This is a genomic window from Eupransor demetentiae, from assembly GCF_963930865.1.
GTDB classification, from domain to species: Bacteria; Bacillota; Bacilli; order Lactobacillales; family Lactobacillaceae; genus Eupransor; species Eupransor demetentiae.
On record NZ_CAWVOH010000002.1, the window covers coordinates 1 to 110,383 of the forward strand.

Genomic DNA, 110,383 nt, shown 5'->3' on the forward strand with positions numbered 1-110,383 from the left:
TGTTCCGTTATCGACTGTTCGACAACGGCGTTACAAATTCGTTTGTTCAAAGTTTTGTTCAGTTTTCAATGTGCGTTCGTCGCTCGGTGCGACTTAATTATTCTAGCAGATTGCCTGAGCTTTGACAAGCTTTATTTTCGCTCGTCGCTGCCTCGGCCCCCCTCAAGAACAATAAATAGTCTACCAGCTTACCGCCCTGTGCGCAAGGGGTTTTTGATCGTTTTTTAATAAGAAATTCTAATCGTCTTAAAAAGCTCTTATAGTTTAGGGGAATTTTGGAAATTGATCAAAATCTGGCTTGCGCTTTTCCTTAAATGCATCGCGACCTTCTTTGGCTTCATCACTCGTATAATAGAGGAGAGTTGCATCCCCAGCGAATTGTTGAAGTCCTGCCAAGCCATCCGTGTCAGCGTTCATCGCTGCTTTAATGAAGCGAAGTGCTGTTGGAGACTTCGTCAACATTTCATCCGCCCATTCAATCGTTGCATTTTCGACTTCGGCGAGGGGCACAACCCGATTAATCCAATTCATGTCATAGGCTTCCTGTGCAGAGTAGAAATGGTTTAAGAACCAAACTTCCTTTGCACGCTTATGCCCAATTACTCGTGCTAAATAACCGGAACCGTAGCCGGCATCGAAGGAACCAACCTGTGGTCCAGTCTGTCCGAACTTGGCATTATCGGCAGCAACTGTTAAGTCAGCAACAAGCTGCAAAACGTTTCCACCGCCGACTGACCAACCCTTGACCATTGCAATCACCGGTTTTGGGATGATACGCATCAAATGTTGTAGGTCCAAGACGTTCAAGCGAGGAATGCCATCGGCACCGACATAGCCACCATTGCCACGAACCTTTTGATTTCCACCAGATGAAAAGGCTTGATCGCCAGCGCCCGTTAAAATGATAACGCCGACTTCTTGATCATCACGTGCTCGACTGAAAGCATCAATCATTTCCGCAACCATCTTGGGTGTGAAGGCGTTATGCGTTTTGGGATCATTCATGGTAATCTTGGCAATCTTACCTGGATGTTGGCCATCAACATTTACTTCATATAAAATTTCACTATAGTCTTTTTTACTTTGCCACTTTGTCATTGGATATAAACTCCATTTGTTTTTGAAAGGAAAATTTATGAACATTCTCGAATTACTCGGCATAAATGTCACAAAAGTTACGTCAACAGAGGCAATTGTTACAGTTAATGTTACTAAACAGTTACAACAGCCATATGGTCTCATGCACGGTGGCATGAATGCACTCCTTGCAGAAACCGCTGCATCTCTAGGGGCTAATGCGATTTTACCAGAAAATCAGGTCGCTGTCGGTGTCGATGTTCAAACTCATCATTTACGGCCAGTTTCTCAAGGCATTTTAACCGCTAAAGCCACTCCTATCAAGGTTGGACGGGAAATCCAAGTTTGGGAGTGCACAATCTTTTTAGAAGAAACAGGACAAAAGACGAGTTTTAGTACAATAACTTTAAAAAGTCAAAGTATTTAAATATTCCTGACTCATTTTCTTAATTTAAAACTGTGATAATAAAGGCATGATTTATCGTAATATTCAATGTCGTCAAATTAACATTGAAATCGGAGAATCATATCATGTTCAAAACTGCTGTCACGGAAGAACTTGCTTCTTCGTCTGAATTCGAGGAACTGTTCAATGAGGCCAGCCCCATTAACTGGCTTCTAATCCTTTTAGTCCTGGCACTCGTCAGTCTTATCGTTGCTTTAGTACAAAGTCGTCGGCTCTTACACAAAGAACAGCTTGAAAAAGAAGCTCTGGCGGCACACTTAAACGACCTTAATCCTGATTTAGAAAATTATCGAATTTTCCGCCATGATTATCGGAATGTGATTGCCAGTCTTGCCATGTCTTTGGAAGAGGGAAACATAGCCGAAAGTCGCCGGATTTACGAAAGTGTCCTGGACGAAAGCTTGTTCTTATTGAATACGCCACGACTCAATCTAAGCAAGATTGAAGTGCCGGCGATACGGTCCTTGATTTTAGTAAAGGCTCTCGAGGCAGAAAAAGTTGGGGTTTCTTTCAAGCTAGAAACTATCGGCTGCTTTGAAGATACTGCGATTAATCGGTCCTTGACCCTTTATCGTGTCTTCGCTTTGCTGCTTGATGAAGCCATCCTCGTACTCAAAGATTTTCCCGATAGCAAAGTTAATTTGGGCTTCATTACGAGCAATCAAATTCAAAAAATTATTGTTTCATATCCGATGGTTCCTGGTTTGGCTGCAATCGAGCGCAAAACCATCAACCGGATTACAAGGATTATGGAACGAGACCAGCGATTGGCTTTAATTCGTGAAGAGCGCGGTGGTAATTTCTACCAAACTTTAACCATTGAGGAGTAATCATGACTTATTATCTACTTGAAGATGGGAAAACCTATCAACGTAAAATTAAGAAAATCTTACCAGGAACCAAGGCCTACGGCTCGCCTAGAGAACTGATAGCCGCCCTTGATCAAGATGAATATGGCCACAAAATCATCATTTTGGACCTGGAAATTAAGGGTATTCGCCAGGCTGGCTTCCGGACTGCTCAGCACATCCGCCGCCAAGATCCCCACGCACAAATTATTATTGTGACGAGTCACACCGAGATGTCCTTCCTTTGTTTCCAATATCAAATTGGTGTAATTGATTTTATTTCCAAAAACGATGAGGAACAAGCATTTCAGAGCCGTTTGCAACGGGCCGTTCAGACAGCCAAGGATAACATCAGTCGGATCGAAGAAATCACTGAAATCCCAGTTCGTTTCCCAAATGGAAGCCAGTTCATCAAGGGTGACTTGAACCAAGTGGACTATATTTCAAGTGAAAAGGGGACACATTACTTGGAGATTCACACCCGTAGTAACACCATTAAGGTGCGGGCTAATTTGAAGGACATTTCTGCTATTCACAAAAACTTGCTCCAGATTCATGCGGCATACTGCATTAACATTAGCCAAATCGAATCCTATCGAGCCGGGACTCAAACCCTGACCTTGAAAAATGGAACGAACTTACCGGTTTCACGCCGCTTTATCAAAGCGATTCGCCAATTGGCCTAAGTTCACAAAAAAAGCACTGCTTACGCAGTGCTTTTTATTTGTTATTATTCTTGATTATCCTCATCGGGAGCTTGTGCTCGTTCGAGTAATTCTTCGACTTGATCTTGGATCTCGCCATTATCACTTGAAGCAGCAGTACTATTTTCTTCCTGCTCTTCGTCAGTCATAACCTCAGGTTCCAACTTCGTTAAGCTGGCAACCTTAGAACCATCCTCCAAACGAATCAAACGAACTCCTTGCGTAGCTCGACCAGTTTGGCTGACAGATGCCACGCTAAAGCGAATCATGACACCTTGGTCAGTGGTAACCATGATGTCTTCGTCGCCATCAACAGTAACCATGGCTGCCAAAGGACCATTCTTTTCAGTAATGGTAGCAGTCTTGATTCCCTTACCACCACGGCCCTTAACTGGGTATTCAGCAGCAGGGGTTTGCTTTCCGTAACCCTTTTCCGTGATGACCAAAACCTTGGCATCATCGGTTAGGATTCCAGCACCGATAACTTCATCGCCCTCGCGCAAACGGATTCCACGTACACCAGCAGCAGAACGTCCCATGATACGGACAGTGCCTTCGTTAAAGGTCGTTGAATAGCCTTCGCGGGTGGCAATGATCATGTTTTGATCACCAGTCGTAATCAAAACGGCCAAAACTTCATCATCGTCACGAAGGGTTAAGGCCTTCAAACCATTGGTACGAATGTTGGCAAATTCAGCAACCGCCGTCCGCTTTACGACCCCTTGACGGGTAACAAAGAAGAGGTTATCTGGGCTTTCGCTCGCTTCACCATCGACCTTGATAACGGTCTGAATCTTTTCATCGGCCTCAAAATTCATCAAGTTAATGACCGGAATTCCCTTAGCCTGACGACCATATTCAGGAACTTCGTAGCCCTTCATCCGGTAAACCTTACCCTTGTTGGTAAAGAAGAGGAGGGTATCGTGGGTCGAAGCAGCAACCATTTGGTCAACAAAGTCTTCGTCGTTGACATTCATTCCCTGAACACCACGACCACCACGATTTTGGGCCTTAAATTCGTGGGTTGGCACACGCTTGATATAGCCCTTGCGCGTCAAAGTGATGATAACGTCTTCTTGCTCAATCAAATCTTCGTCTTCGATGCTGGTAACATCCCCGACCTGGAGTTCGGTACGACGTTCGTCGCCGAAACGGTCTTGGATTTCGAGCAATTCGTTGTAAATCAAAGCATCGATGCGCTCTTTTTTAGCCAAGATGTCCTTCAAGTCAGCAATGCGAGCCACTAACTTTTGGTATTCATCTTCAACCTTGTCGCGTTCCAAACCGGTCAAACGAACCAGACGCATGTCCAAAATGGCTTGGGCCTGCTTGTCAGACAAGGAGTAACCATCAATCAAACGACCTTTGGCTTCATCGGAAGTCTTGGAAGAACGAATGATGTTGATGATGGCATCGATGTGGTCCAGCGCAATTCGCAAACCTTCCAGAATGTGAGCCCGGGCCTGAGCTTTGTCCAATTCGAAGGCAGTACGACGGCGGATAACATCACGCTGATGCTCCAAGTAAGCGACCAAGATTTCCTTCAAATTGAAAATTTTAGGTGCACCGTGGTCAATGGCCAGCATGTTGAAACTAAAGCCGGTTTGCAAAGCAGTTTGCTTGTACAAATTGTTTAAGATAACCGAGGCCGAAGCGTCACGACGAACATCAATCGAAATCCGCAAACCATCACGGTCAGTTTCATCGCGGATTCCTGTAATGCCTTCAATCTTCTTGTCGCGTGCTAATTCAGAGATTCGCTCAATCAAGCGAGCCTTGTTCACCATGTAAGGTAGCTCAGTGACGATGATTTGTTCAGCACCACTTTTAAGCTGCTCAATGTCGACCTTGGCGCGAATGGTAATCGTACCCTTACCAGTTTCGTAGGCGCGGCGAATGCCGGCCTTACCCATCACAATTCCACCAGTAGGGAAATCAGGACCAGGCAATGCTTCCATCAGTTGAGCGATGGTGGCCTCAGGATCCTTCATCAAAATATGCAGGGCTGAAATAACTTCAGTCAAATTGTGGGTTGGGATGTTAGTCGTCATTCCGACGGCGATACCCGTAGCTCCGTTGACCAAAAGGTTCGGAATTCGGGCAGGCAAAACGGAGGGTTCCCGCTCTTCGCCATCGTAGTTGGGTACGAAATCAACCGTGTTTTTATTTAGATCACGGACCATTTCCAAGGCAACCTTGGACAAACGCGCTTCGGTATAACGCATGGCGGCAGCGCCGTCACCATCGACCGAACCGAAGTTTCCGTGGCCGTCAACCAACATATAGCGGTAAGAAAATGGCTGCGCCATTCGTACCATTGATTCATAAATTGCCGAATCACCGTGAGGGTGATACTTTCCCATGACATCCCCGACAATACGGGCAGACTTCTTATGGGGCTTATCCGGCGTATTTCCCTGTTCAGTCATTGAGTACAAAATTCGACGATGAACGGGCTTCATTCCATCTCGGACATCCGGCAAGGCACGCGCGACGATAACAGACATCGCGTATGACAAGAAGGAAGTCTTCATTTGTTCAGACAGGTGGGTATTTTGAATACGACTGTCAGCTTCTGGCATAGTCATTTACTCCTCGTAAACTCTTACAAGCTTTTAAACATCAAGATCCTTAACATAAACCGCATTATCCTCGATAAACTGACGGCGTGGTGGAACATCGCCACCCATCAACATATCGATGACGCCGTCTGCTTCCTCAGCATCGGCCGGGTCAACCCGTAGTAAACGACGGTTGAGTGGATCCATGGTCGTATCAGCAAGCTGATCTTCATCCATTTCACCCAGACCCTTGTAACGCTGCACCTTAGGCTTGGCCGTTGAAGGCAACTGGGCCAAATAGTCTTCCAATTCTTCGTCGGAATCCAAGTAGGTACGTTCCTTACTGTTCCCCAGTTGAACACCATACAATGGTGGCTGGGCAATGTAGATGTAGCCGGCGTCAACCATAGGGCGCATGTAGCGGTAGAACAGCGTCAAGAGTAGCGTCCGGATGTGGGCACCATCGACATCGGCATCGGTCATGATAATAATCTTATGGTAATTGGCCTTAGTAACATCAAAATCCTTACCAAAACCAGTCCCCACCGCCGTAAAGAGGGAACGAATTTCTTCGTTAGCTAGAACACGATCCAAGCTAGCTTTTCCAACGTTCAAAATCTTACCTCGGATAGGTAGGATGGCCTGGGTCAAACGGTTACGACCCTGCTTGGCAGAACCACCGGCGGAATCACCCTCGACAATAAAGAGTTCTGAAATTTCAGGATCCTTGGAAGTATTGTCGGCCAACTTACCTGGCAAACGACCAATTTCAAGGCCGGACTGCTTACGCGTCATTTCGCGGGCGCGCTTTGCTGACAAACGGGCCTTTTGAGCCAAGGTTCCCTTGTCGACAATCTGCTTAGCAATTGATGGATTTTCCATCATGAAACGACTGAAAGTTTCAGAGAACATGCGATCTGTCGCTTGACGAGCATCTGAATTTCCCAGCTTGGTCTTGGTCTGACCTTCGAACTGAGGATCCGGGTGCTTAATCGAAACAATGGCCGTCATTCCTTCACGAACATCTTCTCCGGTAAGGCTTTCGGCACCTTCCTTCAGGTAACCCTTTTTACGGGCGTAATCGTTAATCACGCGGGTGAGGGCGGTCTTAAAGCCAGTTTCGTGCGTTCCACCTTCATAAGTGTTGATGTTGTTGGTGAAAGTACGCAGGTTTTCCTGCACGCCAGTCGTATATTGCAAGGCGACTTCGACCACAATATCCTTTTCTTCACCTTCAACATAAACCGGCTGGTCAAACAAGACGTCCTTGTCACGATCAAGATAGGAAACGTATTCCTTGATACCACCATCGAAGTGGAAGCTTTCGCTGATTGGTTCATCAGGACGCTTATCCGTAATGGAAATCCGCAAGCCCTTGTTCAAAAAGGCCAATTCACGGACACGCGTCAACAAAGTTTTGTAATTATAAATCGTCGTTTCCTGGAAAATATCAGGATCCGGCTTAAAGTGGACAATCGTACCACGTTCAATTGGTAGCTTCTCGTCCAAGACCTTCATGCCCGTGTTAACACGGCCAGTCTTAAAGTCCATGTAGTAGAGCTTATGATCACGAACAACGCGAACATCCAGCTCGGTGGAAAGGGCGTTAACAACCGAGGCACCAACCCCGTGCAAACCACCAGAAACCTTGTAACCACCACCGCCGAACTTTCCTCCAGCGTGCAAGATGGTGAAGACCGTTTCGAGGGCAGGCTTACCCGTCTTAGTTTGAATATCAACCGGGATTCCACGACCGTCATCGGTAACGGTAATCGAGTTATCCTTTTCGATTGCAACCGAAATATGGCTGGCAAAACCGGCCAAAGCTTCATCAATTCCGTTATCAACAATTTCCCAAACCAAGTGATGCAAGCCTTGGGCAGTCGTCGTTCCGATATACATACCGGGACGCTTACGAACCGCTTCCAAACCTTCCAAAACTTGAATTTGATCAGCATTATAAGCATCGGCATCACTATCCATTTTGCCGGCTTCTTGAATTAAGGCGTCATCAGTAATCAGTTCATCTTCAAACTGGTCTGAATTGATATTTGGATCTTGACTATCAGCCATTTTTACTCCTCTTATGTACCTTGTCTATTAACTTTCGACACTTACCGTGCCTGCTTTGACCTGGAAAACCTTGGGTTCCATAATTAATTGCCGCGCAACTTCACTCAGCGATGGCGCCGTCAAGAAGGTTTGGACCTTGTCTTGAATGGCTAGCAGCAAGTGCGTTTGCCGGTTAGCATCGAGTTCCGAAAGAACATCATCCAACAGCAAAACTGGATATTCACCGGTTTCTTCATGCATGAGGTCAATCTCCGCCAACTTAAGGGCCAAAGCAGCCGTTCGTTGCTGCCCCTGCGAACCGTAGACCGCAACGTCTTTGTCGTTCACCAGGAACTGTAAGTCATCACGGTGTGGGCCCACCAAGCTTGTGCCCTGCATTATTTCACGCTGTTCTTGGCGCTGCAAGGCATTGGCATAAGCCGTCAAAATTTCGGCCAAACTAGCATCCGGCGCAAAGTCCACAGTTGAACGATAGCGCAACTGCAGGCTTTCGCTCTGATCTGAAATTTCAGCATGGAGCGGCTGGGCCGCTTTTTCCAACTGCTGGACGAAATTCTGTCGGGCATACAAAACCTTGGCCCCAAACTCAACCAATTGCTCGGTTAAAACCTCAAGCAAAACCTTGTCATCCGTACGCTTAGCCTGTAATTCTTTCAGATAGGCATTGCGATCTTTAAGAATTTGCCGGTAGCGACTCGTATTATGCAAGTAGCTGATGTTCATCTGGCCAAACTCCATGTCAATGAAGCGGCGCCGGGTGCTCGGGGCACCCTTAACCAGATTCAAATCCTCTGGTGCAAACAAAATCACGTTCAGCTGGCCAATATATTCGGACAGGCGACTTTGGTCCAGATGGTTCACCCGGGCGTGCTTACCGCGCTTGCTGAACTCCAAAGAGAGGGGAATCGTTCCGAAGCGATTTTGAACTCGTCCAGCAATGCGTGCAGACGATTGCTGCCACTCGATTAGTTCTTTGTCATTAGCAGTACGGTGCGACCGGGTAAGGGCTAGGGCGTAAATGCTTTCGAGCAAGTTCGTCTTTCCCTGGGCATTTTGACCAAGAAAAACATTAACGCCAGATTGGAAGTCTAAGTTCAGCTCATCGTAATTACGAAAATGCTCTAACGAAAGACTCTTTAGTTCCACTGACCTGGTCCCTTAGGCTTATCAGCCCGCTTAGCCTTGGCTTCCTCTTCGTGACGTTCCTTGAAGAAACGGGCCAAGATGGCCTTGGCTTCATCCTCTTCGGCTTTCTTGGCGTCGGCCTCATCAGACTTCGTGATGGTATAGCGCTTGCCTTCCGCGAGCACAACATCCCCGGGATAAAGCTTCTTTCCCCGCTGGCGCTCAGGTAAATCATTCAAGAAAACTGCGTGTTCAGCCAGGTAATACTTTGCCTGTCCACCGCTTTCAATAATGTTTTCAGCCTTCAAAAACTGGGCCAGCGTGATGTAGTCACTCGTGATTGCAATTGAATCCGCCATAGTCATTCTCCTAGTCCTTTTTCAACCCCTTTATTATACCATAATGGGTCTAAAACGGCCCAGATTGACATTTAGTAGCTTTTAGACGTTTTGCCTTAATTCGTACTAAAATCCATTAGAAGCAATGTCATGGGACAAAAAATTAAATTTTTTATTTTTGGGCAAAAAAAAAGACCACTGGAATGGTCTTCGTAATATTAAAAAGTACGGACAGGCGTAATCAACTGTAGCTGGCGATTATCCGTCTCCCCTTCAGGGATAACAATGAATGGTCGCAAGTTCGTGGTGAACTTCAATTCAACGGTCTTACCATGCAAGACACGCAAGGCATCACGAACGTAATCTGGGTTGAAGGAAATGTCGAGGTCTTCGCCAACAACAGTTTTAGCGGGCAATTCTTCCTTCACTTGTCCGACTTCTTGAGAAGTTCCAGAAAGTTCTGCCTTTCCTTCGCTCAAGACCAATTGAACCACGTTGTTACGACTTTCGTGACTCAACAAGCTAGCACGGTCGATGGCTGCCAAGAGAACCCCGGCGTCAATCGTCATTTCTGTCGTGCTTTCCGTTGGAATCAAGCGATCCGTCTCAGGATAGTTTCCTTCAAGCAAGCGGGAGTAAAAGACCGTGTTACCAAGATCAAAGACGGCTTGGTTTGCTGAAAGCTTAATTTCAACACGGTCCTTACCTTCAAGCAAGGGCTGCAATTCGTTAAAGGACTTGGCTGGAATAATAACGTTGGCATTAACCTGATCATCTGTTCCAGTCAAAGTAACAATTCGCTGTGACAAACGGTGTGAATCAGTCGTCACGGCCTTCACGCTTTGGCCAGCTAGTTGCAAGTGGATACCGGTCAAGATTGGGCGACTTTCCTGCGTTGAGGCAGAAATCTTCGTTTGGGCAATCAATTCAATCAACTGCGCTGCTGAAACTTTTAGTGACTGCGCATCTTCCATTTCAGGAAGTTGAGGATAGTTGTGAATGTCTTGACCGTTAATGTTAAAGGAGGCTGAACCAGAAGTGATTAAAGCACGCATGCCATCCAATTCAATTTGCAAGTCATCGGCAGGCAAGTGCTTAACAATGTTGATGAAGAAAGTTGCGGGTAGTGTAATGCCACCTGGCGTATCAATGACCAGCTTAGCATTAGTATCGGATGCAGGGATACGGGATTCAATTGAGATATCAGCATTTGAACCTGTAAGAACAAGTTCATCTTCACCTAGCACAAGCTTGATGTTGGTCAAAATTGGAATCGTAGTTCGTGATGAGATGGCCCGTGCAACGTCGTTAAGTGCTTTAACAAAAGCTTGACGATTAATTGAAAATTTCATGTAATTCATTCCTCCTGGCCAGACGTGATATTTAAATAATTAAGTTAATTATAAACTAATAATAATAATAAGGGGTGTTAATCTTGTGGATAAGTCCCTTAAAGCCCGAACTTATCCCAAATAGCCTGCTGATAATTCCTTGATAAGTGGCTACTTTTGTCCACAATTTATCCCCGCTTTTATTTGCCGTTTTTAATCTCATTGGCGAGGTCGGTTAGCAAATCTTTGGTACGCGGTTCGCTTTCGGCCCGTTCCGTAATCTTGTTGGTTGCGTGCAAGACGGATGAGTGATCACGGCCACCAAATGCGCGGCCGATATCAGGCAAGGATTCGTCCGTCATGGTCCGTGTTAGGTACATGGCGATGTGGCGGGCGGTAACTAAGTCCTTTTTACGGCTTGAGGACTTCAAGTCATCAACGGTTAACATGAAGTAAGTGGCGACCGTTTGCTGAATGCGGTCAACCGTTACCTTATGATTCTGGTCGATATTGAGGTCATCCAAAATCTGCTGAGCTGTTTCCTTTGTAGCCGGCTTGTTCATGTAGCGAATCTTGGCTTCGAATTTATGGAAGGCACCTTCCAAACTTCGGACATTGGAGTCGATGTTTTCCGCGATTAACTCTAGGACATCGTTGGGGATGTCGAGGTCGCCCGTTACGGACAAGTTTTTCAAGATGGCGACACGGGTTGAAAGATCCGGCTTTTGGATATCCATCATAATTCCGGCTTCAAATCGAGAGGTTAGTCGTGTTTGGAGTTCAGGAATGTCGGTCGGCATCCGGTCAGAAGTCATAACGACCTGCTTGCCGTTTTTGGTCAAAGTATTAAAGGTATTGAAGAACTGTTCCTGGGTTCCGTCCTTGCCAGCCCAGAACTGGATATCATCAATTAGCAGCATATCGACGTTACGATAGGTTTGTTTAAAAGCTGAAATTGCGGTATCAGAATCGGCGGCACGGATTGAATCGGTAAAGTCGTTGGTAAATTCTTCAGATGTTACGTACTTAATACGGGCAGAAGGATCGCGTTTAGCGTAGGCATTCCCAATGGACTGCATCAAGTGGGTCTTACCCAGTCCAACGCCACCATAAATAAGATAGGGATTATAAACGGTTCCTGGATTGTCAGCGACAGCTCGGGCAACCGAATAGGCGGATTCGTTGGCAGAACCAACGACGAATTTTTCGAAGGTAAAGTCCGGATTTAGATCAGACTTTTCGGAAAAGGGGATGCTTTGTCCAGCAGTATTGGCTGGTGCTGGGCTAGGCTGAGCAGCTCGAGAACTTTCGATTTCAATTGTGGGTTTAATGAATGAAGTGGTTAGTTCCATGGCAAATTGAACGAAATCCATGGCGAGATCTTGGTTCCATTTGTCGATAATTTCAGCCCCGGTGTCTTGTGGCGCATCCAGGCGGAAGCTAGCGCCGTTTAAATCCACAGGCTTGAGCGGCTCGACGTAGGTTGAAAAGGTAAGGGGTCCTAGCTTCTCGAAGAACTTGGCTTGAATCTGGTTCCAAAGCTCATCTTTTGTAATGTCTGTCGCCATGAGGTCTCTCCATTCTCTGATTTTAAATAAAAGCGTGATTTCCCTGAACGGGGACTGCAAATAATTATAGCAAAATCAGGGCAGTTATCCACAGGCAAAAAATAAAAAAAGATACCCACACTTGTGAACAAAAAGAGCTGAGCAAAGTGTGTAAACAGGGGAACAAATGTGTGGTTATCCACATATAAACAAAGTTATCCACTGTTTTAGCCTTGAAATATTAAGGGTTTTATAAATTATAAACATTATCCACAGTTTATTTATCCATAGCTGTGGATATGTGGATAATTTTGTGATTATCCTGTGAATTGCATCCAAAAAATTTCTTTTACACACAGGGTTGTGACTTTCCTGGGATAAATCTGGGGATAAACTGTATTGACACTTTCAGTGCCCTTTTGGGATAATTAACGAAGCTTTTCGAATCTACTTTCCTTTTATAAGGGATTGAATTCTTATAGAATTACTAAGAATGGTTAAATCAGGCGGGGATGCTTGTCATAGGGCCATTTTCATGTTAAGATTAATCTCGAATTGCAGAATTTTTTGCAGATAATCTAAATGGAGGTGAATGACACATGAAGCGTACATACCAACCAAAGAAGCGTCATCGTGCACGTGTACACGGATTCCGTAAGCGCATGTCAACGAGCAACGGTCGCAAAGTTTTGGCTCGCCGTCGTGCAAAGGGCCGTAAGGTGCTATCTGCCTAACAAGGTCGCTGCAAGTCAGTGGCCTTTTTATTTTTCAGGCAATCAGGTGGGCGTTAGCCTACGTACATATTGATGTCGGTCTAGGAGCAGGTTAGATGCGTAAAACTTTTCGAATTAAAAAGCCGGAGGAATTCCAGCAGGTTTTTAACCAGCATCATTCATTTGCAAATAAATATTTCGTGGTTTACCGGATGGACCGTCCGGCCGCTAAGCATTTTCGTTTAGGACTTTCCGTTGGAAAGCGAATTGGAAAAGCCCACGATCGAGTTTGGGTTAAGCGACGTATTCGTCAAGCTTTTCTTGAATTAAAGCCACAGCTTCCTCAGGATCAAGATATCCTGGTGATTGCCCGTCCCGCTGTTGCAGGGAAATCGCAGGCCTTCATTAAAAAGCAAGTGAAGCACGTTTTAAAAATTGCCGGAATAATTGAGGATAATACAAATGCAAACAGTTAAACGTTGGGCGAAAGTCATTGGCCCATTGCCACTCATCTTAGCGCTTATCGCCCTTGTTGGGATTTTTGCTGCTGGTTTTTCTTACCATCAAAATATTACGGGGTCTGGAATTTGGGGTAGCTTCATTGCTGCCTTTACCCAGTCAATTTTGGGTGCTTCTTCATGGTTTGGCGAAAACTACGGGTTCGGTATCATTGTTTTCACCATCCTTGTCCGTTTTGTGATTTTGCCTTTGATGGTCTTTCAAATCGATTCGATGAAGAAGATGCAAGGTTTGCAGGCTGAAATTAAGGTTATTCAGAACAAGTATCCTGGTAAGGATGCTGAAAGTCGTCAGTTATTGATGAACGAACAGCAGGCCTTATATAAGGAACATAATGTTCGACCTTTTGCATCTATGTTGCCACTTTTGGTGCAGATGCCGGTCTTGATTGCCTTGTATCAAGCCATCTTTAACTCACACGAATTGCGTTCTGGTTCCTTCCTTTGGTTGGAATTGGGAAAGCACGACCCTTACTTCATTTTGCCTGTTTTGGCAGCCCTCTTTACCTTTGCGTCATCATGGCTTTCAACACAAGCCAACCCTGAGCAAAACACGATGACCAAGGTAATGCCTTACATTTTCCCTGTCATCATCTTCTTTACGGCCTTGTCCGTTCCTTCAGCTCTTTCGCTTTACTGGGTAGTGGGAAACATTTTCCAGACTGTTCAGACCTTTATTTTGCAAAATCCCTTCAAGATGCGCAAAGAACGTGAAGATGCCAAGCGTCTTGAACGTGAGATTGAACGTAAAAAGCGTAAGGCGCGTCGTGGTCGCAAGCGCCGCTAAGCACTGAACCCTTGACTCCCGTTCTTTCCTTAGGAGGCTTTCATGATTGAAATGTTAAAACAAACCCCTAATTTTAAGTGGTTTCACATAACAAACATGACTCCTGAAGATGAGTCGCAGTTGCTCCACGAGCATCATTTGACCGACCAGATGATTGGTTACGCGGTCGATAAGAATGAAAGTGTCCGTATGGAGTTTGATCCGGATGCTCAAGAAGCTTTAATCATCATGGATGTTATTTCGGCTCAGCCCGAGCCTGTCCTGACCCGGCCAATCGGAATTGTTTTGGTCAACGGGGATTTGTACACCTTTGCCCATCGTGCAACGGACTACATTAAAAAGGACATGCTCGACCCGCAGAAGAATATGAAGCGGGCGGATGATGACCATTTAACAGTTTTTGAATTTCTAATTACTGGAATTTATCCCTTGATGACCCAGTATGCTGATGAAATCACTGAAATCAATCGTCAGCGTCGAGCTATTCAAGCGCAGTTTGGTAACCGTAAGCACTTGACCAAGCAGACGAACGATTTGTTGCATTTGCAGATTCAGATGATTTATCTGCAAAATTCCTTGGCCAATAACTTGATTATGTTCGATCAGGTTCGCCGTTCTTATCAGGGACAAATTTCCGAACAAGATTTGGATTACCTTGATGCGGTTCGTGTCGAAGTTGACCAAGCCAAGGACATGGCCGGTTTGGCGATGGAAGTGATTAATGCCGTCTCTGACGCGACTGGTAATCTCGGTAGTCGCGACCTGAACTGGACGATGAAGGTCTTGACGGTTTACTCAATCGTTTTGACCATTCCTACCATGGTTTCCGGTTTCTATGGCGAAAACGTGAAGTGGCTGCCCTTTGCTGATCAGCAGAGTGGCTGGTGGATCACCATCATTATTATGATTTTGATGATGGTGGCTGCCACATATGTCTTCTACCGTTACGGTTTTTTGAAAAAATAAAAAGCACTGGCAATTGCCAGTGCTTTTTCATTAGAATTACTTCTTGTCGAATTCCTTGGCCTTATCCTTGGTGTCATCAACAAACTTCTTGGTGGCATCCTTAGCATCGCTGGCGGCAGACTTCATCTTGCCTTCAGCTTCCTTTGCCTTGCCTTCAACTTGATCCTTAGCAGCATCGAACTTATCTTCTAGTGACATGTTAAATCCTCCTTTTTCTTTGTAGAATATGATAACACTGGTTGAAGACCTTTGTAAAATATTTTTAATGTAAAATTGTCTTCGTTAGCGTGAAAACAGGCCGCGCAGGGTTTATAATAGCAGTGTACCAATTGTTATGGAGGTGTCTATGAAAGAGGAAAAAAGAAAGCATAGTTTTGTTGACCAGACCAATGCCCTTATCCATAATTCAAGTGAAACTTTGGTTTCTTTCCGTCAATTCATTTTTGCCCCCAACCTTTTGACCTTCGTTATCTCAGTTGTTGTTGGTAATTCAATCGGGTCAATGGTTAAGGACTTGGTTAATTTTGTGATTGGATTAGGGACTTTCTTGTATCAGTGGGCCTTTTACGCCGGGCATCCGCTTAATCCTAATTACTTTATTAATCAGACTGAGCCACTGTTGGGTAGTTTCTTCTCGATGCTGATTGTTGCTGCCGTCGTTTTTTATTCTATTCAGTTTATTAATGATAAATTAATTCGGACTGAAAGTGAGAAGTGGGGCTTCGATCAGTACCATACTGATATGTTGGAAATTCAGAAGATTCAAAAGCGTAACGTTGAGTTACAAGTGGAAAATGCAAAATTGCAAGGGCAGGTCCTTGAACAATTAAAAGCATTGAACAAGAATAAAGATTAATTTGGGAGAAAGTTATGAAGCAGACCACAGTTATTACAATTATTATTTCATTGGTAGCAATGTTCATTTCCTTGGTTTCATGGATTTTGAAGTCAACGGACCTTTCATTGATTGCTGCTAATCTAGCAACGGTTATCTTGTTGGTTGCCTTTATTTGGGATAACCGCAATAACAATTCAAAGAACGAATAAGTCCTGTTTAGGGCTTTTTTATTTTATGAAAAGGAGGTGTTTCACGTGAAACACTTTTTGCTTGTTTACTAGAGTGTTTCACGTGAAACAGTTATAGATGTTATTCAAAGATAGAAGCTATAATTTCGAAGCTGTAACGATTAATGGTGGTTTAGACCATGTTGTTTCAGATATTTCTTACGCTAGTGGGGAACGCCATAAACTGGATTTGTATATTCCAAAAGGTGAAGGGGAACACCCCGTGATTGTTGACTTGTATGGTGGTGGATTGGTTCGTGGTGAAAAATCGTCTTATAAATTAACCCCTTCATTACGTTTCATTAATGATGGTTATGCGGTTGCAAGTATGGACTACAGCCACAATTCAGATCAGCATTTTACCTTTCCAAATCAAATTGCTGAAGTGCGGGCAGCGGTTAACTTCCTGACTGCGAATGCTGCCGAGTATAATCTGAAGGCAGACCAAGTATCTCTAATTGGTGAATCGAGTGGGGCACAACTTGCCGTCCTTGCGGCAGCAAGTTTTTCCGCAGGTGTGAGACTCGGACACTTGCCTGGTGAATCAACAAAGTTGCCCAAGATTAAACGCGTCATCGGAATGTACGGACCCTACGAACTTGATGCTTTTCATCGGCAATTTGATGCCATTAAAGTTGTGCCCAAGTTCCCGGAAACTGGTGCACACAATTCCTTTGAAGGTTTGGAGTTGGGTAATCGCAAGCCTGCGGAAGTACCCTACGCAGTGGCACAAGGAAATCCTGCCAATTACTTTACAGTTGACATGCCACCTTTAATGCTTGTTGCTGGGACTGCTGACCAGGTTGTTCCTTATGTTCAGTCCGTTAATTTAGCGAAGCAATACCAAGCATTAACTGGAAGAGAAACTGAACTGCATATTGTAGAGGGCGCCCATCACGGCATTACGGATTTTGATACCGAGGAATTCCACCAAGCTAAACTAAAATTTTTGCAGTAAAAAAGCCGCTCAAATGAGCGGCCTTTTTATTTGAGAATTTCTTTTGCAATTTTGTTGGATTCAGCGAAGATTAGAGAATTGACGCCTGGTCGCGGAATGACTGTGTTAAACCATTTCTGACCTTCAAGCGGAATACCATAGAGGTACCAGTTATCGTAGGGCTTGCCATCGGGATTCATAACTTGGTAGGTCTCCGCATCGATGGCAGGTGTATTGTCAGTCAAATATTGACCAGAACTTGTCTGCTTGCTTTCGTTTGGAACAATTTCTTTTTCAGCCAAAAGATCTTTAAAGAGCGTTGAAGCAGTGTAACGAAAATCAGTCGTGTTTAAACGGGCTTCAATTAAGACGTTGCTGCGGACTTCATCATAAGCATTATCGGAAGCGATGAAAGCGCCATCAGCACCTGAAACTTGCATACCGGGAGCCATTGGATGAACGATGCCAGCCTTGACCAGAGCAAGAAGCTGTTCCGTGCGTAGGACGGGCGGTCCAACGGATAGGCGAGCATCAATGCTCTTAAATTCGTTCAAGACTCGTTGGTAATCGTCGGGCGTGAAATAGTCGTGTTCGATAATGAAACGAACGGTGGAACGCACGTCCCGCAAGAGATCAAAAGCGGCCGTTAGAGGGGATTCCTCATTACCGAGTTTGGCCGAAGCAATGTCATCTTCCAAATGTTTTTCAAAAATCTTCTGGAAGTTTTCGTAGTCACTCTCAAACAAGACCGGATTTGCCAAAGCCTTCAAGTCAAGATTAATGGGCCAGTCAAAACCAGCACGACGAATGATCTCGGTCCAATCATCATTATGCATTAAGGCCTGAATTAATTCTGTTTGTTGGACAGGGGATAAATCAGACGCTTCAATTTTATTGCTTAGGTATTTAAAAGATAATTCTCGTTGCAAGAGGGAGAAGAAATCATCGTAAGGGATTTTGCCGTCATGGGCAGCTCGAATTTCCTCTAAATTCTGCAGGGTAAAGAAGTAGGTCTGATCTAGTTGGCTCGTATCTTTTTGATTAATTCCACGACTGCGTGGCGGAAAACCACTCCGGGAGCCAACGTAGATTGTGGGTTCTTTACCAGAAGGAACATACTTCAATTCACCAGAGGCCAACTGTTTCAAATGACCACCTCGGCCTTCGGTAAGGGCAATCATATAATCGAAGAAAGATAAACCAAAACCACGCATTAGGACGGGTTCCTTAGCAGCCAAAGTAGAAAAATTAGCCTCAGCGGGATGGCCCATCGGCCAGTACTGCAAATGGTGGGCGTCGGCATAGAGGGCCATACCCTTTTCCTTACCAGAAAGTTCGGCATCAAGATGACCAGGAGCCATCACCAAAACATCTGAGAAATAATCCTGCGTTTCATCCGAGGTAATAAGGTGAAAATGGTCTTGGGAGAATTGGAGCTTGGTAATTTCAACAGGGTAGCAGTTCAATTCCTGGCCAGGTTTTAAGCTTGCCTTTAGGCGGTCAAAAAACCAATGGGCGTAAACACCCATTAGACCCCGTGAAGAATAGCTTTGTCGGTCCATATTCTTAATTTCTTGAGAATAGGACTTTGCATAATCGGGGTGTTGAGCAAGATAGTCAGCAGCATCTTCTTGTGACCATTTTAATAAGTTAGGACCGGTAACACCCTTAATCGAAGCATCAACTGATGCATCATTAAAGAGGGTAACTTGATCAGCAACGGTGTTCATTAAGAAAATTTGATTGTTATTTAACTTGGGATTCCACACTCGGCCACCAACACCGAAGGGATCAAATAAATTAATTGTAATAGCGGTACTTTGGTCCAGCTGTAGCAGACGGTGCGCTAAAGCAAGTCCGCGTGGACCAGCACCGATAATCGCTATGTTCATTGTTAACTCCTGAAGACAAAAAAAGCCCAGGAAGTGGACTTAGTCCTCTTGATCTGGGGTGACATCCCGAACTTCATCGGCATGACTGTCATGATTATTTTTATCGGAGGCAATATGCTGGTCGTCCGGAATAAGAATCCATGCTAAAAAGTAGACCATCACGTTGAAGTGGCAGAAAACGGTAAGAATAATAAAGGCAAGACGGACAATATTCACGTCCCAGCCAAAGTAATCAGCAATACCACCTAAAACGCCGCCAAGAACACGGTCGCTTGTTGAACGTGCAAATTTCTTTTGTGACATAATAACCTCCTTTATGCCTTAATTTTAACACCCAATAAGGTTCTTGGTAAAGTTAAAACGCCTTTATAGCAGGCTTTTTAACAATTTCCTTAAAAATAGAATTTGGTCAAATATTTTTGTTATAATGAAGACATCATTTGTTGGCAAAGGTTTTAACAATGGCGTGAATCAGAAAGTTAGCGGTCGCTGCGAGCTAACCCGTCGTTAGAACTGAGTTACACAACAGCGAGTAATGACGTTTGCCGCGTTAAGGCGCCAGAGTGGTGGAGTCTTGCTCCACAATTTAGGTGGTACCACGGTGTTCGTCGTCCTAATCAGTTAGCTGATTAGGACTTTTTTTATTAAAGGAGTAGGAAATGAATTTTATTGAAGATTTGAAGTGGCGTGGCGCCCTCAACCAAATTACGGATGAAGAAGGCCTTTTGAAGACGATGTCAGAGGGGCAAATCGGGGCTTACGTGGGAACTGATCCCACTGCCGATTCACTACACTTGGGACACTTGATTCCTTTTATGGTTTTGAAGCGCTTCCAAAATGCCGGTGGTAAGGCGGTTATCATCGTCGGTGGTGCAACTGGTGCCATTGGAGATCCACGCCCCACGACGGAACGTCAGCTTTTAAGCCAAGAAACTTTGGATCACAACATTGAAGCCATTAAGGAACAGGTTACACGTCTCTTTGGGCAGAATGGAACCAAGATTGTCAACAACAATGACTGGCTGGGTAAGATGACTTTGCCTGAGTTCTTGCGTGACTATGGAAAGCTCTTCTCCGTCAACGTCATGTTGAAAAAGGACATTGTGGCTTCCCGTTTGGCCACTGGAATTTCCTATACAGAGTTCACTTATCAAATCTTGCAGGGAATTGATTTCTTGCAACTTTGGCGTCGTGAAGACGTACGCCTTGAAATCGGTGGCTCTGACCAGTGGGGAAATATTACTTCCGGTGTTGATTTGATTCACACGGTTGAGGGAAATGACGCCCCTGCCTACGGTTTGACGATTCCTTTGATGACGGATTCAACTGGTAAGAAGTTCGGGAAGTCCGAAGGAAACGCCATCTGGTTGGATGCCAAGAAGACTTCACCCTATACTTTCTACCAATTCTGGTTTAACCAACAGGATGCTGATATTGAAAAGTACTTGAAGTACTTCACTTTCTTGGAACCGGATGAAATTGAAAAGATTGTTGCTGAATCGGCAGAAAATCCAGGTGCTCGCTATGGACAACGTCGTTTGGCTGAAGAAGTGACGCGCTTTGTTCATGGCCAAGCAGCCGTTGATGAAGCCGAAGAGTTGTCTAAGGCACTCTTCTCCGGGGATGTTAGCAATCTAAGCGCTCAGCAAATCCAGGATGTCTTTGCTGGTGTGCCAAGCTTTGATGCCAAAAACGAAAAGCAAAACGTGGTTGATTTTATTGTTGAGGCTGGAATTGATAAGTCAAAGCGCCAAGCACGTGAAGACGTGACGAACGGAGCCATCACAATCAACGGCGAAAAGGTCACGGATTTGGAGCACGAAGTGGATCCAACAGCAGCTTACGATGGTAAGTTTGTTTTGATCCGTCGTGGTAAAAAGAAGTATTTCTTGGGTAAAGTTCAATAAATTATACGAAGTAGAAGCAAATCTCTTGGAGATTTGCTTTTTTTAGTCACCCATTCAAAAATAAAAAACCAATTTCTTGAAAAATCATTTAATTTCCGTTTAATATCGCGGTATTATAGTAGTGATATTGATATTTGAGATATCGATCAAATGCAGCCTCTTAGTCGGAATTTCTATAAATACTTCTCTCTAAACCTAATTTATACCTTCTCTCCCCGTCCGGCTAAGAACTGCATTTGAAGCAAGGCAACCCTTTATACCTCGGGTTGTCTTTTTTTGTAGAATTGAACTAGACCAATTGCTTCTTCGCTTGTTTTCCTTATCGGACGATAAGGAAGAAAGCAACTAGGCCAAATATCCGTCAATTATGCTAGATATCTTCAAATATCAAGAAAAGACTGCTATCATATTGAATGATAGTAGGTAGACAATTTACCTACACTAATATAAATCCTGCGTGTCACCTGGTGGCCGTTGCGATTGGCAAGAGGAGTTTGCACATATGGCATTATTAGAATTAAAAGACGTCTCCAAGAACTTTGGTCACTTTCAGGCCATGGACAAGGTCTCTTTTAATGTAGAAGCTGGTCACATTGTTGGTCTGATTGGTCCTAACGGAGCCGGTAAGTCAACCACGATGCGTGCCATCACGGGTTTGATGACTTATTCCGAAGGTGAAATCACTTTCGATAACCAACCCGTTACTTTTTCAAATCACAAGGCTTTGGACAAGATGGGGAATTTGATTGAATATCCTTCGATCTACCCGAACTTGACGGCTTTGGATCATTTGAAGTTGTACGCTATGGATACGAAGGATCCCGTTGATATTCCTGACATCATGAAGCGTACCCAAATTGATGGCGATAACTTCGGTAAGCGTAAGGCGAAGAACTTCTCGCTTGGAATGAAGCAGCGTTTGGGAATTGCCATTGCCTTGGTTCGTAACCCTAAGTTGGTCATCTTGGATGAACCAATGAATGGTTTGGATCCTCAGTCCGTTCACGATGTGCGTGAATTGATTCGTTCTTTGGCAAACAAGGGTGTGGCCTTCTTGATTTCAAGCCACTTGTTGGATGAATTGCAACGTCTTGCTGACGACGTGGTCATCATTAACAAAGGTAAGATTGTGAAGGACACGACCATGGAAGACTTCCTTGCTGGTGGTCATGCGCAAATCGTCTTGGACACTAACAACAACGAAGGTGTCTTGCAGCTTGCCGTTGATAACAACTGGGATGCCAAGGAAGATGGTACCAAGATTGTGATTGATAACGGTGACGATGCTTTGAACGTTCAAGATGTCTTGGCAAAGTTGGCCGCATCAAATATCGAAGTTAAGAGTATTTCAACGACTCAAGAAAACCTCGAACAGCACTTGCTCGAAGTTTTGAAGGATGACGGACAAGGGGCATAAAAATGCTGACACTGGTTAAACAGGAGTATTTTAAAGCTTTTAAGCAAAACCGCTTGCATTACTACTTGTTGGTTCTCTTTGCTTTTCCCATCTTTATCTTGGGGTGCTTTCCGGATCAACGAATGGAAACCGGTATTTTAAACTTAGGGCAGGGGCTTATCCTGGTTAACTTCTTGGGAATTGTTTTAACGGCTTTGTATGCCTCCCAGGAGTTTACCTATGGAACGATTCGCCTTTTGCTTTCACGGCGATTTAATCGAGCTGCCGTCTTTACGAGTAAGATTATTGTGATCCTCTCGACTTTCATTGCCTTCTTCGCTGCTGATTTTCTGGGGACTTTGGTGGCCAAGCTGGCCTTTGCACCGACCTTTGATTTCAGCAAGCAGTATGGTGATCCGAGCGGAACTGGCTGGCAGGTCATTTATCGTACTGTTGGGGAAACGATGTTGCAGATGATTTTCATCGCCGGCCTGGTTCTCCTAGTGGTTAATATCGTGAAGTCATCGGGAGCGGCTATTGCCCTCGGGGTTGTCATGGTCTATGGAATCCCTCTTTTGACCGCGTTGTCATCTTACATTTTGCAACAAGCAGCTTTTCTAAAGTGGAACCCGTTGAACATCTTCTTGGGTATCCAAAATATCGGTCGCTTAGGCAACCAACCCGCTGTTATGTACCAAGCAATGGGAATGACGGTAAACCAGCTGATTTATGCTTACGTCGGTTATGTCGTCCTCATCTATGCCATTGCCTATTATATTTTCCAACGGCGCAGCGTCTAATTAATAACTAAAGGAGAAAGTATGTTTACATTACTTCGACAAGAATTTATGAAAGCTTGGAAACAAAACCGAGTTTATTATTGGTTTATCCTGGCTTTGATTGTGCCAATTGTATTTATTTGGCACGCTCCAGGTGCAGCTGAAGTTGCTGTACTTGGTGGCGGTGTTACGGTTGCGAATTTGGAATTGATTGTTGTGACGGCAATCATCTTTACCCAAGAATTTCGCTTTGGAACTATTCGTCCTTTGCTATCCCGTCGTTTTTCACGCGGAATGGTATTTAGTTCAAAAGTTTTGACTTTTGCTATTTTGTACTTGGTTACTATCCTTGCAGCTTTTATTGGAACGATGATTGCATGGCCAATCTTTGTTCACGACGTGCCTTCAGAAACTATCAAGTTGGTTTGGCAGACAATGGGAACTAACGTTGTAACTTCCGTTGTGGAATACGCATTCTTTACTTCGCTTATCCTCTTGGTAGCCAACATTGTTAAGTCTTCTGGTGCTGCTATCGGCTTGGGAATGGTGATGATTGTGGGTACTTCAATTCTCTCTGGCATTGCCACGACCTTGGTCCAAATGTGGGAACCATTGAAGTGGAACCCATTTACTCTAGATAATGTTGTTAATGCATATGGTAGTTATGGTGCAAATGGTACATACTACAAAACTGTTGTGCAACAGGTTATGGGTACTGACCCATGGGTCGTATTCCTAGTGTTTGGCCTTTATATTATCGTGCTTTACCTAATTGCTTTCTTGATTTTCAAGCGCCGTAGCGTTTAATCATTAAAATAAAAAACCTGGTCTAGCCAGGTTTTTTTAATACTAAGTTTTAAAATGTGAATAAAAAATTCAATTGGTCTATAATAGGACACAAGATAAATACTGATATTTCAGTATACTTGGAGGAAAGAAATGCATAACACACCACGTCGGATCAACTTCCTGGGAATGTTGACCGGAATTCTATTTTTTATTTTTGCCTTTGTAACCTTTAGCCAACCAATCGAAACTTTGATTTCGTTGTCATACCTTTTCGGTATCTTGGCTTTGATTCATGCGGGAACCACGATTTTTGGTGCATGGCGCGCTAGCCGTTATGGCATGCAGACATCGAACTGGTGGATTTTATCAGTAGTCTTGGATGTCATCATTGGTATTGTCTTTATCGCTCACTTCGTTGTTGGCGTTGGTGCAATTGGCATCCTGTTTGCCATTTGGTTTATCTTCGATTCACTCGGGGAAGTCTTCTTGGCTCGTACCATTCGCCCAATCAGCCGTGGCGCATACATGGTTTCCATTATCTTTGGAGTCCTTTCAGTGATTTTGGGCTTCATCATGCTCTTTAGTCCAATTTTGGCGGGAACCGTTTTGGTTTACATGATTGGTTTCTACATGTTGGTCTTTGGGATTGTCCTCATTGCTCGTTCACTTTAATAATAAATACAAAAAAGGAATTAGCTTAGCTAATTCCTTTTTTGCTGTGTGTAAACTGCTCCACCTGGGATCGAACCAGGGACCTTCACATTAACAGTGTGCTATTCTACCGCTGAACTATGGAGCAATGATGATTCTGATAAAATTATAATAATAAAAAGCAATCAATTAAGTCGCTTTCTATTACTGCTCCACCTGGGATCGAACCAGGGACCTCTACATTAACAGTGTATTATTCTACCGCTGAACTATGGAGCAATCATGTTCGCTTGCTTAAGCGTTGATATAATAATATCTAATTAATAAGAGTCTGTCAACAGTTTTATAACAAAAATCTCATTTATTTAATCAGATTCGAATAAATGATGCTTTAGCTCAGCTAGTCGGGTGCGAACGGTAATTGGCATTTCGCTGGTATAAGCGCGGACGGCCTTGATTTGATCAATAATGTATTGGTCGCGTTCGTCTTGATTTTCGATTTGACTACTTTCGTACTTCAGCCGTGCTTCTAAGCGTTTTAGGAAGGCTTGCTGCAGCGGTTCGTACTGAGCCTTCAATGTTTCAACTTGAGCTGCTTTTTCCTGGGACTCAGCAATTTTCAGTGCGCTCTGATAGCCGTCAAAGAAAACAGCTGCTTGGGAAGTTTGCTGCCAGTTACTTTCATCGAAGTTTGGTTTTTCAATGGCCCCATCTTTTTGGCCTAGACGCTTTAAGAATGAAAACATAACGAGCTCCTAAAATTTTGTTAGAATATGCAATGGGAGATATGACATGGCGAGTTCCAAATCCGTTTTTAACGACAAACAGCGCATGCTGCGCTTATATTCAGTGCTGATTAGTCGTGGTGCGCTATCCATTGACCAGATTGAAGACATGTTCTTCGTGGGCCGTAAGACGGTGCAGCGTGACATTAACGAGATTCGCGAATTCTTGAAGGATTTACAGGTTGGAGAAGACATCCAGTCGGAAGTTGTTTTTGATCGCCAGTGTAAAAAGTATCGTTTAACCGAACGTGACCACCTCTTTACCGTCTTTGACAAAATCAATGCCATTGACGAGGGTGAGGACTTTCGGATTTAATTAAATTGTATCATGCAATAAAAAAGCTGCCGGATAATCGGCAGCTTTTTGTATTAAGAATTAGCTTGAGTCTTTTCTGAAATGGTTTGGGCTGAAGCTTTCAATTTAGCGTATTCACTATCAGGCAAGTCCAAGTCGATGTCGGCAACGATACCTTGGCGGCCGATGACCGCAGGCGTTGAAATATAGGAATCCAAATCCTTATCGTAGTGCGATACGATTGATTCGCGGCGTGCATCTGACAAAACCAGGTTCATCAAAGAAACGGCAGCATGGGCGATGGCCACGTTTGTGTAGTGCTTACCAGCGAAGACATCGAAGCCACCTTGACGAGCGGCTTGTTCGGCATCATCAAGGGAGAAGTTGAATTCTTCAGCAAGCTGTTCTGCACTCTTTCCAAGGGCACGAACCGTTGACCAAGCAACGAACTGTGAGTCGCCGTGTTCACCAAGAACGTAACCTTCGATTGAACGCGGATCCAAGTTAACTTTTTCGGCCACAACACGCTTCATGCGGGCCGTGTCCAAATAAGTTCCGGTACCGATAACTTGGTTTGCTGGCAAACCAAGGTTGGCCTGGTAAATACCGGTGATGACATCGACCGGGTTAGTGATGGCAATCAAGACGCCCTTGAAACCAGCGGCCTTCAAATCTTTACCAAGCTGTTCGGCTGAAGGTTTGTTGGCGCGCAATTCGGTGAAGCGGTCTCCACCGGGCTCAATCAAGTCAATCCGACCGATTGCTGAGATAATGACGTCGGCATCTGCCATTTCCTTAAATGATCCTTCTGAAACTGTGACGTGACGATCCAAAAGGGAAGCAGCATCCTGCAAATCCAAAACTTCTGCCTTCAAGCGCTCCTTGCGGGCGTCAAAGAGGACAAGTTCATCAGCATCCGCATGATCAACAATCAAATGGGCAACTGTGGAACCAACGTTCCCAACCCCCATTACGGCAACTTTTCGCATGTCATGACCTCCATAGAAATGATTGATTTAATTATGAGCTTTTGATGAGAAAAAGGCAAATGTTAATCTTGCCAAATATGCTATTGACCCTAACGCTGGGTCATAGTCCATACTTAATTTTGTTGGAGGAAGTAAAATGCAATACACCGTTAATGACATCGTAAAACTAACCGGAATTACTGCGCGCACGGTTCGATATTACGATCAAATCAATCTCTTGAAACCAGATCACTTGGATTCAAACGGCTATCGCTACTATCAACAAGCTGAGCTGGATCGTTTGCAGCAAATTCTTTTCTTTCGTAAGTACGGTCTATCACTAAAGGAAATTCAATTAGTACTCTCAAAGCCAAACTATGACATTGTGTCAGTTTTGGAAAAACAAGGTGACAAGATTCAAGATTATATTCGAAAGCAAGAACTGTTACTGAGTGATCTACGAGACAGCATTCAATACTACCAAGGAAAAAGTGAGGACAAATCGATGGAGCAATTTGTAAAATTGAAGGCAGAGTTAATTGCTGACAATGAAGAAAAATATGCGGCTCAAGCTGTAGAGGAATATGGACAAGAAGCTTACAGTCAAACTAAAGCCAACTTAGAAAGTATGACAGAAAAGGAATTCGAAAAAAGTCTTTCGACGGAGGGACAGCTAATCGAAAATCTTATTCGGATTCGAAGAAAGGGACTAAGTCTAGATAGCATTGAGGCCAAGCATGCCTTTGAACTGCATGCCGCTTGGTTAAAGAACATCTATCCGAATTATACGAAGGACTACCACAAAAATTTGGCAGATTTATACCAAAGCACTCAAAGTTTTCAGGATTATTATAATGGCAAGGCTGGGCTTGATGTGGCCCCTTTGTTAATTGAAATTATCAAGAAATATGTATGAAAAAAAAGACGCCCGCCGGCGTCTTTTTTACTTATACTTTTCCAATAATTTCAGTTCTTTTCGCAAGAGATTCAAACTATTTTCATACTGAGCCAGGCCAAATTCATAAGTGAATTTTTGTTCCGGAGTGGCCGATTTGTCCCAGTTGGTACTTTTACTTTTTAAAGCATCATAATGGCTTTGCGTGTGGCGAATCTTCTCTTGGGTAAGTGCAATCAATTCCTTTTTATCCAGGAATTCGCCAAAGTAGAGGCGCAGTAGGTAATCGGACTTGAAGGAGTCGTCAGCAAGGTCTGCTTCTAAGGCTTCTTTAAAGGCTGCTTTCCCAGCAGGAGTGATGGCAAAAATATTCTTATTAGGTTTGTCGGACTGCACAACGGTCTCTTTAGTGACGAGGCCGGCTGCTTCCAGCTTCTTCAAGGTCGGATAAATCATGCCATAGCCGCCATCATAGAAATGAATAAGATGCTCCTCAATTCGCTCGCGCAGTTCGTAGCCCGTCAGCGGCTTTTTCATCAGCAAACCTAAGATTATTGCCTGTCCCTTCATGGCACACTCCTTTATACGAGAAATAACTCCATTTATTATATAAAATTATCGTCTTTTGAAAATAAAAATTGTCAAAAGTGAAAGTAAGATTACCGGAAGAGCGTAGCGATAGAGCTTTTTGAAGGCCAAACGGTAGTTCGTCTTACTTTGTGTCTGTACTTTTTGAATGCTTTGGTCGATCACGGGATTACCGGTTTTGGCAGATTTACCGGTGTTACCGGTTGAAGATTGAAGCTTCTTCGTGGCGCTTTGGATAACGATTGGCTTCAATTGAGTTGGCATATCTGACGTCTTAATAATTCTTTCCGCATCTTGGATACTTTCTTTTTTAGCGGATTGTAAGTTGGCATAAAGGCCGGAAACGAAGATGGCCACGGCAAGGACAACACCGACCTGGCGCAAGACACCGGTGACCGACTGTGAGGCAGATAGCATCGGACCGGTAAAGTCGGCTACTGCAGCTGCCGTCACAGGTCCCATAATCATACCGTAACCGGCACCAACTAAGACACCAGCCAAACAAGCCGACCAAACTTGGGTCAAAGCATCCGTGAAGCCATAACTGGCATAACCAGCAGCCATTAGGCATAATCCAACGAAAATTAACCAACGGATACCAGTTTTTTCCTGTAAGAAACCAGCGATTGGTGCCACGATAAAGATGGCAAACATCGTTGGTGTAATCATTAAGGCACCGTTCAAGGTAGAGAAGCCCTCGATGTTGACGAAGTAGGTTGGCAGGATAACCGAAATCGCGACGAGGAAGAGGGATGAAAGCACGAGGACGATACTTGCCCCAGAAAATTGGCGACTGGCGAAGAGGGAAAGCGGAATCATCGGTTCTTTAGCGGTTTTTTCGCGCCAAATGAAAAGGATGAAACTAATTAAAATCAGAGCAATAACCGACAAACTTAAAGGCGATGCCCAGCCCCAAGTGCGACCTTTAATCAATAAAGTCGTCAATGATGCCAAGGTGATGATGGAAAGTAGAGAACCCGGCCAGTCCATGTTTTGCCCTTTGCGTCCTTGTGGTAAAGTTGCGCGATTGAGCCAAGTCATCAACATGATGACAAGGACGAGGGGGATGTTGATGAAGAAAATCCAGTGCCAACTAAGCCACTGGGTGACAATTCCACCGATAATGGGGCCCATCGCGGCTGCTAGACCCTGCGTGGTACCGAGTAAAGCAATTGTATTCCGTCGTGCTGCAGGAGCAGCGGCTTCAATCCCCATAACCATCGCTAATGGCAGGAGTGTGGCTGCTCCAAGGGCCTGAATAACTCGACCGACTAGGAGAAAGGTAAAACTATCTGCCAAACCCGATAGCAGAGAGCCCAGGCCGAAGGCAAGTGCCCCTAGCAGGAAGCAGCGCGTTTTACCCCACATATCAGCAATCCGAGTTAGCGGGATGGTGAGCGAAGCGAAGATGATGGTATAGGCATTTAGCGCCCAAGATAGTGTGTCCAAGTCGGTGTCGAGCGACTCACTAATTGCTGGCAGCGAAACGTTCATGACAGTCGTATCCAGCATACAAATAAAGATGGCTAGCACGAAAATAAGATTGAGGGATTTCTTTTTCATAAAATTTTCTCCTGTTTATATTAACAATATGTATATTAATATTATTAATATAAAAGTCAAGCAAAATAAAAAGCTCCTTGTGGTGAGGGGAGCTTTACTCGACGTTTGGATTTTTGATTTCAATCAATTTTTTCTTGCTGCCATTCGTCAATAATGCCACGCCGGTTGGAAGTTTTGGGAGGCGTCGTAGGAGAATTTTAGAAGGTACTAAAGCGGCAAGGTCAGCCGGAATTTGGTAACGATGAATGAGCATCTGGCCGAACTGGCCACGCATTTCCGCTGGCATATCTAGCAGGGATTGACTGCTTAAAACCAAGTTGAGATTTGATTTGCGTCCTTCACGCAAGATATGAAAGATTCCGTGCCGTTTTAATCTTTCATCGGGACCAAGGTAACGATGGGCTTCGTCGATGAAGATGGCAATCGGAGCTTTCTTACCTGATTTCAAGCGATTATACAAAATACTGTCCATCAGAAAGGAAACCACCTGGGCCTGGATTTGGGGATGGGCTTGCAAAGTTGAAAGGTCGAGAACTAGCGAACGGTGCGAACTGGTTGCCCGGTCAAATTGCTTTAGCACAAAGGTTAAATCGTATTGCAATGGGCTGCCATTCTGCTCCTGAAAGTGGAAAATATGATTTAAGTCGGTATAGGCTAGTTTTTCTTGAAGCGCCATAATTTCCGGCCAATATTTTCTGATAGTGGGCCGATCGGCCTCTTGTCCCAAGACGCTATAATCAGCTCGATCATCAGCAAAAGGGACAACAAACTCCTGGACGATTTGCTTAGCCAGCAAGGAAAGATTGAACTGTCGGTCTGACGGATATAGTTTTTCTTGAGCAGCTTCATAATCGGCAATTGGCAGGTTAATCTTGTTCAGCACACCTTGTGCGCCCTTTTTCTGCTGAATTCGAAGAGAAGTCACCGCGGCCTCAAACTTGCTACTTAATTCAGCATCCCAGTCCAAGCCCAATAAGGGCATCATCTGCTCGGCTGACTGTTCCGCCAAGTCAATAAAGGCGTTTTCACCCAATTTATAAGTCACGTTATTGGCGACTTGCTGGCTGTATTCGCCAGTTGGATCGAAAATAATATTGGTTATGTTCTGCTCTTGTAGCTGGGCCACAATTTGCTTAGCGGTGGTGCTTTTGCCGCTACCGGTTTGGCCGACGATTAGCAGATGACGGCCGAGTAGCTCTGAATAAGTGGGACTAACTTTCTGGCCCCAGCGACCGGTGCCCAGAAGTAGATTGTGCTTGGATTGAGATTTCATGTGCATCCTCTTTTCATAGCTTACCGTGCGCAAGCTTTACAGGCAAACAAAAAAGCCCCGCAGGGCTTTTCATTAAATCGCAAAATACTTCAACAACTTGTCTTCGGACAAGTTCTTTTTTTCTTCGTCGCGGACATCGAGAATGATTTCGCCGGCGTTTAGGACAATCAAGCGATTGCCGTACTTAAGCGCATCGCTCAAGTTGTGAGTAATCATGAGGGCGGTCAGGTGGTTGCCCGTGACTTGTTCGTTGGTGGCGTGCATCAACTGTTCAGAGGTCTTGGGGTCCAAGGCCGCGGTGTGTTCATCCAACAAGAGCAATTCTGGTTTGACCCGGGTGGCCATCAAGAAACTGAGGGCCTGGCGCTGTCCACCAGATAGCGATCCAGTCGGTGTTTGCAAGCGGTCTTCCAAGTTGTTGCCCATGGTAGCCGTAATTTTACGGTATTCGGCCAGCTTGGCGTTGCTCAATCCACGGGGACGCAGGGTACGGCGTTGACCACGTTTTTCAGAGAGAAGCAAATTTTCTGCAACTGACATGCGCGGTGCAGTGCCCATCTTAGGATCCTGGAAAACGCGCCCAATCATCTTAGTGCGTTCAACCGCAGAGTGATGGGTAATGTCCTTGTCGTTGTGCAGGATTTTCCCTTCAGAAACGGCGAGGTCACCGGCGATGGCGTTGAAAAGGGTCGACTTCCCGGCCCCGTTGGTTCCTAGAACCGTGATGAAATCACCGGGGGAGATATCAAAATTGATGCCCTTTAGGATTTGCGTGCCTTGACCAACGGTCACAACCACGTTTTGTAAGGAAATAACAGGCTTAGTCATGTGGACGGACTCCCTTCTTCAAAAGGCCATCGAGCTTCAGCGCCTTGCGGAACTGCGGCAACATCATTGCCAAGGCCAAGATAATTGATGAAATCAAGTTCAAGTCGTTGGTTGAGAAGCCGAGTTGCAAGACGGCCAGCAAAACCAAGCGATAGAAAATCGACCCCATGATAACGGCGACCAAACGGGCATTCAGGCTCAATTCACCGAAGACGACTTCTCCGATGATGATGGAAGCCAGCGCGATAACGATGATACCGATTCCCATGTTAATGTCAGCGTAACCGTTGCTTTGCGCAATAACGGCACCACCAAAGGCAATCATCCCGTTGGAAAGCATGAGACCCATGATGGTCATGCGGTCGGTCTTGATACCAAAGGACTGCGCCATTGTGGGGTTATCCCCGGTCGCGATGTAGGCCTGACCCAGTTCAGTTTGCAAGAACCAGATTAAGGCCAGCACCACGATGGTAATGATAATCAAGCCGACAAAGACGGAGTCGAAATACTTTGGCAAAGACTGTAAGAATTCGCTTGAGAAAATCGTTTTTTGGTTCAGCAGGGAAATGTTGGCCGAGCCCATGATTCGTAGGTTGATGGACAGGCAGGCCGTCATGACCAGGATTCCGGCCAGTAGGATTGGGATTTTTCCCTTGGTGTAGAGGACCCCGGTCGTCAATCCTGCCAATGTTCCGACCAAAAATGCCGCAATTGTTGCCAAAAATGGATTCACGCCGTGGGCAATCATGGCGACCGCGGTGGCGGCGCCCAAGGGGAAGGAACCTTCAACCGTCATATCAGGGAAGTCCAGAATTCGGAAAGTCAGGTAAAGGGCGATTCCCAGGATAGCCCAGAGAATTCCTTGCCCGATGCTAGATACAATTAAACTCATTTGAATACCTCCCCATTTTTCTGGGCCTTTTGAACGAGTGAGTCGGGTAGCTGGATACCGAGCTTTTCAGCTTCCGCCGTGTTCACCACGTAAACACCCTTGGTAACTGAGCGAACTGGCATGTTAGCAGGCTTCTTACCCTTCAAAATTTCGCCAGCCATCAGACCGGATTGGTAACCGATGTCGTATTGGCTAGTCGAATAGGTTGCTAGGCCACCTTCCTTAACCATGGTGTCCATGGCGGGGATGACGGGCACGTTTGCGGCATTGGTAACCGCAACCAAGGTCTTCATAGCTGAGGCAACGCTGTTGTCCTGTGGGGCATAAACGACGTCAACTTGGCTAGCCATGGTTTGCGCGACCTGCTGCATGTCATTAGTAGAAGAAATGGTGTAAAGCTTAACCTTGTAGCCTGCGGCTTTGGCAAGTTTGGCCATTTTCTTGGCATGATAGGTACCACCGTGATCAGAAGTCGTGTAAATAATACCCATGGTCTTGGCCTTGGGAACGACTTCCTTGATAACTTGGAGGTGCTGTTCGAGGGGCGAATCACCGGAAGTTCCCGTGATGTTGGCGCCAGGGTGCTTGATTGATTTCACCAATTCAGCACCGACAGGGTCAGTGACGCCTGCAAGTACAACGGGTGACTGACCGTTAGCTACTTTGGCTAGGGACAAAACGGATGGGGTAGCGATGCCGACGGTGAGGGCGGCATTTTCATTTGAGAAATTTTGGGCCATCGTCTTCAAGTTTGACTGGTTAGCTTGGGCGTTTTGGTAGTCGATTTTGACCGTCTTGCCGTTGACGTAACCTTCGTGCTTGAGACCGTCGACAACACCCTGATGGATTTGATCCAAGGCGGGGTGGGTCACGAGTTGGAGGATTCCAACTGTGGGCATCTTGCCTGATTTACCGGAGTTACCCCCAGTTTGGAAAAAGGCGAAAATCAGGAAGGCTGCTACGGCAGCGATGCAGGTAATAAGGCGTTTGTTCATAAGATTTCTCCCAAAATAAAAGGCTTCGTCCACCCGCAGGTTTTCAAAGCCAAAAAGAAAAGCCTGCAGGGGATTCCCATACAGACTTCTGTGCATTGCAAATTAGCCGGTAGGGACAATACTGATTGTCTCAGCTTGTCCTATCGGAAAGCTGATTACCGGCGCCACCAAAGACGATTAACTTGTGCGGTCTTAATCAACATGAATGCTTGCTCCAAAGTCTTGAATATGTTGTAAGCTTACTGGATTGTTGGGGCGTTGTCAAGTTTTATGGGGAGGTTCTAATGTGTGATAAAATCTGTTTATTGTTTTGCAAATCAAAGGAGTCCACCATGGCCAACGACAACTTTAACGAATGCCCCGTTACTTATACCCTCGACATTATCAATTCTCGTTGGCGGATTTTCATCATCAATGCGCTCCTGCACGATAAGCAGCGTAATTCCGAACTACTAAAATTGCTACCAAATATTTCGCAGAAGGTTTTAACTGAAAATCTTCGATTTCTTGAAGAAAAGAAAATTATTCGTCGTGTCGTTTATCCAGTTATGCCACCCAAAGTGGAGTATGAATTGACGGAATTGGGTGAGAGCATTCGCCCGTTGATCAATCAAATCTATGAATGGGGTACAAAGTACAAGTCCGAGACGCAACCAGAACAATAAGACACCTTGAGGTAAGTAGGTTACTTCAAAGTGCCTTATTGTTTTTTATTTGTTGTTAAGTAAGCTATTTCTAGGACGTCCTTTTAATTAGGAAAGGAAAAATAGTTATGAAAATAGGAATCATTGGCGCTACGGGAAAGTTAGGAAGCATCCTAACTAAAAAGTTGGCGATTGACGGCGAGGATGTCACAGCAATTGTACGTCATCCCGAAAGGCTAAATTCTCGAAAAAATATTCATATTTTGAACAAAGATTTGTTTGATTTGAAGCCCGAAGATGTTCAGATTTTTGATGTGGTTATTTCGACTTATGGTCCGAGTGTTGATAAACCTCAACAGTTAGTTGATGCCATGCAACATTTAGCCGACATTTTTTCAGAGCAAAAAATAAAACTTGTTGTGACTGGCGGAGTCGGGCCGTTGTATCTAGATAATAGTAAGAATTTGCGTGTGGCTGACTCCACCGATGTGCCAAAACCCTTTGTGGCTTTAGCAAAAGCAGAAGCAAAATCCTTCGATATTTTGAAGCAAGCTTACAATGTCGACTGGCTCTATTTTGCTCCAGCATTTGAGCTGTCTACGAATCGCGCTTCAGCACTGGAGTACGTGATTTCAGGCGATGTTTTAAGGTTTGCCGATGATGGTACGAGCTCGTTATCGTACGAATTGTATGCTGATGCAATTGTCAATTTGATTCAAACAAAACCATCAATCAGCCATGAAATTATTTCCGTTTCAGAAAAATAGGGTGAGTTCTTGAAGAAAAATATTGTCATAACTGGCGGCACATCTGGTGTCGGCCTCGCCATCGCAAGAGATTTGGATGATGGCGAAAATGAAATAATGATTGTCGGAAGAAGCAGGGAGCATGGGCTTGAGTCATTAAATTCACTTTCTAATCAAGTTCATTTTTTCCAGGCGGACTTGACCTTGGATTCAGATATTGAAGAATTACGAAACATAATAGTAGAAAAATTTGCTAGAGTGGATAGCCTAATTTTAAGCGCTGGGGTTATGCCAAAGAATACGAAAGAAAATATTGCTGTTAATTTGGTTAGCCATTATCGAGTGGCAATTGAACTTGCGCCGCTGCTTAACAACGGACGAGTTCTGCTCGTGTCTGGCAATCCTCGAGCAGTGACAACGATGCCCATCTGCGAAAGCCAAAGTACTCGCATGGAAGTGGCAGGATGGATTGTCACTCATAAGACATTATTAATGATTTATTTGGCGAATGAGCTACGTAGTCGGAATATTTCCGTTAACACTTTCTTCCCAGGTGATGTCCGGTCAAACTTGATGCCTTACACGCGCGATTTGTTAAAAACAGATGTTCTAATCGGAAAATATCTGGTCCTTGATCAAAATATTGAGGGTGTTACCGGAAAGTTTTTTGATGAAAACGGAGCAGAAGTCACCATGAATCCTAAAAAGTACAACTATAAAAAAGCGCAGGAAGTGTTGGCGTCCTATTTACCAATATAAAAACCACCGAAATTAACTTCGGTGGTTTTTTAAATCGCTAATTTTTCAACTTCACTTACTGGTAACAATTTGTATTTCAAAATCATTTTGATGGCGTAAGGGTATAAACTTCCATGCATTACCACGGGATCGTTTTTCGATATTTCGCCATCAGCCACGTATTTTTCAGCAAATGGCCCTACAATTGCAGGGTCAAGATTGAAGGATGCTTGAGCATCACTTGTGAGTCCCTCAATCATATATTTCTTTCCAGTAGTCATGATAGCACCTCCTTGTGTACGTCTCTATAATCGTTATTTATAACGGTCTCGTCAACATTTGTCTATAGTTTTATCCGCTTATGCCCGAAAATCAGCCAATTATGCCAAAAACTAGACGATTTCCACTATGTGACGTAAACGCTCGTTACAATTGAAAAAGTAAAAATCAATAGATTGCGAGTTACCCACCCATGACAAAAACAAATGTCTTTGCTTTGAAAAGCGCTCTTGCTGGATTCTTGATTGCCTGCGTCGTTTTGGCAATTTTTGCCTTCTTTAAACCGCTAACAGCTATGAACTATGCCTTTCCTTTTTTGATGGCCTTGGGATCTTTCCTCTATGGAAGGTACGTTCAGAACAAGGAAGAAAGAATTGACTTGAACTTGGTGTTGATGGCGATTACGTTGGTCTTTGCTTTTGGAAGTTTGGGTCTCTGATCCAAAATTCGTTCGCTTATGATCCAAATCTGATTAGCTGTGCCAAAAATCGACTAAATGATTTCCTCCTCCGGGAACCCTCGATATGATGAATACATCATAAATTAGGAGGAGAAATATTTATGAAGAATTTTGTTAAGTTTGCGGCGGTGACATTGTCAGCCGCTGCAGCATTGTTGACTGGAGTGGCCAATAAGGTGGCACACGCAGATGGTGCAGCACCGACGGCGGCTATGACTGTTGCGGTTGCTGATGTGAATGTTCCAGCTTCGGGAGAAGCCGTGGATGTGACACGCGCGAACCCGCAGGGTATTTTTCATCAAGGTAAGACTGCTGTTAAATATGTAGGCGGTACTATTGTTCGGATTTACCTAAGTCGAGATGATGCTAAGCGTGCAATTACGTCAGGTGCTTCATTGGCCGGTACTTTTATTCCGGCTCCACAAGTTAAGGCAGCTATGGCTGTTTTGGGAGTAGGTGGACAGTATTTCCCTGGTGGAATTCAATTTGATTTCAATCCATTTGGTTTTGGTAGCAAAATCTCTAACGTTCATTTTCAATAGATGAGCAGTAATAACTAAAGGAACTTATTCGATATGATTGCAATTTTAAAAGACGCATTTAAAGAAATTTCGTTGACGGTGGGCTACTTCTTCATAGCTGTGCTTGCGATTTCATGGGTAGTTCCAGATTTTATGATGAAAGTTGCTGATCAACGAAATTATCTTACGGTCTTATTTGTACTGATGTTCGTTAGCTTTATTGTCTATCGCAGTCGTAAGAAATAATTAGTGCGCGGGTTCAGAGAAGGAAAGAGCTTCCTATTATAGGAAGCTCTTTTTTAGTGTTAGAATGGTTTAAATGACGAAGGGAGCAATTATGTCTTCTAATAACCTTTTAAAAGATACGGTCTGGGTTGCCCTTGGTGGCGCAGTTGGCGGTGGCTTACGCTTTTTGCTGGGCCAAGTTCCGCTGATTGGTTCCCTTCCTTGGATGACCATGTTGATCAACTGGTTGGGTGCTTTCTGCTTGGCCTTTCTTGGAACATATTTGTCAGAAAATGACAGCCCGTTTAAACCCTGGGAAAGCGTCATTGGAACTGGTGTTCTGGGTGGTTTCACGACCTTTTCCACGATGATTCTTAATTATTATCAAGAAAGTCTTTTTGTCGGCATCATTTACCTACTGGCAACAGTCATTGGGGGAATGATCATGGTCCGTATCGGACAGCAGTCTGCTCATAAAGTAGGAGGCCAGCATGTTTGAAAAACTCTTACTTGCCATGTTGGGTGCGGGCATCGGAACGGCTATCCGCTTCTTAATTATTGCTGCTTGGCCAAGTCAGCCTAAGTACTTTACCGCTATTCTAGGAGTTAATGTCTTGGGCGCCGCAGCAATGGGTCTGCTCTATGGTGCGCAGATTAATGACACGAACTTCCTCTTCCTAGGAACTGGCATCCTGGGTGGACTAACTACTTTTTCAACCATGATGACTCAATCAGCGCAACATGACCAATTAAGCCGTCAAATCGGTTATTTATGCCTACAAGTGCTACTCGGCATGCTGGCTTTTGCCCTCGCCGCCATGTGCGCACCTGCACTTTTCTAATATGCTATAGTACTCAATATTGTGAGGTAAAGAAAAATGAGTAAAATCGCTGTCATTATCGACTCTTCAGCCGCCATCCCAGCGGAAAAACGAAATCATTACCATCTATTTCAAGTCGACGTGCCCATCCTTTTCGGTGACGAAACCTATTTAGGCGACAAGGACATTCATTCCCTGGGCCAGCTGGTGGACATGATTAAGGAAAAGAAGGTCTTGCCAACCACGTCCCAACCAACGCCGGGACAGTGGGAACAAGCCCTTAACGATGCCAAAAATGCCGGTTATGACCAAGCGGTGATTATCACTTTGTCATCCGGAATTTCAGGCGCCTTCCAAACCGCTACGCTCGTGGCACAGGGTTACGAAGGCATGGGTCGCGTTGAAGTTTTGGATTCACGTTTGACCAACATGGGGGCTGGTGAACAAGCGATTTTGGCCTCCGTCCTGGCTGAAAAGGGTCATGACATGGACGAAATTTTGACTAAAGTCGCAGAATTGCGTGCTAGCTTAGATGTTCGCTTCGTGGTCAACGACATTTCCCATTTGCAGCGAACAGGTCGCTTGTCACGCGGTCAGGCTTTGATTGGTGGTTTGCTAAACATTAAACCTCTGCTAGCTTTCGATATTGAAGGTGACGGTAAAATCGGTGCCGTTGGCCGTGCTCGTAAAATGTCAGGTGCCCGTCTTGAAATCAAGACGGCGCTCGACGAATACTTGCGCAAAATCAACTATCCGGTGCGCGCCTATGTCGTCGACGGAAATAACCCTAAGCTGGGGGACAAATGGCTCAAGGAATTCCAAACAGAATATCCAGCCATCCAGTTCGAACGGGCTAGCATGGATCCAGTCATTGGGGTTCACACTGGTGACGGTGGGATGGCCCTCATTTGGTCGCGCGATTGGGAATCAATGGTATAAATTAAACTTAAAAAAACAGCCTCCGCTGCCGCGGAAGCTGTTTTTAGTTTACAATAGTTGTAATCGCTTACTTGCTGGTGTAATCCTTGATGCCCAAGCTAGGGTCAAGTTCACCGTTTTGACCAGACAAGCTGTAGCGCAAGTACTTTGGATCAAGGTCGACCTTCATGTGTTCGTTCATTTGGTCGAGCGAGTAAGGCTTTGCGTACACGTCGCCCAAGTTGCTTGAAATCTTTGCACCAAATTCGTGCAAATCAGCATCCTTGTTCACAAAGACAAGGTTGAATGACAAGGCCAAAGTGCAGTTGGCTTCATCTGAGAATGGTCCAACACCATCGTCGAAGTCTAAAACAATCTTGGCATCGTTCTTCAAGTACTTCTGAAGACGGTCCTTAGCAGCATCAGTAAATGTGATATCCATGAGTCTTCCTCCTAAATCAATTTTCATACATAGTATAAGAAAATTTGGGAAGAAAGTCAATTGGTATAGTTGCGATTTTTATTAAAATAGCGAATCATTTTCGTGTTATCAACCGATAATAAAGCCGAAAGCGAGTCTTTTCCATGCAAAAACGTTCAAAAACATATCAAATTGTCTATGAGGTTTTAAACGCGTCCACCCACGGCGTTGGTTTTCTCTTAGCTGCCATTGCCGGAATTGCTTTGCTCTTTCATATTTATCACGAGGGGCCGGTTTCTTCCTTAGAGTTGGCTGCTGTCGTGATTTACATTATTAGTATTGCGACCTTCTTGTTAGCTTCGACGCTTTTTCACGCTTTGATTTTTACCCGGGCCGCGAAACTTTTCCAATTCTTTGACCACGCCGGCATTTACTTGGTGATTTTGGGATCTTATACACCCTTCACCTGGCTCGTCCTAAAAGGCTGGGTCGGCTGGGCCATCTGGGGAACGATCCTGGCGATGACCATTGCGGGGATGGTTTACGATTTGTTCCTAGTTGGGCGCTGGCCATGGGTCTCCGTGACCATCTACTTGATCATGGGCTGGTTAATTATTTTGGCCATGCCAATCCTATGGGGTGCCTTGGCTCACACGGCTTTTTGGTTACTACTAGCTGGTGGGGTGGTTTATTCCCTCGGTACGATCTTTTACCTGATTCCTAAGATCCCGATGGGCCATGTTTACTGGCACGTTTTCGTTTTGGTTGGTGCGGGCTTGATGTATGCATCAGTTTACATTACTTTGTGAAGAAATTTTGGACATTCAGCAACAAAGCGGAATAATGTTGCGTTCAGGTTACACCAGTATTACAAAACAGTTTCAAAGATTACTGCCAAGTGACAAAAGGTCTTAAATTGCAAATTTATTCGCTTTTTGTATTCTATTTGTATTATTAAAGCGTTTTAATCTATTTCATGACCGGTTATAATTATATGTGAACCAATGATAATTCAGCGATTGGGAATTAGTGAAGTCAGGTGGACGGTTCGTTCAACTTTGCTAGTCCGACGCGGGATACGGGTCCTACAATTCCCGGTCTCGAGGTCAACTATCAGAGCGCGGATGGTTGTTATCAACTTTCAACATTATGACCCAAACGGCATGTGCGAAGTTCCGGGGAATAAGCGTTTGCAAGTGGGAGTTTACAAACGTTTTATTTCTTCAAAGGTTTATACCTAATAAAAGAACAGTTGATACTTCGGTATTACTGTTCTTTTATTTTGTCCTTTTTTCGGGCAGTGGGTATAATGAAAAACAATGAAACTTTGTGAAATTTGAGGGCAATGATGAAACCACTCGACTATCAGTACCAATCAGCTTGGCAGTATACGACCCCGTCTAAGCAACAATCGCCAATTGATATTAAAAAGACGGCTTTAAAAGCTGGCGAAGCCGACGAACTGGTCTTTCTGCCAGCTTCTCCCGCAATCAAATTGGACCCGCGCCTTTCCGGTTTGCAATTCATGGCAAAGGGGCACTTTCTATTAAATGGCCAAGATTGGGAAGTGGAGCGTTTCCACTTTCATGATGGTGCCGAACATACTTTTGATGGCCAGCGCTATGACATGGAAGGGCACATTGTCACACAACGCGGCAAGGAAACCATGGTCATCGCTTTCATGGGGCAGGTCGACCTTGCTGCAAAAAGCCTGGACCTGCCTGACTTATTTGAGGGTCAGGCGGAGACTTTTGATCTAGCTGAATTTTTGCCGGTGACGAAGAAATCCTACACATATACGGGTACCTTGACCACGCCGCCGCTCATGCAGGGCGTCCGCTGGTATATTTTGGCAGAACCTTTGAAAATTACCGCTGCTGATCTGGCTGCTGTTCATGCCAATTATCCTGCCAATCATCGCCAAGAACAGCCAATTATGGGACGAACGGTTGTCGAACACGCTTTAAATCTCGTAGTAAAAGAGGCCGCTGATTAATGGAAACTGAAAAGATGAATACGAACCGATTGACTAAGGCTGCTTTGGTCGTCGCCGCTGCTCTTTTTATGCAGATGTTAGATAGTACGATTGTGACGACGGCTCTGCCAGTTATTGGAAGAGACTTATCCGTTTCACAAAGTACGGCGAGTTTGTTGATTTCGGCCTACATGTTGGCCGCGGCCACTTTTATCCCCTTGTCAGGTTGGTTGGCCCGCCGTTTGCCTCGTAAAAGATTGTTTCTCTGGGCTGTGGCACTCTTTACTTTGTCATCCGTTTTGGGTGGTTTGGTTAACAATCTTCCGCTTTTGCTCGGTATGCGTGTTTTGCAAGGAGTTGCCGGGGCCTTGATGGTGCCAGTCGGCCGTTTGATTATCTTGGAAAATACTGAATCAAAAGATTTGCTGCGAATGCTTTCTTACCTGGTATGGCCGGCCTTGATTGCACCAGCGATTGCGCCCTTGTTGGGTGGTTACATTATTTCTTACCTCACTTGGCACTGGATTTTCTTCTTAAATCTACCCATTGGACTGGGCATCATCTTATTTGGTCATCGTGTCATCCAAGACTTTAGCAAGACGGAAAAAGTCGACTTTGACCTGCCTGGCTTTATCCTTGTTGGCTTGAGCGTTTTGGCGCTTTTGATTTCGTCCGACTTGCTTGGTGACGGAATCGAAATGCTGCCTTGGGGTAGTGCACTCTTACTTGTGGCGATTGCCGTTGGTTATTTCGCAGTGCGCCACTTGCGTCGGGCATCGGAGCCGCTCTTTTCTCTGGCTGCTTTGAAGGTGCCAACTTTCCGAGTGTACCAGAGTGGCGGTTCGATTTTCTGGATGACCATCGGAGCCTTGCCCTACATGATGACCTTGCTGTTGCAGGTGGTCTTTTCTTGGTCAGCAGTGACTGCCGGGACCTACGTTATCTTTATTTTCTTGGGGAATTTGGCGATTAAGCCCTTTACCACGCCGATTATCGAACGCACGGGTTATCGTTTAGCCATCGTGATTGGCTTGGTTCTAGCAACCTCATCAACGGTTGCCTTTGCCTTCATGACCCCTGAAACGATGAAGTGGTGGATTGCCACGGTAGCCTTTGTTTCCGGAGTTGGTCGCTCCCTTTGTTTGACTTCCTACAACACCTTGAGTTTTGCTGATTTAGACCGTGAAGAAAAGAATTCAGCCAATACTTTCCAATCCGTTGTTCAAATGTTGGCCCAAGGGTTGGGCGTTGGGGTTGCCGCGATGATTGTGGCCATTTTGCAGCAATACTTTTCGACGGCAGCTGCCTACAAGGGTACTTTCATCCTATTAGCTTTAATTTCAATTTATCCTCTAGCTGAAATACTAACTTTACCAAAGGATGCTGGAGCACAGACTTTACATCACAAAGGAGAATGAATGCTTTCATATAAAGAAGATTTTTACCAAGCCGTCAACGGCGAATGGATTGATCAGGCTGAAATTGCGCCCGATAAGCCTTCGACCAGCAGCTTTAACGATTTGAGTCAAAAAATTGAAAAAATCGAACGCGCTGACTTAGCCGCCTTTGAAGCCGGAGAAAAAGAAATTCCTGCCAATCTGAAGGGCTTTGTTGCTATGCATCAGCTCACCAAGGACTGGGATACCCGCCAGGCAGCCGGAACGAAGGAAGCGCAAGCATGGTTGCATCGCTTAAGTGACATTCAAGATTGGCAAACTTGGCAAAAGGCTGAAGGTGAATTGCTCAAGGACGGCTACAGTACGCCGCTCGAATTTTATGTTGCGCCTGATTCAAAAGATACAAGCATCAATGAACTTTGGTTGAGTACGCCGGATGTGATTTTGCCAGATACGACAACTTATGACGATGCGGAGCAATCGCAGCGGATGCTTGCTTTATGGCAAAAGATGGTCTTGGAATTGCTGCCACATTACGGCTATAGCGAAGCGGAAAGTAAGGACTTAGTTGAAAAAACTTTGGCTTTTGACCGCTTGTTGGCAAAGTATCTGTCCAGCAATGAAGAAATGTCCGATTATTGGAAGAACTACCATCCCACTGACTTGGCCGACTTACAAGCTAAGCTATCCGACTACGATTTGTCATTTGTTCTGCAAGAAACGATGGGGCAAAAGATTGACCGTTTGATTATTTCAGATGCTAAGTTCTGGAATGCTGCTTCGAAAATTTATACGGCCGAAAACTTTGAAGAGATTAAGGCTTGGTCGTTGGTTCAAATGGCCTTACAAATGGCGCCGATGTTATCCAATGATTTGCGAATTTTAGCTGGTCAATACGGCCGTGCGCTTTCAGGAATCCAGGCGGCAAGTGGTCCCGAAAAGTCAGCCTTCAAGCAGGCCCGGGCTTTCTTCGCCCCACTGGTCGGCCGCTGGTATGGTCAAACTTACTTTGGTCCTCAAGGTAAGGCGGATGTGACCGCCATGGTTAAAAAGCTTATCAAGATTTATCAAAGTCGTTTTGATCAAAATGATTGGTTGAGCCCAGAGACTTTGAAAGAAGCAAAGGTAAAGCTGAATGCGCTCAAGATTCAAGTTGGTTACCCCGAACGGGTGCCTGCTTACTTAGAAAAGCGCGTAGTTGATACTAATCAGTCATTATTGGCTAATGCCATGCGCTTTAGTAAGGAAAGTATCGCCTTTCATTTGGCCAAGTGGCACCAAAAGCCTGATGACGAAATCTGGTCAATGTCAGCCGATACGGTCAACGCTTACTACAATCCCGACTTCAACCAAATTGTCTTCCCAGCCGCTATTTTGCAGGCACCGTTTTACAGTTTGGAACAAAGTGATACCGAAAATCTCGGTGGGGTTGGATCAGTTATTGCCCACGAAATCACCCATGCCTTTGATACCAACGGAGCTCGCTATGATGAGCACGGTAATTTGAAAGAATGGTGGCAGCCGGTGGACTTCGAACAGTTCGAGAAACGGACTAAGTTGGTTGAAGAACAATTCGACGGCTTAGAAAGTGGGGGTGCCAAGGTTAATGGCCACCTAACAGTTTCTGAAAACGTTGCCGATCTTGGTGGCCTATCAGCCGCTTTGTCAGCAGCCCAGGAAAAGGCTGACTTTGATGCGCAGGAATTCTTCAAGAACTTCGCCCGCATCTGGAGGCAAAAGGCGAGTCAGGAATACTTGCAATTGTTGGCCGCCATCGATGTGCATGCACCAGCTCGTTTGCGTGTGGACGTACCTGTTAAAAACTTCGATGCCTTCGCAAAGGCCTTCGATGTTCATGATGGGGATGGCATGTGGCTTGCGCCTGAAAAGCGTGTTCAAATTTGGTAAGCATGCCTTTAGTTTAAGGGCGACTCAAACAACTTTTTAGGGATTTGGCATAGTTGACTGAAATTCAGTCATTTTCGGATAAAATGCGTTATTTTGCTTGTCATGGCAAGTAAAGCTTGTTATTATTAGATAGTTGTTTGAGACATCGGGAGTGTAGCGAAGTCTGGCTAAACGCGACGGACTGTAACTCCGTTCCTTCGGGTTCGTAGGTTCGAATCCTACCGCTCCCATCGCCGCGCAAGCGGCCAAATTCAACTGCCCCTTGGCCAAGTGGTAAGGCAGAGGTTTTTGGTACCTCCATGCGCTGGTTCGATCCCAGCAGGGGCAACTAATTAAGCAGTCTTCGGACTGCTTTTTTTGCGCAGTAAAAAACTCCTCGTTTGAGGAGTTTTCTTTTTATAAAATCACAACGCCAAGAAGACTGACTTCGTGACCCGCTTCGATTGGTAAATCGGGGTAGTTAGCATTCAGTGAAACCAAACGACGGCCCGCCTTGTCGTCAATGTACTTTTTGACGTAGGCCTGCTGGTCGTAGTTGGCAATCACGATTTGGCCGGAGCGAACCGCTGTTGTTTTTTTGACGAAAATCAGTTCTTGGTCACTAAAAAGGGGCAACATGGAATCGCCGGAAACCCGCACGGCAAAGTCGTAATCGGGGATAGGCCCGTCGAAGGCCTCGCTTTCTGGCTTGGGTTCGGATAAGTACTGACCGGTACCGGCGGAAACGGCTCCGTAGACTTCGACACTGCCGTTTTGACGGCGGTGAGCAGCGAATTCGTCCTTATTGTCTGCCCGTAGGTTCTTGGCAAACTGGACGACTTTTTCTTGCTGGCCGGGGTTTAACTGCTGGAATTCTTGGTAAAATTCCTGCCAATTTTGACTAGCAGGATCATCAATAATGAGGGCAGGTGGAATCTGGAAAAAATCAGCAAGAATGCGGACATAGGACATCTGGATATCGCCACCATGCTCCCAACGGGAAAGCATGCTTTTGCTGATATGAGAATCATACTTTTGATTCAATTCCTGTGCCAAACGGTCGAGGGAAAGCTGGCGTTTGTTTCGTAATTTTTTAAGTTGTTCCGCAAAGTCCATTCATCTTTCCTCCAGTGAGAATGATTATACCATAATAGTTCCTATTTAGGAACATTGCAGTTGACAGCAGACTTTTCAGCGGGTAGAATGACCTTGTTCCTGAAAAGGAACGACAAGGAGACCTCATGCCTAAACGGATTCGAGAACCGTATTACGACCTTAAAGACTGGATGAACCGGCAAGGTGTTAGCCAGATTGATTTGGCGCGCACCTTGGGAACAACCAGCAATTATATAAACAAGAAGATCAATGGCACGGGTGCCGATTTCCGCTTATCTGAAGTCCGTCTTTTAGTGGCGGAGTACCATATGCCGGCGGATATTTTTTTTAAAATTGAAGTTCCTATAAAGGAACAAGGAGAAACTGACCGTTAATTGTGCCTTGCTTTTGACTACTTTTGCTCAATTTATCGCATTTACAAGACATGTCGGTTTTTTTGCTTTATAATTGTCACTGTTAAATAAATTAATTTTGGAGGCAATAATGGCAAAATTGACTGTCACAGATTTGGAACTTGCTGGTAAGAAAGTATTGATGCGAGTTGATTTCAATGTGCCCATCAAGAATGGCGTAATTGGAAACGACAACCGTATCGTTGCTGCTTTGCCAACGATTAAGTATGTATTGGAACACAACGGCCGTGCCGTTTTGTTCTCACACTTGGGTCGTGTTAAGACTGAAGAAGACAAGAAGGAATTGTCTTTGGCTCCAGTTGCTAAGCGCTTGGGCGAATTGTTGGGTAAGGAAGTTACTTTCATCCCTGAAACTCGCGGTGCTGAATTGGAAGCTGCTATTGATGCTTTGCAAGACGGCCAAGTATTGATGGTTGAAAACACTCGTTTTGAAGATGTTAAGAACGGTGAATACGTCAAGTTGGAATCTGGTAACGACCCTGAATTGGGTAAGTACTGGGCTTCATTGGGTGACGACCTCTTCATCAACGACGCCTTCGGAACTGCCCACCGTGCCCACGCTTCTAACGTTGGAATCGCTTCAAACGTTGACCAAGCTGCAGCCGGCTTCTTGATGGAAAAGGAAATCAAGTTCTTGGGTGACACTGTTGATAACCCTAAGCGTCCCTTCGTCGCTATCATTGGTGGTGCCAAGGTTTCTGACAAGATTGACGTTGTGAAGTCACTTTTGAACAAGGCCGATAAGGTTATTGTTGGTGGTGGAATGGCCTACACTTTCGATGCCGCTAAGGGTAACAAGATTGGTAAGTCATTGTTCGAAGAAGATAAGGTTCAAACTGCTAAGGATTTGATGGAAGAAGCTGGCGACAAGCTGGTTTTGCCTGTTGATTCTGTTGCAGCTGACGCCTTCTCAAACGACGCCAAGACTGAAGTTGTTGATGCAACTGCAGGTATCCCTGATGGTTACATGGGTCTTGATATCGGACCTAAGTCAGTTAAGTTGTTCCAAGACGTTTTGGCAGATGCTAAGACTGTTGTTTGGAACGGACCTATGGGCGTTTTCGAAATGCCTAACTTCGCCAAGGGTACTTTGGCCATTGGAGAAGAATTGGTTAAGGTAACTGAAAACGGTGGTACGACTATCGTTGGTGGTGGTGATTCAACTGCTGCCGTTCAGGCCTTGGGTGTCGCTGACAAGTTGTCACACATCTCAACTGGTGGTGGAGCTTCCCTTGAATACTTGGAAGGTAAGCCATTGCCTGGTATTACTTCATTAACGAATAAGTAAAAATGAAAAACGCCTTTGGCGTTTTTTTTATCCCCTAAACAATCCACCGTTATGCTGTTTATGCCACTTAGCTTTATCTTTGGAACTGGTAAGCGTATAATTGTGACAATCGATTTACGACGAGGTGACCCTTTTGGATGATCAAATCTTAGCAAGTGAACAGAAGTACTTAGATAAAACCTTAAATGCGATTCATGAAAGCCTGGAAGATACCAAGGCAGAGATTATTCGCTCGAATAAAAACATTGATGATGCAGCTAAGGGCTGGGACGATGTCCGCCTGAAGACGAGTACCTATTCAGGGATTGTCGAAACGGCTATGTCTGTTCGCCAGCAGCAACAGTTGATTGCGGAACGCGAAAGTTCCAAGAGCCGTGCTGAACAGCGCTATCAAACTTTGCTTAAGCAAGAAGATAAGCCTTACTTTGCCCGAATTGATTTTTCCGAAATCGACGGGGAGGGAGAGGGCAGCGAAACTATCTACATTGGTTTGGCTTCTTTTAGCGACGAAGAAAATCATTTCTTGGTCTACGATTGGCGTACGCCGGTTGCCTCGATTTACTATGACGGTGGGATTGGTGAAGTGGATTACAACACGCCGGCCGGCCCACAAAAAGCTAATGTTACCTTGAAACGCCAGTTTGAAATTGAAGACGGCGTAATCGTCACGCTTTTTGATACCGAAGAAGCCATCGGGGACGCGATGTTGCTGAATGCTTTGTCCGGTGAGTCGACGACCAAGATGAAGTCGATTGTGACGACCATCCAAAAGGAACAAAACAAGATTATTCGTGATACCCATTCCGACTTGCTCTTTGTTCAGGGAGCGGCTGGCTCGGGTAAGACGGCCGCCATTTTGCAGCGCGTGGCCTACCTTCTGTATCGTTACCGCGGTAAGCTGACGTCTGGGCAAGTGGTTCTTTTTAGTCCGAACCAGTTGTTTAACGACTATGTTAATGAAGTCTTGCCAGAACTTGGTGAACAAAACCTCGTTCAGATGACTTTCTTCCAGTATGCATCGCGGCGTTTGCCACGGATGAATGTGGAAACCTTGTCCGAACGTTTTGAATCACAAAGTGAACACCGCGACATTGACCAGATGTTGGGCTCGCTAAAGGCTTTCCGAGCTGTTGGAAAATATGCACAATCCCTTAACACGGAGGGAGCCCGCTTACGCAACCTCGTTTTCCATGATCAGGTCTTGATTAGTAAGGAAAAGATTGCGGAAATTTACTATCAATATAATGAAAACTACCGTTTGTCTCAGCGTTTGGAAGCGACTCAAGAAGCTTTGATGCGTTCTTTGCGCAGTCAAATCGGTCATCAAATGCAGCAAGACTGGGTCGAACTGGAAATTGAAAACTTGTCCAAGCAAGAATATGACGACTTGATTGGTGCTGGTAAAACCCGCCTTGGCGATGACCAAGAGGGGGATGCCGCCGCTCAAACGCGTATGGCGCAAATGGGACGTGGTCCACAAGAACGTGAATTCAGCAGTGAAAAGGCAGAACGGCGCTTTTTGGCCAAGCAAATTGTCACGCGCGAATTGAAGCCTTTGGCTCGTAAGATTCGCCGCGCGGCCTTCCTCAACATCAACGCCCAGTTCGTTGACTTGCTTCGTCGTTTGCCGGAATATCTTGATATGGCCGCCTTTGGTGTGAAAGAAGCTGACTGGCAGGCTTATGTCGAGAGTACAATTGCTGCCCTCAAAGAACACAAAATGTCTTTGAGCACGACGACCATGTACCTTTACCTTTATGATTTAATGACGGGAAAACATGGTCAGCGCGATATTCGTTTCCTATTTATTGATGAAATTCAAGATTACACGCCCTTCCAATTGGCCTTCTTGAAGTTCTCATTCCCATTGGCCAAGTTCACGGTGCTTGGGGACTTAAACCAAGCAATTTTCACCCAGGACAATGCCAACAATTTGGAAGATGATTTCGCCTCACTATTTGACCCCGATAAGGTCAGCGAAGTTGAGTTGAACCAAACCTACCGTTCAACCCAGCAAATTACCGACTTTACTAAGGGGATTTTGACCAACGGCCGTGCCATTGAGGCCTTTGATCGTGCTGGGGATAAGCCTGTTCTTAAACTACGAAAGAGCCATACCGACGCTTTGCAAGCTCTGAAAGATCAGCTTAAGCAAAACGATGCAGATCACGAATCAACCGCCATCATTACTCAATCTTTGTCCGAGGCTAAGCAACTCGCTGAAGAGTTGAAGGATGAAAAGGTAACCTTGATTCAATCCGAAAACCAGCGTTTGGTTACCGGTGCCATTATTGTGCCGTCCTACCTTGCCAAGGGATTGGAATTTGATGCCGTCATTATTTGGCAAGCAGATAAGAAGCATTACAGTGATGAACGCCAGCGCCGCTTGCTCTACACCGTTGCCTCACGTGCCATGCACCGTTTGACCCTAATTGGTGAGGGGGAAGCATCACCGCTACTGAAGCAGGTTGATGCCGACCTCTATGAAGAGGGTTAATCATGGACGAAATTATTAATGCGATTCTAAAAAAATACCAGGACAACTTTATGGTGATTGGCCTCACGGGTTCCGTTGCCGTGGGCAAGTCAACCTTGGCCGAACGCCTTGCTGATGCATTGAAGCAAAAGGGACTCAAAAGTCAGGTTCTGTCGACCGATAATTTCTTACATTCAAATGCCGAGCTCAAAGCAGCCGGCATTTTTGATCAGAAGGGCTTTCCCCAGTCTTATAAACTCGATGAACTCGAACAACTCATTCAAGATTTCCGGCAGGGGAAAAGTCATGTAAGTACACCGATTTATCAACAGCGCTTAGCCGACATTGTCCCGGATGAAAAGTTAACCATCGACCGTCCCGACGTCTTGATTATTGAGGGGGTTGTCGCTTTGCAATTTAGTGCCAACGCCTTGGACCTTGGTATCTACATTGATGCGAAGTTGGATCACATCAAGGCTTGGTACCTCAGCCGCAACCTACTCGAGACAGCGCTTTCGCGTAACAATCCTAATTCTTGGCGCTACCAATATGCCAAGCTGCCCCTGGATGATTTCACAAGTTTGGCCTTGCAGGTCTGGGAAAAGACCAATCAGACTAACCTTGACCGCTACATAGCACCGAGTGCAAAACGCGCGGATTACTTGGTAAAGTTGGATTATTGGCATCAGGTTGCATCGGTTACTTTAACTTCGCGCAACACTGAGCAAAATTGACGTATCCTTGTGAAAGTGTAAAATGACCTGTTGTGTTATTTTGTCTTTAAACAAAGAAGATTATAGGAGAACGAACTATGTCTGAAACTAGTCAAGACATGCATGGCAAACCGATTAACAAAATCGCCATGATGGCCCTTTTGATGATTGGGTCTTTTGTCATTATTTTGATGCAGACGTCTTTGGGAACTGCGCTTCCTACCTTGATGACTGCCTTTAATGTCGACACCGCTACGGTTCAGTGGTTGACGACGATTTTCTTGATGGTTAACGGGATTATGGTGCCGGTTTCGGCTTACCTGAACACCCGCGTACCGACGAAGGCCCTTTACTTGGCCGCCATGGTGATTTACATTGCCGGAACGACTTTGGCCCTCGTTACACCATCGCAACACGATTACTTCTGGATGATGATGGTTGCCCGTGCCTTGCAGGCCATGGCAGCTGGAATCGTAATGCCCTTGATGCAGGTTGTTGCCCTGGCCCTTTTCGGTGAAGAATCCCGTGGAAAAGCCTTGGGAATGGTTGGTTTGGTCATTGGAATGGCCCCTGCCATTGGACCTACTCTTTCTGGTTGGATTTTGGATAAGGATCACAGTTTCTTGGGCTTGACCCTTGCCGGTGACTGGCGTTCAATTTTCTCCGTGGTATTGCCAATTGCCATCCTAGTTTTGGTGCTTTCCATCATTTACTTCAAGGATGTTTTGCCAACTTCAAAGGTCAAGTTGGATATCCGTTCTTTGATTGAATCAACGGCCGGATTTGGCCTCTTGCTCTTCGGTTCTGCCATGGTTTCCGACCACGGTTGGGGTAACTTTACTTGGGTTATCGCACCAATGTTGGTTGGTTTGCTCATCATTGCCGAATTTGCCTGGCACCAATACCACATGGAAACGCCTTTCTTGGACCTTTCCGTCCTCAAGAATCGTCAATTTGCCATCACGACGGCCTTGGTATGTTTGACCTTTATCGCCATGATTGGTGTTGAAATGGTCTTGCCGATCTACATGCAGCAAGTTCGTGGTTTGACCGCCTTGCACTCTGGTTTGAGCTTATTGCCAGGGGCCTTGATGATGGGTGCTTTGTCACCAATCGCCGGTTCTTACTACGATAAGCACGGCGCTCGTAACTTGGTTATCTTTGGTTTCTCACTCGTCTTTATTGGAACCATACCGTTCTACTTCTTGACGGAAACCACGCCAACCATTTACATCACGACGCTTTACACTTTGCGTATGGCTGGAATCGCCTTGACGATGATGCCTTTGACGTCATCAGCCATGGGTGTTTTGATGCAAAACCAAGTTGCCCAGGGAACTGCGGTTAACAACACTTTCCGTCAGGTTGCCGCTTCACTTGGTACGGCTATCTTGTCGTCAATCATGCAAAACGTGATTAACAACAATACGCCGGCTAACAGCTTGAAGGTTCGTGACCCATTGGAATACGGTCAAAACATGTTGAACGCTTCATTAGATGGCTTCCACGCAACCTTCCTCTGCGCCGCTGGTTTTGTTTTGGCCGCTTTGATTTTGGCCTTCTTCATGCACCGCGGTAAGTTGAATGCACAAGGAAAGAAGGGTTAAAAAATGATTATTTTACTACTATTAATTTTCGTTATTTTTGCCTTCTATACTATCCTGTACTTGGAAAAGCCACTTTGGCGCATCCTCGGTGGCGTGATTGGTTTTGCCGGCATTATTGCCTCTGTCGCATTAATTACGGCTAACATGCATGACCACTTTGGTATGAAAACCGAGACAGTAACTTCTAAGACGCAGATTTATTCTGCGGCTTCCACAGCATCTTCTGATGACTATGGCGTATTGCTATACCAGCCTTTGGGAACTAACGGTAAGGAAAATGTTTACATTTACCGTAGCCAAAAGAATTCTTTGCAACCCAAGCCAACGGAACCTGATTTGAAGACGACTACTAAGCGCCAGTCAATTTCAGGGGAGAAGGCTTACCTGTACACTAAGACTACGCGCTACGTTTATAAGAATGGTTTCTGGTCCTTCCTCTTTGGTTGGGCAGATAACAACAAGGAAATTAAGACTCGCACCCAGACATATCAAATCCCTGATAACTGGATTGCCTTGAGCACGGCCCAAGCCAAGCAATTGCAAAAGAAGTTGAAGGCTGATCCATCTAGTGCCAGCGACTCACAAGGTTCTGCTGAAGATCAAGTTTCCAACTTGAAGCAGGCACTTGGTATTAAGTAATAATTTTGTTGATTGCTAAAGTGTAAGTGACATGCTACACTTAACTACAGTAATTTGATTTTTGATTTTGATTTGTTTTTTTCGGAAGGCGTCATACCAAATATTTTTAATTACAATGCAACTGGTGATACACCGAAGGAGAAACAATCATGGAAAAAGGAACAGTAAAGTGGTTTAACAGCGAAAAGGGATACGGATTCATCACTCGTGAAAACGGTGAAGATGTCTTCGCACACTTCTCAGCTATCCAAGGCGACGGTTTTAAGACTTTGGAAGACGGCGAAAACGTAACTTTCGACGTTGAAAACTCAGACCGTGGCTTGCAAGCTACTAACATCCAAAAGGGTTAATTTCCCTTTAAGACTCGAGGCGCTCGGCTTCGAGTCTTTTTTGTATATGAAATGAAATATACAATGCGGTATAATAAAACCCGATGTAAAAAGATTAACGAATATTAAGGAGCTCAAACATGGCTAAATTAGTAATGATTCGCCACGGTCAAAGTGAATGGAATGCTTTGAACCTATTTAACGGTTGGATCGACACCAACTTATCAGAAAAGGGTATCCAACAAGCCAAGGATGCCGGTGATTTGCTTGCTGAAGAAGGAATCGAATTCGACCAAGCCTACACTTCAGTTTTGACGCGTGCCATCACTACTTTGCACTTGGCATTGCACGAAGCAGGTCAACTCTACGTGCCTGAAGTTAAGTCATGGCGTTTGAACGAACGTCACTACGGTGCTTTGCAGGGACAAAACAAGGCTGAAGCTGCTGAAAAGTGGGGCGACGAACAAGTTCACATCTGGCGTCGTTCATACGACGTTTTGCCTCCATTGTTGGACAGCTACGAAGAAACAATGACTGTTCAAGGTAAGGATTACCCTGCCTTCGACCGTCGTTACGCTGATGTACCTTACGGTGACTTGCCATTGGGTGAAAATTTGAAGGTTACTTTGGAACGTGTTTTGCCATTCTGGTACTCAAACATTGCCAAGGATTTGCAAGCTGGTAAGAACGTTGTGATTGCCGCCCACGGTAACTCATTGCGTGCCCTTGCAAAGCACATCGAAGGAATTTCTGACGATGACATCTTGAACCTTGAAATCGCTAACGGTCAGCCAATCGTTTATGACTTGGCTGAAGATTTGTCGATCAATTCAAAGAAGACTTTGTCAAAGTAAACAATTAAAACCTACTGGGATTAGTCCCGGTGGGTTTTTTACTGCCATTTTTAGGAGGATCTCATGGCGCAACCCTCACAACATCCCGTTTATGATTTGTATGATCGCCCACCATTTTTTACTTGGTTAGGCTTATCTTTCCAGCATCTCTTTTCAATGTTTGGCGCCACGGTTTTGGTGCCCTTGCTGGTTGGTTTGAACCCTGGAGTGGCTCTCTTTTCATCCGGAGTCGGCACTTTAATTCACTTACTGATTACTCGTGGAAAAGTCCCGGCTTATATGGGCTCTTCCTTTGCCTTCATCGTGCCAATGACGGCCTTACTGAAAACTCTGGGCTATCCTGCGGTCGCCCAAGGGGTTATCTCTGTCGGTCTTGTCTACTTGATCGCGGCCATTTTGGTTTCCTTCATTGGAACTGCTTGGATGGATCGGATTTTCCCACCGGCCGTTGTTGGGCCGGTCATTATCGTACTGGGTTTGAGTTTGGCCGGTTCGGCGGCGTCATCAGCTACGATGGTCAACGGCCACTATGACATTAAGGTCTTTGCCGTTGGTTTGGTGACTTTGCTAGCGACGATTGCTTTTAATATGTACTTAAAGGGATTTCTGGGCTTGCTGCCAGTTTTGTTAGGCATTATCTTTGGCTATGTCTTAGCACTTCTAGTTGGCTTGGTTGATCTTAGTCCGGTTGCTAAAGCAGCATGGTTCCAATTGCCAGCTTTTGAATCCCTAGCAGGGAAGGGTTGGCACTTCTACCCAAGTGCCATCTTGAGTATGGCGCCCTTGGCGCTGGTCACGATGTCCGAACACTTGGGCCACTTGATGGTGCTTTCCAAGATTACGGGACACGACTTCTTTAAGAATCCTGGTTTGAAACGAACTTTGACGGGGGATGGTTCCGCCACCATCGTTGCCGGTTTGATTGGTGGACCGGCCGTTACGTCATACGGCGAAAATATTGGCGCCATGCAACTTAGCCGCGTTTACTCCGTTTACGTGATTGGTGGAGCAGCCATTTTAGCAGTTATTTTTGCCTTTGTTGGAAAACTATCCGCACTGATTGGCACCATTCCGGGTGCTGTGACTGGCGGAGTAGGCTTCATGCTTTACGGGGTTATCGCGGCAGCCGGTTTGCAGGTCATTGTCGACAACAAAATCGATTATGGTCAAAAGCGCAACCTGATGTTGGCCGCACCCATCCTCGTAATCGGAATTGGAAACTTCCATTTGCAACTTTCTAGCCAAGTTGATTTCTCAGGGGTTGCTTTAGCAACGGTTCTGGGTATTATCTTGAACTTGATTTTGCCGCAAAAAGCCGCAAGTGAAAAGTGAGCAAAGTTTGCTTAGATTTATTTTTTCTCAAAATTAAAAAAGATTTAAACTATCGCGCGACAACCTGTGAGACCACTATCCAACAGTTGTCAGACAGTGTTGCTTTTCTTGTGAAAAGAATGCTTAGCCTGTTGAATTTGAAAAAACACAAGAGTATCATTGCATTATATTCTGACGGACTTCTGTATACAGTGTTCGCCGAAAATTCTAAGAGAAAGGAGCGAATACATGAATGAACCATCAGCAACATTCCAATTGTTTGGCTTGACCTTTGACTGGACAACCATTATTTCGACTTTGGTTTCCATGGCAATCGTGATTATCGTTGCCGCAGTGTTAGCTTACAAGCCTAGTATTCGGCCCAATAAACGGCAGAATGCATTGGAATACGCGTTGGACTTTATTAAGGGTGTCCTAGGTGATTCCCTCCCCAAAGATATGGCCCGTCAGTTTAGCCTCTTTGGTTTTGCCCTTTTCTTGTTCCTCTTTGTTTCCAACGAACTTGGAATCATTTTGCAGGTCAAGTTTGGGGATGTTACTTACCTCAAGTCGCCGACGGCACAACCTTTGATTCCGTTCTCATTGGCCATTATGTCCTTGGCCGTTGCGCACGGAATTGGAGTTAAGGCCCTAGGCTTCGGTGGGTACCTCAAAAACCTCCTATTTAAGCCCTACATCGCGATGTTCCCAATTAACGTCGTGGAACAATTTACCAACTTCTTGACGTTGGCTATGCGTTTGTTTGGAAACATCTTTGCCGGTGAAATTATGCTGAATTTGATTGCCGACAGTATGGGTTGGCCAGGTCACTTCAATGGAATTATGACGATTGTCGCCGTTCCGTTGCTTGTGCTTTGGCAAGGATTCTCACTTTTGATTGGTGCCATCCAGGCCTATGTTTTTGTCATGTTGACTGGTGTTTACATTTCCCAGTTGTCGGGAAATGAGTAGGAGCTCCAATCATTGGATAGCTTATTTATAAGCTGGCTTGGTTCCAAGCAATCAGGCAAGCGCGGGAGCGTTATCATCCACTAAGTATGAAAGCCGGTGTATCAACACCGAACTAAAGGAGAAAAGAAATGGATCTACAGAACTTGGGCGTTATCGCCGCTGGAATCGCCTTTGCTGGTGCTGCCATTGGTGGTGGTATCGGAATCGGAATTATGTTCTCACAATTCTTGGCTGGTATGAGCCGTCAACCTGAATTAGCAGGTAAGCTTTTGGGTCGTGTCTTCTTGGGAATGGCCTTGATCGAAGCTACGCCAATCATCGTTATTGGAATGGCCTTCGTTTTGATGAACAAGTAACCACTAGTTAACGGAGGAATGTTATGTTGGGAACAACAGTTTTAACAGCTGAAAAAACCACAGGCCCATTGGCCTTGGGTAACATGCTGTTTATCATCATTGCCTTCCTTATTTTGATGGTTATCCTTTATTTTGTGGCTTACGGGCCATTGACGAAGGTTTTGGATCAACGTGCTGAGAAAGTGACTTCCGACCTTGATGGGGCGGAACAATCACGTCAGCAGGCTGAAAAACTCGCTAGCCAACGCGAAGAGGAGTTGAAAGAAACTCGTCGCCAAGCTAGCGATGTTGTGGCAAAGGCGCAAGCTTCTGCCCGCCAGCAAAGTGATACTTTGTTAGCTCAGGCCAACGATCGGGCTGCTACCATTGGTAAGCAGGCCGAAGAGGACGCATCAAAGATGAAGGAAGATGCAATCGCCGGTGCAAAAAACGACGTTGCAAGCCTCTCCGTTGCGATTGCCTCAAAGTTGATGCAAAAGGAGTTGTCTGTTGATGACCAAAAAGCGCTTATTAACGCTTACATCGCAGATTTAGACCATAAGTAAGGAGTATTGGGATGGCAAAAAAGACCGCACAAATTGCTGACCAATACGCCCAGGCAATTTTAGACCTGGCCAAGCAAGAGGATAACTTGAACGAAGTGCTGGCTGATTTGCAGGCTCTTCGTCAGGTTATCAAGGACGAACCAAATTTGTTGGTTTGGCTGTCATCACATGAGGTTGACCCAGATGTTCAAGATTCCTTAATCCAGACGCTAAGCAAGGATGCTGTCAGCTCTGTCCAAAATTTGGTCAAGTTGCTATCAGTTAACCAACGCTTTAACATCATGGATTTGGTCATTGACCGTTTCATTGAACTTTACAATTTGGATCAAGGAATTGTGGATGTCAAAATTACCACAGCCATTGATTTGGACGACCAAGAAAAGGCTGGTTTGGAGAAGGTCTTCCTCGCTAAAAGCGGGGCTAAGAAGCTCAACTCCAGTTACTTGGTCGACACCGCCATTATTGGTGGGGTTATTATGCAATCGAGTTCAATCTTGATTGATGGCAGTTTACGAACTAAAATTGCCCGTTTACAGGCACAATTATTAGGTTAGTGAGGAAAAAGAATGGCGATTCAAGCTGAAGAAATTTCTGCTTTAATTAAGCAACAGCTCGAAAAGTTCGACACGAAGCTCACTGTTGAAGAAGTTGGAACCGTTTCCTATGTTGGAGATGGGGTTGCTCGTGCAACCGGTTTGGCCAATGCCTTGTCAGGCGAACTTGTTGAGTTCGCTAACGGCGAATTTGGTATGGTCCAAAACCTTGAAACTAGCGAAGTTGGAATTATCATCATGGGTAATGCTGACAACATTCGCGAAGGTGAAACAGTTAAGCGTACTGGACACATCATGGAAGTTCCAGTTGGTGACGAATTGATTGGGCGGGTTGTCAACGCACTTGGACAACCCATCGACGGTAAAGGCGAATTTAAGACTGATAAGACGCGCCCCGTCGAAGTTAAGGCACCCGGTGTTATGGACCGTAAGTCAGTTTCAGAACCTTTGCAAACTGGTATTAAGGCCATCGATGCCCTTGTGCCAATCGGACGTGGACAGCGTGAGTTGATTATCGGTGATCGTAAGACCGGTAAGACTTCGTTGGCCATCGATACGATTTTGAACCAAAAAGATCAAGACATGATTGTTATCTATGTTGCGATCGGACAAAAGGATTCAACTGTTCGTGAACAAGTTGAAACTTTGCGTAAGATGGGTGCGATGGATTACACCATCGTTGTTAACGCTGGCCCATCTGAAGCCGCATCAATGCTTTACTTGGCACCATATGCTGGTGCTGCCATGGGTGAAGAATTCATGTACAACGGTAAGCACGTTTTGATTGTCTTTGATGACCTATCAAAGCAAGCAACGGCATACCGTGAAATATCTTTGATTTTGCGTCGTCCGCCTGGACGTGAAGCCTACCCTGGTGATGTCTTCTACTTGCACTCACGTTTGCTAGAACGTGCAGCCAAGTTGTCAGACGAACTCGGTGGGGGCTCGATGACGGCTTTGCCAATCATCGAAACGCAAGCTGGAGATGTTTCAGCTTATATTCCAACCAACGTTATTTCCATCACCGATGGTCAGATTTTCTTGGATGCCAACCAATTCCGTGCTGGTAACCGTCCTGCCATCGATGCCGGAACTTCTGTTTCTCGTGTTGGTGGAGATGCCCAGATTAAGGCCATGAAGAAGGTTTCTGGAACTTTGCGTTTGGATCTTGCATCCTTCCGTGAATTGGAAAGCTTTGCTCAGTTCGGTTCTGATTTGGACGCAGCGACCCAGGCTAAGTTGGCCCGTGGTCACCGCACTGTCGAAGTCCTGAAGCAGCCTTTGCACCACCCTATGGCCGTTCAAAACCAGGTCTTTGTGCTTTACGCTTTGACCCGCGGCTTTATGGATGATGTTCCGGTTGAAGATATTCAGCGTTTCCAAGATGAATTGATTGCCTATGTTGACGCTAACGCGGCTGACTTGGCAAAGTCCATCGTCGAAACCAAGCAACTACCTGATGACGACAAGATGAAGCAAGTTATGGACGGCTTCAAGTCTGGCTTTAACGCTTCATCAGCAGAACAGTAAAAGGAGGCGCTGTTAATGGCTTCATTGCAAGATATTCAGCGTCGAATTTCATCAACTAAACAAACTCGTCAAATCACTTCCGCTATGCAGATGGTTTCAACCGCTAAGTTGAGCCAAATTCAACGTAGTGGAACTGGTTATCATTCTTATGCTTCTCGACTCGAAGTCGTGGTAGAACACCTTGTTTCTGCCCACCTCTTGGATAATATCGATGCGAAGCATATTCCTTTGATTGGCCAACGTCCAATCAAGAAGACTGGTATTTTGGTGATTACTTCTGATCGTGGTTTGGTTGGCTCATATAACGCCAATGTTATTAAGCAAACCAACGCCTTGATGAAGAAGGAAAACTTGAATCCTGATAACGCTGTGATTTTGGCGGTTGGCGGTAACGGGGCTGACTTCTATAAGAAGCGTGGCTTCAATGTGGTTTTGGAACATCGTGGTGTTTCAGATGTGCCAACCTTTAACGAGGTTCGCCAAGTGCTTAAGACGACGATTTCACTTTATGATTCCGAAGTCTTTGACGCGCTTCACGTCGTTTACAACCACTTCGTTAACCGTTTGACGAGTGAGTACCGTGATGTTCAACTTTTGCCATTAACTGCCGAAACCCTTGAAAAAATGGGTGGTGAGCACAAGGATGAGCATAAGGCGAACTTTGAGGTTCAATCCGTTTACGATATTGAACCTGATTCAACCGCGGTGTTGAATGTGGTTTTGCCACAGTTTGTTCAGAGTTTGGTCTACGAAGCGGTCTTGGATGCCAAGACTGCCGAGCACGCTGCATCATCAACTGCCATGCGTTCTGCCACTGACAGTGCTGATGATTTGATCCACGACTTGGGTCTGCAGTTTAACCGTGCCCGTCAGGCTCAAATTACGACTGAAATTACTGAAATTACTGGCGGAATGGTCGCCCTTGAATAAGGTTGCCTCGCTGAATTAAAAAATTGAGCTTCAAGCTCACTATTGAAAGGAAACAACCATGACTACTGGAAAAGTCGTACAAGTGATTGGACCAGTCGTCGATGTCGCCTTCGATGAAGGAACGGAAGTTCCCAAGATTAACAACGCCTTGTTGGTTAATTTGGGAGACGACAAGACATTGACGGTTGAGGTTTCCTTGGCTATTGGAAACGGTGTTGTCCGTACCATTGCCATGGATTCTACTGATGGACTACAACGTGGTATGTCCGTTGAAGATACTGGCAATCCAATCGAAGTTCCCGTTGGGGAAGCAACCTTGGGACGAGTATTTAACGTCTTGGGACAACCAGTGGACCGTGCTGGTGCAATTCCTGAGTCAGTGCCACGGCATTCAATTCACCGTGAAGCACCTGCTTATGACGAATTGTCAACTTCTACTGAAATCCTGGAAACGGGTATCAAGGTTATCGATCTTTTGGCCCCATACATTCGTGGTGGAAAGATTGGTTTGTTCGGTGGTGCCGGTGTTGGTAAGACTGTCTTGATTCAAGAGTTGATCCATAACATCGCCCAGGGACACGATGGTATCTCTGTCTTTACTGGTGTCGGGGAACGTACCCGTGAAGGTAACGATATGTATCATGAAATGGAAGAATCTGGCGTTTTGAAGCAAACCGCCATGGTTTATGGTCAGATGAACGAACCACCAGGGGCACGTATGCGTGTTGCCTTGACTGGTTTGACGATGGCCGAAGCATTCCGTGATGATGAAGGTAAGGACGTTTTGCTCTTTATCGATAACATCTTCCGATTTACTCAGGCCGGTTCTGAAGTTTCTGCCCTTTTGGGTCGTATTCCTTCAGCCGTTGGTTACCAGCCAACCTTGGCTACTGAAATGGGTCAGTTGCAGGAACGTATCACTTCTACTAAGAAGGGTGCCATTACTTCAATCCAAGCCGTTTATGTCCCAGCCGATGATTATACTGATCCGGCTCCGGCAACGACTTTCGCTCACTTGGATGCCACGACCAACTTGGAACGTTCATTGACTCAGCAGGGTATCTATCCTGCCGTTGATCCTTTGGCTTCATCATCATCAGCCTTGGATCCTAACGTTGTTGGTCAAGAACACTATGATGTTGCTACTGCGGTTCAGCGTACTTTGCAACGCTACCGTGAATTGCAAGATATCATCTCTATCTTGGGTATGGATGAATTGTCAGACGAAGAGAAGATTACGGTTAACCGTGCTCGTCGTATCCAGTTCTTCCTATCACAACCATTCTCAGTTGCCGAAACCTTTACTGGCGTAAAGGGTGAGTACGTACCTGTTTCTGAAACGATCCGTTCATTTAAGGATATTTTGGATGGTAAGTACGATGATCTTCCTGAAGATGCCTTCCGTAACGTGGGTGTCATCGAACAGGTCGTTGAAAAAGCTAAGACAATGGCCCAATAAGGGGGTGCTAAATCATGGCAGATGAAGCAACCGCAACCCAGCAGGGAATTACTGTTAAGATTGTTACCCCAGAAGGTGACGTCTATAGTGCAGACGGTATTGAAATCGCAACCATTAATACTCAGGGTGGTCAGATGGGAATCATGGCAAACCATGTGCCTGTTCTTGCTGCTTTAAGTATTTCTGAATTGTTGGTTAAAAAAGACGGTAAGGATATTCCTTTGGCCGTCAATGGTGGAATTGCCGAGTTTTCAAACAATACTCTGACAGTTATCGCCGACAGTGCTGAATTCTCAAATGAAATTGATGTTTCTCGAGCAAAGAATGCCAAGGAACGCGCGGAAGAGCGTTTGAAGCATGCTCAAGAAGTGAAGAACGAACACGAATTGATGATGGCTCGCGTCGCTTTGATGCGTGCGGTCAACCGAATTCAAGTTGCTTCAATTTCAAGCAGCCGCTAAAAGCATTTTAAAAGGAGTTCGTCGTAAGACGAGCTCTTTTTTATATATAGTTTCTTAAGGTTCTTTACTTTTTCTTAAGATTTATCTAAAATAGTCTTTAGTTAATAACTTTGAGATTTTCTGGAGTGGAATCGTATAAGTGTACTAGGGGGAAGATAGACTATGAAACTAGCATCATCAATGTATTTAGCGGCCGGTCTTGCCGGTGCCACTGTTGTCGCCGGTCAGCAGGCTGCTTCGGCAGATAACAACCGAACGAGCTACCAAGCTAGCAATACAGATCAGGCACAAAGCTTGACTAAGTATCAGGTCCAGCCAGGCGATAACTTGTATCGTTTGTCTTTGCGTTTCAATACGACCGTTAAGAACTTGCAGGCCATCAACAGCATCCAGAATCCTAATGTGATTCGTGCGGGGGCATACATTTTGGTGCCTGCGACTGCCCAGGCCGCTCCTGCTGCGCAATCATTGCAGACGAGCCAGCCAGTTAGCGTAGAAGCTACTGCTCAGCCTCAAGGTTACTTTGTTGACCAAGCTGCTGACTTCTTGACTCAGACTCGTCAAGCCGTTAACCAGGGTGCCACGGCTGTCGCTGATACGGTTTCCTCTGATGCGGAAGACCAAGCTTTGCAGACAATCATCTTTAAGGAATCATCTGGTAACGTTAACGCCCGTAACGGTATCTACTACGGTATCGGACAATTGTCACCACAGGCGCGTGCTCAGTACGGTGGAAACACCGCTGATTACAACGACCAGCTGCAAGCCATGAAGGGCTACATCGCTGACCGTTATGGTTCTGCAACTGCCGCTTTGGCCCATCACCAGATTTATAACTGGTATTAAGATTTATTTCAAAAAGCTGTTGACGAAAGGCGCTGCCCTTGCTACAATATAATAGTTGTTTGAGCCAAAGGCCAAGCAACAACTGACCATGGCCCGTTGGTCAAGTGGCTAAGACGCTGCCCTTTCACGGCGGAATCGAGAGTTCGATTCTCTCACGGGCTACTAAAAAGTCGCAACTTCGGTTGCGGCTTTTTTGTTTGCCTTTTTTGATATTGACGAAAATAAAAACGACCCGCAGGTCGTTTTTTTAATTACCTTGATAATCCGGTGACAACTTATTGATTGGCGGATTAAACTGACGCATTGCTTCAGCCAGGTGAACGAAATTAGTTACTAAGCGTTGATTTGGAGCAGCCACGCCGTTCTTATCGGCGAGATCGGCAATCCAACCGTTGATGTAATCAACTTCGGTTGGCCGACCTTTAACAAAGTCTTGATACATAGATGGGAAGTGCAGTGGGTTAGCCACTGTTGAAACATAGTCAACTTGCTTGACCATTTCGTCGCGGGTTTCGTTTAAGTGGTAACCAGCGGCTTCGGCAGCATCGTAGGCTTCGTTAATCAAAGGACGGGCGACACCTTCCAAAAAGTTGTCGTAGGCCATCAACTGACCCATACGTGACTGGAACATGGTAGCAATCGAGTTTTCCACGGCGTTGAAGAAGACCTTGGTCAACAAAGTACCCATGAAGTTGTCGCTGTATGAAGGGTTCAAGTTAGCTTCCTTGAAGTCCTTTTGAACTTGGTCCATGACTGCAGAAGGCTTTTCCGTCTTGTTGGCGTAAACCGAGGCACCGGCACCTTCCTTACCCATGAAATCAACGTCGCCGTAATCGTTCAAAATGGTGGCAATCATGGCCGTACCACCGATGATGTGTTCGTCATCAAAGTACTTTTCCAACTTTTCGATGTGGCCCATACCGTTCATGGCACCCAAGGCCGTCTGGCCCTTCTTAAACTTTGGTGCCAAACGCTTCAAAGTATCAGCCAACTGCATTTGCTTCATGAAGAAAATCCAGACATCGGGTTCACCTTCATATTCTTCGGGTGAATAGATTTTAACGGGCACTTCGTGGCGGTCCTTATGGTCTCGTGATTGGAAAACCTTGTCGCCTTGCGCATGAATCTTTTCCAAGGAGGCAGCGGTTGGTTCGACAAAATCAACATCCTTGCCAGCTTTTTCCTGGAGCAAAAGGCCATAGCGCAATCCCATGGCACCTGCTCCGACAACGGTATACTTCATATAATCCTCCTTGAAAACACAATGATAATTTACTCATTTACTTTTAATAATACTAGCACTAAGAAAAGTAAACTGCAAGTTTTTGCCACATTCGCTATAATAGAGAGGTTAAAACCTTTAAGGATGGAATTATGTCAAAAGAAATTTATTTAACCGGTGACCGACCAACTGGCAAGCTCCACATCGGGCACTACATTGGTTCATTGAAGAACCGTGTCGCCATGCAAAATTCAGGTAAGTACGATCCCTTCGTGATGATTGCCGATACGCAGGCTTTTACTGACAACGCTCGTGACCCCGAGAAGATTCGCCGTTCTTTGACGGAAGTCGCTCTGGACTACTTGGCCGTCGGTATCGACCCAAGCAAGTCAACGATTTTTGTGCAGTCACAGATCGAGGCTCTACCCGAATTGGCCATGTATTTCTTGAACTTGGTTTCCGTTGCTCGTTTGCAGCGTAACCCTACAGTGAAAGCGGAAATCCAGCAAAAGGGCTTTGGTGAAGGAATTCCTGCTGGTTTCTTAACTTATCCGGTTTCACAAGCTGCCGACATTACCATCTTTAAGGCAACCAAGGTGCCGGTTGGGGATGACCAGGCGCCGATGATTGAGCAAACTCGTGAATTGGTTCGTTCCTTTAACCACGCTTACGGTAAGGATGTTTTGGTTGAGCCGGAAGGCGTTTTCCCACCGAAGGGACAGGGCCGTTTGCCTGGTATCGATGGTAACGCTAAGATGTCGAAGTCATTGAACAACGGGATTTACATTTCGGATGATGCGGACACCTTGGCTAAGAAGGTCAAGTCGATGTACACCGATCCAACTCACATCAACATTGACGACCCTGGCCACATTGAAGGCAACGTGGTCTTCACTTACTTGGACATCTTCGATCCCGACAAGGACCGCGTCCAGGAAATGAAGGATCACTACCAAGCTGGTGGTTTGGGCGACATGAAGATTAAGCGCCACTTGATGGAAGTCATGGAAACGGAAATGGGACCTATCCGTGCCCGCCGCGAAGAATTTGCCAAGGATATTCCTGCTGTCATGAAGATGTTGCAGGAAGGTTCCGAAAGGGCCAACGCCATTGCGGAAAACACGATGAAGGAAGTTCGTGATGCAATGGGCGTGAACTACTTTAATAAGTAAAAAAAGATTCTACGTAATTGTAGAATCTTTTTTTGTTAGCCAACTTGTTGCCACTGGCCATTTTGATAGAGTTTGTAATAGCCAATCGTGCCACCCGCGCCGTTTTGTACGACGGAACTGATCGACTTTAGCTGAATAAGGTAGTAGTTACCATTTTGGTCTTGACCCGTTGTGACGCCGGCTTCGATGTTGTTGTCGTTTTGGTAGCCTAATTTTTGCTTGAGGTAGTCGGCGGCTTGGTCATTGTTGCTGATGTTGACGGAAGCAGTCGTTGAGCTGCTCGTGCTAGAACTGTCACTTGGCTTGCTGGTGCTGCTAGTTGCTTGGCTAGAAGAACTAGCTTTAGACGAACTAGCCGAGCTCTTGGTGTGAGAAAGTCGCTGACTCGAACTAGTTGATTTGCTTTTCGAAGACTGCTTTTGGGAAAGACCGAAAGCTCCTAGAGCGATGACGATGATGGCGACGGTGATGGCGATGTATTTTTTCATTATTACTCCAAAGTTTTTATTTACTTTCTATTATAGAGATTCTGGGGATGACAAGTGGCATGAAAAAGTGGGGCAAAGCTTGACCGCCTTCGCCGCCCTGTGCTAACCTATTAACAGCAAACAAAGAGGTTGCAGCCAACAAGAGTAGGAATTGGGAGCCCGCCCGGGCGTTGAACAGTTCTGAAAGGGGAGGTTGCCGAAAGTGACGTCGTGGCTGACGGAGCTTGGGCTAGTGGAGAAGATTCGCTAGACTGTCGTGACACACGATGCGCTTTGACATTAATTTGTAAGCAAACGACATGACTCTCTTTTACGATAGGTAATTGAGAGTTTTTATTTTGGAGAGAAAAATGGCAGAAGAAAACAACGGTGAAATGCACCGCAGCTTAAAAACCCGTCACGTTTCCATGATTGCCCTGGGTGGTTCGATTGGAACGGGGCTCTTTGTGGCCTCTGGTGAAAGTATTGCCTCAGCCGGTCCGATGGGAGCCATCGCAGCTTACCTGGCAATTGGAATCATGGTTTACTTCCTGATGACAAGTCTGGGCGAAATGGCAACTTATTCACCTACGACGGGTTCATTTTCCGATTATGCCGGAAAATATGTCGATCCTGCCTTAGGCTTTGCCTTGGGTTGGAATTACTGGTTTAATTGGGCTATTACCTTGGCGGTTGATATTGTTGCTGTTGGTTTGGTCTCCCAGTTCTGGTTCCCCCATGTGCCGTCTTGGATTTTTTCCGGGATTGCCCTGGTCGTGATCTTTCTGATTAACGTTTTCTCGGTTTCCAATTTCGGGGAAGCGGAATACTGGCTGTCAATGATTAAGGTCGTGACGATTTGTGCCTTCTTGGCCGTGGGTGTTTTGACGATTTTCCACGTTATTCATAGCGATGTGAATGTCGTCAACAACTTGTCAGTGGGTAACCACGGCTTTGTTGGCGGTTGGAAGGGTGTGCTAGGCGTCTTCGTTGTCGCCGGTTTCTCCTTCCAAGGAACGGAAATGATTGGAATCACGGCTGGAGAAGCTAAGGATCCACAAAATGCGGTTCCGAAGGCCATTCACCAGGTTTTCTGGCGTATTTTGCTCTTCTATATCTGCTCAATTTTCATCATTTCTTGCCTGGTTTACTATCGCGATCCGAACTTGCTTTCAGCTTCTGAAACCAACGTTGCGGTTTCACCATTTACCATCGTCTTTAAGAACGCCGGCATTGCCTTTGCTGCTTCCTTGATGAATGCTGTTATTTTGACTTCAATTATTTCGGCGGCGAACTCAGGGGCTTATGCCTCAACCCGTATGCTTTATGCCTTGGCGCGTAAGGGCGAAGCCCCTAAGCTTTTCGCTAACTTGTCAAAGCGTGGCGTGCCGGTTGCCGCTTTGTTCGTCACGGTTTTGATTGGAACTTTGGCTTTCTTGACCAACTATTTGGGTGGCGCAACGGCTTATACTTGGCTGGTTTCTGCTTCTGGTTTGACTGGTTTCATTGCCTGGATGGGAATTGCCATTTCCCACTATCGCTTCCGCCGTGCTTATGTGGCCCAGGGCCGTGATTTGAACAAGTTGCGTTATCGAGCAAAATGGTTCCCAGTTGGACCGATCTTGGCCTTGATTGTCTCACTCGGTGTTATTATTGGGCAAGATCCTAGTTCTTTTGCCCACCTTGACTGGGCAAAGTTAGGGGTTACCTACCTTTCTGTGCCAATCTTTGTTTTGCCTTACTTGGGCTACAAGTTCATCAAGCACACGAAGGTTATCAAGCTTAAGGACGTTGACCTCGGTTAAGGTCCGTTTAAGAATGCTCAAGGCTCAACATTTTTACGCTTCATAGTGTAAACTAGTAGAAGAGACTAACGAAACGAGTATGAATTAGCGATGAAAGTTTTACATGAAGAAACCCGCCAACGAATATTGAACGCAGCCACCGAGCTTTTCTTGATGGACGGCTACGAACAAACGACGACTCGGGAAATCGCTAAGAAGTTGGATATCAGCCAACCCGCGCTTTATCATCACTTTGGGGATAAGGAAACACTCTTTGTTGAAGTGATTAAAAAGGTTGGTACTGAAATTCAACAGGAAATGAAGGACATCCTGGCCCAGCCGTACGACGACATGGTCGAGGAGTTGACCGATTTGACCTTGGTGATTTTGACCCGACATCCCCGTGACGTCTTCACTTTGATTCACGGATCCTTCCCATCATTGTCACGCGAAAGTCAGCGTGAATTGGGGATGGCCTTTGGGATTGATTACGTCATGCCAATTCAAGAATTCTTTGAAAAGAGCAGTTTGGAATTGAACCAAGACGTTGACGCCAAGACGGCCGCGTCTTTCTACATCACTTCCTTGGCACCGTTATTCTCAGACTTCCACGCTTTGACGGAAGATAGCAGTCAGCGTGAACGAATTGGGCAACTTTTGAATTTGATTTTATTTGGTGCTGCAAAGCGCCCATGAGAAAAGGACTAGCGTTGAGCTGGTCTTTTTTATTGTCCAAAATTAGTTAACCGGTTAATTAAAAATATGATATAGTTAACCAGTTAACTATTCAAAAAGGAGTTCAAAAGATGTATCAAAAAAATGCGCGCCACCGTTTGATCTATATCGCACTGTTCGGCGCAGTGACGACTATTTTGGTCTTCATCAACATCTTTTACCGTCAAAACATCTGGTCAGGGCAGGCCAAGGAGTTACAGCAAGTGGTCTTGAATATCCGCTTAACTCGAACGTTGACCTGTGTTTTAGCGGGTGCTGGTCTTGGTTTGGCGGGTCTTTGCATGCAAAATATGTTGAAAAATCCGATTGCCACGCCCTTTACCTTGGGCTTGTCTTCGGCTGCTAATTTTGGCGCCTCACTAAGTATCGTTTCTGGATTTCCCTTTATTTTTTCCGCCTACGGGGTGCAGATTAGTGCGGTTGTGTCCTGTTTCATTGCAGGTGGCGTGATTTTGGTAATTTTTTCGACTCGGCAAGTTAGCATGAATACCATGATCTTGATTGGTGTTACGATTAATCTTTTCTTCACTTCTTTGCAGCAGCTATTGCAGTATTTTTCGAGTGAGCGAGAGGTACAACGAATGGCGACCTGGTCCTTGGGCGACCTCTCGCGTTCTTCCTGGGAAAGCGTACTGGTTATCGGAGTCGTGCTTTATGTGGTAGCAATTATAGTCTACCAGCAGGCCTGGGGGATGAACTTGCTCCTACTTTCTGATGAAACGGCCTTGGCCATGGGCGTCAATGTGAAACGGGTCCGTCTTCTGATTTTCTTTAGTTCGGCGCTGGTGACGGCGGTTGTGGTTTCCTTTGTCGGGACGATAGGCTTCGTGGGCTTAATTGCGCCTCACCTTGTCCGTCTTGTCTTAGGTGCTGACAGTCGTTTCACTATAACGGGCTCCTTAATCGTGGGGGCCTTAGTGCTGGTGCTAGCTGACTTGCTATCGCAATTTATTCTTCCCGGTACGATTATTCCGGCGGGAATTATCACTAGCCTGGTTGGTTTGCCCTTCATGTGTCTGGTGGTGCTGAAAAAAGGACGGGTTTAATGACTATTAAAGTTTCCGATTTACGTTTAAAAAAAGGTTCGGTCGAGATATTAAAAAAGATTAGTTGTGAATTCGGTGATGGCGAACTATCCTGCATCATCGGACGGAATGGCTCCGGGAAAAGCATGCTGCTTAAATCATTGCTGGACTTGGAAAAGTCCGCAGGGAAGATCGGTTTTTCCACTGAGGAACGCTTGGCTTACATTCCGCAGAAGATGCCGCAAGATCAGCAGCTGACGGTTTTCGAATTTGTTTTGCTGGGCCTATACGGGCAATTGGGCTGGCATGTTTCCTCCGAACAAAGGAACTGGGTTAATTCAGTTCTTGAAGACTTGGATTTACTGGGTTTAGCCGAGCGAAAAATGATGGCTTTATCCGGTGGACAGCAGCAACTTGTCGTGCTGGCACAAGCTTTGGTGCGGCGGCCAACCGTCATTATTGCGGATGAACCGACTTCGGCTTTGGATTTGAACAAGCAGCTGGAATACTTGCGGATTTTGCGTGACTATATTCACCGACACGGAATCGTCGGCATCATTGTGATTCACGATTTGACCTTAACGGCGCGCTTTGCGGACAGGGTCTACTTGATGGAAAAGGGAAAAATGTTGGCAAGCGGAACACCTGGCGAAGTTCTCGAGAAAAAACGGCTAGAGAAACTTTATCAGGTTGACATCGAGTTACTGGAAAGCAGTGACCGCCATTTAGTCGTTGTGCCTGTCGAAGCAAAAGGGGAAGAATAAATGAAAAAAGGACTGCAATTTGTCTTACTGTTAGCTCTGGGTGCTGCTCTTTTAGGCGGTATTCTGTGGTTTAGCAATGATCACACCAGAAATGAAGCGAGCAAGGGAAGGCAGCGGACGCTAACCGATATTCGCGGCCGAAAGGTTGCCGTACCAAAATACGTTCAGCGGGCCTACTACCCTTATTACTATCAAAATCTGCTAACGGTCGTCGGCCCCGACGCCTTTAAGAGAGTGGTGGCCAGTTCAATTTACGACACCGCAAACTATTCAGGCGATCTTTACGAACGTTTAAAGGAAAAATCACTTGGATTCGCAAAGGTTCAGGATGTCGGTTCGACTTTGAAATCGAACTTCGACCTTGAAAAGCTAATTGCCCTTAAGCCGGATGTTGTGGTTTTAGCCAACTATCAATACGATGCCATTGGTAAAGCGAATTTGGAACGTTTGAAAAAGCTGGGGATTCCAGTAGTATTTATTGATTACACCGATTTGAGTCCGCAACAGCACTATCAATCAACTGAGATACTGGGCAAACTTTTTGGCGAAGAGCGGCGCGCTGAAGAAGTGAACGATAATTATCGAAATCATATTCGTCAGGTGGAAGAGCGTTTGCAAAAGGTTAAGCAGAAAAAGACGGCTTACTTCGAACAACGGTCGACCGGTTCTTCCTTTGCAGAGTACGGAAAGGCCTATGGGGATGGCATGTTAATGGGAGTTTTGGCCAAAGAAGCGGGCGCTAAAAACATTTACTCCGGTAAAATCAAAGGGACGGGGGATGTTAATCCAGAATATCTTTTCAAAGAGCAACCGGATGCAATTTTCTTAGATGGGACCAACTATGCCGATGCGCAATCCCAAGTTCTCCGAATTGGTTACGGCGTTACGCCGGCAGAAACGCAAAGTAGCTTAACGGCGTTGATTAATCAACGCCCCGGGTTTAAGGAACTGAAAGCGGTTCGCCAGGGCCAAGTTTACGCTTTGGACAACCACCTAATGCGGACCATGAAGGACTATGTCTTGGTTGAATACATTGCTAAAATGCTTTATCCGAATCTTTTTCATGATGTTAATCCAGCAAAGAATCTGGAGGAATTCAATGAAAAGTATCTACCGAACCTTGTCGATAATGATAGTGTTTTCTTTACTAAATGGAAAATGGCGGGTAAGTAAAAAAGGACTAGCGTTGGGCTGGTCCTTTTGGTTTAGTTTAATTCTCACGGAGTTGCGTGACTTTTTTGTAGTAAACACAAGAAGTGAGGAGGTAGACGAGGTAGTAAATGGCAATCATGAGTAGGATGGTGCCAGCGATAACCAGATAGACTTGGTTATCGTTTGTGACGCCGAAGGCGCGCAATACCTTGGTAATCATGAGCATAGCAAAGCTCAGATGGGTAATCGCAACGGCAATGGGTAGTCCGAAGAGCCAAACCAGTTGGGTGCGGATACATGCCTTGATTTCTTTGCGGGACATCCCGAGCTTCGTCAAAATGTTGAACTGTTTTTGGTCGGCCTGACCTTCTGTGACTTGCTTGTAGTAAATCATGAGGGCGGTAGCCAAGATGAAGCTAACGGAGAAGAGCAGTCCAATGAAGAAGAAGCCGCCGAAGAAGGTGTTTAAAGCGCGTTTGTCATCATAGGATGAAGTGCTTATTGAGCGTGTATGGTTCTGTGCTTCAAAATTGTCACCTTCCTGCATGGCGTTCGAGAATTTCGTGATATCTTTTTTGCTTCCAACAAGATTAAAGTAATAACTTGCTAAAATCGGATTTTCTCTGTGCATCGTGGCGCTTTTAGGAAGGTTATTCAATAGAACCTTCTGATCAGGGACAATAATAAAGCTTGAACCGGAAGGTGAAACGGCGATGCCTTTGATACCGCTTAGATGCTTTTTGACAGTGTATTGATGACCATCGAGAAGCTTCAGCTGCTTACCCTTAAAACTAGAATATGAACTATAGAATGCAATCTCGTTGCCCTTTAAGTTAGGTACGTTCTGATTACCCAATTTCTTAAACTGACTAAGTGTCATTAACTGAATACTTTGGCTAATCCCGTCTTGACCGGTATCTTCGACGGCTTTGAGTTCATGATTTTTAGTAATGTCGAAGCTGAATTCTTGGCTAGTTTGGAATTGGTAGCCGTCTTTAATCTTAACTCGGTATTTTTTAGCTAATTGGTCAAAATTTTGGGTTTTTATTGTGCTATCCATACTGGTGAACTGAATATCGCGCGGATAAGTTTGGTCGATTAAAGTTTGCCGGCCAAAGAACAAGGCCGAAGTCGTTACTGTTACGACCAAAGTCATCGTCGTCAGCAAAGTAATGCTGGCCAGTCCGACGGCATTTTGCTTCATGCGAAAAAGCATGTTAGAAACGGTGATGAAGCGCTTGCTCTTTTGGTAGAAGGAAGGGCGACCCTTCATGATTTTCAAAACCAAGGTGCTGCCGGCCACGAATAAGAAGTAAGTGGCGAAAATAACCAGTAAGACCGCAATGAAGAATTGCTGCATTGCCTTAATAGGACTGGAAACGGTCAACGCCAGGTAGTAGGCACATCCTAGCATCAAAGCACCTAAAATAAAGAGAATCCAACGGTTCTTGGGGGATGTTGTTCCTTTTTTACCTGCTTTGAGTAAATTCAAAGTCTTCGTACGAATAATTGTCCAACAATCGTACAAAAAGAGTAGGACGAAGATGCCAGCAAAGAAAAACAACGTAATGGCAAGCGGTGCAGTTGAAAAGCCAAGTTCAAAATTTGTTCCTTCGACTAGGCGAATCAACAGCAGGATAGATAACTTACTCATCACAAAGCCTGTCACGAGTCCAGCGATTAAGTCGAGCGCCAGGGTCAAAGTTTGCTGTAGAAATGAAATCTTCATTAGGTCGCTTTTCTTCAAACCTAAAATGCTGTACAGGCCGAATTCGGCCTGTTTTTTCTTGCGTAAGAAACTATAGGTATAGAACAAAAATATGAGGGATAAAATCCCGATTACGACTTGTGCCATTCCCAACAGCGTCAAAACGGCCTGACTAGCATATAAATGCTGCACACCAGAAGAAAAAAGCAATAACTGTATGATAAAGTTTAAAGCCACGGCTGCGGAGCCAACGAGTAAAAAAGGCAGGTACTCGGCCATGTTCTTCCGCAAGGAATCGAGGGCTAATTTCCAATAAAGCATTAGGATAGTCCTCCTAGCAAATTGGTCATGGCATCGTTGATACTGAGCAAGAACTCAGTTTCATTTTGTTCGCCACGATAAATTTGATGGAAAACGGTTCCGTCCTTGATGAAGAGTACGCGGCGGGCGTGACTAGCTGTCAAGGATGAGTGGGTAACCATCAAAATAGTTTGGCCAGCTTGGTTAGATTGGTCAAAAAGGTCCATGATTTCAGCAGCGTTCTTGGAATCTAGAGCACCGGTTGGTTCGTCACCTAGTAACAATTCTGGTTTGGTAATCAAAGCTCGGCCGATGGCGACACGCTGTTGCTGCCCGCCGGAAAGTTCGTAGGGATACTTATCGAGTAAGTCCTCGATACCCAAAGCCTTGGCTAAGGGGGCCAACTTGGCTTCTTTACCCTTGGTATCTTTAGCTAGCACAAGGGGAAGGTAAATGTTATCGGCCACGGACAAAGTGTTTAGCAGATTAAAATCCTGGAAAACAAAGCCAAGATGATCACGACGATATTGTGCTACTTCACGGTCCTTCAACTTGGTAAGATTCTTGTCATTCAGGAAAATTTGGCCGGCACTAGGTTTGTCAATTGTTGCTAAGCAATTTAGCAGCGTAGACTTACCCGAACCAGATTCACCCATGATGGCGATGAATTCGCCGGGTTCAACTTCAAAATTGACGTCCTTTAGGGCCTGCACCTTATTGGCGCTTAAGCGGCTGCGGTATTCCTTTTGTAAATGTTCAACTTTTAGTAGGGGCATGTTCTTTTCTCCTCTTTTTAACATGAATCTAGCTTAACGAAAAAAAGAGGGGCCCATGCTTACAGGCCGCCTCCTGAAACTTACATTTTTGTAAGGTTACCAAAATCTCGCTGTTTTAAATCAATCGTTACAGTTGTTCCCACTTGAACTTCAGATTGAATGTTAATGCTGTGGCCTAACTTGGTCAAAATTTCTTTGACCAAATAGAGGCCGATACCGCTGGCATTATTGTCCAAGCGACCATTAAAGCCGGTGTAGCCTTGGTTGAAAATTAAGGGTAAGTCGCTTTGCGAAATACCAATCCCAGTGTCACGAATCACAACTTGGCCATCTGGGCCGATCTCAATCGTAATCCGACCTGCAGCCGGCGTGTACTTAATGGCGTTGAAGATAATTTGTTCAAAAACGAAATGTAGCCATTTTGAGTCGGACACCACTTTTAATTTTTCGTCAGTTAAACGCACGGTTAAATCCTTATGGATAAACCAGTAGCGGTATTCTTTGATCACATCCGTCAGTAGATTTCGGACGTCAACTTCGCGAAAGTTTAAATCTTGATCATCACCGCGTAAGCGAATGAATTGGAGCATCATATCCAGATACTGATTGACGAGTAGGAGTTGTTCTTTGCTTTGCGCCGGATCAATGGTGCTGGTTTGATTCATTAAATCCATCACAGAGAGGGGCACTTTGATTTGGTGAGCCCAGAGGGCGTAGTAGTCTTGCAAATCTTGATTTTCCTGCCGCAATTGTTCGCGGAGTTGGTTTTGCTGTTCAAGAAGTCTGGCTAATAAATACTGGTAGTGTTTATCCGATGAACTGCGGGTTTGTAGTTCTGGCAAGGAATCCAAGTGCTCTTCTTTTTGCATTCGTTGGAGAGTGAGGTTTTGCTTTGTCCAACGCCAGGCGAGATAAATCGTTAAAACCAGTAAGAGATAGCCTAGCGCCCAGCAGACATCCAAGGCGTTACTGATTGGAATTGAACGTAGTGTCACGGACCAGAGCAAAACGATTCCAAAAGCCACATATGATAGGTAAAGATACCAAAACTCGCGTAGAAAAAGTCCTACACCCCTCAAAAATCGTTTAATCATCGAGCAAAACTCCCTTGCCCTTAATGGTCTTGATGTGCCCGGCTAGGCCAATTTCTCCAACCTTGCTGCGTAAGCGGGCTAGGGTCACTGACAGCGTGTTGCGGTCGATGAAGAGTTCATCTTCCCACAAATCGGTCATGATTTCTTCTTTTGAAACTGTTTGCCGGGGATGACTGAATAGCAGATGGAGTAACTTGGTTTCATTTTTCGTTAGTGCGACTTTATTAGCCCCGTCCCAGAGCTGGTTATCAACGAGGTTTAAGGTGTAGTTCAAAAAGCTAGTTTGGCCACTATCCTCGGAAAAGTCGTATTCACGCCGTAGAAGCGCCTTGATCTTAACAATCAGCAAATCCATGTTGAAGGGCTTAGTAATGTAGTCGTCGGCCCCGAAGTTCATCGCCATAATTTGGTCACTGTCTTCGCTGCGACTGGATAGGAAGATAATGGGGACCTGGCTTGTCTGGCGGATTTTTTGCGTCCAATAGAAACCGTTGAAGAAAGGCAAATTGACGTCCATCAAAATCAGTTGTGGCTTGGCCGCAGCGATTTCTTTATCAACTTGGTTAAAGTTCTGGCAGGATTCGGCGCTAAAACCCCAGGAAGCCAAACCTTTCTTGATTAATGCCACTAATTCTTGATTGTCTTCGACGATAAAGAGTTTATAGTCCAAAATTCTGCTCCCGCTTTAAAAGTTATTTCTATTATACATGCCGCCCATTTTCCCTTGCATTTTCCTCTAAAGCAGGTATAATTTTATTCAGTAACACTGTGAATAAAAAGGGAAACTGTGATCTATTGTCCACAGGCTCCCATTATATTAAGGCAAACGTTCGCTGCGGAAACAGCGACGATTGCTTTTTTTGTGCCTTTAAAGCGGTGATTTAGCCTCAAAAAGCTAAATTGTAATCAAAATGTAATATTGGCATGGACACGGTGAATAAGCAATGAGGTGATCAGTGTGGCAGGACATTTAGTAAAATACGGTAAATATCGTACCCGTCGATCTTATTCGAAAATCAAGGAAGTTCTTGATATTCCGAACTTGATTGAAGTACAGACAGCATCTTACAAGTGGTTCCTTGATGAAGGAATCAAAGAGATGTTTAACGATATTATGCCGATCCAGGATTTCCAAGGAAATCTTTCATTAGAGTACGTCGACTACAAGTTGATGGAACCTAAGTATAGTATCGACGAAGCACGTGAACACGATGCCAACTATTCGGCTCCGCTTCACGTGACTTTGCGCTTGACCAACCACGAAACTGGTGAAATCAAGTCGCAAGACGTCTTCTTTGGTGATTTCCCATTGATGACTGACCAGGGAACTTTCGTAATCAACGGTGCGGAACGAGTTATCGTTTCTCAGTTGGTTCGTTCACCTGGAATCTACTACAACGAAGAAACTGACAAGAACGGTCGCCCACACTTTGGTACCACTGTTATCCCTAACCGTGGTGCATGGTTGGAATACGAAACGGATGCCAAGGGTATCGATAACGTTCGTATCGATCGTACGCGTAAGTTGTTGATGACTGAATTGGTTCGTGCCCTTGGCTTCGGCTCAGATTCAGACATCATCGATATTTTCTCTGATTCATACGATTCTTTGAACATGACCTTGGAAAAGGATGTTCACAAGAACATGTCAGATTCTCGTGTTGAAGAAGCTTTGAAGGACATCTACGAACGCTTGCGTCCGGGTGAACCTAAGACTGCCGATTCATCACGTGCGCTTTTGGTTGCGCGTTTCTTCGATCCAAAGCGTTATGATTTGGCCCCTGTTGGTCGTTACAAGATCAACAAGAAGTTGTCATTGAAGTCACGTTTGCTTAACCAAACCTTGGCTGAAACTTTGGCTGACCCTGATTCAGGTGAAATTTTGGCTGAAAAGGGGACCTTGGTTGACAAGGAAGTTATGGCAAAGTTGGCCCCATTCTTGGCCCGCGATGACTTTAAGACAACGACTTACACGCCATCTGGCGATGCCGTTTTACAGGACCCAATCGTTCTTCAAAAGATTAAGATTGAATCACCTGAAAACCCAGACAAGACTTTGCTCTTGATTGGAAACGGCAACATTCCTGAAGACGACCACACGGTTCGCCCTGCCGACATCTTGGCTGGTATCAACTACTTCTTGAACTTGCAAGAAGGCGTTGGTCAAGTTGATGATATCGATCACTTGGGTAACCGTCGTATCCGTTCCGTTGGTGAATTGCTTCAAAACCAATTCCGTATCGGTTTGACTCGTATGGAACGTGTTGTTCGCGAACGTATGTCAATTCAGGATGCCAACACCGTTACGCCACAGCAATTGATTAACATCCGTCCGGTTGTTGCTGCTGTTAAGGAATTCTTTGGTTCATCACAGCTTTCACAGTTTATGGATCAGACTAACCCATTGGGTGAAATGAACCACAAGCGTCGTTTGTCAGCCCTTGGACCTGGTGGTTTGACTCGTGACCGTGCCGGCGTTGAAGTTCGAGATGTTCACTACACCCACTATGGCCGTATTGACCCTATCGAAACGCCCGAAGGTCCTAACATCGGTTTGATTAACTCTTTGGCTACTTATGGTCGCATCAACAAGTATGGCTTCATCGAAACGCCATACCGTCGTGTCGACTGGGGAACTCACAAGGTTACCGCCAAGATTGATTACTTGACTGCCGATGAAGAAGATAACTACATCGTTGCCCAAGCCAACACGGAATTGGAAGATGATGGTTCATTCGTGCACAACACGGCCATGGCCCGTTTCGGTGAAGAAAACATCGAAACGCCAGTTGAAAAGATCGATTACGTCGACGTTTCGCCTAAGCAGGTTGTTTCTGTTGGAACTGCCGTTATTCCTTTCTTGGAAAACGATGATTCTAACCGTGCCTTGATGGGTGCCAACATGCAGCGTCAGGCGGTTCCTTTGTTGGATCCCCACGCTCCTATCGTTGGAACTGGTGTTGAATACAAGGCAGCCCACGATTCTGGTGCCGCCATCATTTCCCAGGCAGCTGGTGAAGTGGAATACGTTGATGCTCGCCAAATCCGCGTTCGCCGCGAAGATGGTCAGCTCGACACTTACGAATTAATGAAGTTCCGCCGTTCTAACGGTGGTAAGAACTACAACCAAAAGCCAATCGTTAAGGTCGGCGAACAGGTTGATGAAGACCAAGTTTTGGCCGATGGACCATCAATGGAAAAGGGTGAATTGGCCTTGGGTCAAAACCCAGTTATCGCCTTCATGACTTGGCACGGTTATAACTTCGAAGATGCCATCGTTTTGAACGAACGTTTGGTCCGTGAAGATGTTTATACGTCAATTCACATCGAAGAATACGATTCAGAAGCCCGTGATACAAAGCTTGGACCGGAAGAAATTACCCGTGAAATTCCAAATACTGGAGAAGAACAGCTCAAGGATTTGGATGAAAACGGAATTATCCGGGTCGGGGCCGAAGTTCACGATGGTGACATTTTGGTCGGTAAGGTTACGCCTAAGGGTGTGACGGACCTTTCAGCCGAAGAACGTTTGCTCCACGCCATCTTCGGTGAAAAGGCACGCGAAGTTCGCGATACTTCTCTGCACGTACCACACGGTGGTGGCGGAGTGGTTCAGTCAGTTCGTATCTACACGCCTGAAAATGGTGACGAATTGGCTCCAGGTGTGAACATGATGGTTCGTGTTTACATCGCTCAAAAGCGTAAGATTCAAGTCGGTGACAAGATGGCCGGTCGTCACGGAAACAAGGGTACTGTTTCAGTCGTTGTTCCTGAAGAAGACATGCCATACTTGCCAGATGGAACCCCAATTGACATCTGTTTGTCACCCATGGGTGTGCCATCTCGTATGAACATCGGACAGGTTTTGGAATTGCACTTGGGTTACGCAGCTAAGAAGTTGGGTATCCACGTTGCCTCACCTGTTTTCGATGGTGCCACCGATGACGAAATTGAAGAAGCCATGGCCGAAGCTGGTTTGCCAGCCGATGGTAAGCAAGTGGTTTACGATGGTAAGACTGGTGAAGCCTTTGACAAGCGTGTTGCCGTTGGTATCATGCACTACTTGAAGTTGGCCCACATGGTTGACGATAAGATTCACGCCCGTTCAATCGGACCTTACTCTCTTGTTACGCAGCAGCCTTTGGGTGGAAAAGCCCAGTTCGGTGGACAGCGTTTCGGAGAAATGGAAGTTTGGGCACTGGAAGCTTACGGTGCCGCCTACACCTTGCAAGAAATCTTGACTTACAAGTCTGATGATGTTGCTGGTCGTGTTAAGGTTTACGAATCAATCATCAAGGGTGAAGCCATTCCTAAGCCTGGTGTTCCTGAATCATTCCGAGTTTTGGTTAAGGAATTGCAGGCCCTTGGTTTGGACTTGCGCGTCTTGGATGACAAGAAGGAAGCTGTTGAACTCCGTCAAATGGACGAAGACGACTCCGTTTTGCCAGTTGACGCCCTTGAAAAGCTAGCTCGTACGAATCCTGATCTTTTGAACAAGGATGATGACGAAGTTAAGGCCGCCTTTACAAAAGTTGACTCAGATGAAAACGCTGAGCGCTCAACGAATAACGAAGAATAATTAAAGAAAGGTGAACCAATAGATGGCAATCGATGTAAATAAGTTCGAGAGTATGCAAATTGGTTTGGCTTCTCCTGACAAGATCCATGACTGGTCTCATGGTGAAGTTAAGAAGCCCGAAACCATTAACTATCGAACACTTAAGCCTGAAAAAGATGGTTTGTTTGATGAACGAATTTTCGGACCTACCAAGGACTATGAATGTGCCTGTGGTAAGTACAAGCGAATCCGTTATAAGGGCATTGTCTGTGACCGCTGTGGCGTCGAAGTTACCTCTTCAAAGGTACGTCGCGAACGCATGGGTCACATTGAGCTAGCCGCTCCGGTTACTCACATTTGGTACTTCAAGGGAATCCCATCACGTATGGGCTTGGTCTTGGATATGTCACCACGTTCCCTCGAAGAAGTCATTTACTTTGCGTCATACGTCGTGGTTGATCCAGGGGATGCTCCCGTGGAAAAGAAGCGTTTGTTGACTGAACGTGAATACCGCGAATTGAAGAAGGAATACGGTGCTAACTTTAAGGCGGGCATGGGTGCCGAAGCCATCAAGCAATTGTTGGCCGACGTTGACCTTGAAGCCGAAGCAACTGCCTTGAAGAAGGAATTGCAGGAAGCTACTGGTCAAAAGCGTGTTCGTGCTGTCCGTCGTTTGGACATCATCGAAGCCTTCTTGCAATCAGAAAACAAGCCAGAATGGATGGTTATGGAAGTTATTCCAGTTATCCCACCTGACTTGCGTCCAATGGTTCAGTTGGAAGGTGGCCGTTTCGCCACTTCTGATTTGAACGATTTGTACCGTCGTGTTATCAACCGTAACAACCGTTTGAAGCGTTTGTTCGATTTGAATGCCCCTGGCATCATCGTGCAAAACGAAAAGCGTATGTTGCAAGAAGCCGTTGATGCTTTGATGGATAACGGTCGTCGTGGCCGTCCTGTTGCCGGTCCTGGTAACCGTCCTTTGAAGTCACTTTCCCACATGTTGAAGGGAAAGCAAGGTCGTTTCCGTCAAAACTTGCTGGGTAAGCGTGTTGATTACTCAGGACGTTCCGTTATCGATGTTGGACCTTTCTTGAAGATGAACCAGATGGGACTTCCACGTCCAATGGCCATCGAATTGTTCCGTCCATTCATCATGCGTGAATTGACGAAGCGTGGTTTGGCTGGCAACGTTAAGTCAGCTAAGCGCAAGATTGACAAGGCTGACGAAGATGTTATGGATGTTTTGGAAGATGTTATCCAAGAACACCCAGTGCTTTTGAACCGAGCACCTACCTTGCACCGTTTGGGAATTCAGGCCTTTGAACCAGTTTTGGTTTCTGGTAAGGCCATGCGTTTGCACCCATTGATCTGTGAAGCGTATAACGCCGATTTTGATGGTGATCAGATGGCCATTCACGTGCCTTTGTCTGATGAAGCGCAAGCTGAATCCCGTTTGCTAATGTTGGCCGCAGGTCACATTTTGGCACCTAAGGATGGTAAGCCAATCGTTACGCCTTCTCAGGATATGGTTATTGGTAACTACTACCTAACCACTGAAGAAGAAGGCCGCGAAGGCGAAGGCATGATCTTCTCATCTGTTGATGAAGCTCGTTTGGCCTTTGAAAACCACTTGGTTCACTATCACACGCGTGTGGGTATCCAAACTTCTTCATTCCCTGAAGAAAAGCCATTTACCCCAGAACAACGCGAAAAGATTATGGTTACTTCCGTTGGTAAGCTCTTCTTCAACGAAATCTTGCCAAAGGACTTCCCATACATCAACGAACCATCTGATGAAAACTTTAACGCTATCTCAGATGACTTCTTCATGGATGCTGGTGAAGATATTCATGATTTCTTGAAGCAACAAGACATCATCAAGCCTTTCAAGAAGGGCTTCTTGGCCGACATCATTGCGGCAGTCTACAAGCGCTACAAGGTTACTGAAACTTCATTGCTTTTGGATCGCATGAAGGATCTCGGTTACGACATCTCAACCAAGTCTGGTTTGACGGTTGCCATGACCGATGTTACTGAATTGTCTGACAAGCCTGAAATCTTGGAAAACGCCCACAAGGAAGTTGCCCAAGTTACCAAGCAGTTCCGTCGTGGTTTGATTACCGACGCCGAACGTTACCAGCGTGTTATCGACATCTGGTCAAAGGCTAAGGATGTCATCCAAGACGAATTGATTCAAAGTTTCGACCTTAAGAACCCTATCTTTATGATGCAGGATTCTGGAGCTCGTGGTAACATTTCGAACTTCGTTCAGTTGGCCGGAATGCGTGGTTTGATGGCCGGACCTGGTGGTAAGATCATCGAATTGCCCGTTACTTCAAACTTCCGTGATGGTTTGACTGTTATGGAAATGTTTATCTCGACCCACGGTGCCCGTAAGGGAATGTCTGATACGGCCCTTAAGACGGCCAACTCAGGTTACTTGACTCGTCGTTTGGTCGATGTTGCCCAGGACGTTATCGTTCGTGAATACGACAACGGTTCAGATCGTGGTGTTGCTGTGCGTGCCATCATGGATGGAACTTCAGTTGTTGAACCACTTTACGATCGTATCCTTGGTCGTTACGCAATGAAGACGGTTGTTGATCCTAAGACTGGTGAAGTTATCGTTCCTCGTAACGAAATGATTGACGAAGATGTTGCCAAGAAGATTGTTGCGGCAGGTATCGAAGAAGTAACCATTCGTTCTGTCTTCACTTCAACCACTGAACACGGTGTTTCAGTTATGGACTACGGTCGTAACTTGGCTACTGGTGAAGAAGTTGAAGTTGGTGAAGCTGTTGGAACGGTTGCCGCTCAGTCAATCGGTGAACCTGGTACTCAGTTGACCATGCGTAACTTCCACACGGGTGGTGTTGCCGGTGGAAACGATATCACGCAAGGTTTGCCTCGTGTGCAGGAAATTGTTGAAGCTCGTATCCCTAAGGGACGTGCTGAAATTTCTGAAGTCACTGGTAAGATTACAACCATTGAAGAAAACCCAGCAGAACGCACTAAGACAGTTACCATCGAAGGTGAGACCGATACTCGTTCTTACACTTTGCCATTGACTGCTCGTATGCGTTTCGGTGAAGGGGACAGCATCAAGCGTGGAGAAGCCATCAACGAAGGACCTATTGATCCTAAGGAATTGTTGGCCGTTACCGACACCTTGACGACTGAATCTTACATGCTTTCTGAAATCCAGAAGGTTTACCGTTTGCAGGGTATTGAAGTGTCCGATAAGCACATCGAAGTTATGATTCGTCAGATGTTGCGTAAGGTTCGCGTCATGGATCCAGGTCAAACTGATCTTTTGCCAGGTACTTTGATGGATATCGCGGACTTCCAGCGTGCCAACGAACCAGCCCTCTTTGCAGGTAAGGTTCCAGCCACTGCTCGTCCAGTCTTGCTTGGTATCACCAAGGCTGCCTTGGAGACCAACTCATTCTTGTCTGCTGCATCATTCCAAGAAACTACTCGTGTCTTGACTGATGCTGCTATCCGCGGCAAGAACGATCCACTTGTTGGATTGAAGGAAAACGTCATTATCGGTAAGATCATTCCTGCCGGTACTGGTATGGCCGAATACCGTCGCATTAAGCCAAAGGTAATCGGAGAAGTTGTTGCTAGTCCGGATGATGAAAATCCAGATGAATTGCCAAGCTTGGACGATGTTGCCCAAGCCATGGATAACAACTAATTAAATTTCCAGGAAAATGCTAGCGTAAGCTAGCATTTTTTCTTTGTCCCGGTAAAATAGATAAAAGAAGTTACTCGATTTAAAAAGGAGAGCAGCATGCCAGCTTCACATCACGATTTCAAAATTAATTGGGTTCCCTGGGTTCGCAATCTGTCTGTCAAAAAGGCTTGGACGCTAATCATCGTACCCATCGTGATTCTAGTCATTGCATTTGTTTTTCGAATTGTTCGTGGCCACAATGTCTTTGATCCAGACTGGTTTCTATTTTGCTTTAGCCTCTACTTTGTTTGGACTTTCTCACCAGCCGGCGAACAGCTCAACTACCGGGTGATGCCCAAAAGCAAGCCTCACTATGCCTACCAATTAACGACTTGGTCCCAATGGCGCTGGGCTGTAATTATGTCCGTGGCCTTCTTTGTGATTTCAATGCTGATCTGGCCGCCACTGAAGCAGGCTTGGATTGCCGCCCATATGATGGGATCGGTCCTAGTTGGCTTTATTCTAATGTGGGCCTGGCGTTGGTGGCGCGTTATTCGTCGCTATCTCAAGAATAAGAACCGTTAATTATGCCGTGGGTGTTGGTCCTTGTGCCACATTCCTATTCAAGGAATGTTTGACCCTTTAAACTAAAACATGTTCGTACAAGGAATGTTTTGGTGACACGAATTAAAGAAATGTTGAGGTCCCAAACTTGGATTATGAACAAATGAACGGGTTGTCGCTTGCTTATATCGGCGATGCAGTTTATGAAGTAGCAGTGCGTAAGCATTTACTGGAATTGGGATTTACCAAGGTCAATGCCATGCAAAAACACAGCCGCCACTACGTTTCGGCTAAGGCTCATGCTGCTATTTACGCGGTAATGGAAGCCGATGGTCTTTTAAAAGAAAATGAAATGACTTACTTTAAGCGAGGGCGCAACGCCAAGTCCCACACCTCGGCCAAGCACACAGAAGTGATTAAATACCGGATTTCGACGGGAATTGAAGCCATGTTCGGCTATCTCTACTTATCGGGACAGATGAATCGCTTCGACGAATTGATGAACTGGATTTTTGCTGCGGTTGAAGATGGAAGGGCACGCTATGAGTAAGGAAAATCAAACGAATTTTATTTACGGCCACTATGCGGCGGTTGAAGTTTTAAAGAGCCAACAAGACATTAACAAGGTTTGGTTGCAGACTGGTTTAAACGACAAGATTCGAAACGAAGTTTTGTCCTTGGCTAAAAAGCGTAAGCTAGTTGTCCAACAAACGCCTAAGGCTAAGCTGGACGAATTGACTGATGGAGCCAATCACCAAGGGGTTGTCGTATCGCTTTCCGCCTACGAATACGCCACGATGGAGGAGTTGTTTGCCAAGGCTAAGGAGGCGGGCGAAGCGCCTTTCTTCTTGATTTTGGACAACATCGAGGATCCCCATAACTTGGGTTCGATTTTGCGTACCGCGGATGCTGGTGGCGTGCATGGAATCATTATTCCTAAGCGCCGCGCCGTGCAATTAACCGGGACGGTGGCGAAGACCTCAACGGGTGCCATTGAACACGTGCCGGTTTGCCGGGTTACGAACTTGGCTCAGACCGTCGAAGCGCTTAAAAAAGAAGGTTTGTGGATTTTTGGCACCGATATGGCCGGCGAGGATTACCGTCGTTGGGACGCTAAGGGTCCGACCGCACTAATTATTGGAAACGAAGGGAAGGGCATTTCACCCCTTCTAAAGAAGAAAGTTGACGGAATGTTGACGATTCCGATGATTGGCCACGTCCAGAGTTTAAATGCTAGTGTTGCTGCTTCATTACTGATTTATCAAGGATATAACTCGCGTCATCCCCTCTAAACATCGTTTATAGGGAGAAGGAAAATGCAGGATCGTTTACGTGCCGTTGTTGTCGCAGCTAAGAAGGGGCATCAGTGTGCCTATCCAGTTTTAATTCATCATTTGCGGGGCTTGATATATAAAGTGCACCATCGCAAAGTCGCTGGACAAATCCGCTTGGATGACTGGTTTTCAGAAGCGCTCGAGTTGCTACTCAAGTGCATTCGCCGTTATGACCTCAATAAGAAGAGCGCGAAGTTTTCAACCTACTTCACCACGGCTTTGACTAACCGTGCGACGGATTTAATCCGCCAATACTACACGGGTAAAGCGCGTTTCCGCCAGGAAATGCTTTCCCAGGATAGTGAGGATTTTCAGGGTTTGGAGATTGGAACGGATGGCTTGAATCCGGAAAAGCTCTACTTGATTCGAGAAGGAATCGGTCAGCTGGACTTGGCTGACACGGCGGATTTTCGAGCAGCAGTGCGTTTCTTGATTGGTCTGGAGGTCAACGGCCCCAAGCAAAGAACAACGCGCCGTTTCGGTCAAATGCAATATCGTTTTAAACAAGCACTACGCGCGGCTATTTGATATTTAGCCGGGCAAATGTTACTATACTTTGAAGAACGGAGGCCCAACTATGGCAAGTCAAAAAGGTTCCTTAGCCTGTACGGTTTGTGGATCACGTAACTACACGGTGACTTTGTCCAAGGACCGCACCGAACGATTGACGGTAAAGAAGTACTGCCCACACTGTGGTAAGCACACCGTCCACCAACAAACTAAGTAAGGGTAGAGAAAATGATTACTTATTTTAAGAACGTTGCTAATGAAATGCGTAAGGTCTCATGGTTGAATTTGGACCAAACGACTAAGGAAACGACAGCTGTGATTTCAATCTCCATTGCTTTTGCCCTGTTCTTGGGTGCATCCGACTGGTTGTTGCAGGCACTTTTCGACTTCATTCTGGCACATTAATCAGATTTATAGTATACTTGCCTCAGCGCGAGAAGGAGCTTTTAAAGCTCTTTTTTATTTACCAATAAAAGGAGGAAGGCACGCTAGTGCCGGCATTTTACAATGACAGAATCAGACGAAATCGAAAAGGCTTGGTTTGTGGTCCACACTTATTCAGGATACGAACACAAGGTTAAGGCCAACTTGGAATCACGTACTCAGACGATGGGGATGACGGAACAAATTTTCCGTATTTTGGTTCCAGAACAAGAAGTAACCACTGTTCAAGATGGTGAAGTTAAGACTTCTGTGGAAAATGATTTCCCTGGTTATGTTTTGGTTGAAATGGCCACTCCACAAGACGGCAACATGACCGATGAAGCTTGGTATGTTGTTCGTAACACGCCTGGCGTTACTGGTTTCTTGGGCTCTCACGGTGCCGGTTCAAAGCCTAACTCACTTTTGCCAGAAGAAGTTGAATTGTTGATGAAGCGTATGGGCATGACCACGCGCGAAGTTGTCGACCTGGACGTTGAAGTTGGCCAGACCATCAAGATTGTCAACGGACCTTTCAATGGTATGGAAGGAATCGTTACCTCCATTGATGCTGAAAAGCAAAGTTTGGAAGCAACGGTGGAAGTCTTCGGTCGTGAAACGCCTACGGAACTTGCCTTTAACGACGTTGATGTTAACATCTAAATCTTAAGAGCAGCCTTGTTTAGGGCTGCTTTTTTTGTTATCATAATAAGGCATGCCAAAGGCATGTGTGGAAGCAGCACTAAAGCTGCGCTCTACCACAACACGAGGAGGAAATAATCGTGGCTAAAAAAGTCGTAAATGTAGTTAAGCTACAAATCGCTGCCGCTAAGGCAACCCCAGCTCCACCAGTTGGTCCTGCATTGGGACAAGCTGGAATTAACATCGCGCAATTCACTAAGGAATTTAACGCGCGTACTGCTGACCAAGCAGGTTCAATGATCCCGGTTGAAATCTCAGTATTTGATGACCGTTCATTTGAATTCGTTACGAAGACTCCACCAGCAGCTGACCAATTGCGTAAGATTGTTGGTAAGGGTTCTGGTGAACCTAACGTCAAGAAGGCTGGAAACGTTACTCTTGACCAAATCCGTGCTATCGCCGAAAACAAGATGGCCGATTTGAATGCCAATGACATCACTGCAGCAATGAAGATGATCGAAGGTACTGCCCGTTCAATGGGTGTTACTGTTGATGGTGTTGATTTGACTGTTGATGGTACAGCAATCAAGGAGGACGCAGAATAATGAATACTAAGCATGGAAAGAAGTATTTAGAAGCCGCTGCTAAGGTTGATGCCGAAAAGCAATATGACTTGAAGGAAGCTCTTCCTTTGTTGAAGGAAGTTTCATACGCTAAGTTCGACGGTTCTGTTGAATTGACTTTCAAGTTGAACGTTGATACTCGTCAGGCTGACCAACAATTGCGTGGTGCCGTTGTTCTTCCTAACGGAAGTGGTAAGGACAAGACTGTTGTTGTCTTTGCACAAGGTGACAAGGCTAAGGAAGCGGAAGCTGCCGGTGCTGATGTCGTTGGTGCTGCTGATTTGGTTCAGCGTATCCAAGGTGGATGGCTTGACTTTGACGTTGCCATCGCCACTCCTGACATGATGGCCCAAGTTGGTCGTGTTGGACGTGCATTGGGTCCTAAGGGATTGATGCCTAACCCTAAGACTGGAACTGTTACCATGGATGTTACCAAGGCTGTTTCAGATGCTAAGGGTGGTCAAGTTACCTACCGTACTGACCGTGACGGAAACGTTGCCGTTACTGTTGGTCGTGTATCATTTGACGAAGACAAGTTGGCTGAAAACATCAAGGCAATCGCTAGTGTTATCTTGAAGGCTCGTCCTGCAGCCGTTAAGGGAACTTACGTTTCTAACGTTGCCGTTTCATCAACGATGAGTCCTGCTGTTACCTTGGACGTTAACTCACTTTAATTGACAAGGTTAGCAGAACTTGCTAAACTATAAAAAGTAATTGAATCGATTTTGCCTAAGACTCAGGTGGTGCTTGCACCTTAATTTACCTGCCGAGGAAGTTTAAAAACTTTACCCGTATGTCTTTTGGCATGCGGGTTTCTTTTGCAAAAAATCTTGAGGAAGGAGAATCTCACATGAGTGAACAAGCTATTGCACTTAAGGCCAAGAAGGTTGAAGCGGTTGCTGACCAGTTCAAGAACGCCACTTCTGCTGTTATTATTAACATGCGTGGTTTGTCAGTTGCTGACTCAACTGAATTGCGTCACCAATTGCGTGAAGAAGGCGTTTTGCTTGAAGTTATCAAGAACAAGGTTTTGGTACGTGCCGCTGAAAAGGCTGGCTATGCCGAATTGAACGACCTTTTCAAGGGCCCTTCAGCCGTTGCCTTCTCAGATGAAGATGCTGTGGCACCTGCCCGTATTTTGAAGAAGTTTGCTGACGAAAGCGACGCCGTTGAAATCAAGGGTGGTGTTGTCGACGGCAGCATTGCAAGTCTTGATGACATTGCAAAGTATGCTTCATTGCCATCTCACGATGGTTTGCTTGGTCAGTTGATGGCAGAATTGCAGTACCCAATCCGTACTTTCGCCTATGCAGTTAATGCATTGCGCGAAAAGAAGGAAGCTGAGGGCGAAGGTTCTGACGCAGCTGCTGAATAATTTTATTAATACACATACAAGACAATATTTTGGAGGAATTTAATCATGGCTTTTGATAAAGACGCGATTATCGCATCATTGAAGGATGCAACTATCTTGGATTTGGCTGATTTGGTTTCAGCTATCGAAGAAGAATTTGATGTTTCTGCTGCTGCCCCAGTTGCTGCTGGTGGTGCTGCTGGCGGTGACGGTGCTGCTAAGAGCTCATTCGACGTAGAATTGACTTCAGCAGGTACTGCTAAGGTTAAGGTTATCAAGGCAGTTCGTGAAGCAACTGGCTTGGGCTTGAAGGAAGCTAAGGACCTTGTTGATGGTGCCCCATCAGTTGTTAAGGAAGGTCTTGACGAAGCCGCAGCTAACGAATTGAAGGAAGCCTTGGAAGCAACTGGTGCCTCAGTTACTTTGAAGTAATCCATTTAAAAAGAGTGCTTCGGCGCTCTTTTTTTGTACATAGAAGGAGACCTTATGTCCGATAAAGTTGATGGTCAGCAGTATTTCACGGCGGACCCCAGTTCCGAACACCATTACCAGGACTTTGATTTTGAACTCTTGGGACACAATTTACATTTCCGCACGGATTCTGGCGTTTTTTCTAAGCGCACGATTGATTTTGGGAGCCGGACTATGCTGGATGCCGCCATTGATGTGGCGATTCCGGCCGGACGAGTGCTTGATTTAGGGACTGGCTACGGGCCTGTCGGCGTTGCTTATGCCAAAGCAAGTGGTCGCGAAATCGACATGGTTGACGTGAACGAACGTGCTTTGGAGTTGGCTGAGCATAATGCTGAGAAAAACGGCGTGGCGGATCGAGTGCGGGTTTTTCAATCGGATATTTACCAGGCGGTTGATAATGACTATGCTTTGATTTTGGTTAATCCGCCCATTCGAGCGGGTAAGCAGGTGGTGACGGCCATGCTACAAGATGCCAAGGAACACCTTGTTGAGGGTGGCAAGCTGATTGCTGTTCTGCAAAAGAAGCAGGGGGCGCCGTCTGCCTTAAAGAATATGGAGGCGACCTTTGGCAACGCCCAAGTGATTGCCAAGAAAAAGGGCTACCAAATTTTGGAGAGTGTTAAGCATGATTAAGCGGCCCCAAATTGAGCCGGCGGACGCACAGCATTTTATGGACTTGGCACTGGCTGAGGCCCGTAAGGCCGAAGCGATTGGGGAAGTGCCAATCGGTGCGGTAATCATTAAGGATGGCGAAGTCATCGCAACTGGGTATAACCATCGTGAAACGGACCAGTTAGCCACAGCCCATGCTGAAATTTTAGCCATTGAAGAGGCTAACCGTTCGATTGGTTCCTTCCGTCTCGAGGACACGGCTCTCTTTGTGACTCTCGAACCCTGTGTCATGTGTGCGGGCGCAATCGTGAATTCGCGGATTCCGGTGCTATATTATGGTGCCGAAGATCCCAAGGCCGGCGGTACGCGCTCCCTTTATCAGATTTTGGAAGATGACCGTTTGAATCACCAGGTTGAAGTCCATGCCGGTTTGGAAGCGGAGCAATCGGGCCAATTGCTACAATCTTTTTTTCAGAAAATTCGTGCCGCTAGAAAAGCCAAAAAACTGTCAATTAAGCCAGAAGACTAGCTCTATTCTTGCCTAAAAAATTAAACTTCGTTATAATGTAATAGCAGGCAAGCGTTGGCTTCCGAACCGGGTCAGGACAGGAATGTAGCAGCCCTAAGGATGTTCGAAGTTGTGCTTGCGTACATAGTTTATACCGCCTGCTGGCGGTTTTTTTTGTAAGGGGAGGTCTACATTGGCATATCGAGCACTGTATCGCGTATATCGACCACGAACATTTGCTGACATGGTTGGTCAAGAAGTTATCACTAAGACGCTGGCCAATGCCATCAAGGCCCACCAGACCGGGCACGCCTACCTCTTTTCAGGGCCTCGTGGAACTGGTAAAACCTCTGCGGCTAAGATTTTTGCCCGAGAAGTAAACGGCATCGATCCAAAGACTGATGACAGTCAAATCCCCGACATTATCGAAATTGATGCGGCGTCCAACAACGGGGTTGATGAAATCCGTAATATTCGTGATAGTGCCAATTATGCCCCGATTGAAGCCCCTTATAAAATTTACATTATTGATGAAGCCCACATGCTGTCGACGGGTGCTTTTAACGCGCTGTTGAAGACCTTGGAAGAACCGCCCGCTAAAGTGAAGTTTATTTTGGCAACGACGGAGCCGCAAAAGATGCCGGCCACAATTTTGTCGCGAACGCAGCGCTTTGAGTTTAAGCGGATTTCCGATGAAACTTTGGAAAAGCGGATGGCCTACATTCTGAAGGAACAGGGCGTAGCCTACGAAGACGAAGCCTTGCGGATTATCGCGAAGGCCGCAGAAGGTGGTATGCGAGATGCTTTGTCGATTTTGGACCAAGTAATTGCTTTTCAGCCGGATAAAATTACGGCTGAGACTGCTTTGGAAGTCACTGGGTCAGTGCAAATCGATCAACTGATGCAGTACTTGTCCGAAGTTAGCCAAGGGCAGACGGCGGCTGCTTTGGAAGATTTGAGTCATATTTTAGCAGCGGGAAAGGACGCCCGCCGTTTCTTGCTGGACTTAATTCAGACTTTGCGCGACGTCATGCTGGCGGATATCACGCCAGATTTGATTCACTCGACTGCTTCTTTGGATGACTTGAAAAAGTTGGGCCAGTTGTTGACCCATGACAAAATCCAAAAGATGATGCTAGCCATTGATGACATGCAAAAGCAGTTGCAGTCCTCCGTTCAAAGCGATGTCTATTTGGAGCTTTTGACGGTTAAATTGGCGACGGATGTAGAAGCACTTGTTACCGAAGCGGCGCCCGCTGCTGCTAAGGCCACTCCAGCACGGAAGGCTAAAGCGAAGGCCGCAGAGACCACCACTGTGCCAAATCCTGAACCGGTTCTAGAAGTGACAAGTCAGGTGGCAGAAACACTTTCGACGAAGGATGAAGCGCCTCAAGTTCCGGCTGAAAGCCAGCCTGAGCCTGATCGTATTCCTGAAGTCCAGGAGAAGCCTAAGCCTGCCGCCGCACCGCAAGAAGAAAGTCAGCCCGCTCCAGCAGCACAACCGGCAGCTCCGGCAAAAGCGGCTGTTGCTCCAATCGCCTATACTGGCCAAAAGGCGGTCTTTGCCGTTTTGGGTCAGGCACAGCGTGATGCCTTACAGGACACCAAGCGTGCTTGGGGTGATTTGCTAGGGATTTTTGCCGTCAATCAGCAGGCCCTTTTGCAAACGGCTGAACCAGTTGCTGCAAGTCGTGATGCGCTAGTATTGGCCTTTGACTACCCGGCTTTGATGGAACAGGCCTTGCAGGACGGTGCTCTTCAAAGTGAATTGCATAAAGAATTAGAACAAGCTCAACTACCAAGTCAACTGGTAATGATTTCGCAAGATCAATGGCGCCAGGAGCGCTCCGAATACGTTAAGGAGCTCAAATCCGGGCAAACCAGTCATTATGATTTAAATGACTTGGAGCCCGTGCAAGCCAATGCTACGACTGCTCAAATGGATCCGGCACCCGCTCCAACGGAAGCGGCACGTCCTGAAACGGAAGCAGAAAAGCAGGCCGGGCCTGACATTGTCCAAGAAGCGCAGGACCTCTTTGGCCCCGACCTTGTTCAGGTAGTTGACCATTCTCAGGAGGATCGTTGAGATGCAGTATCCGGAACCAATCGCAAAATTGATTGATAGCTACCAAAAGCTGCCCGGCATTGGGGCCAAAACCGCCACGCGTTTAGCCCTCTTTACTCTAGGGATGGATGACAAAGTGGTGCGTTCCTTTGCCGACTCCTTGATTTCAGCAAAGGAAGACATTACCTTCTGTGAAATCTGTGGTAACTTGACCTCTAAAGATGAAAATCCTTGTGTCATTTGCCGCGACCCTTCCCGTGATCAAAAGACGGTTTTGGTCGTGCAAAATGCACGCGACGTCATGGCCATGGAAAATACCCGTGAATATCACGGCCTTTACCATGTTTTGCACGGTTTGATTTCACCCAGTGCTGGCACGGGTCCCGAAGACATTAACCTGCCTTCCTTGATTCGCCGCTTGTCCAGCCATCCTGAAATTAAGGAAGTCATCGTGGGAACGAACGCCAACGCTGATGGAGAAGCGACGGCCATGTACATTGCACGTTTGCTGAAGCCGGCACACATCAAGGTTACCCGCCTGGCACACGGTTTGGCGGTCGGCTCCGACATTGATTATGCGGACCAGTTGACCTTGATTAAGGCAGTCGAAGGGCGGAATGAAATTTAATGGCAAAGAAAAAAGCACAAATTAACTTAAAGCGGGAATACGACAACATTCTTCTTTATGAAATCGACCAATTGAAGCAGGATTTGGTCGCTGCGCAGCAGTCGGAAACGGCTTTGATTGATTCTCGTGTGAACGGCCATTTGGTGGAAGCCCAAACGGCCCTGGCTCGCGCGAAGTTCAGCTACGTTTATCGCGAGGCCCGTCGTCGCCGTACAATGGGAAACATGCCCAATGTCTGGTTACAGGAGGATTTCTAATGCCTGCACCATTTTTCTTTTCATTTGAAGGGCCAGAAGGAGCGGGCAAAACCTCTGTCTTGACGGCGGTTTTACCAGAAATTGAAAAAATTGTTGCTGGGCCGGTCTTGTTAACACGGGAACCGGGCGGAACGCCGATTGCGGAAGCCATCCGTAACATTCTGAAGTCTGATGAGTCGACTGGAATGGATGCCCGCACGGAAGCCTTGCTCTTTGCTGCCGCCCGCCGGCAGCATTTACAGGAAACGATTCTCCCGGCCCTTGCCCGAAAGCAAACGGTCGTTTCCGATCGTTATCTCGATTCTTCAATCGCTTACCAAGGTTATGGCCGTGGTTTGGGTTATGAAACGGTCTGGGACATCAACCAATTTGCTACCGAGGGCTTCATGCCCGATATGACCATCTATCTGGATTTGCCGGTGGAAGTTGGTTTGGCCCGAATTCAGGCTAATCGTCAAGATAAAATCGACCGGCTCGACAAGGAAGATATCGATTTTCATAAACGGGTTCGCGAAGGCTATTTGAGTCTCGCTGATCGTTTTTCTGATAGAATAAAAACAATCAATGCCGATCAGGCGCTTGACCAAGTCATCGCCGACGTCATTGACAGCATTAAACAGTATGTGGAGGTGCACTCATGAAGCTATTGACTGCAATCGTACAAGATAAAGATGCAACAAAATTAAGTAACGCCTTAGTGAAGGCCAACATTCGGACCACGCGTTTATCCACTTCTGGTGGTTTCCTGCGTTCCGGTAACACAACTTACATGATCGCCATCGAAGATGAACGTGTTGAAGAAGTCCTCGACATCATCAAGACGGTTTCACAAAAGCGGAAGCAATTTATGGTTCCCCCAATTGGAATGGACGCCGACCATGCCGGTGCATTCCCAGTTGAAGTTGAAGTTGGTGGGGCCACGGTCTTCACCCAAAACATTGAAAACTTTTACCACTTCTAATGACCGAAACTTTTGCCACAATTGCAAAAGAAGCCTATCCAGCAGTAGTTGCCCAGTTCGATCAAACCATTGCCGAAGAACGTCTGAGCCATCTTTACTTGTTAGAAGGCAACAATCAGCCAGCTATGCTGGCTTTTTCCCGTTATTTGGCCTGGCAGGCGGTTGGCCCTAATGCGGTCAATGCTTTGCGGGTTGGCCAGGATGAGCATCCGGATGTTTTTGTTGTGCGGCCAGAGAAGGCTAATGCCCCTTTGAAAATCGCCCAAATCCGCGCCTTGCGGCCTGAATTTACGACGACCACTTTGGAAAGTCCGCGCAAGGTCTTTATCCTTGATCAAGTTGAAACGATGACGACTGCCGCGGCCAATTCTCTTTTGAAGTTTATCGAAGATCCAGCGGGTCCACAGTTGATTTTGATGTTGACGGCGAATTTGGCGGAGGTTTTGCCAACAATTCGTTCCCGTGCTCAGATCGTTCATTTGCCTGATTTGGAAGGGCAAGGGGATGGCGCCGATGATGAAGCGCTGTCGCCAGAGTGGTTGAAGAAGGCCCAACCGGTCTTCTTCAAATGGTTTGAAAAGGCAATGCAAGTCGACTTGTCTGCCTTTGCCTACTTGCAAACCGATTTGGCTCCGCTCATCTCAGCCCCTGAACAGGTTAACCGTATTTTTACTTGGCTACACCAGTTGATCCGTGACGTGGTGGTTTACCCGCACATGCCGGCGGACCAGCTCTATTTTTCAGATTTGGTCGGTTTTTACAAAAGCCTCGACAGCCACTATTCACCCGAGCAGATTATGGCCGCCAGTCAGGCGATTATCGCCATTGACGAGTTGGCCAAGGCCAACATCGGCTGGCAAACCCGTCTCGAAAAAGTAACTTTGGATGTCAGCATCGCCTTGGAGGGTTAAAATGCAGATTCAAAAAAGTTTTCAAAAGCATGATACCGGCACCCTGTACCTAGTGCCAACTCCAATTGGTAATTTGCAAGATATGTCCAACCGAGCCTTGGAAACACTCCAAGAAGTCGACTTAATTGCTGCCGAGGACACACGACACACGGCCCAATTGCTGAATTATTTTGATATTGATACCAAGCAAATTTCTTTTCACGAACATAACTGGCAAACTCGCGTACCCGAACTAATCCAAATGCTGGAAGAAGGCACGACGATTGGCCAGGTTTCCGATGCTGGCTTGCCATCGATTTCTGACCCTGGTCAGCAACTGGTGGAAGCGGCTGTGGCGGCCGGGATTCCGGTTGTTCCGATTCCAGGCGCTTCAGCTGGCATTACCGCTTTAATTGCTTCTGGCTTGGTACCCCAACCATTCTATTTCCATGGTTTTTTGCCCCGTAAAAAAAGCGAGCAGATTGAAGAATTAGAAGCGCTCCGTCCTCGCCAGGAAACGGTCATTATTTATGAAGCGCCCCATCGTTTAAAGTCCACTTTATCTAACTTGGTTACAGTTATGGGGCCAGCAAGGCCAGTGGTGCTTGCGCGCGAACTGACCAAGCGGTATGAAGAATTTTTACGTGGTTCAGCTCAGGAACTGGCGGACTGGAGCCGCAATAATGAGATTCGTGGCGAATTTGTCGTCATGATTGGTGGTGCGACACCGGATGAAATTGCCGAAGAAGTTGCCGAAGCCGACGAAGAAGAACTACCGGTGCGTGAAGCTGTCCAAGCCTTGGTCGACCAAGGTCTAAAGCCTAACCCTGCCATTAAGCAGATTGCTAAGGAACGGGGCATTGCCCGCCAGGAAGTTTACCGGATTTACCATCAAATTGAGGAGGAAGATTAATGGCACATGAATATGAAATCAAGCGGCCAGTCGAAGATTACGCGACCGACCTAACGGGGAAGCTTTCCCTGCCGATGATGATGAATCTGGCCATTCTATCCTCGACCTTGCAAAGTAATGTGCTGGGTATTGGTCCCTCAGTGATGCGTCCGCGCGGCTACGGCTGGGTGATTTTGCAATATGATATCACCATTAATCGTCGCCCCGAAATGGACGAAGTGATCCGCATTCAAACAACTGTTGGACACAACAATTCCTTCCTTGCCCGCCGTGGTTTTAAGATTTTGTCAGAAGAGGGCGAAGTCCTTTGCGATATTGTTTCCCTCTGGGCAATGATTGATATCCACAAGCGCCGCATGATTCGTTTGCCGGAAGATATTTTGGCTAAGTATGGTTCCGAAGCCGTTAAGCATTTGCCGGGCATGGACAATCCCGCCAAAATCGAAGCAGACGAAGACTTTGAAACGCGGTCCTACCGCGTCCGCTACCTCGACATCGACGGCAACCAGCACGTGAACAACACCAAATACATCGAATGGATGTTGGATCCCTTGGACCCTGACTTTATGGAAAGTCACGAAGTCAGCCACGTTAAGCTCCGTTACGAAAACGAAGTCCACCTCGGCCACACCATTAATTCCGAAGTGATTTTGGACGGTAACACTAGCCGCCATCGCATCATGCTGGGCGACACGGTTTCTGCTGAAGCTGAAATTGAATGGCGTAAAAATTAATTTTTAAAGATAGAAAGAGGAAATTCCATGTCAGTATTAGTATTGGGTGGTGCCGGTTACATCGGTTCACACATGGTGAAGCGTTTGGTGCAAAATAACCAGGACGTCGTCGTTGTCGATTCTTTGGTGACGGGCCACCGTCAGGCGGTTGATCCCAAGGCAACTTTTTACCAGGTTGATATTCGCGATAAGGATGCTTTGCGCGAAGTTTTCCAGAAGGAAAATATTGAACAGGTTGTGCACTTTGCCGCCTTTTCAATCGTGCCAGAATCCGTGGCGAATCCCTTGAAGTACTTTGACAACAACACTTCAGGAATGATTACCCTGTTGGAAGTGATGAAGGAATTCGATGTTAAGCAAATCGTCTTCTCCTCAACGGCGGCCACTTACGGTAATCCAGTGCACATTCCAATCAAGGAAACGGATCCCCAACAGCCAATCAACCCTTATGGTGAATCAAAGTTGATGATGGAAAAAATCATGGACTGGGCTGACCAAGCTGACGGCATCAAATGGGTAGCTTTGCGCTACTTTAACGTTGCCGGCGCTATTGAAGACGGATCAATTGGAGAAGACCACAATCCCGAAACCCACTTGGTCCCAATCATTTTGCAAGCGGCCAACGGCCAACGTGACCACATCGAAATGTTCGGGGATGATTACAACACGCCGGATGGTTTCAACGTGCGCGACTACGTCCACGTCATCGACTTGGCCGATGCGCACATTTTGGCCTTGAAGTACTTGGCGGAAGGCAATGATTCCAACCAGTTTAACTTGGGATCAGCCACTGGCTTCTCAGTTAAGGAAATGGTGGAAGCCGCTCGTAAGGCCACTGGTGTCGATATTAAAGCACAGGTTGGCCCACGCCGCCCTGGTGACCCCGATATCTTGGTGGCTAATTCTGACAAGGCCCGTGACGTTCTTGGCTGGAAGCCAAATTACGATAATGTTGAAGATATTATTAAAACCGCTTGGAATTGGACCGAAAGTCATCCCAACGGTTACAATGACAAGTAAATCTTTCTTTAAAAAAGGCTCAAGAGAGCCTTTTTTATTTGATTTATGGTAACGTAAAAGCATGAATTCAAAATTACTTAAAAAATTATTCGTTCCCATTTGGTTAATTCCGCTCATTATCGGCCCAATCTTTTTCCTGGGTATCATCAACATGCTGCCCTTGTCCTTTAAGGGGATTTTTCCCGGATCAATGATGATTGGGATTTTCCTGGAATTGGTTGTCGTTGTGCTCTTGGTTATTCCGTTACAACTTTGGGACCATTCCTACTTTGAAAAGCCGGATATGAGCAAGGTTGCGGTAGCTGCGATTGGCTTTTGCGGCATGATTGTCGCCTATGTCCTAATTTCTTACTTGCTGCCTAGCACCTCCAGCAATAACCAGGCCGCCCTGGATTCCTACATGAAGGGCATGAGCTCGCTGGATTTAATTATCTTTAACCTCTCGATTAGCTTGCTGGCACCGGCTCTGGAAGAAACGATTTTCCGTGGTTACTATGTCTGGGCTTTGCGGCCTTGGGGTAAAATCGCTCAGTTCGTCATTCCAACGATTATGTTTGCCTACATGCACAATCCCACTCGCTTGGTGGACTGGTTGACCTATGGTTCCTTGGCCACTGGTCTAACTCTGGTTCGTTTGATTACCGGTAAGGTGCAGTATTCCCTCGGTGTTCACATTGCCTGGAATACCTTTCCAACCTTGATGCAGGTGGTCGGTCAATTGATGCGCTACCTTGCCCATCTCGTATAAAGCCCAACGGGCTTTTTTATTTGCCCTGAAAAACACGAAACCCCGATAACCTAGGGTGGCTATCGGGGAGAACATTTTAAGAGAATATTTGGGAGAGGGAAAAGAATATGAATGTACGTCATTGGGAGAACGACGTTTTGGTCCCTGGACCTGGGGTTTCGTGTTTCTGATGTGTTGAGTCATCAGTCATTCTGCTTATAAGGCAACCTCACTGTTTAAAGAATTTTCAACGCGCTTGTTGTTTGAGACGAACTCGCTTTGTTGATGCTTTTATAATACGGTCGCCAGGTTAAACATGCATAAAGCCAAAATAAATTGAAAATTAAATTTCTAAATAACTAGATTGCTTTTTGTTTTGAAAGCGTTTACAATATGAGTGTAGATAGTCTAAGGGGGATTCTAAAATTCCTCGACTATAATAAAGATTGATTTAAAGGAGTATGCTGATGGGACTACTTGGTGCGATTGAGGCTGGTGGAACGAAGTTTGTGGTGGCGGTTGCTGACCGCGACTTTAACATCATTGAACGCGATGCCTTCCCAACTTTGGATGGTAAGAAGACCTTGGATAAGGTTATCGAATTTTTCGATAAGTTTGATGATATTGAGGCAATTGGAATTGCGGCTTTTGGCCCAATCGACATTGTCGAGGGTTCACGGACATACGGACATGTTTTGGACACGCCAAAGCGCGGTTGGTCTGGTTATGATTTCTTGGGTCGAATGAAGGCCTGGCGTGACATTCCTTACTTCTGGACCACGGACGTTAACGGTGCCGGTTGGGCTGAATTTATGACCGGTGCTGCCAAAGACGTCGATAACATGGTTTACTTGACGGTTGGTACCGGTGTTGGTGCTGGAATTGTTAGCGGTGGCAAGATGTTGGCTGGCTACGGTCACCCTGAAGCCGGACACATTCTTCTTCAAAAGCATCCTAAGGATACTTACAAGGGCCACTGTCCATTCCACGGCGACAAGTGTTTGGAAGGTTTGGCTGCCGGTCCTGCTATCGAAGACCGTTGGGGCATGTCGGCTAAGGAAATTCCTGATGACCATCTCGCTTGGGAAATCGAAGCCTTTTACCTGGCTCAAGCTGCCGTTGATTACACGATGATCTTGCGTCCGGAGAAGATTGTTTTCGGTGGTGGTGTGCCTCACCGTGAAGTTCTCTTTCCAATGATCCGTAAGAGTTTTGCCGAACAGATGAAGGACTACTTGGCTACGCCACAATTGGAAGACTACATTGTGCCGGTTGCCAACGGTGACAACGCCGGAATCCTCGGTTGCTTCTACTTGGCAGAAAGCCTTTTGGCAGAAGAAAAGTAAGGGCTTTTTAAGATAAAAATCAGCAAATAGGCTTGTTGATTGTGCTAGTTTATGATAATATTATTTCTGTTGTGATTAGCACAATGGACAGTTAGCTCAGTTGGTAGAGCAACGGACTCTTAATCCGTGGGTCCAGGGTTCGAGCCCCTGACTGTCCACTAAGATAAGCGCTGGGCGAAAGCCTGGCGCTTTTTGTTATCATGGAGGTCTTCTATGTGGAAACAATTACGAATCTGGTCATTTACGCTGGCAGCAATTCTGCTGATTATTGCACTGCAAGCTACCCTGGGCACGCATAAGGTCGGTCAAAAGCAGACTGTAGCTCAAAAGACCACCAGCAGCTTACCTAAGGGCGTGAAGGCTTCTGACTGGGACTTGGTCCTCGTCAACAAGCAGCACATGCTAAAGCATGAAATGAACTTTCCTAAGGCCACGCTAGAGGGCAAGATTGTCGACCAACGAATTGTATCGGCGGTTGAAGACTTCCAGAAGGGCGCTCAGCAAGCCGGTTATGCCACGACCCTTGTTTCCGGCTACCGTTCAATTGCTGATCAAACCCAGGTCTTCAACCAAGTTTTGCAAAATAATGAGGCGGGTGGCGACAGTTATGACAAGGCCTTGGCAGCCACTAAGGCCGTTGTCCAAACGCCCGGTTCATCCGAACACCACACCGGGCAGGCCATTGATTTGGCGGGGAATGATGCCCTAGCAAAGTATCCCGGCTTGGAAGGGGCAATGGACCAGTTCGCTTCGCAGAAGTGGTTGATTGAGCACGCGCCTGATTACGGCTTTATCCTCCGTTTCCCAGCTGACAAAAAGGGGATGGAAGAGACCGGTATTGATTACGAGTCTTGGCACTTCCGCTATGTCGGCGTTAAGAACGCGAAGTACATGACCAAGCATCACTTGACCCTCGAAGCTTACGTTAAGGAATTAAATAATCGCGCAAAAAAGCAGAGCCAATCTTAAGTGCGGGCTGCTTTTTTTGTTATACTAGATAGGCAATAAAGAAAGAGGAGTGGCGCAAATGATTGTACTTTCAGGAACTATTGGAGCGGGTAAGACCAGCTTAACAGAGCTTTTGGCCCAGCGTTATGGTGGACAGGGCTTTTACGAAAGCGTCGATGATAATCCCATCTTGCCGCTCTTTTATCAAGATCCCAAGAAGTACTCTTTTCTTTTGCAGCTCTACTTTTTGAACACACGTTTGGACCAGCTGTATCAAGCTGAAAAGACACCACTTTCCGTGGTTGACCGTTCCATTTTTGAAGATGCCTTGCTCTTCCAATTAAATGCTGATTTGGGCCGTGCTACTCAAACTGAAGTGGACATCTACAAATCCCTTTTGAACAACGTGATGGAAGATATTCCGGGCGGTTCTCACATCAAGCGTCCTAGTCTGTTGATTAATGTTCGAGTTAGTTTGGATACCATGTTACACCGCATCAAGAAGCGCGGTCGTTCCTTTGAACAGGTGGACCAAGATCCTGATTTGTACCAGTACTATGCTGATTTGAACAAGCGTTACGGGGACTGGTTCGACGACTATGACCGCTCACCTAAGATTCAGATTGATGGCGACAAATACAACTTCGTCGAAGACTTGGATGCCCGCCAAGCCGTCATGGAAACGATTGATGCGAAGTTGCGCGAAGTCGGAGCTTTGAAGTAATGAATAGTCAAAATAAAGGGCTTTCAATCGTAACGCTCTTACTTTTCTACCTCAACTTCGTGCTGATTGTCGCCTCGCTTTCCTTGGTGGCTTACGATTTCTATAAATTTATGCAACCGGGACTAGCCTTTGTAACTGGAACCTTAGTTCTGTTCTGGCTCTTGCTCGCCGCTTATCTTTTTCGTCACGGGATTTCCTGGTCGGGGATGAAAAGCTTTCCCAAAAACATCCGTCTAGCCCTATTTGGAACGCAGCTGCCTCTTTTCTTGATTACGGCCTACATGTTATATTACGAAATCAATTCCGTTCTTCTAAAATAGAAAGCAGTCATTTTGACTGCTTTTTTGCTTTGAAAAAGTTTTTTCATCTGCCTGTAAATTGCTTGCAACATTGCTTTGTTACGCTATTGATATTGAAATTCGACGAGGTTAGCTGATGAAATTTGAGATTAAGACGAATGGGATGAAGCGTGATAACCGTGCTTTCAGGCGACAGACTATTCTGAACACATTTGTTATGCTTTGGGCGCTCTTTACAATTGGATATGTTTTAACCGTACATCACTCCTGGGCACAAATTATTATAGGTTGTGTCGGTTCTACAGGATTACTCGCCATCGCCGTCATTGGCCAAGTGACCAATATCGGAAGCCACCGGGCATTTCTTGAAGAGCAGAATAAATAAAAAGCGAGGTTTCGATGTCTAAGCCAAATTCTAAATTACAACTAATATGGATATACGCTGAGTTAATTGCGATGCTGATTTTTTTCGTGGCCTATTTACTTGCCGGCCACAAGATCTGGTTAATTCTTGCCTGCTTGGTTGCAGTTGAGTCTGCTGTTCGATGGACTGTTCCACAGTTAATCGCATATTACAAAGGCTATGATGGCAAGAACAGAGCGATAAAGTTAAAGCGGTCGATTGTTAGTTTGCTAATAGCTTTTGTCATTTTGACCAGTATGGCCCTCGCGAGTTATTTCTTTGGTCATAATATATTATTTTTCGAGGGATTAGCAGGAGCGTTGGGAACCTTTGCCATTTTGACCACAATTTTAGCAGTCGTCAGTGCTATCTTGTACTTCCGCCGCAAATAAAAAAGCAATCCAAACGGATTGCTTTTTCTTTTACTTCAAAACACTCAACATCATCTTCTGGAAATCGGGCACGAAGCGGTCGGCGTCAACTAAGACGGCCGCCGTGCTATAAGTTGGGTCGAGCAACTTGTCGGGATCACCGATGGTACGGCCATAGTCGCCGCTTTCACGGTCGTAAGTGACCTTCATGTTCAATGGCAGCTCGGTCACGTAAGAGTGGTCCAAAGCCACGGCAACGGCCAATGGATCGTGCAAGGCAGCCCCGCGCTTATCGATATCGAGGTCGTAGTAGGCCTTGATGTAGTAGTCGACGATGTCGGCGAAAATCTTACCGGCTTCGGTTCCCAAATCGCGCCACTGCTGAGTATCATCGTTCGTCAACAGGGTCCGCAAGGTAACGTCCAAACCAACCATCGTTAAGTTCTTTTGTTCCTTGAAAACCACGTCCGCAGCTTCAGGGTCCTGGTGGATGTTGGCTTCGGTGAATGGCGTCACGTTACCAGGCACTGTCAAAGCCCCACCCATCAAAGTGGTTTGGCCAATCAAGCCAGCAATGCTAGGGTCCTTTTTCAAGGCCACGGCCATGTTGGTCAAAGGTCCGGTTGGCAAGTAAATCAAGTTTTCGCCGTACTGGTGAGCCGCTTCAATCAAGAAGTCAACCCCGGACTGCTTTTCAACGGGACGTGGTGACTTTGCCACTTGGACGTCACCAATGGCATTTTGTCCGTGAATCTTTTTTGAAATTTCCATGACGGTAAAAGAGTCGGTCGTAATCGAATGACTTTCACCCAAGAAAACGGGCACATCATCAGCGCCCAAAAGGTGCAATAGGTCGAGTGAGTTTTGTGCAGCGGTGGTGGTGATGGTGTTGCCGTATGAGGCGATAATTCCGATTAAATCAACGTCGGGATGCCCCACCGCATAGGCGAGCGCCATTGCATCGTCGACCCCGGTGTCGAGGTCCAAAATCATTTTCTTGTCAGCCATCTTGTCAATTCCCCTTTTTTTCGATATCTTCATTATAGCAAGCATTCAAATTCAGCGTAAAATGAAATCAGGAGGGTGCGCCATGGAAGAATATGAAATCGCCATCATCGGTGGCGGGCCGGTGGGCCTTTTTGCCGCCTTTTACGCTGGTTTACGCCAAACGAAGGTCGCTTTACTCGAAGCGCTACCGGAGCTTGGCGGACAGCCTTTGGCCCTCTATCCTGATAAAAGCATTTATGACGTAGCCGGTTTTCCCGGTGTTTCAGGCCGTGAACTTGTTGACCGTCTGCAAAAGCAGGTGGCTTTGTTCAATGCGGATATTTACACTGGTACGCCCGTTACCGACCTGCAGGCCGAGGGGGAGCATTATTTGCTGACCTATGAAGATGCCATTCATGGTAAGCAGCAGCTCAAGGCCAAGACGGTGATTATTGCGACGGGAAAGGGTTCTTTTGAACCGCGCAAACTCCAGTTACCTGAAGCGGAAGCCTTGGAAGGGCAGGGTCTGCATTACTTTGCCAATCGGCCCAGTGAGTTTGCCGGCCAGGATGTTGCCGTAGTAGGTGGTGGAGATTCAGCGGTTGACTTAGCGAATTTGCTCGCCACAACTGCCAACCAGGTTTCTTTGATTCACCGTCGCAACAACTTTCGGGCCATGGAATCTTCCGTTGCCGCCTTGCAGGCCAGTGACGTCGATGTGTTGACGCCCCAAACCATTAGCCAAATCACGCGCCAGCCCAGCGGTCAGCTGCAAGTGGCTCTCGAGCCCGTCAAAGATGGCGAACAGTTACCCGACTTACTCGTCGATGCCCTCATTATCCAATACGGCTTTATGTCCCGCGATAAAATTATGCGCAACTGGCACTTGCCCTTAAAGCGCGATGACTTCGGCATTGAAGTTTCCGACCAAATTAAAACCGAGCATCCCGGCGTTTTTGCCATTGGGGATGTTACCTCATTTGAAGAGCACGTTGATTTGCTGGCGACTGGTTTTGGCCAAGCGCCAGCGGCTGTTAACGCTGCCATTAATCACTTTGACCCTGATCGTGGTGGACCCGGCCACTCTTCATCGCTAGTAATTGATTAAAAAAGATGTCAGCTGGTATCTTTTTTATTTGTCATATAAGCATAATTTTCTTGTAAATTAACGGTAACTTGTCCGGCTGAAATCTTTGCTATCCTATATTCATTAAGAATTTGAGGTGGACAAATGCATAATAAAGAAAATGATCCAGTCGTCGACTTCCTTATTTGGATCACGGTAATCATCTTTGTGGGATCGCTAGTCCAGAAGTTTTTATTGGAACCGTGGCTTAATAGCTTGAATTTAGCCGATTGGCTATACTTTACGCTTATTGCAATTTATGCCATCATAGCCGGTTTATTAGGTGGCCTGCTTACAAGAAAAGTTCCCATCACCGGTCGAAAAAAGAAATAACTTTATAAACAAAAAGACGCCCCTGGAGGCGTCTTTTTTATTGCACTTGGGCCTTACCCGTTGCGTAATCAATCGTTACGCCGGGGCAGACATTGAAAATCCAGTAGTTAATGTTCAAACTTTGGCCATTGTCCTGCACGGACTTGGCCATGTAGTGCACGCCGCGCATAATCCGGTCGTTACCTTCATAAAGGGGCGTGACCTGACCACGAATGGCGATATTCGGATGCTGTTTTAGAGCGTAGCGGATATCGTCTTCGGCGTCGAGTTGGCCCGGATAGGCGTTTTCAACTCGGGTTCCCGTGGTCATGTTTTCCGTGACCATGGTGGGCATGCCAAAGAACTGATAACCAACAATGTGGGACTTGTTCCAGAGGCTGGTTTTGCTGCCGCCGAGATTCACCTTGGGGTTGGCGTGATAGCCACCAACCCGCTGCTGGCCGTTATAGTTATCCATCAAAAACCAACCAGAAGGACGGACCGAATTGGGAATCTTAGCCGGCCGCTTCGTAACTTTGGCAACAGCGGCACTATCAACACGGAAATTGGCCTGTTGACTGCGTCCTTGGCTGTCCAAAGGGGAGAGGGCTAAACCATCGGTCGGACGTAGAGTCGTACCTTGCGCCGGGAAAGTTTGCTGCAACTCTTCATCGGAGAAGGTCGCTTTATTACCGTTGATGTGGACGATGTCACCATCGAGAGTTCCGTCCCATTTTAGCTTTAACAAATCTTGGTCAGAGGCGGCTTGCACCGAGCTAACCTTGCTCTGTTGACTGTTCGATTGCTGATTTTTATGGCTGAAATGCCCAATCAGCAGGGCACCCAGCATGACAATCGCTAGGCCAATTAGTATGTAGACAAAAGACCGCGGTAAAAAGCGGTCTTGATCAGAATTATTATTCATTAGAAGGTCATTGCTCCTAGGAACTTCTGGATACGGTCTTCCTTGGACTCAAAGAAGCCATTGGTATCGCCTTGATAAGCAACCTTACCGTTGTCGATGAAGGCGACGCGGCTGGCAACCTTACGGGCAAAATCCATGTTGTGGGTAACCACAATCATCGAAGTATTTTGCTCGGCTAAGTCACGCAAAACGCGCAAGACTTGCGCTTCCAATTCAGGATCCAAAGCAGAGGTGGGTTCATCCAACAATAGGTACTCAGGCTCCATGGCTAAAGCACGCAGAATGGCTACGCGCTGCTGCTGTCCTCCTGAAAGCTGGTAAGGGTAACGGTCAGCCAGTTCGGTCATGTTGAACTGGGCTAAGAGATCGTTAGCCTGCTTGCTAGCGGCTTCCTTGCTGACACCCTTCACTTTGACCGGTCCTTCCATCAAATTATGCAGGACGTTCAAGTGGGTAAAGAGGGCCTTTTCCTGGAAAACCATGCCGAAACGCTTTCGAATCTTGAGCACCTGGCTATTGGAAATTTCCTTTTGGAAATCAACGTTCAAGTCATCAATGCTCATTTTTCCTGAAGTAGGACGTTCGAGCAAGTTCAGGGAACGGAGCAAAGTTGACTTTCCTGAACCGGAAGGACCAACAATGGCCGTCGTTTGATTCTTGGGGAATTCCAAGGAAACGTCATCCAAGGCGAGCTTATCTGGGAATTGCTTCGTAACATTTTCAACTTTAATCATTGAGCAAACCTCGACGTGTAGCGTTCTAGGTAGTGTTGGCCAATGGCCAAGATTGACGTAAAGAAGGCATAAACCATGGCAGCCAGAATGTACATCGACAAAATCTTATAGTTCTGCGCGGCAATCTGCTGACTGAGGTAGAACATTTCGACGATGGTGATGACTGATGCCAAAGAGGTATCCTTCAAAAGTGAAATCAAACTGTTGGAGAGAGGCGGGATTGAAATCCGAGCCGCCTGCGGCAAAACCACGTTCCAATATACCTGAGCGGTGGTCATTCCTAATGATTGGGCTGCTTCTTTTTGTACTTGAGGCACGGAAGCGATTGAGGCACGGATGCTTTCGGATGCGTAGGCACCGGTGTTCAGTGAGAAGACCGTCACGGCTGATACCCAGGCGTTCGCGAAGAGATTAATGTGCGCGCTGGGCAAACCATAGAAGACGATAAAAAGCTGAACTAGCAAGGGCGTGGAGCGGAAGAACCAGACATAAGTGGCCGCAATCCACTTGACCACGTCCATCAGACCGGCCAACCAATCATTTTGTGGTAACTTTGCAATCCGAATTAGGGCCGTCAAGACGGCGAAAATTAGGGCAAAGAAAAAGGAAAGAGCCGTCAGGGGCAAGGTATATTTTAGGGCCGCAACTACCAGTTCCGGTAGGTACTTAATGGCCAGGTCCAAAAATTCTTGCATGAGCATTCCTTCCTTTTCGGGGGCTTAATGTTTAATTGATAATCGCTTAGTTTGAACTAGAGATATCCATACCGAAGTACTTTTCAGAAAGCTTTGACAAAGTGCCATCGCTCTTCAATTCTTCGATCGCCTTGTTGATGGCCTTAAGCAACTTCTTGTTATCCTTGTTAACCAAGGCGCCAGAAGGCTTTGAGTCAACTTGGCCATCAAGGTCAACGTAAGTCAACTTTGACTTAGGGTTTTGCTTTTGGTAAGCCTTGAAGGCACCAAGGTCGTTCAATGAACCATCGGCACGCTTTGTCTTAACCAAGTTCATGGCTTCGTTGATACCAGGCACGCTGACCAACTTAGCACCGTTCTTTTCGGCGATCTTACCGTAGTTCGAAGTGGTTGATTGTGCCATCTTCTTACCATCGATTGACTTAAGGTCCTTCAAGTCCTTTTCGTTATCGCGCTTAATCAAAACAGTGTGAGGGTACACGTAGTAGTCAGAAAGGCTGTAAGTATCGGCACGTTCCTTCGTGTAGCCGATGTTGTTCATGACAACATCGTAACGGTGACTACCAAGACCAGCAATCAAAGAATCCCACTTCGTTTCAACGTAGGCGACCTTCAAGCCCATCTTATCGGCAATGTCCTTGGCCAAATCAACTTCGTAACCCTTCAACTTACCGTCTTCACGGTATGAGTAAGGGGCGTAAGTACCTTCCAAACCAACGGTCAAAGTACCCTTGGTGATGGTCTTAGCCTGTTGGTTGTGTTGATAGGTGTTGTAACTGAATAACCCTGCAATAGCTACACCAGCGATAAGGATCAAAACAACCAATGACTTGATGACTGTTCTCTTCTTCATTTCTCTTTCTCCCAAAATAAAAGGCGCCTGAATACAAAGGCGCCTAGTTAGTCAACATAGTTCAATGGAATAGACGTCAAAAATACCGGTGTGATTAATACATCATGGCCGGGTGCACACAAAATTCAATTGTATGAGCTGCTTTTGACATAGATTCCTCCATTACCCATACAGTTTACTCATTGCTTTTAACTTTGTCAATTAATTTACATTCCTAAAATTGGACCAATCCAGGCAATTGGTCCAGCTGTAATAAAACTGCTAGAACGCCTTTTCTGCTGTCTTTATCATGTGATATAAAAAAATTAGCCAAAATTGGTCGCAGAAACTTTTTTGTGGAAAAGAAGCCACTTTCTTCCATAGATAGGTGGTGAACTTTGTTATAATAGACTCGATTAGCTCACCATAGGGGCTGAAAAGAAAGGACTCATATGTCAAAGCAAAACACTTTTTACGTCACAACACCGATTTATTACCCATCTGGTAAGTTGCAATTAGGAAACACCTATACGACGGTCTTGGCCGATGCAGCTGCCCGTTACCACCGCTTACTCGGCGACGATGTCTACTTTTTGACTGGGACCGACGAGCACGGTTTGAAGATTCAGCAAAAGGCTGAAGCTGCCGGTACTTCCGAAATGGAATACTTGAACGGCATGGCCAAGCAAATCAAGGATTTGTGGAAGTTGATGGACATTTCTTATGACCATTTCATCCGTACGACTGATTCACAGCACGAAAAGATTGTTCAAAAGATTTTCGAAACGCTTTTGGAACAAGGCGACATTTATAAGGGCAAGTACTCTGGTTGGTACTCTGTTTCTGATGAAGAATACTTTACTGAATCACAGTTGGCCGAAGTTTACCGCAACGATGCTGGCGAAGTAACTGGTGGAGTTGCGCCATCCGGTCACGAAGTGCAGCGCGTTGAAGAAGAGGCTTACTTCTTCAAGATGTCAAAGTACGCGGACTGGTTGGTTGACTACTACAAGTCTCACCCTGGCTTCATCCGTCCCGAAGCCCGCATGAACGAAATGATTCACAACTTTATCGAACCTGGTTTGGAAGATTTGGCTGTGACACGTACTTCATTTGACTGGGGAATTCCGGTTCCGGAAGATCCAAAGCACGTGATTTACGTTTGGATTGATGCCTTGGCTAACTATATTACGGCCTTGGGTTACGATACTGATGAAGATGAACTTTTCAAGAAGTTCTGGCCGGCCAACGTACAATTAGTTGGTAAGGAAATCGTCCGTTTCCACACGATTTACTGGCCAATTATTTTGCACGCCCTTGGTTTGGAAATGCCTGAACACATCATTGGCCACGGTTGGTTGGTGATGAAGGACGGTAAGATGTCCAAGTCAAAGGGGAACGTGATTTACCCAGAAGTTTTGGAGGAACGCTACGGCCTTGATGCGGTACGTTACTACTTGCTTCGTTCAATGCCATTCGGTAATGATGGTACTTTCACGCCCGAAGACTTTGTTTCACGGATTAACTACGACCTGGCCAACGATTTGGGGAACTTGTTGAACCGTACCGTTGCCATGATTAACAAGTACGAAGGTGGCGTTATTCCATCCCTTGAGACTGGCTGCACGCCATTCGACCAAGAATTGGTTGATACGGTGGAAAGCTCAATCAAGAGTTACAAGGAACACTTGGATGCCGTTGAAACAGCCAATGCTTTGGAAGACGTTTGGCAGATTGTTCGCCGTGCCAACAAGTACATCGATGAGACGCAGCCTTGGGTTTTGGCCAAGGAAGCCGAACATGATAACACCAACACCAAGGTAACCGAATTGGCCGACGTTATGGCTCACTTGGCTGCTACCATGCGTGTCATCGCCGTTTTGATTCAACCTGTTATGACGCAAGCACCTGCTCGCATCTTCAAGCAACTTGGTTTGGACTATCCTGAAACTGGTGTGAAGATCGAAGGCTTGGCCTTTGATCAGTTACCAGCCGGTATCAAGGTCATTGATAAGGGTGAACC

At 45.9% G+C, this 110,383-nt stretch carries 120 protein-coding genes, 6 tRNA genes, 1 other RNA gene, 1 riboswitch and 1 other annotated feature (1 of these 129 cut by a window edge); of the genes, 93 read left to right on the forward strand and 34 right to left on the reverse strand.

Annotation, left to right across the window (positions count from 1 at the left end):
* Positions 1-264: 264 nt before the first annotated feature.
* Complete coding sequence (gene menB / locus ABSY64_RS04230; protein WP_349641843.1) at positions 265-1,098, reverse strand: 1,4-dihydroxy-2-naphthoyl-CoA synthase; 834 nt, start codon at positions 1,096-1,098, stop codon at positions 265-267.
* A 37-nt stretch (positions 1,099-1,135) separates the two neighbouring features.
* Between menB and ABSY64_RS04235 the strand changes: the two genes are divergently transcribed.
* The 3 genes from ABSY64_RS04235 (at position 1,136) to ABSY64_RS04245 (ending at position 3,077) form a co-directional block, all read left to right on the forward strand.
* Positions 1,136-1,504, forward strand: a complete 369-nt coding sequence (locus tag ABSY64_RS04235) for a PaaI family thioesterase (protein ID WP_349641844.1) — start codon at positions 1,136-1,138, stop codon at positions 1,502-1,504.
* Positions 1,505-1,608: 104 nt separating this feature from the next.
* Entirely contained in the window at positions 1,609-2,373 is a 765-nt protein-coding gene (locus tag ABSY64_RS04240) for a hypothetical protein (protein WP_349641845.1), read from the forward strand.
* A 2-nt stretch (positions 2,374-2,375) separates the two neighbouring features.
* The gene (locus tag ABSY64_RS04245; RefSeq protein WP_349641846.1) at positions 2,376-3,077 is read left to right on the forward strand and encodes a LytR/AlgR family response regulator transcription factor; all 702 of its coding nucleotides are present in this window, start codon (positions 2,376-2,378) and stop codon (positions 3,075-3,077) included.
* A 44-nt stretch (positions 3,078-3,121) separates the two neighbouring features.
* On the opposite strand, the gene gyrA is transcribed toward ABSY64_RS04245, so the two are convergent.
* The 6 genes from gyrA to dnaA form a co-directional block, all read right to left on the reverse strand.
* Positions 3,122-5,677, reverse strand: coding sequence for a DNA gyrase subunit A (gene gyrA / locus ABSY64_RS04250; protein ID WP_349641847.1), 2,556 nt, complete (start codon positions 5,675-5,677; stop codon positions 3,122-3,124).
* Positions 5,678-5,710: 33 nt separating this feature from the next.
* Positions 5,711-7,639 carry a DNA topoisomerase (ATP-hydrolyzing) subunit B gene (gyrB, locus tag ABSY64_RS04255; RefSeq protein WP_349642214.1) on the reverse strand — a complete coding sequence of 643 codons (1,929 nt, stop codon included), beginning with the start codon at positions 7,637-7,639 and terminating at the stop codon, positions 5,711-5,713.
* Between the two features lie 117 nt (positions 7,640-7,756).
* Entirely contained in the window at positions 7,757-8,875 is a 1,119-nt protein-coding gene (gene recF, locus ABSY64_RS04260) for a DNA replication/repair protein RecF (RefSeq protein ID WP_349641848.1), read from the reverse strand.
* Complete coding sequence (locus tag ABSY64_RS04265) at positions 8,866-9,213, reverse strand: RNA-binding S4 domain-containing protein (RefSeq protein ID WP_349641849.1); 348 nt, start codon at positions 9,211-9,213, stop codon at positions 8,866-8,868. The genes recF and ABSY64_RS04265 overlap by 10 nt, the downstream gene beginning before the upstream one ends.
* A 197-nt stretch (positions 9,214-9,410) precedes the next feature.
* Positions 9,411-10,544, reverse strand: coding sequence for a DNA polymerase III subunit beta (gene dnaN, locus ABSY64_RS04270; protein WP_349641850.1), 1,134 nt, complete (start codon positions 10,542-10,544; stop codon positions 9,411-9,413).
* Between the two features lie 179 nt (positions 10,545-10,723).
* Positions 10,724-12,091 carry a chromosomal replication initiator protein DnaA gene (gene dnaA, locus ABSY64_RS04275; RefSeq protein WP_349641851.1) on the reverse strand — a complete coding sequence of 456 codons (1,368 nt, stop codon included), beginning with the start codon at positions 12,089-12,091 and terminating at the stop codon, positions 10,724-10,726.
* A gap of 578 nt (positions 12,092-12,669) precedes the next feature.
* On the opposite strand from dnaA, the gene rpmH reads away from it, so the two are divergent.
* The 4 genes from rpmH (at position 12,670) to ABSY64_RS04295 (ending at position 15,054) form a co-directional block, all read left to right on the forward strand.
* A complete protein-coding gene (gene rpmH / locus ABSY64_RS04280) occupies positions 12,670-12,804 on the forward strand; it encodes a 50S ribosomal protein L34 (RefSeq protein ID WP_089939872.1) in 135 nt (44 codons plus the stop codon).
* Positions 12,805-12,899: 95 nt separating this feature from the next.
* The gene (gene rnpA / locus ABSY64_RS04285) at positions 12,900-13,259 is read left to right on the forward strand and encodes a ribonuclease P protein component (RefSeq protein ID WP_349641852.1); all 360 of its coding nucleotides are present in this window, start codon (positions 12,900-12,902) and stop codon (positions 13,257-13,259) included.
* Complete coding sequence (locus ABSY64_RS04290) at positions 13,246-14,088, forward strand: YidC/Oxa1 family membrane protein insertase (RefSeq protein WP_349641853.1); 843 nt, start codon at positions 13,246-13,248, stop codon at positions 14,086-14,088. Before rnpA ends, ABSY64_RS04290 begins: the two co-directional genes overlap by 14 nt.
* Positions 14,089-14,130: 42 nt before the next feature.
* A complete protein-coding gene (locus ABSY64_RS04295) occupies positions 14,131-15,054 on the forward strand; it encodes a magnesium transporter CorA family protein (RefSeq protein ID WP_349641854.1) in 924 nt (307 codons plus the stop codon).
* Positions 15,055-15,090: 36 nt separating this feature from the next.
* Here ABSY64_RS04295 and ABSY64_RS04300 read toward each other — a convergent pair whose 3' ends face one another.
* Complete coding sequence (locus ABSY64_RS04300) at positions 15,091-15,252, reverse strand: hypothetical protein (RefSeq protein ID WP_349641855.1); 162 nt, start codon at positions 15,250-15,252, stop codon at positions 15,091-15,093.
* A gap of 148 nt (positions 15,253-15,400) precedes the next feature.
* Here ABSY64_RS04300 and ABSY64_RS04305 point away from each other — a divergent pair, with 148 nt between their 5' ends.
* The 3 genes from ABSY64_RS04305 to ABSY64_RS04315 all read left to right on the forward strand — a co-directional run bounded on the left by ABSY64_RS04305 (position 15,401) and on the right by ABSY64_RS04315 (position 17,077).
* Positions 15,401-15,910, forward strand: a complete 510-nt coding sequence (locus ABSY64_RS04305; RefSeq protein WP_349641856.1) for an MscL family protein — start codon at positions 15,401-15,403, stop codon at positions 15,908-15,910.
* A gap of 14 nt (positions 15,911-15,924) precedes the next feature.
* Positions 15,925-16,101 (forward strand): hypothetical protein, encoded by a 177-nt coding sequence (locus ABSY64_RS04310; RefSeq protein ID WP_349641857.1) that lies wholly within the window; start codon positions 15,925-15,927, stop codon positions 16,099-16,101.
* Positions 16,102-16,198: 97 nt separating this feature from the next.
* On the forward strand, positions 16,199-17,077 hold the full coding sequence (locus tag ABSY64_RS04315; RefSeq protein WP_349641858.1) for an alpha/beta fold hydrolase: 879 nt from the start codon (positions 16,199-16,201) through the stop codon (positions 17,075-17,077).
* A 26-nt stretch (positions 17,078-17,103) separates the two neighbouring features.
* Here the strand turns inward: ABSY64_RS04315 and ABSY64_RS04320 are convergent, their stop codons facing one another.
* The gene (locus ABSY64_RS04320) at positions 17,104-18,948 is read right to left on the reverse strand and encodes an FAD/NAD(P)-binding protein (protein WP_349641859.1); all 1,845 of its coding nucleotides are present in this window, start codon (positions 18,946-18,948) and stop codon (positions 17,104-17,106) included.
* 39 nt (positions 18,949-18,987) lie between these two features.
* Positions 18,988-19,251: a PspC domain-containing protein gene (locus tag ABSY64_RS04325; protein WP_349641860.1), complete on the reverse strand. Its 264-nt coding sequence runs from the start codon at positions 19,249-19,251 to the stop codon at positions 18,988-18,990.
* A 356-nt stretch (positions 19,252-19,607) separates the two neighbouring features.
* Here ABSY64_RS04325 and tyrS point away from each other — a divergent pair, with 356 nt between their 5' ends.
* From tyrS to ABSY64_RS04350, 5 genes are all read left to right on the forward strand, one after another.
* Complete coding sequence (gene tyrS / locus ABSY64_RS04330) at positions 19,608-20,855, forward strand: tyrosine--tRNA ligase (protein WP_349641861.1); 1,248 nt, start codon at positions 19,608-19,610, stop codon at positions 20,853-20,855.
* Between the two features lie 502 nt (positions 20,856-21,357).
* Positions 21,358-22,272, forward strand: coding sequence for an ABC transporter ATP-binding protein (locus ABSY64_RS04335; RefSeq protein WP_349641862.1), 915 nt, complete (start codon positions 21,358-21,360; stop codon positions 22,270-22,272).
* 2 nt (positions 22,273-22,274) lie between these two features.
* Positions 22,275-23,051 carry an ABC transporter permease gene (locus ABSY64_RS04340; protein ID WP_349641863.1) on the forward strand — a complete coding sequence of 259 codons (777 nt, stop codon included), beginning with the start codon at positions 22,275-22,277 and terminating at the stop codon, positions 23,049-23,051.
* Positions 23,052-23,072: 21 nt separating this feature from the next.
* Positions 23,073-23,837: an ABC transporter permease gene (locus ABSY64_RS04345; protein WP_349641864.1), complete on the forward strand. Its 765-nt coding sequence runs from the start codon at positions 23,073-23,075 to the stop codon at positions 23,835-23,837.
* A gap of 132 nt (positions 23,838-23,969) precedes the next feature.
* Positions 23,970-24,491 (forward strand): HdeD family acid-resistance protein, encoded by a 522-nt coding sequence (locus ABSY64_RS04350; RefSeq protein ID WP_349641865.1) that lies wholly within the window; start codon positions 23,970-23,972, stop codon positions 24,489-24,491.
* A 55-nt stretch (positions 24,492-24,546) separates the two neighbouring features.
* On the opposite strand, the gene ABSY64_RS04355 is transcribed toward ABSY64_RS04350, so the two are convergent.
* From ABSY64_RS04355 to ABSY64_RS04365, 3 genes are all read right to left on the reverse strand, one after another.
* A tRNA-Asn gene (locus ABSY64_RS04355) sits at positions 24,547-24,618 on the reverse strand.
* 59 nt (positions 24,619-24,677) lie between these two features.
* Positions 24,678-24,749, reverse strand: a tRNA-Asn gene (locus ABSY64_RS04360).
* An 86-nt stretch (positions 24,750-24,835) separates the two neighbouring features.
* The gene (locus ABSY64_RS04365; RefSeq protein ID WP_349641866.1) at positions 24,836-25,216 is read right to left on the reverse strand and encodes a GTP-binding protein; all 381 of its coding nucleotides are present in this window, start codon (positions 25,214-25,216) and stop codon (positions 24,836-24,838) included.
* A 46-nt stretch (positions 25,217-25,262) separates the two neighbouring features.
* Here ABSY64_RS04365 and ABSY64_RS04370 point away from each other — a divergent pair, with 46 nt between their 5' ends.
* Complete coding sequence (locus ABSY64_RS04370) at positions 25,263-25,571, forward strand: kinase (RefSeq protein WP_349641867.1); 309 nt, start codon at positions 25,263-25,265, stop codon at positions 25,569-25,571.
* Positions 25,572-25,624: 53 nt separating this feature from the next.
* Here ABSY64_RS04370 and ABSY64_RS04375 read toward each other — a convergent pair whose 3' ends face one another.
* Positions 25,625-26,539, reverse strand: a complete 915-nt coding sequence (locus tag ABSY64_RS04375) for a lactate/malate family dehydrogenase (protein ID WP_349641868.1) — start codon at positions 26,537-26,539, stop codon at positions 25,625-25,627.
* 136 nt (positions 26,540-26,675) lie between these two features.
* Here ABSY64_RS04375 and ABSY64_RS04380 point away from each other — a divergent pair, with 136 nt between their 5' ends.
* On the forward strand, positions 26,676-27,434 hold the full coding sequence (locus tag ABSY64_RS04380; protein ID WP_349641869.1) for a MerR family transcriptional regulator: 759 nt from the start codon (positions 26,676-26,678) through the stop codon (positions 27,432-27,434).
* Between the two features lie 27 nt (positions 27,435-27,461).
* Here ABSY64_RS04380 and ABSY64_RS04385 read toward each other — a convergent pair whose 3' ends face one another.
* From ABSY64_RS04385 to trpX, 6 genes are all read right to left on the reverse strand, one after another.
* Positions 27,462-27,983, reverse strand: coding sequence for a PadR family transcriptional regulator (locus ABSY64_RS04385; protein WP_349641870.1), 522 nt, complete (start codon positions 27,981-27,983; stop codon positions 27,462-27,464).
* Between the two features lie 45 nt (positions 27,984-28,028).
* Positions 28,029-29,564, reverse strand: a complete 1,536-nt coding sequence (locus ABSY64_RS04390) for an MFS transporter (RefSeq protein WP_349641871.1) — start codon at positions 29,562-29,564, stop codon at positions 28,029-28,031.
* 94 nt (positions 29,565-29,658) lie between these two features.
* Positions 29,659-30,837 carry an ATP-binding protein gene (locus tag ABSY64_RS04395; RefSeq protein ID WP_349641872.1) on the reverse strand — a complete coding sequence of 393 codons (1,179 nt, stop codon included), beginning with the start codon at positions 30,835-30,837 and terminating at the stop codon, positions 29,659-29,661.
* Between the two features lie 72 nt (positions 30,838-30,909).
* Complete coding sequence (locus ABSY64_RS04400; protein ID WP_349641873.1) at positions 30,910-31,665, reverse strand: ABC transporter ATP-binding protein; 756 nt, start codon at positions 31,663-31,665, stop codon at positions 30,910-30,912.
* Positions 31,658-32,557, reverse strand: a complete 900-nt coding sequence (locus ABSY64_RS04405) for an ABC transporter permease (RefSeq protein ID WP_349641874.1) — start codon at positions 32,555-32,557, stop codon at positions 31,658-31,660. Before ABSY64_RS04405 ends, ABSY64_RS04400 begins: the two co-directional genes overlap by 8 nt.
* Positions 32,554-33,552, reverse strand: coding sequence for a tryptophan ABC transporter substrate-binding protein (trpX, locus tag ABSY64_RS04410; RefSeq protein ID WP_349641875.1), 999 nt, complete (start codon positions 33,550-33,552; stop codon positions 32,554-32,556). Before trpX ends, ABSY64_RS04405 begins: the two co-directional genes overlap by 4 nt.
* Positions 33,553-33,884: 332 nt before the next feature.
* Between trpX and ABSY64_RS04415 the strand changes: the two genes are divergently transcribed.
* The 3 genes from ABSY64_RS04415 (at position 33,885) to ABSY64_RS04425 (ending at position 35,701) form a co-directional block, all read left to right on the forward strand.
* Positions 33,885-34,217 (forward strand): winged helix-turn-helix transcriptional regulator, encoded by a 333-nt coding sequence (locus tag ABSY64_RS04415; RefSeq protein WP_349641876.1) that lies wholly within the window; start codon positions 33,885-33,887, stop codon positions 34,215-34,217.
* A gap of 107 nt (positions 34,218-34,324) precedes the next feature.
* Positions 34,325-34,963, forward strand: a complete 639-nt coding sequence (locus ABSY64_RS04420) for an NAD(P)-dependent oxidoreductase (protein WP_349641877.1) — start codon at positions 34,325-34,327, stop codon at positions 34,961-34,963.
* A gap of 9 nt (positions 34,964-34,972) precedes the next feature.
* A complete protein-coding gene (locus ABSY64_RS04425; protein WP_349641878.1) occupies positions 34,973-35,701 on the forward strand; it encodes an SDR family NAD(P)-dependent oxidoreductase in 729 nt (242 codons plus the stop codon).
* Between the two features lie 29 nt (positions 35,702-35,730).
* On the opposite strand, the gene ABSY64_RS04430 is transcribed toward ABSY64_RS04425, so the two are convergent.
* Positions 35,731-35,961, reverse strand: a complete 231-nt coding sequence (locus ABSY64_RS04430; protein ID WP_349641879.1) for a hypothetical protein — start codon at positions 35,959-35,961, stop codon at positions 35,731-35,733.
* 191 nt (positions 35,962-36,152) lie between these two features.
* Between ABSY64_RS04430 and ABSY64_RS04435 the strand changes: the two genes are divergently transcribed.
* The 6 genes from ABSY64_RS04435 (at position 36,153) to ABSY64_RS04460 (ending at position 38,925) form a co-directional block, all read left to right on the forward strand.
* On the forward strand, positions 36,153-36,398 hold the full coding sequence (locus ABSY64_RS04435) for a hypothetical protein (protein ID WP_349641880.1): 246 nt from the start codon (positions 36,153-36,155) through the stop codon (positions 36,396-36,398).
* A 122-nt stretch (positions 36,399-36,520) separates the two neighbouring features.
* Entirely contained in the window at positions 36,521-36,961 is a 441-nt protein-coding gene (locus ABSY64_RS04440) for a hypothetical protein (RefSeq protein WP_349641881.1), read from the forward strand.
* Positions 36,962-36,994: 33 nt separating this feature from the next.
* Complete coding sequence (locus ABSY64_RS04445; RefSeq protein WP_349641882.1) at positions 36,995-37,186, forward strand: hypothetical protein; 192 nt, start codon at positions 36,995-36,997, stop codon at positions 37,184-37,186.
* A 91-nt stretch (positions 37,187-37,277) separates the two neighbouring features.
* Positions 37,278-37,664: a fluoride efflux transporter FluC gene (locus ABSY64_RS04450; RefSeq protein ID WP_349641883.1), complete on the forward strand. Its 387-nt coding sequence runs from the start codon at positions 37,278-37,280 to the stop codon at positions 37,662-37,664.
* Positions 37,657-38,007: a fluoride efflux transporter FluC gene (locus ABSY64_RS04455; RefSeq protein WP_349641884.1), complete on the forward strand. Its 351-nt coding sequence runs from the start codon at positions 37,657-37,659 to the stop codon at positions 38,005-38,007. The genes ABSY64_RS04450 and ABSY64_RS04455 overlap by 8 nt, the downstream gene beginning before the upstream one ends.
* A gap of 36 nt (positions 38,008-38,043) precedes the next feature.
* Positions 38,044-38,925: a DegV family protein gene (locus ABSY64_RS04460; RefSeq protein WP_349641885.1), complete on the forward strand. Its 882-nt coding sequence runs from the start codon at positions 38,044-38,046 to the stop codon at positions 38,923-38,925.
* A gap of 67 nt (positions 38,926-38,992) precedes the next feature.
* On the opposite strand, the gene ABSY64_RS04465 is transcribed toward ABSY64_RS04460, so the two are convergent.
* Positions 38,993-39,346 carry an iron-sulfur cluster biosynthesis family protein gene (locus tag ABSY64_RS04465; protein ID WP_349641886.1) on the reverse strand — a complete coding sequence of 118 codons (354 nt, stop codon included), beginning with the start codon at positions 39,344-39,346 and terminating at the stop codon, positions 38,993-38,995.
* Between the two features lie 143 nt (positions 39,347-39,489).
* Here ABSY64_RS04465 and trhA point away from each other — a divergent pair, with 143 nt between their 5' ends.
* The 6 genes from trhA (at position 39,490) to ABSY64_RS04495 (ending at position 44,933) form a co-directional block, all read left to right on the forward strand.
* The gene (gene trhA / locus ABSY64_RS04470; RefSeq protein ID WP_349641887.1) at positions 39,490-40,134 is read left to right on the forward strand and encodes a PAQR family membrane homeostasis protein TrhA; all 645 of its coding nucleotides are present in this window, start codon (positions 39,490-39,492) and stop codon (positions 40,132-40,134) included.
* 536 nt (positions 40,135-40,670) lie between these two features.
* Positions 40,671-41,321, forward strand: a complete 651-nt coding sequence (locus ABSY64_RS04475; protein ID WP_349641888.1) for a carbonic anhydrase family protein — start codon at positions 40,671-40,673, stop codon at positions 41,319-41,321.
* Positions 41,321-42,718, forward strand: coding sequence for an MFS transporter (locus tag ABSY64_RS04480; RefSeq protein WP_349641889.1), 1,398 nt, complete (start codon positions 41,321-41,323; stop codon positions 42,716-42,718). The genes ABSY64_RS04475 and ABSY64_RS04480 overlap by 1 nt, the downstream gene beginning before the upstream one ends.
* Entirely contained in the window at positions 42,719-44,605 is a 1,887-nt protein-coding gene (locus ABSY64_RS04485) for a M13-type metalloendopeptidase (RefSeq protein ID WP_349641890.1), read from the forward strand.
* A gap of 147 nt (positions 44,606-44,752) precedes the next feature.
* Positions 44,753-44,835: transfer RNA gene (locus ABSY64_RS04490), tRNA-Tyr, on the forward strand.
* A gap of 26 nt (positions 44,836-44,861) precedes the next feature.
* Positions 44,862-44,933, forward strand: a tRNA-Gln gene (locus ABSY64_RS04495).
* Positions 44,934-45,001: 68 nt separating this feature from the next.
* Here ABSY64_RS04495 and ABSY64_RS04500 read toward each other — a convergent pair.
* Complete coding sequence (locus ABSY64_RS04500; protein ID WP_349641891.1) at positions 45,002-45,700, reverse strand: helix-turn-helix domain-containing protein; 699 nt, start codon at positions 45,698-45,700, stop codon at positions 45,002-45,004.
* Positions 45,701-45,825: 125 nt separating this feature from the next.
* On the opposite strand from ABSY64_RS04500, the gene ABSY64_RS04505 reads away from it, so the two are divergent.
* From ABSY64_RS04505 to ABSY64_RS04595, 19 genes are all read left to right on the forward strand, one after another.
* Positions 45,826-46,074 (forward strand): helix-turn-helix domain-containing protein, encoded by a 249-nt coding sequence (locus tag ABSY64_RS04505; protein WP_349641892.1) that lies wholly within the window; start codon positions 45,826-45,828, stop codon positions 46,072-46,074.
* 109 nt (positions 46,075-46,183) lie between these two features.
* Positions 46,184-47,401, forward strand: coding sequence for a phosphoglycerate kinase (locus ABSY64_RS04510; protein WP_349641893.1), 1,218 nt, complete (start codon positions 46,184-46,186; stop codon positions 47,399-47,401).
* 133 nt (positions 47,402-47,534) lie between these two features.
* Complete coding sequence (gene helD, locus ABSY64_RS04515; RefSeq protein ID WP_349641894.1) at positions 47,535-49,898, forward strand: RNA polymerase recycling motor HelD; 2,364 nt, start codon at positions 47,535-47,537, stop codon at positions 49,896-49,898.
* Positions 49,899-49,900: 2 nt separating this feature from the next.
* A complete protein-coding gene (locus ABSY64_RS04520) occupies positions 49,901-50,611 on the forward strand; it encodes a type I pantothenate kinase (RefSeq protein WP_349641895.1) in 711 nt (236 codons plus the stop codon).
* A 77-nt stretch (positions 50,612-50,688) separates the two neighbouring features.
* On the forward strand, positions 50,689-52,197 hold the full coding sequence (locus tag ABSY64_RS04525) for an MDR family MFS transporter (RefSeq protein WP_349641896.1): 1,509 nt from the start codon (positions 50,689-50,691) through the stop codon (positions 52,195-52,197).
* A 3-nt stretch (positions 52,198-52,200) separates the two neighbouring features.
* Positions 52,201-52,836 carry a DUF4811 domain-containing protein gene (locus ABSY64_RS04530; RefSeq protein WP_349641897.1) on the forward strand — a complete coding sequence of 212 codons (636 nt, stop codon included), beginning with the start codon at positions 52,201-52,203 and terminating at the stop codon, positions 52,834-52,836.
* 149 nt (positions 52,837-52,985) lie between these two features.
* The gene (locus ABSY64_RS04535; protein ID WP_349641898.1) at positions 52,986-53,186 is read left to right on the forward strand and encodes a cold-shock protein; all 201 of its coding nucleotides are present in this window, start codon (positions 52,986-52,988) and stop codon (positions 53,184-53,186) included.
* A 119-nt stretch (positions 53,187-53,305) separates the two neighbouring features.
* Positions 53,306-54,019, forward strand: a complete 714-nt coding sequence (gene gpmA, locus ABSY64_RS04540; protein ID WP_349641899.1) for a 2,3-diphosphoglycerate-dependent phosphoglycerate mutase — start codon at positions 53,306-53,308, stop codon at positions 54,017-54,019.
* Positions 54,020-54,082: 63 nt separating this feature from the next.
* Positions 54,083-55,351 carry a solute carrier family 23 protein gene (locus ABSY64_RS04545; RefSeq protein WP_349641900.1) on the forward strand — a complete coding sequence of 423 codons (1,269 nt, stop codon included), beginning with the start codon at positions 54,083-54,085 and terminating at the stop codon, positions 55,349-55,351.
* 228 nt (positions 55,352-55,579) lie between these two features.
* The gene (atpB, locus tag ABSY64_RS04550) at positions 55,580-56,302 is read left to right on the forward strand and encodes a F0F1 ATP synthase subunit A (RefSeq protein ID WP_349641901.1); all 723 of its coding nucleotides are present in this window, start codon (positions 55,580-55,582) and stop codon (positions 56,300-56,302) included.
* A gap of 128 nt (positions 56,303-56,430) precedes the next feature.
* On the forward strand, positions 56,431-56,658 hold the full coding sequence (gene atpE / locus ABSY64_RS04555; protein ID WP_349641902.1) for a F0F1 ATP synthase subunit C: 228 nt from the start codon (positions 56,431-56,433) through the stop codon (positions 56,656-56,658).
* 23 nt (positions 56,659-56,681) lie between these two features.
* A complete protein-coding gene (gene atpF / locus ABSY64_RS04560) occupies positions 56,682-57,203 on the forward strand; it encodes a F0F1 ATP synthase subunit B (RefSeq protein ID WP_349641903.1) in 522 nt (173 codons plus the stop codon).
* Positions 57,204-57,214: 11 nt separating this feature from the next.
* Positions 57,215-57,757, forward strand: coding sequence for an ATP synthase F1 subunit delta (atpH, locus tag ABSY64_RS04565; RefSeq protein ID WP_349641904.1), 543 nt, complete (start codon positions 57,215-57,217; stop codon positions 57,755-57,757).
* Between the two features lie 12 nt (positions 57,758-57,769).
* Positions 57,770-59,287 (forward strand): F0F1 ATP synthase subunit alpha, encoded by a 1,518-nt coding sequence (gene atpA / locus ABSY64_RS04570; protein WP_349641905.1) that lies wholly within the window; start codon positions 57,770-57,772, stop codon positions 59,285-59,287.
* Positions 59,288-59,302: 15 nt separating this feature from the next.
* Entirely contained in the window at positions 59,303-60,217 is a 915-nt protein-coding gene (locus tag ABSY64_RS04575) for a F0F1 ATP synthase subunit gamma (RefSeq protein ID WP_349641906.1), read from the forward strand.
* 58 nt (positions 60,218-60,275) lie between these two features.
* Positions 60,276-61,676 (forward strand): F0F1 ATP synthase subunit beta, encoded by a 1,401-nt coding sequence (gene atpD, locus ABSY64_RS04580; RefSeq protein ID WP_349641907.1) that lies wholly within the window; start codon positions 60,276-60,278, stop codon positions 61,674-61,676.
* A gap of 14 nt (positions 61,677-61,690) precedes the next feature.
* A complete protein-coding gene (locus tag ABSY64_RS04585; protein WP_349641908.1) occupies positions 61,691-62,137 on the forward strand; it encodes a F0F1 ATP synthase subunit epsilon in 447 nt (148 codons plus the stop codon).
* A 162-nt stretch (positions 62,138-62,299) separates the two neighbouring features.
* The gene (locus ABSY64_RS04590; RefSeq protein ID WP_349641909.1) at positions 62,300-62,983 is read left to right on the forward strand and encodes a LysM peptidoglycan-binding domain-containing protein; all 684 of its coding nucleotides are present in this window, start codon (positions 62,300-62,302) and stop codon (positions 62,981-62,983) included.
* 90 nt (positions 62,984-63,073) lie between these two features.
* Positions 63,074-63,145 (forward strand) — tRNA-Glu (locus ABSY64_RS04595).
* Positions 63,146-63,230: 85 nt separating this feature from the next.
* Here ABSY64_RS04595 and ABSY64_RS04600 read toward each other — a convergent pair.
* Positions 63,231-64,226 (reverse strand): ketopantoate reductase family protein, encoded by a 996-nt coding sequence (locus ABSY64_RS04600; protein WP_349641910.1) that lies wholly within the window; start codon positions 64,224-64,226, stop codon positions 63,231-63,233.
* A 131-nt stretch (positions 64,227-64,357) separates the two neighbouring features.
* Between ABSY64_RS04600 and trpS the strand changes: the two genes are divergently transcribed.
* Complete coding sequence (trpS, locus tag ABSY64_RS04605; RefSeq protein ID WP_349641911.1) at positions 64,358-65,377, forward strand: tryptophan--tRNA ligase; 1,020 nt, start codon at positions 64,358-64,360, stop codon at positions 65,375-65,377.
* A gap of 35 nt (positions 65,378-65,412) precedes the next feature.
* Here the strand turns inward: trpS and ABSY64_RS04610 are convergent, their stop codons facing one another.
* Positions 65,413-65,865: a hypothetical protein gene (locus ABSY64_RS04610; protein WP_349641912.1), complete on the reverse strand. Its 453-nt coding sequence runs from the start codon at positions 65,863-65,865 to the stop codon at positions 65,413-65,415.
* A 115-nt stretch (positions 65,866-65,980) separates the two neighbouring features.
* A riboswitch (Lysine riboswitch) is annotated at positions 65,981-66,147 on the forward strand.
* Between the two features lie 68 nt (positions 66,148-66,215).
* Here ABSY64_RS04610 and ABSY64_RS04615 point away from each other — a divergent pair.
* The 5 genes from ABSY64_RS04615 to ABSY64_RS04635 all read left to right on the forward strand — a co-directional run bounded on the left by ABSY64_RS04615 (position 66,216) and on the right by ABSY64_RS04635 (position 71,325).
* On the forward strand, positions 66,216-67,649 hold the full coding sequence (locus tag ABSY64_RS04615) for an amino acid permease (protein WP_349641913.1): 1,434 nt from the start codon (positions 66,216-66,218) through the stop codon (positions 67,647-67,649).
* A gap of 90 nt (positions 67,650-67,739) precedes the next feature.
* Positions 67,740-68,324, forward strand: a complete 585-nt coding sequence (locus tag ABSY64_RS04620; RefSeq protein WP_349641914.1) for a TetR/AcrR family transcriptional regulator — start codon at positions 67,740-67,742, stop codon at positions 68,322-68,324.
* Between the two features lie 110 nt (positions 68,325-68,434).
* The gene (locus tag ABSY64_RS04625) at positions 68,435-69,409 is read left to right on the forward strand and encodes a FecCD family ABC transporter permease (RefSeq protein WP_349641915.1); all 975 of its coding nucleotides are present in this window, start codon (positions 68,435-68,437) and stop codon (positions 69,407-69,409) included.
* Positions 69,409-70,152 carry an ABC transporter ATP-binding protein gene (locus ABSY64_RS04630; protein WP_349641916.1) on the forward strand — a complete coding sequence of 248 codons (744 nt, stop codon included), beginning with the start codon at positions 69,409-69,411 and terminating at the stop codon, positions 70,150-70,152. Before ABSY64_RS04625 ends, ABSY64_RS04630 begins: the two co-directional genes overlap by 1 nt.
* On the forward strand, positions 70,153-71,325 hold the full coding sequence (locus ABSY64_RS04635; protein WP_349641917.1) for an ABC transporter substrate-binding protein: 1,173 nt from the start codon (positions 70,153-70,155) through the stop codon (positions 71,323-71,325). It begins immediately after the preceding gene.
* A gap of 37 nt (positions 71,326-71,362) precedes the next feature.
* Here ABSY64_RS04635 and ABSY64_RS04640 read toward each other — a convergent pair whose 3' ends face one another.
* The 4 genes from ABSY64_RS04640 to ABSY64_RS04655 all read right to left on the reverse strand — a co-directional run bounded on the left by ABSY64_RS04640 (position 71,363) and on the right by ABSY64_RS04655 (position 75,852).
* Entirely contained in the window at positions 71,363-73,333 is a 1,971-nt protein-coding gene (locus ABSY64_RS04640; protein ID WP_349641918.1) for an ABC transporter permease, read from the reverse strand.
* Entirely contained in the window at positions 73,333-74,088 is a 756-nt protein-coding gene (locus ABSY64_RS04645; protein WP_349641919.1) for an ABC transporter ATP-binding protein, read from the reverse strand. Before ABSY64_RS04645 ends, ABSY64_RS04640 begins: the two co-directional genes overlap by 1 nt.
* Positions 74,089-74,168: 80 nt before the next feature.
* Positions 74,169-75,182 carry a sensor histidine kinase gene (locus ABSY64_RS04650; protein WP_349641920.1) on the reverse strand — a complete coding sequence of 338 codons (1,014 nt, stop codon included), beginning with the start codon at positions 75,180-75,182 and terminating at the stop codon, positions 74,169-74,171.
* Entirely contained in the window at positions 75,175-75,852 is a 678-nt protein-coding gene (locus tag ABSY64_RS04655) for a response regulator transcription factor (RefSeq protein ID WP_349641921.1), read from the reverse strand. The genes ABSY64_RS04650 and ABSY64_RS04655 overlap by 8 nt, the downstream gene beginning before the upstream one ends.
* Before the next feature lie 288 nt (positions 75,853-76,140).
* Here ABSY64_RS04655 and rpoB point away from each other — a divergent pair, with 288 nt between their 5' ends.
* The 33 genes from rpoB to ABSY64_RS04820 all read left to right on the forward strand — a co-directional run bounded on the left by rpoB (position 76,141) and on the right by ABSY64_RS04820 (position 102,770).
* Positions 76,141-79,761 (forward strand): DNA-directed RNA polymerase subunit beta, encoded by a 3,621-nt coding sequence (gene rpoB / locus ABSY64_RS04660; protein WP_349641922.1) that lies wholly within the window; start codon positions 76,141-76,143, stop codon positions 79,759-79,761.
* A gap of 22 nt (positions 79,762-79,783) precedes the next feature.
* Positions 79,784-83,443: a DNA-directed RNA polymerase subunit beta' gene (rpoC, locus tag ABSY64_RS04665; RefSeq protein WP_349641923.1), complete on the forward strand. Its 3,660-nt coding sequence runs from the start codon at positions 79,784-79,786 to the stop codon at positions 83,441-83,443.
* A gap of 96 nt (positions 83,444-83,539) precedes the next feature.
* Positions 83,540-84,007, forward strand: a complete 468-nt coding sequence (locus ABSY64_RS04670; RefSeq protein ID WP_349641924.1) for a hypothetical protein — start codon at positions 83,540-83,542, stop codon at positions 84,005-84,007.
* A 142-nt stretch (positions 84,008-84,149) separates the two neighbouring features.
* Positions 84,150-84,536, forward strand: a complete 387-nt coding sequence (locus tag ABSY64_RS04675; protein WP_349642215.1) for a Mini-ribonuclease 3 — start codon at positions 84,150-84,152, stop codon at positions 84,534-84,536.
* A complete protein-coding gene (rlmB, locus tag ABSY64_RS04680) occupies positions 84,529-85,278 on the forward strand; it encodes a 23S rRNA (guanosine(2251)-2'-O)-methyltransferase RlmB (protein WP_349641925.1) in 750 nt (249 codons plus the stop codon). Before ABSY64_RS04675 ends, rlmB begins: the two co-directional genes overlap by 8 nt.
* A gap of 24 nt (positions 85,279-85,302) precedes the next feature.
* A complete protein-coding gene (locus tag ABSY64_RS04685; RefSeq protein ID WP_349641926.1) occupies positions 85,303-85,848 on the forward strand; it encodes a sigma factor in 546 nt (181 codons plus the stop codon).
* Between the two features lie 49 nt (positions 85,849-85,897).
* A complete protein-coding gene (rpmG, locus tag ABSY64_RS04690; protein ID WP_349641927.1) occupies positions 85,898-86,047 on the forward strand; it encodes a 50S ribosomal protein L33 in 150 nt (49 codons plus the stop codon).
* Between the two features lie 11 nt (positions 86,048-86,058).
* Positions 86,059-86,235 (forward strand): preprotein translocase subunit SecE, encoded by a 177-nt coding sequence (secE, locus tag ABSY64_RS04695; protein ID WP_349641928.1) that lies wholly within the window; start codon positions 86,059-86,061, stop codon positions 86,233-86,235.
* 102 nt (positions 86,236-86,337) lie between these two features.
* Complete coding sequence (nusG, locus tag ABSY64_RS04700) at positions 86,338-86,913, forward strand: transcription termination/antitermination protein NusG (protein WP_349641929.1); 576 nt, start codon at positions 86,338-86,340, stop codon at positions 86,911-86,913.
* A gap of 119 nt (positions 86,914-87,032) precedes the next feature.
* Positions 87,033-87,497, forward strand: coding sequence for a 50S ribosomal protein L11 (gene rplK, locus ABSY64_RS04705; RefSeq protein ID WP_349641930.1), 465 nt, complete (start codon positions 87,033-87,035; stop codon positions 87,495-87,497).
* Positions 87,497-88,189 (forward strand): 50S ribosomal protein L1, encoded by a 693-nt coding sequence (gene rplA, locus ABSY64_RS04710; RefSeq protein WP_349641931.1) that lies wholly within the window; start codon positions 87,497-87,499, stop codon positions 88,187-88,189. The genes rplK and rplA overlap by 1 nt, the downstream gene beginning before the upstream one ends.
* A gap of 36 nt (positions 88,190-88,225) precedes the next feature.
* Positions 88,226-88,342: a sequence feature (ribosomal protein L10 leader region), on the forward strand.
* Between the two features lie 23 nt (positions 88,343-88,365).
* On the forward strand, positions 88,366-88,890 hold the full coding sequence (gene rplJ / locus ABSY64_RS04715) for a 50S ribosomal protein L10 (protein ID WP_349641932.1): 525 nt from the start codon (positions 88,366-88,368) through the stop codon (positions 88,888-88,890).
* A gap of 45 nt (positions 88,891-88,935) precedes the next feature.
* Positions 88,936-89,301 carry a 50S ribosomal protein L7/L12 gene (rplL, locus tag ABSY64_RS04720; protein ID WP_349641933.1) on the forward strand — a complete coding sequence of 122 codons (366 nt, stop codon included), beginning with the start codon at positions 88,936-88,938 and terminating at the stop codon, positions 89,299-89,301.
* Between the two features lie 54 nt (positions 89,302-89,355).
* Positions 89,356-89,976, forward strand: coding sequence for a class I SAM-dependent methyltransferase (locus tag ABSY64_RS04725; RefSeq protein ID WP_349641934.1), 621 nt, complete (start codon positions 89,356-89,358; stop codon positions 89,974-89,976).
* A complete protein-coding gene (tadA, locus tag ABSY64_RS04730; RefSeq protein ID WP_349641935.1) occupies positions 89,969-90,484 on the forward strand; it encodes a tRNA adenosine(34) deaminase TadA in 516 nt (171 codons plus the stop codon). Before ABSY64_RS04725 ends, tadA begins: the two co-directional genes overlap by 8 nt.
* A gap of 34 nt (positions 90,485-90,518) precedes the next feature.
* Positions 90,519-90,617: signal recognition particle sRNA small type (gene ffs / locus ABSY64_RS04735), an RNA gene on the forward strand.
* Between the two features lie 39 nt (positions 90,618-90,656).
* Positions 90,657-92,549 carry a DNA polymerase III subunit gamma/tau gene (dnaX, locus tag ABSY64_RS04740; protein ID WP_349641936.1) on the forward strand — a complete coding sequence of 631 codons (1,893 nt, stop codon included), beginning with the start codon at positions 90,657-90,659 and terminating at the stop codon, positions 92,547-92,549.
* Between the two features lies 1 nt (position 92,550).
* Complete coding sequence (gene recR / locus ABSY64_RS04745; RefSeq protein WP_349641937.1) at positions 92,551-93,156, forward strand: recombination mediator RecR; 606 nt, start codon at positions 92,551-92,553, stop codon at positions 93,154-93,156.
* Positions 93,156-93,413, forward strand: coding sequence for a YaaL family protein (locus tag ABSY64_RS04750; protein ID WP_349641938.1), 258 nt, complete (start codon positions 93,156-93,158; stop codon positions 93,411-93,413). The genes recR and ABSY64_RS04750 overlap by 1 nt, the downstream gene beginning before the upstream one ends.
* On the forward strand, positions 93,413-94,054 hold the full coding sequence (tmk, locus tag ABSY64_RS04755; RefSeq protein WP_349641939.1) for a dTMP kinase: 642 nt from the start codon (positions 93,413-93,415) through the stop codon (positions 94,052-94,054). The genes ABSY64_RS04750 and tmk overlap by 1 nt, the downstream gene beginning before the upstream one ends.
* On the forward strand, positions 94,051-94,374 hold the full coding sequence (gene darA / locus ABSY64_RS04760; protein ID WP_349641940.1) for a cyclic di-AMP receptor DarA: 324 nt from the start codon (positions 94,051-94,053) through the stop codon (positions 94,372-94,374). The genes tmk and darA overlap by 4 nt, the downstream gene beginning before the upstream one ends.
* Positions 94,374-95,285, forward strand: a complete 912-nt coding sequence (locus ABSY64_RS04765; RefSeq protein ID WP_349641941.1) for a DNA polymerase III delta subunit-related protein — start codon at positions 94,374-94,376, stop codon at positions 95,283-95,285. Before darA ends, ABSY64_RS04765 begins: the two co-directional genes overlap by 1 nt.
* A gap of 1 nt (position 95,286) precedes the next feature.
* Positions 95,287-96,177 carry a 16S rRNA (cytidine(1402)-2'-O)-methyltransferase gene (gene rsmI, locus ABSY64_RS04770; protein WP_349641942.1) on the forward strand — a complete coding sequence of 297 codons (891 nt, stop codon included), beginning with the start codon at positions 95,287-95,289 and terminating at the stop codon, positions 96,175-96,177.
* Positions 96,177-96,911, forward strand: coding sequence for an acyl-[acyl-carrier-protein] thioesterase (locus ABSY64_RS04775; RefSeq protein ID WP_349641943.1), 735 nt, complete (start codon positions 96,177-96,179; stop codon positions 96,909-96,911). Before rsmI ends, ABSY64_RS04775 begins: the two co-directional genes overlap by 1 nt.
* Positions 96,912-96,938: 27 nt before the next feature.
* Complete coding sequence (gene galE, locus ABSY64_RS04780; RefSeq protein ID WP_349641944.1) at positions 96,939-97,931, forward strand: UDP-glucose 4-epimerase GalE; 993 nt, start codon at positions 96,939-96,941, stop codon at positions 97,929-97,931.
* Between the two features lie 61 nt (positions 97,932-97,992).
* Positions 97,993-98,679, forward strand: a complete 687-nt coding sequence (locus ABSY64_RS04785; protein WP_349641945.1) for a CPBP family intramembrane glutamic endopeptidase — start codon at positions 97,993-97,995, stop codon at positions 98,677-98,679.
* Between the two features lie 446 nt (positions 98,680-99,125).
* A complete protein-coding gene (locus ABSY64_RS04790) occupies positions 99,126-100,004 on the forward strand; it encodes an ROK family protein (RefSeq protein ID WP_349641946.1) in 879 nt (292 codons plus the stop codon).
* An 85-nt stretch (positions 100,005-100,089) separates the two neighbouring features.
* Positions 100,090-100,162: transfer RNA gene (locus ABSY64_RS04795), tRNA-Lys, on the forward strand.
* 55 nt (positions 100,163-100,217) lie between these two features.
* Positions 100,218-100,973, forward strand: a complete 756-nt coding sequence (locus tag ABSY64_RS04800) for a M15 family metallopeptidase (RefSeq protein ID WP_349641947.1) — start codon at positions 100,218-100,220, stop codon at positions 100,971-100,973.
* Between the two features lie 58 nt (positions 100,974-101,031).
* Positions 101,032-101,676: a deoxynucleoside kinase gene (locus ABSY64_RS04805; protein ID WP_349641948.1), complete on the forward strand. Its 645-nt coding sequence runs from the start codon at positions 101,032-101,034 to the stop codon at positions 101,674-101,676.
* Positions 101,676-101,996, forward strand: a complete 321-nt coding sequence (locus tag ABSY64_RS04810) for a hypothetical protein (RefSeq protein ID WP_349641949.1) — start codon at positions 101,676-101,678, stop codon at positions 101,994-101,996. The genes ABSY64_RS04805 and ABSY64_RS04810 overlap by 1 nt, the downstream gene beginning before the upstream one ends.
* A 115-nt stretch (positions 101,997-102,111) precedes the next feature.
* Positions 102,112-102,360, forward strand: a complete 249-nt coding sequence (locus ABSY64_RS04815) for a hypothetical protein (protein ID WP_349641950.1) — start codon at positions 102,112-102,114, stop codon at positions 102,358-102,360.
* 14 nt (positions 102,361-102,374) lie between these two features.
* Positions 102,375-102,770 (forward strand): hypothetical protein, encoded by a 396-nt coding sequence (locus tag ABSY64_RS04820; protein ID WP_349641951.1) that lies wholly within the window; start codon positions 102,375-102,377, stop codon positions 102,768-102,770.
* A gap of 30 nt (positions 102,771-102,800) precedes the next feature.
* On the opposite strand, the gene ABSY64_RS04825 is transcribed toward ABSY64_RS04820, so the two are convergent.
* The gene (locus ABSY64_RS04825) at positions 102,801-103,757 is read right to left on the reverse strand and encodes a nucleoside hydrolase (protein ID WP_349641952.1); all 957 of its coding nucleotides are present in this window, start codon (positions 103,755-103,757) and stop codon (positions 102,801-102,803) included.
* An 82-nt stretch (positions 103,758-103,839) separates the two neighbouring features.
* Between ABSY64_RS04825 and ABSY64_RS04830 the strand changes: the two genes are divergently transcribed.
* Together ABSY64_RS04830 and ABSY64_RS04835 are read left to right on the forward strand one after the other, a co-directional pair.
* Positions 103,840-104,844 carry an NAD(P)/FAD-dependent oxidoreductase gene (locus ABSY64_RS04830; protein WP_349641953.1) on the forward strand — a complete coding sequence of 335 codons (1,005 nt, stop codon included), beginning with the start codon at positions 103,840-103,842 and terminating at the stop codon, positions 104,842-104,844.
* A 123-nt stretch (positions 104,845-104,967) separates the two neighbouring features.
* The gene (locus ABSY64_RS04835) at positions 104,968-105,195 is read left to right on the forward strand and encodes a hypothetical protein (protein ID WP_349641954.1); all 228 of its coding nucleotides are present in this window, start codon (positions 104,968-104,970) and stop codon (positions 105,193-105,195) included.
* Positions 105,196-105,232: 37 nt separating this feature from the next.
* Here ABSY64_RS04835 and ABSY64_RS04840 read toward each other — a convergent pair whose 3' ends face one another.
* The 4 genes from ABSY64_RS04840 to ABSY64_RS04855 are packed head-to-tail and all read right to left on the reverse strand — an operon-like array spanning position 105,233 to position 108,381.
* Positions 105,233-106,099: a DNA/RNA non-specific endonuclease gene (locus tag ABSY64_RS04840; protein WP_434063056.1), complete on the reverse strand. Its 867-nt coding sequence runs from the start codon at positions 106,097-106,099 to the stop codon at positions 105,233-105,235.
* Positions 106,099-106,833 carry an amino acid ABC transporter ATP-binding protein gene (locus tag ABSY64_RS04845; RefSeq protein WP_349641955.1) on the reverse strand — a complete coding sequence of 245 codons (735 nt, stop codon included), beginning with the start codon at positions 106,831-106,833 and terminating at the stop codon, positions 106,099-106,101. The genes ABSY64_RS04840 and ABSY64_RS04845 overlap by 1 nt, the downstream gene beginning before the upstream one ends.
* Entirely contained in the window at positions 106,830-107,528 is a 699-nt protein-coding gene (locus ABSY64_RS04850; protein ID WP_349641956.1) for an amino acid ABC transporter permease, read from the reverse strand. The genes ABSY64_RS04845 and ABSY64_RS04850 overlap by 4 nt, the downstream gene beginning before the upstream one ends.
* 46 nt (positions 107,529-107,574) lie before the next feature.
* The gene (locus tag ABSY64_RS04855) at positions 107,575-108,381 is read right to left on the reverse strand and encodes a transporter substrate-binding domain-containing protein (RefSeq protein WP_349641957.1); all 807 of its coding nucleotides are present in this window, start codon (positions 108,379-108,381) and stop codon (positions 107,575-107,577) included.
* 431 nt (positions 108,382-108,812) lie between these two features.
* Between ABSY64_RS04855 and metG the strand changes: the two genes are divergently transcribed.
* Positions 108,813-110,383, forward strand: partial view of a methionine--tRNA ligase gene (gene metG / locus ABSY64_RS04860; RefSeq protein ID WP_349641958.1) — the 5' portion only. The gene runs 472 nt beyond the window's last position; the window shows 1,571 of its 2,043 coding nt (coding positions 1-1,571); the start codon lies at positions 108,813-108,815; its stop codon lies off the right edge, out of view.

What these genes read in the sequence shown, in the direction of transcription:
- ABSY64_RS04630 (WP_349641916.1), top strand. Translation starts at nt 69,409, where the DNA reads ATGACTATTAAAGTTTCCGATTTACGTTTAAAAAAAGGTTCGGTCGAG.
- ABSY64_RS04370 (WP_349641867.1), top strand. Translation starts at nt 25,263, where the DNA reads ATGGCGAGTTCCAAATCCGTTTTTAACGACAAACAGCGCATGCTGCGC.
- gyrB (WP_349642214.1), bottom strand. Translation starts at nt 7,639, where the DNA reads ATGGATAGTGATGCCGATGCTTATAATGCTGATCAAATTCAAGTTTTG.
- ABSY64_RS04350 (WP_349641865.1), top strand. Translation starts at nt 23,970, where the DNA reads ATGCATAACACACCACGTCGGATCAACTTCCTGGGAATGTTGACCGGA.
- ABSY64_RS04380 (WP_349641869.1), top strand. Translation starts at nt 26,676, where the DNA reads ATGCAATACACCGTTAATGACATCGTAAAACTAACCGGAATTACTGCG.
- ABSY64_RS04295 (WP_349641854.1), top strand. Translation starts at nt 14,131, where the DNA reads ATGATTGAAATGTTAAAACAAACCCCTAATTTTAAGTGGTTTCACATA.
- ABSY64_RS04440 (WP_349641881.1), top strand. Translation starts at nt 36,521, where the DNA reads ATGAAGAATTTTGTTAAGTTTGCGGCGGTGACATTGTCAGCCGCTGCA.
- rplJ (WP_349641932.1), top strand. Translation starts at nt 88,366, where the DNA reads ATGAGTGAACAAGCTATTGCACTTAAGGCCAAGAAGGTTGAAGCGGTT.
- ABSY64_RS04650 (WP_349641920.1), bottom strand. Translation starts at nt 75,182, where the DNA reads ATGATTAAACGATTTTTGAGGGGTGTAGGACTTTTTCTACGCGAGTTT.
- ABSY64_RS04465 (WP_349641886.1), bottom strand. Translation starts at nt 39,346, where the DNA reads ATGGATATCACATTTACTGATGCTGCTAAGGACCGTCTTCAGAAGTAC.
- ABSY64_RS04365 (WP_349641866.1), bottom strand. Translation starts at nt 25,216, where the DNA reads ATGTTTTCATTCTTAAAGCGTCTAGGCCAAAAAGATGGGGCCATTGAA.
- ABSY64_RS04775 (WP_349641943.1), top strand. Translation starts at nt 96,177, where the DNA reads ATGGCACATGAATATGAAATCAAGCGGCCAGTCGAAGATTACGCGACC.
- ABSY64_RS04430 (WP_349641879.1), bottom strand. Translation starts at nt 35,961, where the DNA reads ATGACTACTGGAAAGAAATATATGATTGAGGGACTCACAAGTGATGCT.
- darA (WP_349641940.1), top strand. Translation starts at nt 94,051, where the DNA reads ATGAAGCTATTGACTGCAATCGTACAAGATAAAGATGCAACAAAATTA.
- ABSY64_RS04315 (WP_349641858.1), top strand. Translation starts at nt 16,199, where the DNA reads ATGTTATTCAAAGATAGAAGCTATAATTTCGAAGCTGTAACGATTAAT.
- ABSY64_RS04750 (WP_349641938.1), top strand. Translation starts at nt 93,156, where the DNA reads ATGGCAAAGAAAAAAGCACAAATTAACTTAAAGCGGGAATACGACAAC.
- ABSY64_RS04520 (WP_349641895.1), top strand. Translation starts at nt 49,901, where the DNA reads ATGGACGAAATTATTAATGCGATTCTAAAAAAATACCAGGACAACTTT.
- ABSY64_RS04670 (WP_349641924.1), top strand. Translation starts at nt 83,540, where the DNA reads ATGCCAGCTTCACATCACGATTTCAAAATTAATTGGGTTCCCTGGGTT.
- ABSY64_RS04400 (WP_349641873.1), bottom strand. Translation starts at nt 31,665, where the DNA reads ATGACTAAGCCTGTTATTTCCTTACAAAACGTGGTTGTGACCGTTGGT.
- atpE (WP_349641902.1), top strand. Translation starts at nt 56,431, where the DNA reads ATGGATCTACAGAACTTGGGCGTTATCGCCGCTGGAATCGCCTTTGCT.
- ABSY64_RS04395 (WP_349641872.1), bottom strand. Translation starts at nt 30,837, where the DNA reads ATGAAATCTCAATCCAAGCACAATCTACTTCTGGGCACCGGTCGCTGG.
- ABSY64_RS04575 (WP_349641906.1), top strand. Translation starts at nt 59,303, where the DNA reads ATGGCTTCATTGCAAGATATTCAGCGTCGAATTTCATCAACTAAACAA.
- ABSY64_RS04445 (WP_349641882.1), top strand. Translation starts at nt 36,995, where the DNA reads ATGATTGCAATTTTAAAAGACGCATTTAAAGAAATTTCGTTGACGGTG.
- ABSY64_RS04725 (WP_349641934.1), top strand. Translation starts at nt 89,356, where the DNA reads ATGTCCGATAAAGTTGATGGTCAGCAGTATTTCACGGCGGACCCCAGT.
- atpB (WP_349641901.1), top strand. Translation starts at nt 55,580, where the DNA reads ATGAATGAACCATCAGCAACATTCCAATTGTTTGGCTTGACCTTTGAC.
- atpF (WP_349641903.1), top strand. Translation starts at nt 56,682, where the DNA reads ATGTTGGGAACAACAGTTTTAACAGCTGAAAAAACCACAGGCCCATTG.
- ABSY64_RS04530 (WP_349641897.1), top strand. Translation starts at nt 52,201, where the DNA reads ATGATTATTTTACTACTATTAATTTTCGTTATTTTTGCCTTCTATACT.
- rnpA (WP_349641852.1), top strand. Translation starts at nt 12,900, where the DNA reads ATGCGTAAAACTTTTCGAATTAAAAAGCCGGAGGAATTCCAGCAGGTT.
- ABSY64_RS04800 (WP_349641947.1), top strand. Translation starts at nt 100,218, where the DNA reads ATGTGGAAACAATTACGAATCTGGTCATTTACGCTGGCAGCAATTCTG.
- ABSY64_RS04835 (WP_349641954.1), top strand. Translation starts at nt 104,968, where the DNA reads ATGCATAATAAAGAAAATGATCCAGTCGTCGACTTCCTTATTTGGATC.
- ABSY64_RS04830 (WP_349641953.1), top strand. Translation starts at nt 103,840, where the DNA reads ATGGAAGAATATGAAATCGCCATCATCGGTGGCGGGCCGGTGGGCCTT.
- ABSY64_RS04685 (WP_349641926.1), top strand. Translation starts at nt 85,303, where the DNA reads ATGCAGGATCGTTTACGTGCCGTTGTTGTCGCAGCTAAGAAGGGGCAT.
- ABSY64_RS04385 (WP_349641870.1), bottom strand. Translation starts at nt 27,983, where the DNA reads ATGAAGGGACAGGCAATAATCTTAGGTTTGCTGATGAAAAAGCCGCTG.
- ABSY64_RS04240 (WP_349641845.1), top strand. Translation starts at nt 1,609, where the DNA reads ATGTTCAAAACTGCTGTCACGGAAGAACTTGCTTCTTCGTCTGAATTC.
- ABSY64_RS04645 (WP_349641919.1), bottom strand. Translation starts at nt 74,088, where the DNA reads ATGCCCCTACTAAAAGTTGAACATTTACAAAAGGAATACCGCAGCCGC.
- ABSY64_RS04675 (WP_349642215.1), top strand. Translation starts at nt 84,150, where the DNA reads ATGAACGGGTTGTCGCTTGCTTATATCGGCGATGCAGTTTATGAAGTA.
- ABSY64_RS04765 (WP_349641941.1), top strand. Translation starts at nt 94,374, where the DNA reads ATGACCGAAACTTTTGCCACAATTGCAAAAGAAGCCTATCCAGCAGTA.
- ABSY64_RS04450 (WP_349641883.1), top strand. Translation starts at nt 37,278, where the DNA reads ATGTCTTCTAATAACCTTTTAAAAGATACGGTCTGGGTTGCCCTTGGT.
- ABSY64_RS04460 (WP_349641885.1), top strand. Translation starts at nt 38,044, where the DNA reads ATGAGTAAAATCGCTGTCATTATCGACTCTTCAGCCGCCATCCCAGCG.
- ABSY64_RS04585 (WP_349641908.1), top strand. Translation starts at nt 61,691, where the DNA reads ATGGCAGATGAAGCAACCGCAACCCAGCAGGGAATTACTGTTAAGATT.
- trpX (WP_349641875.1), bottom strand. Translation starts at nt 33,552, where the DNA reads ATGAACAAACGCCTTATTACCTGCATCGCTGCCGTAGCAGCCTTCCTG.
- ABSY64_RS04545 (WP_349641900.1), top strand. Translation starts at nt 54,083, where the DNA reads ATGGCGCAACCCTCACAACATCCCGTTTATGATTTGTATGATCGCCCA.
- ABSY64_RS04505 (WP_349641892.1), top strand. Translation starts at nt 45,826, where the DNA reads ATGCCTAAACGGATTCGAGAACCGTATTACGACCTTAAAGACTGGATG.
- ABSY64_RS04815 (WP_349641950.1), top strand. Translation starts at nt 102,112, where the DNA reads ATGAAATTTGAGATTAAGACGAATGGGATGAAGCGTGATAACCGTGCT.
- secE (WP_349641928.1), top strand. Translation starts at nt 86,059, where the DNA reads ATGATTACTTATTTTAAGAACGTTGCTAATGAAATGCGTAAGGTCTCA.
- ABSY64_RS04805 (WP_349641948.1), top strand. Translation starts at nt 101,032, where the DNA reads ATGATTGTACTTTCAGGAACTATTGGAGCGGGTAAGACCAGCTTAACA.
- ABSY64_RS04620 (WP_349641914.1), top strand. Translation starts at nt 67,740, where the DNA reads ATGAAAGTTTTACATGAAGAAACCCGCCAACGAATATTGAACGCAGCC.
- ABSY64_RS04345 (WP_349641864.1), top strand. Translation starts at nt 23,073, where the DNA reads ATGTTTACATTACTTCGACAAGAATTTATGAAAGCTTGGAAACAAAAC.
- trpS (WP_349641911.1), top strand. Translation starts at nt 64,358, where the DNA reads ATGTCAAAAGAAATTTATTTAACCGGTGACCGACCAACTGGCAAGCTC.
- ABSY64_RS04340 (WP_349641863.1), top strand. Translation starts at nt 22,275, where the DNA reads ATGCTGACACTGGTTAAACAGGAGTATTTTAAAGCTTTTAAGCAAAAC.
- rpoC (WP_349641923.1), top strand. Translation starts at nt 79,784, where the DNA reads ATGGCAATCGATGTAAATAAGTTCGAGAGTATGCAAATTGGTTTGGCT.
- dnaA (WP_349641851.1), bottom strand. Translation starts at nt 12,091, where the DNA reads ATGGCGACAGACATTACAAAAGATGAGCTTTGGAACCAGATTCAAGCC.
- ABSY64_RS04300 (WP_349641855.1), bottom strand. Translation starts at nt 15,252, where the DNA reads ATGTCACTAGAAGATAAGTTCGATGCTGCTAAGGATCAAGTTGAAGGC.
- atpD (WP_349641907.1), top strand. Translation starts at nt 60,276, where the DNA reads ATGACTACTGGAAAAGTCGTACAAGTGATTGGACCAGTCGTCGATGTC.
- tmk (WP_349641939.1), top strand. Translation starts at nt 93,413, where the DNA reads ATGCCTGCACCATTTTTCTTTTCATTTGAAGGGCCAGAAGGAGCGGGC.
- ABSY64_RS04855 (WP_349641957.1), bottom strand. Translation starts at nt 108,381, where the DNA reads ATGAAGAAGAGAACAGTCATCAAGTCATTGGTTGTTTTGATCCTTATC.
- ABSY64_RS04825 (WP_349641952.1), bottom strand. Translation starts at nt 103,757, where the DNA reads ATGGCTGACAAGAAAATGATTTTGGACCTCGACACCGGGGTCGACGAT.
- nusG (WP_349641929.1), top strand. Translation starts at nt 86,338, where the DNA reads ATGACAGAATCAGACGAAATCGAAAAGGCTTGGTTTGTGGTCCACACT.
- ABSY64_RS04850 (WP_349641956.1), bottom strand. Translation starts at nt 107,528, where the DNA reads ATGCAAGAATTTTTGGACCTGGCCATTAAGTACCTACCGGAACTGGTA.
- ABSY64_RS04500 (WP_349641891.1), bottom strand. Translation starts at nt 45,700, where the DNA reads ATGGACTTTGCGGAACAACTTAAAAAATTACGAAACAAACGCCAGCTT.
- ABSY64_RS04510 (WP_349641893.1), top strand. Translation starts at nt 46,184, where the DNA reads ATGGCAAAATTGACTGTCACAGATTTGGAACTTGCTGGTAAGAAAGTA.
- rpmG (WP_349641927.1), top strand. Translation starts at nt 85,898, where the DNA reads ATGGCAAGTCAAAAAGGTTCCTTAGCCTGTACGGTTTGTGGATCACGT.
- rlmB (WP_349641925.1), top strand. Translation starts at nt 84,529, where the DNA reads ATGAGTAAGGAAAATCAAACGAATTTTATTTACGGCCACTATGCGGCG.
- ABSY64_RS04415 (WP_349641876.1), top strand. Translation starts at nt 33,885, where the DNA reads ATGGCCAACGACAACTTTAACGAATGCCCCGTTACTTATACCCTCGAC.
- ABSY64_RS04635 (WP_349641917.1), top strand. Translation starts at nt 70,153, where the DNA reads ATGAAAAAAGGACTGCAATTTGTCTTACTGTTAGCTCTGGGTGCTGCT.
- ABSY64_RS04845 (WP_349641955.1), bottom strand. Translation starts at nt 106,833, where the DNA reads ATGATTAAAGTTGAAAATGTTACGAAGCAATTCCCAGATAAGCTCGCC.
- ABSY64_RS04610 (WP_349641912.1), bottom strand. Translation starts at nt 65,865, where the DNA reads ATGAAAAAATACATCGCCATCACCGTCGCCATCATCGTCATCGCTCTA.
- ABSY64_RS04265 (WP_349641849.1), bottom strand. Translation starts at nt 9,213, where the DNA reads ATGGCGGATTCAATTGCAATCACGAGTGACTACATCACGCTGGCCCAG.
- ABSY64_RS04320 (WP_349641859.1), bottom strand. Translation starts at nt 18,948, where the DNA reads ATGAACATAGCGATTATCGGTGCTGGTCCACGCGGACTTGCTTTAGCG.
- ABSY64_RS04405 (WP_349641874.1), bottom strand. Translation starts at nt 32,557, where the DNA reads ATGAGTTTAATTGTATCTAGCATCGGGCAAGGAATTCTCTGGGCTATC.
- ABSY64_RS04310 (WP_349641857.1), top strand. Translation starts at nt 15,925, where the DNA reads ATGAAGCAGACCACAGTTATTACAATTATTATTTCATTGGTAGCAATG.
- ABSY64_RS04535 (WP_349641898.1), top strand. Translation starts at nt 52,986, where the DNA reads ATGGAAAAAGGAACAGTAAAGTGGTTTAACAGCGAAAAGGGATACGGA.
- ABSY64_RS04245 (WP_349641846.1), top strand. Translation starts at nt 2,376, where the DNA reads ATGACTTATTATCTACTTGAAGATGGGAAAACCTATCAACGTAAAATT.
- ABSY64_RS04325 (WP_349641860.1), bottom strand. Translation starts at nt 19,251, where the DNA reads ATGTCACAAAAGAAATTTGCACGTTCAACAAGCGACCGTGTTCTTGGC.
- ABSY64_RS04820 (WP_349641951.1), top strand. Translation starts at nt 102,375, where the DNA reads ATGTCTAAGCCAAATTCTAAATTACAACTAATATGGATATACGCTGAG.
- ABSY64_RS04840 (WP_434063056.1), bottom strand. Translation starts at nt 106,099, where the DNA reads ATGAATAATAATTCTGATCAAGACCGCTTTTTACCGCGGTCTTTTGTC.
- atpA (WP_349641905.1), top strand. Translation starts at nt 57,770, where the DNA reads ATGGCGATTCAAGCTGAAGAAATTTCTGCTTTAATTAAGCAACAGCTC.
- tadA (WP_349641935.1), top strand. Translation starts at nt 89,969, where the DNA reads ATGATTAAGCGGCCCCAAATTGAGCCGGCGGACGCACAGCATTTTATG.
- rplA (WP_349641931.1), top strand. Translation starts at nt 87,497, where the DNA reads ATGAATACTAAGCATGGAAAGAAGTATTTAGAAGCCGCTGCTAAGGTT.
- dnaN (WP_349641850.1), bottom strand. Translation starts at nt 10,544, where the DNA reads ATGAAATTTTCAATTAATCGTCAAGCTTTTGTTAAAGCACTTAACGAC.
- ABSY64_RS04590 (WP_349641909.1), top strand. Translation starts at nt 62,300, where the DNA reads ATGAAACTAGCATCATCAATGTATTTAGCGGCCGGTCTTGCCGGTGCC.
- ABSY64_RS04785 (WP_349641945.1), top strand. Translation starts at nt 97,993, where the DNA reads ATGAATTCAAAATTACTTAAAAAATTATTCGTTCCCATTTGGTTAATT.
- ABSY64_RS04455 (WP_349641884.1), top strand. Translation starts at nt 37,657, where the DNA reads ATGTTTGAAAAACTCTTACTTGCCATGTTGGGTGCGGGCATCGGAACG.
- ABSY64_RS04375 (WP_349641868.1), bottom strand. Translation starts at nt 26,539, where the DNA reads ATGCGAAAAGTTGCCGTAATGGGGGTTGGGAACGTTGGTTCCACAGTT.
- ABSY64_RS04615 (WP_349641913.1), top strand. Translation starts at nt 66,216, where the DNA reads ATGGCAGAAGAAAACAACGGTGAAATGCACCGCAGCTTAAAAACCCGT.
- ABSY64_RS04235 (WP_349641844.1), top strand. Translation starts at nt 1,136, where the DNA reads ATGAACATTCTCGAATTACTCGGCATAAATGTCACAAAAGTTACGTCA.
- gyrA (WP_349641847.1), bottom strand. Translation starts at nt 5,677, where the DNA reads ATGCCAGAAGCTGACAGTCGTATTCAAAATACCCACCTGTCTGAACAA.
- ABSY64_RS04475 (WP_349641888.1), top strand. Translation starts at nt 40,671, where the DNA reads ATGATGAAACCACTCGACTATCAGTACCAATCAGCTTGGCAGTATACG.
- ABSY64_RS04335 (WP_349641862.1), top strand. Translation starts at nt 21,358, where the DNA reads ATGGCATTATTAGAATTAAAAGACGTCTCCAAGAACTTTGGTCACTTT.
- ABSY64_RS04625 (WP_349641915.1), top strand. Translation starts at nt 68,435, where the DNA reads ATGTATCAAAAAAATGCGCGCCACCGTTTGATCTATATCGCACTGTTC.
- ABSY64_RS04435 (WP_349641880.1), top strand. Translation starts at nt 36,153, where the DNA reads ATGACAAAAACAAATGTCTTTGCTTTGAAAAGCGCTCTTGCTGGATTC.
- galE (WP_349641944.1), top strand. Translation starts at nt 96,939, where the DNA reads ATGTCAGTATTAGTATTGGGTGGTGCCGGTTACATCGGTTCACACATG.
- trhA (WP_349641887.1), top strand. Translation starts at nt 39,490, where the DNA reads ATGCAAAAACGTTCAAAAACATATCAAATTGTCTATGAGGTTTTAAAC.
- ABSY64_RS04810 (WP_349641949.1), top strand. Translation starts at nt 101,676, where the DNA reads ATGAATAGTCAAAATAAAGGGCTTTCAATCGTAACGCTCTTACTTTTC.
- menB (WP_349641843.1), bottom strand. Translation starts at nt 1,098, where the DNA reads ATGACAAAGTGGCAAAGTAAAAAAGACTATAGTGAAATTTTATATGAA.
- rplL (WP_349641933.1), top strand. Translation starts at nt 88,936, where the DNA reads ATGGCTTTTGATAAAGACGCGATTATCGCATCATTGAAGGATGCAACT.
- ABSY64_RS04790 (WP_349641946.1), top strand. Translation starts at nt 99,126, where the DNA reads ATGGGACTACTTGGTGCGATTGAGGCTGGTGGAACGAAGTTTGTGGTG.
- ABSY64_RS04480 (WP_349641889.1), top strand. Translation starts at nt 41,321, where the DNA reads ATGGAAACTGAAAAGATGAATACGAACCGATTGACTAAGGCTGCTTTG.
- ABSY64_RS04305 (WP_349641856.1), top strand. Translation starts at nt 15,401, where the DNA reads ATGAAAGAGGAAAAAAGAAAGCATAGTTTTGTTGACCAGACCAATGCC.
- atpH (WP_349641904.1), top strand. Translation starts at nt 57,215, where the DNA reads ATGGCAAAAAAGACCGCACAAATTGCTGACCAATACGCCCAGGCAATT.
- rpmH (WP_089939872.1), top strand. Translation starts at nt 12,670, where the DNA reads ATGAAGCGTACATACCAACCAAAGAAGCGTCATCGTGCACGTGTACAC.
- ABSY64_RS04525 (WP_349641896.1), top strand. Translation starts at nt 50,689, where the DNA reads ATGTCTGAAACTAGTCAAGACATGCATGGCAAACCGATTAACAAAATC.
- gpmA (WP_349641899.1), top strand. Translation starts at nt 53,306, where the DNA reads ATGGCTAAATTAGTAATGATTCGCCACGGTCAAAGTGAATGGAATGCT.
- recR (WP_349641937.1), top strand. Translation starts at nt 92,551, where the DNA reads ATGCAGTATCCGGAACCAATCGCAAAATTGATTGATAGCTACCAAAAG.
- ABSY64_RS04390 (WP_349641871.1), bottom strand. Translation starts at nt 29,564, where the DNA reads ATGAAAAAGAAATCCCTCAATCTTATTTTCGTGCTAGCCATCTTTATT.
- ABSY64_RS04485 (WP_349641890.1), top strand. Translation starts at nt 42,719, where the DNA reads ATGCTTTCATATAAAGAAGATTTTTACCAAGCCGTCAACGGCGAATGG.
- rsmI (WP_349641942.1), top strand. Translation starts at nt 95,287, where the DNA reads ATGCAGATTCAAAAAAGTTTTCAAAAGCATGATACCGGCACCCTGTAC.
- ABSY64_RS04290 (WP_349641853.1), top strand. Translation starts at nt 13,246, where the DNA reads ATGCAAACAGTTAAACGTTGGGCGAAAGTCATTGGCCCATTGCCACTC.
- ABSY64_RS04600 (WP_349641910.1), bottom strand. Translation starts at nt 64,226, where the DNA reads ATGAAGTATACCGTTGTCGGAGCAGGTGCCATGGGATTGCGCTATGGC.
- ABSY64_RS04640 (WP_349641918.1), bottom strand. Translation starts at nt 73,333, where the DNA reads ATGCTTTATTGGAAATTAGCCCTCGATTCCTTGCGGAAGAACATGGCC.
- ABSY64_RS04420 (WP_349641877.1), top strand. Translation starts at nt 34,325, where the DNA reads ATGAAAATAGGAATCATTGGCGCTACGGGAAAGTTAGGAAGCATCCTA.
- tyrS (WP_349641861.1), top strand. Translation starts at nt 19,608, where the DNA reads ATGAATTTTATTGAAGATTTGAAGTGGCGTGGCGCCCTCAACCAAATT.